General features: G+C 66.8%; 102 protein-coding genes and 1 tRNA gene (2 of these 103 cut by a window edge). 48 read left to right on the top strand and 55 right to left on the bottom strand.

What is annotated here, in order from left to right; genetic code table 11:
- The 3 genes in view from GU927_RS07395 to GU927_RS07385 are tightly spaced (at most 13 nt apart) and all read right to left on the bottom strand, a layout consistent with a single transcriptional unit that may run on beyond the window.
- Window positions 1–13, bottom strand: partial view of a nitrous oxide reductase family maturation protein NosD gene (locus GU927_RS07395; protein WP_161761712.1) — the 5' end (the start) only. Its footprint begins 1,316 nt before the window's first position; 13 of the gene's 1,329 nt are visible here — the first part of the coding sequence; it begins with the start codon at window positions 11–13; the stop codon falls past the left edge of the window.
- Between the two features lie 4 nt (window positions 14–17).
- Window positions 18–1,967, bottom strand: coding sequence for a TAT-dependent nitrous-oxide reductase (nosZ, locus tag GU927_RS07390; RefSeq protein ID WP_161761711.1), 1,950 nt, complete (start codon window positions 1,965–1,967; stop codon window positions 18–20).
- Between the two features lie 13 nt (window positions 1,968–1,980).
- The gene (locus tag GU927_RS07385; RefSeq protein WP_161761710.1) at window positions 1,981–4,155 is read right to left on the bottom strand and encodes a NosR/NirI family protein; all 2,175 of its coding nucleotides are present in this window, start codon (window positions 4,153–4,155) and stop codon (window positions 1,981–1,983) included.
- A gap of 300 nt (window positions 4,156–4,455) precedes the next feature.
- Here GU927_RS07385 and GU927_RS07380 point away from each other — a divergent pair, with 300 nt between their 5' ends.
- The 4 genes from GU927_RS07380 to GU927_RS07360 all read left to right on the top strand — a co-directional run bounded on the left by GU927_RS07380 (window position 4,456) and on the right by GU927_RS07360 (window position 12,919).
- Complete coding sequence (locus GU927_RS07380; protein WP_161761709.1) at window positions 4,456–5,148, top strand: cyclic nucleotide-binding domain-containing protein; 693 nt, start codon at window positions 4,456–4,458, stop codon at window positions 5,146–5,148.
- 342 nt (window positions 5,149–5,490) lie between these two features.
- On the top strand, window positions 5,491–12,201 hold the full coding sequence (locus GU927_RS07375; RefSeq protein ID WP_161761708.1) for a peroxidase family protein: 6,711 nt from the start codon (window positions 5,491–5,493) through the stop codon (window positions 12,199–12,201).
- Between the two features lie 68 nt (window positions 12,202–12,269).
- Window positions 12,270–12,452 (top strand): hypothetical protein, encoded by a 183-nt coding sequence (locus tag GU927_RS07365; RefSeq protein WP_161761707.1) that lies wholly within the window; start codon window positions 12,270–12,272, stop codon window positions 12,450–12,452.
- Between the two features lie 59 nt (window positions 12,453–12,511).
- Window positions 12,512–12,919, top strand: coding sequence for a Fur family transcriptional regulator (locus tag GU927_RS07360; protein WP_161761706.1), 408 nt, complete (start codon window positions 12,512–12,514; stop codon window positions 12,917–12,919).
- Here GU927_RS07360 and GU927_RS07355 read toward each other — a convergent pair.
- The 4 genes from GU927_RS07355 to GU927_RS07340 all read right to left on the bottom strand — a co-directional run bounded on the left by GU927_RS07355 (window position 12,909) and on the right by GU927_RS07340 (window position 16,312).
- On the bottom strand, window positions 12,909–13,817 hold the full coding sequence (locus GU927_RS07355) for a cation diffusion facilitator family transporter (protein WP_161761705.1): 909 nt from the start codon (window positions 13,815–13,817) through the stop codon (window positions 12,909–12,911). The two genes, GU927_RS07360 and GU927_RS07355, sit on opposite strands and share 11 nt — an antisense overlap.
- Window positions 13,818–13,895: 78 nt before the next feature.
- Entirely contained in the window at window positions 13,896–15,236 is a 1,341-nt protein-coding gene (locus GU927_RS07350; protein ID WP_161761704.1) for a sensor histidine kinase, read from the bottom strand.
- Window positions 15,237–15,245: 9 nt separating this feature from the next.
- On the bottom strand, window positions 15,246–15,908 hold the full coding sequence (locus GU927_RS07345) for a response regulator transcription factor (protein ID WP_161761703.1): 663 nt from the start codon (window positions 15,906–15,908) through the stop codon (window positions 15,246–15,248).
- Window positions 15,908–16,312, bottom strand: a complete 405-nt coding sequence (locus GU927_RS07340) for a PepSY domain-containing protein (RefSeq protein WP_161761702.1) — start codon at window positions 16,310–16,312, stop codon at window positions 15,908–15,910. Before GU927_RS07340 ends, GU927_RS07345 begins: the two co-directional genes overlap by 1 nt.
- Before the next feature lie 170 nt (window positions 16,313–16,482).
- On the opposite strand from GU927_RS07340, the gene GU927_RS07335 reads away from it, so the two are divergent.
- The gene (locus tag GU927_RS07335; protein ID WP_161761701.1) at window positions 16,483–16,872 is read left to right on the top strand and encodes a PepSY domain-containing protein; all 390 of its coding nucleotides are present in this window, start codon (window positions 16,483–16,485) and stop codon (window positions 16,870–16,872) included.
- Window positions 16,873–16,953: 81 nt separating this feature from the next.
- Here GU927_RS07335 and GU927_RS07330 read toward each other — a convergent pair whose 3' ends face one another.
- Window positions 16,954–17,658 (bottom strand): hypothetical protein, encoded by a 705-nt coding sequence (locus GU927_RS07330; protein ID WP_161761700.1) that lies wholly within the window; start codon window positions 17,656–17,658, stop codon window positions 16,954–16,956.
- 316 nt (window positions 17,659–17,974) lie between these two features.
- Between GU927_RS07330 and GU927_RS07325 the strand changes: the two genes are divergently transcribed.
- The 6 genes from GU927_RS07325 (at window position 17,975) to GU927_RS07300 (ending at window position 24,065) form a co-directional block, all read left to right on the top strand.
- Window positions 17,975–18,316 carry a hypothetical protein gene (locus GU927_RS07325; RefSeq protein ID WP_161761699.1) on the top strand — a complete coding sequence of 114 codons (342 nt, stop codon included), beginning with the start codon at window positions 17,975–17,977 and terminating at the stop codon, window positions 18,314–18,316.
- Between the two features lie 82 nt (window positions 18,317–18,398).
- A complete protein-coding gene (locus tag GU927_RS07320; protein WP_161761698.1) occupies window positions 18,399–19,538 on the top strand; it encodes a fumarylacetoacetate hydrolase family protein in 1,140 nt (379 codons plus the stop codon).
- Window positions 19,539–19,615: 77 nt separating this feature from the next.
- Window positions 19,616–21,457 carry a dihydroxy-acid dehydratase gene (gene ilvD, locus GU927_RS07315; RefSeq protein ID WP_161761697.1) on the top strand — a complete coding sequence of 614 codons (1,842 nt, stop codon included), beginning with the start codon at window positions 19,616–19,618 and terminating at the stop codon, window positions 21,455–21,457.
- A gap of 142 nt (window positions 21,458–21,599) precedes the next feature.
- On the top strand, window positions 21,600–22,571 hold the full coding sequence (locus tag GU927_RS07310) for a DMT family transporter (RefSeq protein ID WP_161761696.1): 972 nt from the start codon (window positions 21,600–21,602) through the stop codon (window positions 22,569–22,571).
- On the top strand, window positions 22,546–23,169 hold the full coding sequence (locus GU927_RS07305; protein ID WP_161761695.1) for an HAD family hydrolase: 624 nt from the start codon (window positions 22,546–22,548) through the stop codon (window positions 23,167–23,169). The genes GU927_RS07310 and GU927_RS07305 overlap by 26 nt, the downstream gene beginning before the upstream one ends.
- Window positions 23,166–24,065 carry an ornithine cyclodeaminase family protein gene (locus tag GU927_RS07300; RefSeq protein ID WP_161761694.1) on the top strand — a complete coding sequence of 300 codons (900 nt, stop codon included), beginning with the start codon at window positions 23,166–23,168 and terminating at the stop codon, window positions 24,063–24,065. Before GU927_RS07305 ends, GU927_RS07300 begins: the two co-directional genes overlap by 4 nt.
- 2 nt (window positions 24,066–24,067) lie before the next feature.
- Here the strand turns inward: GU927_RS07300 and GU927_RS07295 are convergent, their stop codons facing one another.
- The 5 genes from GU927_RS07295 to GU927_RS07275 form a co-directional block, all read right to left on the bottom strand.
- A complete protein-coding gene (locus tag GU927_RS07295) occupies window positions 24,068–24,949 on the bottom strand; it encodes a trypsin-like serine protease (protein WP_161761693.1) in 882 nt (293 codons plus the stop codon).
- A 75-nt stretch (window positions 24,950–25,024) separates the two neighbouring features.
- Window positions 25,025–25,101, bottom strand: a tRNA-Pro gene (locus tag GU927_RS07290).
- A gap of 80 nt (window positions 25,102–25,181) precedes the next feature.
- Window positions 25,182–26,153 (bottom strand): DMT family transporter, encoded by a 972-nt coding sequence (locus tag GU927_RS07285; RefSeq protein ID WP_161761692.1) that lies wholly within the window; start codon window positions 26,151–26,153, stop codon window positions 25,182–25,184.
- A gap of 132 nt (window positions 26,154–26,285) precedes the next feature.
- Window positions 26,286–27,392, bottom strand: coding sequence for a 3-isopropylmalate dehydrogenase (gene leuB, locus GU927_RS07280; RefSeq protein ID WP_161761691.1), 1,107 nt, complete (start codon window positions 27,390–27,392; stop codon window positions 26,286–26,288).
- Between the two features lie 133 nt (window positions 27,393–27,525).
- Window positions 27,526–27,699 (bottom strand): hypothetical protein, encoded by a 174-nt coding sequence (locus tag GU927_RS07275; RefSeq protein WP_161761690.1) that lies wholly within the window; start codon window positions 27,697–27,699, stop codon window positions 27,526–27,528.
- On the opposite strand from GU927_RS07275, the gene GU927_RS07270 reads away from it, so the two are divergent.
- Both GU927_RS07270 and GU927_RS07265 read left to right on the top strand, forming a co-directional pair.
- Window positions 27,682–28,539: a LytTR family DNA-binding domain-containing protein gene (locus tag GU927_RS07270; RefSeq protein WP_161761689.1), complete on the top strand. Its 858-nt coding sequence runs from the start codon at window positions 27,682–27,684 to the stop codon at window positions 28,537–28,539. The two genes, GU927_RS07275 and GU927_RS07270, sit on opposite strands and share 18 nt — an antisense overlap.
- Complete coding sequence (locus tag GU927_RS07265; protein WP_217765554.1) at window positions 28,536–29,408, top strand: LytTR family DNA-binding domain-containing protein; 873 nt, start codon at window positions 28,536–28,538, stop codon at window positions 29,406–29,408. Before GU927_RS07270 ends, GU927_RS07265 begins: the two co-directional genes overlap by 4 nt.
- On the opposite strand, the gene GU927_RS07260 is transcribed toward GU927_RS07265, so the two are convergent.
- The 4 genes from GU927_RS07260 to leuC form a co-directional block, all read right to left on the bottom strand.
- Complete coding sequence (locus GU927_RS07260) at window positions 29,405–30,403, bottom strand: endonuclease/exonuclease/phosphatase family protein (RefSeq protein WP_217765561.1); 999 nt, start codon at window positions 30,401–30,403, stop codon at window positions 29,405–29,407. The two genes, GU927_RS07265 and GU927_RS07260, sit on opposite strands and share 4 nt — an antisense overlap.
- A gap of 53 nt (window positions 30,404–30,456) precedes the next feature.
- Window positions 30,457–31,257 (bottom strand): hypothetical protein, encoded by an 801-nt coding sequence (locus GU927_RS07255; RefSeq protein WP_217765553.1) that lies wholly within the window; start codon window positions 31,255–31,257, stop codon window positions 30,457–30,459.
- Window positions 31,258–31,578: 321 nt separating this feature from the next.
- Entirely contained in the window at window positions 31,579–32,184 is a 606-nt protein-coding gene (gene leuD, locus GU927_RS07250; protein ID WP_161761685.1) for a 3-isopropylmalate dehydratase small subunit, read from the bottom strand.
- Window positions 32,185–32,196: 12 nt separating this feature from the next.
- On the bottom strand, window positions 32,197–33,615 hold the full coding sequence (leuC, locus tag GU927_RS07245; protein WP_161761684.1) for a 3-isopropylmalate dehydratase large subunit: 1,419 nt from the start codon (window positions 33,613–33,615) through the stop codon (window positions 32,197–32,199).
- Window positions 33,616–33,838: 223 nt separating this feature from the next.
- Here leuC and GU927_RS07240 point away from each other — a divergent pair, with 223 nt between their 5' ends.
- From GU927_RS07240 to GU927_RS07210, 7 genes are all read left to right on the top strand, one after another.
- On the top strand, window positions 33,839–34,420 hold the full coding sequence (locus GU927_RS07240) for an SOUL family heme-binding protein (protein WP_161761683.1): 582 nt from the start codon (window positions 33,839–33,841) through the stop codon (window positions 34,418–34,420).
- Window positions 34,421–34,755: 335 nt separating this feature from the next.
- The gene (gene rsfS, locus GU927_RS07235; protein WP_161761682.1) at window positions 34,756–35,130 is read left to right on the top strand and encodes a ribosome silencing factor; all 375 of its coding nucleotides are present in this window, start codon (window positions 34,756–34,758) and stop codon (window positions 35,128–35,130) included.
- Window positions 35,131–35,135: 5 nt separating this feature from the next.
- Window positions 35,136–35,606 carry a 23S rRNA (pseudouridine(1915)-N(3))-methyltransferase RlmH gene (rlmH, locus tag GU927_RS07230; RefSeq protein ID WP_161761681.1) on the top strand — a complete coding sequence of 157 codons (471 nt, stop codon included), beginning with the start codon at window positions 35,136–35,138 and terminating at the stop codon, window positions 35,604–35,606.
- A gap of 239 nt (window positions 35,607–35,845) precedes the next feature.
- Window positions 35,846–37,363, top strand: coding sequence for a 2,3-bisphosphoglycerate-independent phosphoglycerate mutase (gene gpmI / locus GU927_RS07225; RefSeq protein ID WP_161761680.1), 1,518 nt, complete (start codon window positions 35,846–35,848; stop codon window positions 37,361–37,363).
- Complete coding sequence (locus GU927_RS07220) at window positions 37,360–38,475, top strand: murein hydrolase activator EnvC family protein (protein WP_161761679.1); 1,116 nt, start codon at window positions 37,360–37,362, stop codon at window positions 38,473–38,475. Before gpmI ends, GU927_RS07220 begins: the two co-directional genes overlap by 4 nt.
- Window positions 38,476–38,481: 6 nt before the next feature.
- Entirely contained in the window at window positions 38,482–39,837 is a 1,356-nt protein-coding gene (locus GU927_RS07215; protein ID WP_161761678.1) for a S41 family peptidase, read from the top strand.
- A 41-nt stretch (window positions 39,838–39,878) separates the two neighbouring features.
- Window positions 39,879–40,361 (top strand): RNA pyrophosphohydrolase, encoded by a 483-nt coding sequence (locus GU927_RS07210; protein WP_161761677.1) that lies wholly within the window; start codon window positions 39,879–39,881, stop codon window positions 40,359–40,361.
- A 355-nt stretch (window positions 40,362–40,716) separates the two neighbouring features.
- On the opposite strand, the gene GU927_RS07205 is transcribed toward GU927_RS07210, so the two are convergent.
- Together GU927_RS07205 and GU927_RS07200 are read right to left on the bottom strand one after the other, a co-directional pair.
- Window positions 40,717–41,757 carry an LLM class flavin-dependent oxidoreductase gene (locus GU927_RS07205; protein ID WP_161761676.1) on the bottom strand — a complete coding sequence of 347 codons (1,041 nt, stop codon included), beginning with the start codon at window positions 41,755–41,757 and terminating at the stop codon, window positions 40,717–40,719.
- Window positions 41,758–41,940: 183 nt separating this feature from the next.
- Window positions 41,941–42,693 carry an NYN domain-containing protein gene (locus tag GU927_RS07200; RefSeq protein WP_161761675.1) on the bottom strand — a complete coding sequence of 251 codons (753 nt, stop codon included), beginning with the start codon at window positions 42,691–42,693 and terminating at the stop codon, window positions 41,941–41,943.
- A gap of 121 nt (window positions 42,694–42,814) precedes the next feature.
- Between GU927_RS07200 and GU927_RS07195 the strand changes: the two genes are divergently transcribed.
- Window positions 42,815–43,402 (top strand): hypothetical protein, encoded by a 588-nt coding sequence (locus GU927_RS07195; protein WP_161761674.1) that lies wholly within the window; start codon window positions 42,815–42,817, stop codon window positions 43,400–43,402.
- Here the strand turns inward: GU927_RS07195 and ybaK are convergent.
- A complete protein-coding gene (gene ybaK / locus GU927_RS07190) occupies window positions 43,399–43,869 on the bottom strand; it encodes a Cys-tRNA(Pro) deacylase (protein WP_161761673.1) in 471 nt (156 codons plus the stop codon). The two genes, GU927_RS07195 and ybaK, sit on opposite strands and share 4 nt — an antisense overlap.
- Window positions 43,870–44,044: 175 nt before the next feature.
- Window positions 44,045–45,181: an S-(hydroxymethyl)glutathione dehydrogenase/class III alcohol dehydrogenase gene (locus GU927_RS07185; protein ID WP_161761672.1), complete on the bottom strand. Its 1,137-nt coding sequence runs from the start codon at window positions 45,179–45,181 to the stop codon at window positions 44,045–44,047.
- Window positions 45,182–45,378: 197 nt separating this feature from the next.
- Between GU927_RS07185 and GU927_RS07180 the strand changes: the two genes are divergently transcribed.
- A complete protein-coding gene (locus GU927_RS07180) occupies window positions 45,379–45,672 on the top strand; it encodes an I78 family peptidase inhibitor (protein ID WP_161761671.1) in 294 nt (97 codons plus the stop codon).
- Window positions 45,673–45,801: 129 nt separating this feature from the next.
- Here the strand turns inward: GU927_RS07180 and GU927_RS07175 are convergent, their stop codons facing one another.
- Window positions 45,802–46,239: a c-type cytochrome gene (locus tag GU927_RS07175; protein WP_161761670.1), complete on the bottom strand. Its 438-nt coding sequence runs from the start codon at window positions 46,237–46,239 to the stop codon at window positions 45,802–45,804.
- 182 nt (window positions 46,240–46,421) lie between these two features.
- Here GU927_RS07175 and GU927_RS07170 point away from each other — a divergent pair, with 182 nt between their 5' ends.
- The gene (locus GU927_RS07170; RefSeq protein WP_161761669.1) at window positions 46,422–48,077 is read left to right on the top strand and encodes a Y-family DNA polymerase; all 1,656 of its coding nucleotides are present in this window, start codon (window positions 46,422–46,424) and stop codon (window positions 48,075–48,077) included.
- A 229-nt stretch (window positions 48,078–48,306) separates the two neighbouring features.
- On the opposite strand, the gene GU927_RS07165 is transcribed toward GU927_RS07170, so the two are convergent.
- The gene (locus GU927_RS07165) at window positions 48,307–48,795 is read right to left on the bottom strand and encodes a peroxiredoxin (protein WP_161761668.1); all 489 of its coding nucleotides are present in this window, start codon (window positions 48,793–48,795) and stop codon (window positions 48,307–48,309) included.
- Between the two features lie 87 nt (window positions 48,796–48,882).
- On the opposite strand from GU927_RS07165, the gene GU927_RS07160 reads away from it, so the two are divergent.
- The 3 genes from GU927_RS07160 to GU927_RS07150 are packed head-to-tail and all read left to right on the top strand — an operon-like array spanning window position 48,883 to window position 51,292.
- Complete coding sequence (locus tag GU927_RS07160) at window positions 48,883–50,091, top strand: NAD(P)/FAD-dependent oxidoreductase (protein ID WP_161761667.1); 1,209 nt, start codon at window positions 48,883–48,885, stop codon at window positions 50,089–50,091.
- Entirely contained in the window at window positions 50,088–50,651 is a 564-nt protein-coding gene (rsmD, locus tag GU927_RS07155; protein WP_161761666.1) for a 16S rRNA (guanine(966)-N(2))-methyltransferase RsmD, read from the top strand. The genes GU927_RS07160 and rsmD overlap by 4 nt, the downstream gene beginning before the upstream one ends.
- Window positions 50,648–51,292 (top strand): HAD family hydrolase, encoded by a 645-nt coding sequence (locus GU927_RS07150; RefSeq protein ID WP_161761665.1) that lies wholly within the window; start codon window positions 50,648–50,650, stop codon window positions 51,290–51,292. The genes rsmD and GU927_RS07150 overlap by 4 nt, the downstream gene beginning before the upstream one ends.
- Window positions 51,293–51,511: 219 nt before the next feature.
- Here the strand turns inward: GU927_RS07150 and GU927_RS07145 are convergent, their stop codons facing one another.
- Window positions 51,512–52,216 carry a nitroreductase family protein gene (locus GU927_RS07145; protein WP_161761664.1) on the bottom strand — a complete coding sequence of 235 codons (705 nt, stop codon included), beginning with the start codon at window positions 52,214–52,216 and terminating at the stop codon, window positions 51,512–51,514.
- A 1-nt stretch (window position 52,217) separates the two neighbouring features.
- Complete coding sequence (gene mbfA, locus GU927_RS07140) at window positions 52,218–53,195, bottom strand: iron exporter MbfA (protein WP_161761663.1); 978 nt, start codon at window positions 53,193–53,195, stop codon at window positions 52,218–52,220.
- A gap of 157 nt (window positions 53,196–53,352) precedes the next feature.
- On the opposite strand from mbfA, the gene GU927_RS07135 reads away from it, so the two are divergent.
- Window positions 53,353–53,517: a hypothetical protein gene (locus GU927_RS07135; RefSeq protein WP_161761662.1), complete on the top strand. Its 165-nt coding sequence runs from the start codon at window positions 53,353–53,355 to the stop codon at window positions 53,515–53,517.
- A gap of 14 nt (window positions 53,518–53,531) precedes the next feature.
- Here GU927_RS07135 and GU927_RS07130 read toward each other — a convergent pair whose 3' ends face one another.
- Window positions 53,532–53,879, bottom strand: coding sequence for a DUF2794 domain-containing protein (locus GU927_RS07130; protein WP_161761661.1), 348 nt, complete (start codon window positions 53,877–53,879; stop codon window positions 53,532–53,534).
- 228 nt (window positions 53,880–54,107) lie between these two features.
- On the bottom strand, window positions 54,108–55,115 hold the full coding sequence (locus tag GU927_RS07125) for an asparaginase (protein ID WP_161761660.1): 1,008 nt from the start codon (window positions 55,113–55,115) through the stop codon (window positions 54,108–54,110).
- A gap of 189 nt (window positions 55,116–55,304) precedes the next feature.
- Between GU927_RS07125 and GU927_RS07120 the strand changes: the two genes are divergently transcribed.
- From GU927_RS07120 to rlmN, 5 genes are all read left to right on the top strand, one after another.
- Window positions 55,305–55,829 carry an invasion associated locus B family protein gene (locus GU927_RS07120; protein ID WP_161761659.1) on the top strand — a complete coding sequence of 175 codons (525 nt, stop codon included), beginning with the start codon at window positions 55,305–55,307 and terminating at the stop codon, window positions 55,827–55,829.
- Between the two features lie 528 nt (window positions 55,830–56,357).
- A complete protein-coding gene (locus GU927_RS07115; RefSeq protein ID WP_161761658.1) occupies window positions 56,358–57,311 on the top strand; it encodes a helix-turn-helix domain-containing protein in 954 nt (317 codons plus the stop codon).
- A gap of 117 nt (window positions 57,312–57,428) precedes the next feature.
- A complete protein-coding gene (locus tag GU927_RS07110; protein ID WP_161761657.1) occupies window positions 57,429–58,835 on the top strand; it encodes an aldehyde dehydrogenase family protein in 1,407 nt (468 codons plus the stop codon).
- A 47-nt stretch (window positions 58,836–58,882) separates the two neighbouring features.
- Window positions 58,883–60,898: a copper amine oxidase gene (locus GU927_RS07105; RefSeq protein WP_161761656.1), complete on the top strand. Its 2,016-nt coding sequence runs from the start codon at window positions 58,883–58,885 to the stop codon at window positions 60,896–60,898.
- A gap of 170 nt (window positions 60,899–61,068) precedes the next feature.
- Window positions 61,069–62,247, top strand: coding sequence for a 23S rRNA (adenine(2503)-C(2))-methyltransferase RlmN (rlmN, locus tag GU927_RS07100; RefSeq protein WP_161761655.1), 1,179 nt, complete (start codon window positions 61,069–61,071; stop codon window positions 62,245–62,247).
- 28 nt (window positions 62,248–62,275) lie between these two features.
- Here rlmN and GU927_RS07095 read toward each other — a convergent pair whose 3' ends face one another.
- Entirely contained in the window at window positions 62,276–63,541 is a 1,266-nt protein-coding gene (locus tag GU927_RS07095; RefSeq protein ID WP_161761654.1) for a cation:proton antiporter domain-containing protein, read from the bottom strand.
- Between the two features lie 249 nt (window positions 63,542–63,790).
- Here GU927_RS07095 and GU927_RS07090 point away from each other — a divergent pair, with 249 nt between their 5' ends.
- The gene (locus GU927_RS07090) at window positions 63,791–65,002 is read left to right on the top strand and encodes a winged helix-turn-helix domain-containing protein (protein ID WP_161761653.1); all 1,212 of its coding nucleotides are present in this window, start codon (window positions 63,791–63,793) and stop codon (window positions 65,000–65,002) included.
- On the opposite strand, the gene GU927_RS07085 is transcribed toward GU927_RS07090, so the two are convergent.
- The 5 genes from GU927_RS07085 to dapE all read right to left on the bottom strand — a co-directional run bounded on the left by GU927_RS07085 (window position 64,971) and on the right by dapE (window position 71,175).
- Window positions 64,971–65,465 carry a GNAT family N-acetyltransferase gene (locus GU927_RS07085; RefSeq protein ID WP_161761652.1) on the bottom strand — a complete coding sequence of 165 codons (495 nt, stop codon included), beginning with the start codon at window positions 65,463–65,465 and terminating at the stop codon, window positions 64,971–64,973. The two genes, GU927_RS07090 and GU927_RS07085, sit on opposite strands and share 32 nt — an antisense overlap.
- 364 nt (window positions 65,466–65,829) lie before the next feature.
- A complete protein-coding gene (locus GU927_RS07080; RefSeq protein ID WP_161761651.1) occupies window positions 65,830–67,077 on the bottom strand; it encodes a lytic murein transglycosylase in 1,248 nt (415 codons plus the stop codon).
- 113 nt (window positions 67,078–67,190) lie between these two features.
- Entirely contained in the window at window positions 67,191–69,449 is a 2,259-nt protein-coding gene (gene rnr, locus GU927_RS07075) for a ribonuclease R (RefSeq protein ID WP_161761650.1), read from the bottom strand.
- A 158-nt stretch (window positions 69,450–69,607) separates the two neighbouring features.
- Window positions 69,608–70,027, bottom strand: coding sequence for a GNAT family N-acetyltransferase (locus GU927_RS07070; protein WP_161761649.1), 420 nt, complete (start codon window positions 70,025–70,027; stop codon window positions 69,608–69,610).
- A 2-nt stretch (window positions 70,028–70,029) separates the two neighbouring features.
- The gene (gene dapE, locus GU927_RS07065; RefSeq protein ID WP_161761648.1) at window positions 70,030–71,175 is read right to left on the bottom strand and encodes a succinyl-diaminopimelate desuccinylase; all 1,146 of its coding nucleotides are present in this window, start codon (window positions 71,173–71,175) and stop codon (window positions 70,030–70,032) included.
- A 166-nt stretch (window positions 71,176–71,341) separates the two neighbouring features.
- Between dapE and GU927_RS07060 the strand changes: the two genes are divergently transcribed.
- Complete coding sequence (locus GU927_RS07060; protein ID WP_161761647.1) at window positions 71,342–72,325, top strand: Hint domain-containing protein; 984 nt, start codon at window positions 71,342–71,344, stop codon at window positions 72,323–72,325.
- A gap of 3 nt (window positions 72,326–72,328) precedes the next feature.
- Here GU927_RS07060 and GU927_RS07055 read toward each other — a convergent pair whose 3' ends face one another.
- Window positions 72,329–72,673, bottom strand: coding sequence for a hypothetical protein (locus GU927_RS07055; protein WP_161761646.1), 345 nt, complete (start codon window positions 72,671–72,673; stop codon window positions 72,329–72,331).
- A gap of 165 nt (window positions 72,674–72,838) precedes the next feature.
- Here GU927_RS07055 and GU927_RS07050 point away from each other — a divergent pair, with 165 nt between their 5' ends.
- A complete protein-coding gene (locus GU927_RS07050; protein WP_161761645.1) occupies window positions 72,839–74,380 on the top strand; it encodes a choice-of-anchor L domain-containing protein in 1,542 nt (513 codons plus the stop codon).
- A 214-nt stretch (window positions 74,381–74,594) separates the two neighbouring features.
- On the opposite strand, the gene dapD is transcribed toward GU927_RS07050, so the two are convergent.
- Window positions 74,595–75,422, bottom strand: coding sequence for a 2,3,4,5-tetrahydropyridine-2,6-dicarboxylate N-succinyltransferase (dapD, locus tag GU927_RS07045; RefSeq protein ID WP_161761644.1), 828 nt, complete (start codon window positions 75,420–75,422; stop codon window positions 74,595–74,597).
- An 81-nt stretch (window positions 75,423–75,503) separates the two neighbouring features.
- Here dapD and GU927_RS07040 point away from each other — a divergent pair, with 81 nt between their 5' ends.
- The 3 genes from GU927_RS07040 (at window position 75,504) to GU927_RS07030 (ending at window position 79,738) form a co-directional block, all read left to right on the top strand.
- Entirely contained in the window at window positions 75,504–76,313 is an 810-nt protein-coding gene (locus tag GU927_RS07040) for an LOG family protein (RefSeq protein ID WP_161761643.1), read from the top strand.
- A 69-nt stretch (window positions 76,314–76,382) separates the two neighbouring features.
- A complete protein-coding gene (locus GU927_RS07035) occupies window positions 76,383–79,205 on the top strand; it encodes an error-prone DNA polymerase (RefSeq protein ID WP_161761642.1) in 2,823 nt (940 codons plus the stop codon).
- A gap of 50 nt (window positions 79,206–79,255) precedes the next feature.
- Window positions 79,256–79,738 carry a RidA family protein gene (locus GU927_RS07030; RefSeq protein ID WP_161761641.1) on the top strand — a complete coding sequence of 161 codons (483 nt, stop codon included), beginning with the start codon at window positions 79,256–79,258 and terminating at the stop codon, window positions 79,736–79,738.
- On the opposite strand, the gene GU927_RS07025 is transcribed toward GU927_RS07030, so the two are convergent.
- The 6 genes from GU927_RS07025 to GU927_RS07000 all read right to left on the bottom strand — a co-directional run bounded on the left by GU927_RS07025 (window position 79,735) and on the right by GU927_RS07000 (window position 85,857).
- Window positions 79,735–80,037, bottom strand: a complete 303-nt coding sequence (locus tag GU927_RS07025) for a 4a-hydroxytetrahydrobiopterin dehydratase (protein ID WP_161761640.1) — start codon at window positions 80,035–80,037, stop codon at window positions 79,735–79,737. The two genes, GU927_RS07030 and GU927_RS07025, sit on opposite strands and share 4 nt — an antisense overlap.
- Window positions 80,038–80,207: 170 nt before the next feature.
- Window positions 80,208–81,377, bottom strand: a complete 1,170-nt coding sequence (locus GU927_RS07020) for a GNAT family N-acetyltransferase (protein WP_161761639.1) — start codon at window positions 81,375–81,377, stop codon at window positions 80,208–80,210.
- A 112-nt stretch (window positions 81,378–81,489) separates the two neighbouring features.
- Entirely contained in the window at window positions 81,490–82,260 is a 771-nt protein-coding gene (locus tag GU927_RS07015; RefSeq protein ID WP_161761638.1) for a glycerophosphodiester phosphodiesterase family protein, read from the bottom strand.
- Window positions 82,261–82,265: 5 nt separating this feature from the next.
- The gene (locus GU927_RS07010) at window positions 82,266–82,727 is read right to left on the bottom strand and encodes a RidA family protein (RefSeq protein ID WP_161761637.1); all 462 of its coding nucleotides are present in this window, start codon (window positions 82,725–82,727) and stop codon (window positions 82,266–82,268) included.
- A gap of 95 nt (window positions 82,728–82,822) precedes the next feature.
- The gene (locus GU927_RS07005) at window positions 82,823–84,127 is read right to left on the bottom strand and encodes an HlyD family type I secretion periplasmic adaptor subunit (protein WP_161761636.1); all 1,305 of its coding nucleotides are present in this window, start codon (window positions 84,125–84,127) and stop codon (window positions 82,823–82,825) included.
- A complete protein-coding gene (locus GU927_RS07000) occupies window positions 84,124–85,857 on the bottom strand; it encodes a type I secretion system permease/ATPase (RefSeq protein WP_161761635.1) in 1,734 nt (577 codons plus the stop codon). Before GU927_RS07000 ends, GU927_RS07005 begins: the two co-directional genes overlap by 4 nt.
- Window positions 85,858–86,028: 171 nt before the next feature.
- On the opposite strand from GU927_RS07000, the gene GU927_RS06995 reads away from it, so the two are divergent.
- Together GU927_RS06995 and GU927_RS06990 are read left to right on the top strand one after the other, a co-directional pair.
- Window positions 86,029–86,853: an MlaA family lipoprotein gene (locus GU927_RS06995; protein WP_161761634.1), complete on the top strand. Its 825-nt coding sequence runs from the start codon at window positions 86,029–86,031 to the stop codon at window positions 86,851–86,853.
- Complete coding sequence (locus GU927_RS06990) at window positions 86,843–87,460, top strand: MlaC/ttg2D family ABC transporter substrate-binding protein (RefSeq protein WP_161761633.1); 618 nt, start codon at window positions 86,843–86,845, stop codon at window positions 87,458–87,460. The genes GU927_RS06995 and GU927_RS06990 overlap by 11 nt, the downstream gene beginning before the upstream one ends.
- Window positions 87,461–87,526: 66 nt before the next feature.
- Here GU927_RS06990 and GU927_RS06985 read toward each other — a convergent pair whose 3' ends face one another.
- Window positions 87,527–89,770: a transglycosylase domain-containing protein gene (locus tag GU927_RS06985; RefSeq protein WP_161761632.1), complete on the bottom strand. Its 2,244-nt coding sequence runs from the start codon at window positions 89,768–89,770 to the stop codon at window positions 87,527–87,529.
- Window positions 89,771–90,062: 292 nt separating this feature from the next.
- Here GU927_RS06985 and GU927_RS06980 point away from each other — a divergent pair, with 292 nt between their 5' ends.
- Window positions 90,063–90,401 carry a P-II family nitrogen regulator gene (locus GU927_RS06980; RefSeq protein WP_161761631.1) on the top strand — a complete coding sequence of 113 codons (339 nt, stop codon included), beginning with the start codon at window positions 90,063–90,065 and terminating at the stop codon, window positions 90,399–90,401.
- A 28-nt stretch (window positions 90,402–90,429) separates the two neighbouring features.
- On the top strand, window positions 90,430–91,785 hold the full coding sequence (locus GU927_RS06975) for an ammonium transporter (RefSeq protein WP_161761630.1): 1,356 nt from the start codon (window positions 90,430–90,432) through the stop codon (window positions 91,783–91,785).
- 187 nt (window positions 91,786–91,972) lie between these two features.
- Here GU927_RS06975 and GU927_RS06970 read toward each other — a convergent pair whose 3' ends face one another.
- The 5 genes from GU927_RS06970 to dapA all read right to left on the bottom strand — a co-directional run bounded on the left by GU927_RS06970 (window position 91,973) and on the right by dapA (window position 96,469).
- On the bottom strand, window positions 91,973–93,154 hold the full coding sequence (locus tag GU927_RS06970; protein ID WP_161761629.1) for an amino acid aminotransferase: 1,182 nt from the start codon (window positions 93,152–93,154) through the stop codon (window positions 91,973–91,975).
- Window positions 93,155–93,157: 3 nt separating this feature from the next.
- Complete coding sequence (gene sseA / locus GU927_RS06965; protein WP_161761628.1) at window positions 93,158–94,006, bottom strand: 3-mercaptopyruvate sulfurtransferase; 849 nt, start codon at window positions 94,004–94,006, stop codon at window positions 93,158–93,160.
- 198 nt (window positions 94,007–94,204) lie between these two features.
- A complete protein-coding gene (gene smpB / locus GU927_RS06960; protein WP_161761627.1) occupies window positions 94,205–94,684 on the bottom strand; it encodes an SsrA-binding protein SmpB in 480 nt (159 codons plus the stop codon).
- A gap of 40 nt (window positions 94,685–94,724) precedes the next feature.
- Window positions 94,725–95,600 carry a DMT family transporter gene (locus tag GU927_RS06955; RefSeq protein ID WP_332838492.1) on the bottom strand — a complete coding sequence of 292 codons (876 nt, stop codon included), beginning with the start codon at window positions 95,598–95,600 and terminating at the stop codon, window positions 94,725–94,727.
- On the bottom strand, window positions 95,597–96,469 hold the full coding sequence (gene dapA / locus GU927_RS06950; RefSeq protein ID WP_161761626.1) for a 4-hydroxy-tetrahydrodipicolinate synthase: 873 nt from the start codon (window positions 96,467–96,469) through the stop codon (window positions 95,597–95,599). Before dapA ends, GU927_RS06955 begins: the two co-directional genes overlap by 4 nt.
- Window positions 96,470–96,651: 182 nt before the next feature.
- On the opposite strand from dapA, the gene GU927_RS06945 reads away from it, so the two are divergent.
- Both GU927_RS06945 and GU927_RS06940 read left to right on the top strand, forming a co-directional pair.
- Entirely contained in the window at window positions 96,652–98,592 is a 1,941-nt protein-coding gene (locus tag GU927_RS06945) for a lytic transglycosylase domain-containing protein (RefSeq protein ID WP_161761625.1), read from the top strand.
- Between the two features lie 73 nt (window positions 98,593–98,665).
- Entirely contained in the window at window positions 98,666–99,904 is a 1,239-nt protein-coding gene (locus GU927_RS06940; protein ID WP_161761624.1) for an MFS transporter, read from the top strand.
- A 210-nt stretch (window positions 99,905–100,114) separates the two neighbouring features.
- Here the strand turns inward: GU927_RS06940 and GU927_RS06935 are convergent, their stop codons facing one another.
- The gene (locus GU927_RS06935) at window positions 100,115–101,782 is read right to left on the bottom strand and encodes an acyl-CoA dehydrogenase family protein (RefSeq protein WP_161761623.1); all 1,668 of its coding nucleotides are present in this window, start codon (window positions 101,780–101,782) and stop codon (window positions 100,115–100,117) included.
- A gap of 352 nt (window positions 101,783–102,134) precedes the next feature.
- Here GU927_RS06935 and GU927_RS06930 point away from each other — a divergent pair, with 352 nt between their 5' ends.
- Entirely contained in the window at window positions 102,135–102,902 is a 768-nt protein-coding gene (locus tag GU927_RS06930) for a sulfite exporter TauE/SafE family protein (protein WP_161761622.1), read from the top strand.
- A 9-nt stretch (window positions 102,903–102,911) separates the two neighbouring features.
- Here GU927_RS06930 and GU927_RS06925 read toward each other — a convergent pair whose 3' ends face one another.
- The gene (locus tag GU927_RS06925) at window positions 102,912–103,757 is read right to left on the bottom strand and encodes a helix-turn-helix domain-containing protein (protein ID WP_161761621.1); all 846 of its coding nucleotides are present in this window, start codon (window positions 103,755–103,757) and stop codon (window positions 102,912–102,914) included.
- Between the two features lie 138 nt (window positions 103,758–103,895).
- On the opposite strand from GU927_RS06925, the gene GU927_RS06920 reads away from it, so the two are divergent.
- The 3 genes from GU927_RS06920 to GU927_RS06910 all read left to right on the top strand — a co-directional run bounded on the left by GU927_RS06920 (window position 103,896) and on the right by GU927_RS06910 (window position 106,026).
- Complete coding sequence (locus tag GU927_RS06920; protein WP_161761620.1) at window positions 103,896–104,828, top strand: fatty acid desaturase; 933 nt, start codon at window positions 103,896–103,898, stop codon at window positions 104,826–104,828.
- 86 nt (window positions 104,829–104,914) lie between these two features.
- Window positions 104,915–105,487 (top strand): YceI family protein, encoded by a 573-nt coding sequence (locus GU927_RS06915; protein ID WP_161761619.1) that lies wholly within the window; start codon window positions 104,915–104,917, stop codon window positions 105,485–105,487.
- The gene (locus GU927_RS06910) at window positions 105,484–106,026 is read left to right on the top strand and encodes a cytochrome b (protein WP_161761618.1); all 543 of its coding nucleotides are present in this window, start codon (window positions 105,484–105,486) and stop codon (window positions 106,024–106,026) included. The genes GU927_RS06915 and GU927_RS06910 overlap by 4 nt, the downstream gene beginning before the upstream one ends.
- A 3-nt stretch (window positions 106,027–106,029) precedes the next feature.
- Here the strand turns inward: GU927_RS06910 and GU927_RS06905 are convergent, their stop codons facing one another.
- From GU927_RS06905 to GU927_RS06880, 6 genes are all read right to left on the bottom strand, one after another.
- A complete protein-coding gene (locus GU927_RS06905; RefSeq protein WP_161761617.1) occupies window positions 106,030–107,421 on the bottom strand; it encodes a glutamine synthetase family protein in 1,392 nt (463 codons plus the stop codon).
- Complete coding sequence (locus GU927_RS06900; protein ID WP_161761616.1) at window positions 107,418–108,794, bottom strand: aspartate aminotransferase family protein; 1,377 nt, start codon at window positions 108,792–108,794, stop codon at window positions 107,418–107,420. Before GU927_RS06900 ends, GU927_RS06905 begins: the two co-directional genes overlap by 4 nt.
- Before the next feature lie 127 nt (window positions 108,795–108,921).
- The gene (locus tag GU927_RS06895) at window positions 108,922–110,496 is read right to left on the bottom strand and encodes a 5-guanidino-2-oxopentanoate decarboxylase (RefSeq protein WP_161761615.1); all 1,575 of its coding nucleotides are present in this window, start codon (window positions 110,494–110,496) and stop codon (window positions 108,922–108,924) included.
- On the bottom strand, window positions 110,493–111,677 hold the full coding sequence (locus GU927_RS06890) for a pyridoxal phosphate-dependent aminotransferase (protein WP_161761614.1): 1,185 nt from the start codon (window positions 111,675–111,677) through the stop codon (window positions 110,493–110,495). Before GU927_RS06890 ends, GU927_RS06895 begins: the two co-directional genes overlap by 4 nt.
- Complete coding sequence (locus GU927_RS06885; protein ID WP_332838491.1) at window positions 111,678–112,349, bottom strand: TetR family transcriptional regulator C-terminal domain-containing protein; 672 nt, start codon at window positions 112,347–112,349, stop codon at window positions 111,678–111,680.
- Window positions 112,350–112,469: 120 nt separating this feature from the next.
- Window positions 112,470–112,879, bottom strand: the 3' end of a protein-coding gene (locus GU927_RS06880; protein ID WP_161761613.1) for a cation diffusion facilitator family transporter. It continues 553 nt past the right edge of the window; only the last 410 of its 963 coding nucleotides appear in the window; its start codon lies off the right edge, out of view; it ends in the stop codon at window positions 112,470–112,472.

Below are 112,879 nucleotides of genomic sequence, written 5' to 3'. Positions count from 1 at the left end.
GAAGGAGGCGCATCTTGTCACGCGCCTTTCGGTTCGACGAACATGCGGCCGCGCATTTCCATGTGCAGCGCGTGGCAGAACCACTGGCAGTAGTACCAGTAGACGCCCGCCGCCGCCGCCGTGAAGGTGATGGAGGAGGTCTGCTGCGGCCCGATTTCCATCGCGACGCCATGGTTGCCCATGGTGAAGCCGTGGGTCAGGTCGTCGATGTCGTCGAGGTTGGTGATGATGACCGTCACCTCGTCGCCTTCCTTCACGGTGAAGGACTCCAGCGCGAAGTTCGGCGCCTGCGAGGTCATGTAGACGCGCACCTTGGTCGGATCGTCCTTGTCACGGATGACCATGTCCTGCCAGTCGTCCAGATCGACGCCGTCCGCTTCGGCCTGCGCGCGGGTTTCGGCCCACATCGCATCCTTGCGGTCCCAGACCGACTTGATCCCCGTCAGCTTGGACGCATGGACGGCGATGGCGTCATGCGGTTCGGCGAAGTTGGGGCCGTCATGGATCACCACCATCCTGTCGCCCGAGATGTCGATGAGCTGGTCATTCTCGGGCTTCAGGGGGCCGACGTTCAGGAAGCGGTCCTTCGAGAATTTGCACAGGCAGACCAGCCATTTGCCGTCGGCATCCAGCGTTTCGCCCATGGACGTCTTCAGGTGGCCGGGTTGGTACTGCACGTCCACTTTATCAAGGATCGGGTCCACCGCTTCGCCGTTATAGGCGGCGATGGCCTTTTCGATGTTCCACTTCACCACCTGGCTGTCGAGGAAGAGCGAGGTGAAGGCATTGCCCTGCCCGTCAAAGGCCGTGTGCAGCGGGCCGAGGCCCAGTTCCGGTTCGGCCACCACGACCGAGCGCGGGTCGGCGTCCGAGGCGAAGATGGTGTCCAGCTTCGTGACGTCGATCACCGTGACGGTGGGCGACAGCTTGCCCCCAATGCAGAGGTGTTTTTTGTCCGGCGCCATGTTGCAGCCGTGGGGGTTGTTGGCGATCGGGATGTAGCGGGTGTAGTCCTTGTTCTGGCCCTTGCGCCCGTCGATCACCTTGACGCCGTTGACTTCCTCATAGTCGCCCTCGGCGATGGCGCGTTCGATGGCGGCGATGTTGAAGACCACGACATGGTCCATCTCGGACGCCGTCATGTCGGTCAGCGTCATGCCCATTTCCGAGTTGTAGGAGGTGGAGAAGGCCCATTTCCCCTCATAGTCCGCGTCGCAATTGTCGAGGTTGCCGGACACCAGCACCTGCCATGCCACGTCCCACTTGTCGGCATCGACGGCGGTGAAGACGTTCACATAGGTCGACACGTCCTGCATCGTGGAGCCGTCATTGTTCAGCGGCGCCTCATCCTCGCCGTTGCAGAAGACGTAGTTGGTGCGCGGCCATTTCTGCGGGCGCATCCCGTGGATGCCCTTGGCATTGGGGATTTCGAGGATGGCGTCGCATTTCATCACGTCGCCGCGCACGCGGGCGACGCGGGTGTTGGCCTTGTCGTTCATGAACAGGAAGCGGCCGTCATAGCGCCCCTCGGTCATGGACATGTGGACATGGTGCAGGTCGCCGTTGTCGTGGATCTTCTTGCCGTTGGCGGCGAGGATCTTCTTCGTCTTGTCGGTCATCGTGCGCTGGTGGATGCGGATGGATTCATTCGTCTCGCCCCAGCCGGTGGCGGAGCAGCGGTTGAACACCGGCACGCGCATCAGTTCGCGCATGGAGGGGATGCCGAGGATGCGCATCTCGCCCGTCTGGCCCGAGGACCAGAAGCCGTAATATTCATCGAGCTGGCCTGGGGCGACGTTGAAGCTGCCCTCGGCGGCGCGGGCGGCGCCCGCGGTGGCAAGGCCGAGGCCCGCCGCGCCGGTTCCCAGTGCAAGGCGCCCGCCGAAGGCGCCCGCGACCGCGGCACCGCCTGCGGTGGCCCCCAGAAGGCCGCGACGGGAGATGCCGGTTTTCTGTCCCTCAGACATGATCTGTCCTTTCTCAGTTGGTGACAGGTTTCGCATTCGGATGGCCCGCAAGGTTGCGGGGAACATCCATGGTTCCGACCTGCGCGCGCCGCTTCATCTTCCGGATGACGACGGGGCAGGTGGTTTCGGACTGGTAGAGCACCTGGCAGTGCAGGCAGTTGATGCACTCGTTCGGATTGATCTCTCCGGTCGGGTGGATCGCCTGCACGGGGCATTGGTTGGCGCAGGTTTGGCAGGGGTTGCCGCAGTCGTGATACCGCTTCAGCCAGTCGAACATCCGCAGGCGGGCGGGGATGGCGAGTGCCGCCCCCAGCGGGCAGAGGTAGCGGCAGTAGAAGCGTTCGACGAAGAGCCCCGCGATCAGCAGCGCGGCGGCATAGGCCACGAAGGGCCATGCGCGGACGAATTTCAGGATGATGGCAGTCTTGAAGGGTTCCACCTCGGCCAGATGTTCGGCCTGTTCGATGCTCATCAGGCTGACGCCGAAGAGGCCGAGGAAGATCATGTATTTGATTGGCCACAGGCGTTCGTGCAGGCCCCATGGCAGGGTCCATTGCGGGATGTGCAGCTTGCGGGCGATCTGGTTGGTCAGTTCCTGCAGCGCGCCGAAGGGGCAGAGCCAGCCGCAATAGGCCCCGCGCCCCCAGAACAGCAGCGCGGCGGCGACGGCGAACCACAGGATGAAGGTCAGCGGGTCCAGAAGGAAGGCCTGCCACGAGAAGCCGGACACCAGCGCGCCGAACAGCGCCATGAGGTTGACGACGGACAGTTGCGCATTGGCATACCAGCCCAGATAGACCAGCGTCACCGTCAGGAAGGCCATGCGGAACCAGTAGAAGGCGCGTTCGTGGCGGGTGGCGAAGCCCTGGAAGAAGAAGGTGGCGGTCAGGATCAGGAGCATTCCGCCCAGCACCGCAATCTCGACCGAGGAGGCGGCCCAGATCTTCTTCCACAGGTCGGCCTGCGCCGCGCCCTCGTCGCGGGTGGCGGTGGCCTCGGCCGCTTCGGGTACGGGGGCGGGGGCTATGGCGCGCAGGTAGCGGGCAGGAAGCTGGTAGCCCAGATCGAAGGTGGTGAAGACCTTTTCGACCGGTCCCACGGCGCGCTGCACCAGCAATTGCAGGCGGAAGGGTTTGGCCGGGTCGAAGCCGGTATCGGCGGGGATGCGGAAGAGGTCGGCCTCGGTCACGGCGGGGGCACCCTCGGCGGCGATGGGGCCAAGCCTGCGGTGCATCTTGTCGCGGAAGCGGACCGAGATGTCGTCCTGGACCAGAACGATGCGGTCGAAGATCCCGCCGCGCACGTAACCCGACCCCTTGAAGGAATAGAGCCCCCGCCCCGTCACCATCAGCGCATGGTCACCCGGTTGCAGCCAGTCTGCGACATTCGCCGCCTCGGCCTCGCCCAGCAGTCCACGGGCGATGGCGGGGACGGAGACCAGCGCGGCCTGCATTTCGATGAAGGTCGTTTCGGGCGGTTCGGTCAGCGCCCGTGCGGTCGCGCGCGGATCACCCAGCGCGGCGAAGGCGGTGTTGACCTGTCCGACATCCAGCGCAAGTCGGCGCAGGGTGCCGTCGCCTTCGGCTTCGGGCCAGTCGGCAGGGGCGGGGGCATCGGGCGCCAGTTCGAACCGCGGCCCCGTGGACGTGGTATCGGCGGCAAGCCCGCCCAGCCCCAGCGCGCGGGCGACTTTCAGGCCCGAGCGGATGATCGAATCGTCGATCACCATGACGGTCACGGTCGCACCCGAGATGATGTCGACCTCATGGGACGTGCCGCCGGACTGTGCCTCGGCCACCAGATCGAGGCCGACATAGGCAGCGGCCATCGCCTTGACCTTCGTGTCGGGAATCCCGATCAGGACGATGGGTTCGGAATGTTTGACCAGCTGGACGCCGATGACGCGCGCATCCGCGTCGATGGCAACGGCCGTGTGGATCGGCTTTCCGGAATAGCCCGTGGTGCCCACGAAATCCGACGTGATGAAGGCCCAGCCGAGCGTCTGCCCGTCCTTGAGAACCGGTGCGACGGGCAGATCGTCGCGCGGTGCGCCAAACCCGTCGGCCCCGGGCACGAGGGTGCCGGCATCGATATCGGCAATCAGATCGGCCAGCACCGGCGCGGCGGCGGCAGGTGACGCCGCCCAGAGAAGCAGCGCAAGCAAAGCCGTGATCAATCTGGGAATCATTCGTGGTGTCCATACATCTTGACGGCTCAATCCCACGGCGGCGCGAGTCGTTCCTTGATTGAAATCAACTCAAGGGACGGGGTCGGGATTTTCCGTCACGGATTGGAAATGCCTTTGATAAATGGACGCGAGAGTTAGATAAAAATATAATAAAAACAATAATATGAATTATGACGCCGAGTTTTCGGGTCGCTGCGTTCAAAGCGGGTTATCACAATCTCTGGCGACGATGCGGCGCTTTGAATTGATAAATATCAATCAAATGTGCTAAACTTGCCGTGCACCCAAACGGAGAATGTCATGCGTCCGTCCGACCTGCCGGAGATTCGGCATCTGCCACTCTTTCGCGACATGTTGCAGGCGAATTTCGAGCAGCTGATGCAGGGTGCCTATGCCCAGAGCTTTCCCGAAGGGCTGATGCTGATCCGGCAGGGGGATCCTGCGGACTTTCTGCATATCGTGGTCGAGGGGATGGTGGAGCTGTTCGCCGAGTGGAAGGGACGCTCGGCGAGCATGACGGTGGTGCAGCCGGTGGGAACCTTCATTCTGGCCGCTTGCATCCGGGATGCGCCGTATCTGATGTCGGCCCGCACGCTCGAGCGGTCGCGCATCATCATGATCCCCGCTTCGGATCTTCGGGCGGTGTTCCGGCGGGATGTCGAATTCGCCGTGTCGACCATCAACGAACTGGCGACGTGCTACCGCGCCGTTGTGCGCCACGCCAAAGGGTTGAAGCTTCGCGACTCGCGCGAGCGGGTCGCTGCCTATCTGCTCAAGCGCGCCGCGCAGGCGGGGCAGGCGGAATTCGATCTTGGCATCGAAAAGCGTGTCATTGCCTCGATGCTGGGCATGACGCCAGAGAACCTGTCGCGCGCGCTGAAGTCGCTGGCAGAGGACGGGGTACGGGTGCAGGGACAGCGCGTCACCCTGTGGGACAGGGCCCGCCTGCTGCCCGTCGCGCAGCCTGATCCCCTGCTGGACGGCCCGGGCTGACGGCGGCGGGAATCGGTGGCCCTGCGAGGTCAAGGCACCTTTGCCCGCCATTTTGCGAGTGCATCGCAATATACTTGAAATTAATTCGCATTGTCGGCTATAGTCCAAGGATTAAAGGGTCGCACTGCGCCCTTTGCTGATTCTTGCCCGGGCGCGGATGCGCTTTGCGGGACAATGGTACCAGCTTTCATCGGACTTTGGTCTGATGGAGGCTCATACCTATTTCACAACCCTGTCGGACCGTCGGCCTTTGTTCCGGCCCAGTCAAACGGTGATCATGAGCTATCCGAAAGGGCAGGTTCCACCTGTCCGTCCGTCACGGCTAGCACAGGGACAACCGCAATGGTCACGCTGAACCTCAACGACCTCGCCCATATTCTGGAACAGATCCGTATCGCAGAGCAGCACACGGCGCTGATCAATGAATGGATCGCCCGCGAATCCTCGTTGCCCGAGGCGGAAAGGACGCCCCTGGTTGAAATCCAGCGGCAGACGATGGAGCAGCTGATCTCCAGCCCGCTGGTGCCCTATGGCCTGCGGACCGTGACGGGCGAACTGAACAACTACCAGCCCGGCTATGTGTTCAACGGGACGTCGGATCAGGCGATGGTGCGGCTGTTGCAGCCGTTCTACATGGATGCCGAAGCCAGCCCGCGGACCGGCGAGGGTACCAGCTATGCCCAGTTGTCCGGCTCTGTCTACGACAGCGAACCGCGGACGGTGTCTAACCTCGTCGCGGACCAGTCGCTCTACAATCCGGCGGCGATCTCGGCGGCGCTGGCCATCAACGGGGTGATCGGTGCGGCGAACCTGACCGCGACACAGGAGATCTATACTGCGGTCAAGGCCGCGCTGGCCGAAGCTGGCATCGTCGGCCTGCCGACCGACAGCGAGATGAAGGCCATCCTGACCGCAGGTGGATTGCCGCCCGCCGACCTGTCTGCCGAACCCACCGCGGCCCAGAATTTGGTCGTGACGCTGGCCGCGAACGATATCCAGCTGGACGGCGTGAATGTCGCGCTGGGCAACGTTGCGGCCGACCTTGGCGATACTGCCCCTTACAACAGCTTCTTCACCATCTTCGGCCAGTTCTTCGACCATGGGCTTGACCTGACCTCGAAAGGGGAAGCAGCAGGCACGGTGTTCATTCCGCTGCAACCGGATGACCCGCTGTATGTCGCGGGCAGCCATACGAATTTCATGGTTCTGACCCGTGCAACCAATGTCTCGGTCCTGCCCGGGGCTGACGGGCAGTTGGGCACGTCGGACGACATCCGCGACAATACCAACCAGACCACGCCGTGGATCGACCTGAACCAGCTTTACACCTCCAACCCGTCGCATCAGGTCTTTCTGCGCGAATTCGTGACGGGTCCGGACGGGACGCCGGTCGTGACCGGCCGCATGCTGGAAGGGCAGAAGGACGGCGCGCCGACATGGGCCGATGTCAAGGCGCAGGCGCAGAATGTGCTGGGCATCCAGCTTTCGGACATGAACGTCCATTCGGTGCCCGCCCTGCTGACCGACCTTTATGGCAACTTCGTTCCCGGTCCGAACGGGTTTCCGCAGGTCATCCTGACGCTGACCTTCGACGTTCCCGGCGCCACGGAGCCGGTGCAGGCCGTGATCGTGCGCGAGGGTTTTGTCATCCGCGACGCGGACAACAAGGTGATCGACAGCTTCGATCCGTCGGATGTGACGCTGGAAAGCCTGCCTACCGGCATCGTTCCTGCCGGCGCGATCGGCGTGACGGCGGATTATGCCTCGGCCGGACGGGCCTTCCTGAACGATATCGCGCATGACGCGACACCCAATGCGAACGCCACCGCCGATGCGGATGCCGAGATCAGCGCACCCGGTTCGCAGTCGGCGGACGCGCGCGGAAACCTGACCACCTATGACAACGAACTGCTGGACCGCCACTTCATCGTGGGCGACGGGCGCGGGAACGAGAACATCGCGCTGACGGCGATCCACACGATCTTCCATAGCGAGCACAACCGCCAGATCGAGGCCGTCAAGACGTCGCTGATTGCTGGCGCGACCACGCCGGAAGGTCTGCGGCTGCTGAACGAATTTCTTGTGGTCGATGTCGAGGCGGCGCCTGCGACGGGTGCCACGCTGGTCTGGGACGGCGCGCGCCTGTTCCAGACCGCCCGCTTCTCGACCGAGATGGTCTACCAGCACCTTGTGTTCGAGGAATTCGTCCGCTCCATCGCGCCGCAGATCGACCCCTTCGTCTTCTCGAACTCGGTCGAAATTCCGGTGGGCATCAGCCAGGAATTCGCGCAGGTCGTCTACCGCTTCGGCCATTCGATGCTGAATGAGACGGTCGACATGTTCGGCCTGACCCAGGCGGCGGGCGCGTTGGGCATCGACAAGATGGACCTGTTCGACGCCTTCCTGAACCCTGTCGCCTTCGAGGCGCAGGGGGTCGACGCCCATGACGCGGCGGGGGCGATCCTGCTGGGCATGACCCGCCAGCATGGCAACGAGATCGACGAATTCCTGACGACCGCATTGCGGAACAACCTTGTCGGCCTGCCGCTGGACCTTGCCGCGCTGAACATCGCGCGGGCCCGTGAAACGGGTATCCCCTCGTTGAACGAGGCGCGGTCGCAGTTCTTTGAACAGACCGGCAATACCTATGTGAAGCCTTACGAAAGCTGGACCGACTTCGCGGCGAACATCAAGAACCCGATGTCGGTCATCAACTTCATCGCGGCTTACGGCACGCATCCCACCATCCTTGCCGCCACCACGATGGACGCCAAGCGCGATGCAGCCATCAAGCTGGTTCTGGGGGGTGAGGATGCACCGGCGGACCGGATCGACTTCCTGAACGCGAAGGGTGACTATGCCGGCGGCAAGCTTGGCGGTCTGAACGATGTGGACTTCTGGATCGGCGGTCTGGCCGAGGCGAAGATGCCGTTCGGGGGGATGCTGGGGTCGACCTTCACCTTCGTCTTCGAGGCGCAGATGGAGGCGCTGCAGAACGGCGACCGGTTCTATTACCTGTCGCGGACGCAGGGTATGAACCTGCTGACGGAACTGGAAAGCGACAGTTTCGCCGACCTGATCCGTCGCAACACCTCGATTGAACATGACGGACTGGCGATCAACGGCGCGGCTTTCCAGACGGCAGACTGGGTGCTGCAGGTCAACAAGGCCAAGCAGTGGAACGAAGGTATCGGCGACGCCGATCCAACGCGCGAGGCGGATGTGCTGTCCGCGATGCTGGGCAATGACAAACTGGTCGAGCGGGGCGCGAACTACCTGAAGTATCTGGGCGGCGAGCATGTCGTGATCGGTGGCACCAATGCGGCGGATACGATCATCGGCGGAGCCGGTGATGACGGTCTGTGGGGCGAGGATGGCGACGACGTGATCGAGGGCGGCTTCGGCGTGGATCACATCCATGGCGGCGACGGGTCCGACATCATCACCGACAGCGGCACCGACGTCGGCGCGGCGGATGTGCTCAAGGGGCAGGGCGGCGATGACATGATCAACGGGGGTATGGGTCTTGACCTGATCTTCGGTGGTGACGGGCGCGACGTGCTGGCTGGCGGCGACGAGGCCAAGGATGTCTTCGGCGGACAGGGCGACGACTTCATCCGTGCAGCCTCGGGCGGCGGCGGGATATATTACGGCAACGAAGGCAACGACTGGATGGAAGGTCAGGGGAACATGAACACCCTGACCGGCGACAACTCGGAGCTGTTCTTCAACAGCCGCATCATCGGCCATGACGTGATGCTGGCGGGCGAGAACGACACCGATTTCGACGCGGAATCGGGCGATGACATCATGGTCCAGGGCATCGGGATCAACCGCAACAACGGCATGGCCGGTTTTGACTGGGTGACCTACAAGGGCGCGGATTACGTCGTGGATGCCGACATGAATGTCAGCATCTTCGTCAACCAGCAGAACAACATCCTGCGCGACCGCTTCGACCTTGTCGAAGGTCTGTCGGGCTGGAAAGGCGATGACAAGCTGACGGGGCGCGAGGTTCCGGTCGGCGCCTATGACCCGAACTTCAACGCGGCGCAGACGACGCCCACCTCGCCCATCGAGAGCTTCTCGAACGTCCTGCTGAAGAAGAACCTTCACCTCGTGGACGGGCTTTCTGACCTGGTTGCCCATCTGGACGAGTTCCAGGTGTTCAACCCAGCCGATCTGGACGACGCGGGCAATGTGGTGAACCCGAACCCGATCACCGAAGTCGGGATCATGGATACATCCGACGGTTCCGACATCCTGCTGGGTGGCGGCGGGTCCGACGTGATCAAGGGCATGTCGGGCAATGACATCATCGACGGCGACAAGTGGCTGAACGTCCGGATCGAGGTGCTGGACGCTTTTGGCAACGCCTTTGCGACGACGGATGGTCTGACCAAGCAGGTCGTGTCGCTGGTGACGGGTCCGGTGATCTATCTGGGCCAGAAGTTCCAGACCGTGGCGGGACAGCCGCTGTTTGGCGGCATGACGCTGGAGCAGGCGCTGTTTGCCCGCAAGGTGAAGGCCGCGGATCTGAACGTGGTGCGCGAAATCCTTGACGGCGACGCGCAGGACACGGGCGAGGACGTGGCGGTCTACTGGGACGTGATGGGGAACTATACCATCACCAACAACGGCGACGGCAGCTTTACGGTCACGCACGACAACCAGGCCGTCGGTCCCGTGGACCCGGCCACGGGCCGCGCCCTGCGGAACGAAGGCAGCGACCGGCTGACCAATATCGAAGTGCTGCGATTTGCCGACATGGATCTGCGGATCCAGAATTCGGCACCGCAGGGCGGGCCTGTGATCAGCGACACCACACCGACCGAAACGCAGACGCTCACCGCCAATCTCGACACGCTCGTGGATGGCAACGGGTTCAGCAACGGGCCGATGTTGTTCCAGTGGCAGATGTCCACGGATGCCGGGGCGACATGGACCGACATCGGCGGGGCCACTGGCGAAACCTTCACACCCACACAGGCGCAGGTGGGCAGCATCCTGCGTGTCGAGATCTCCTATGTCGACGGGATGGGCTACACCGAGACCGTGGCTTCGGCCCAGACGGATGTGGTGGGAGACTTCTTCTTCTCGCCGGCCGATTTCTCGGGGAACACCCGCAACGGCACTGCCGGGGCCGACTCCCTGACCGATCTGACCGGAAACAACACGTTCAACGGTCTTGCTGGGGATGACACGATCACGGGCGGAATTGGACAGGACACGGTCAATGGTGGCGATGGCAATGATCTGATCTCCACCGGCGCGGGCGCCGATCTGGTGAATGGCGGGGCCGGCAATGATGTGATCTCCACCGGCGCGGATGCCGATTTGGTGAATGGCGGGGCCGGCAATGATGTGATCACGGGCGGCACCGGCAATGATGTCCTGAACGGGGGCGAAGGTGACGATACCTTCACCTACAGCATAGCCAATCCCGGCCTGTTCGGTATCACCACCACGGACGGTCGCGACCGTATCGACGGCGGTACCGAGACCGGTGTCGGCGACACCTTTGTGCTGAACGGCAACAACACGTCGGAGACTTTCACGATCTTCACGCGGGCTGCCTTCTTTGCCGCAAACCCGCTGCTTGCACAGACCGCAATTGCGGCGTCGACGGAAATTGTCATCACCCGCAATGGCACCAACAATACCTCGGTCATAGCAGAACTGCGCGAAATCGAGGAGATTGTGATCAACAGCAACGCGCAGTTGACCGCCAATAACGGGGATGGGGTGCTGAACGGCGGGTTGATCGCAGGTGACACGATCAACATTCAGGGGAACTTCACCGGAACCAGCCTGAATTACTCGACCATCACGATCAACGGCGATGCGGGTGACGATACGGTCGACATCTCGGCGCTGGAATCGGCGCACCGGATCGTGTTCCGCACCAAGGGCGGCAATGACGTGATCGTGGGCAGCTTGCGCGCGCAGGACGTGATCGAGGTGCCCGCAGGGTCCGATCCGGCCAGCTACGCGGCCGAGGCCAACGGCGACGGCACCGTCACCCTGTCGAACGGCAGCCATTCCGTCACCTTCACCGGATCGCTCGACGACCTGCCGGTACTGGTCAGCGACAGCGGGGCCGATGACGGCGCAGATGACGGGGCCGATACGGGCGAGGAGGAGGATCCCGACGACGACAACGGCAATGACGGGACCGAGGAAGAGACCGAGGGCGAGGGCAGCGGCACGGGTTCGGGCAGCGGCAGCGGCTCTGGCTCTGGCACGGGCGGCGGCACCGTCACGCCTCCGCCGGTGGTCGAGGGTGTGGTGCTGATGCCGGGCTCCACCGCGGGCGTCATGGTCGGCGATGCGGGCGATGATGTGGTGGTCGGCGGCGAACAGGGCGATGCCCTGCTCGGCAAGGGCGGCGCGGATATCCTCCTGGGCAATGGCGGCAATGATGTGGGCGTCGGCGGCAGCGGTGGCGACACCGTCGAAGGCGGCGCGGGCCGCGATGTCCTGTTGGGCGGAGAGGGCGACGATCTCTTCATCGCGCAATCCGGCGACGGGGCCGACATGATCTTCGGCGGGGCCGGGTCCGACACGCTGGACCTGTCGGCACTGACTGAGGGGGCAACGGTCGATCTGGGGGCCTATACGCCCATCGGCACGGTCCGCACCGGCGGCGTCACCGACCATCTGGTGGGCGTCGAGAACGTGATTGGCAGCACCGGCGCGGATGTGATCAAGGCCTCGCTCGGGATCAACGTGATGACGGGCGCGGATGGCGATGACATCTTCGTCTTCGTCTCGGCCGGGACGGCGGATGGCGATGTGATCACCGACTTCCGTCCGGGCGACCGGATCGACCTGTCGGGGATCGACGCGGTCACCGGCACGGCGGGTAACCAGGCCTTCACGCTGGCCGGTCAGGGCACCACGGCGGCGGGCAGCCTCGTGATCCGCGAGATCGCCACCGAACATGGCACCGACACGCTGATCGAGGGCTTCACCGACGCGGATGAGGAGGCCGACTTCACCATCACCCTCCGCGGGGCCCATAACCTCGACGGGTCGTCGTTCAACTTCTGATCCAGTCCGCCCCGGCCCGTCATGGGCCGGGGCCTCCTGCGACAATAAGGCCGCCTTGCGGGTATGTGATGATGTACGACCGGGAACTGACGGAACTTCAAAGCCTTATCGGCCAGTGGGCGACAACGGGACGGACCGATGTTACGGAATGGGGCGCCAACGAGGTGTTGACGATCCTTGCCGGACAGGCCGAATTCCGCGAAAAATTCGTGGCGCTGCTCCAGCAACGGCTGGGCGAGCCGATCCACTGAGCGATATCCGCGCCCCGCCCTGTCGGCGGGGCAAATCCTTTAAAGACACTGAAAAGACAATGCCGAACATTCTTCACCGCTGCGAAAAGGCGGGCCTTCGCATGACGGGTCATCGACGGCTCGTCGCCCAGATCATCGGCGAGGCAGCCGACCATCCCGATGTCGAGGAACTTCACCGCCGCGCGCACAGGCTGGACCCGAAAATCTCGCTGGCCACCGTCTATCGCGCCGTCCGGCTGTTCGAGGAGGCGGGCATTCTGGAAAAGCTCGACTTCGGCGATGGCCGTGCGCGGTACGAGGATGCGAACCGTGCCCATCATGACCATCTGATCGACCTGACGACCGGTCGTGTGATCGAGTTCGTCGATCCCGAGATCGAGGAATTGCAGCGCCGCATCGCGAACCGTCTTGGTTATAGCCTTGTGGGTCACCGGTTGGAACTGGTCGGCATTCCGGTCAAGAACTGACCCCGGGGGCGGCGATGGCGCGACCGGCAAGACCTGCGGGCAGCTCTGCCGGTTCTGTCACGATCAGCGGCTGGCAGCCGGGAAGCGCCTGATGCAGGGCACGCTCGACCGCGGCTGAAATGCGCGCCGCTTCGGCCAGAGGCATGGCAGGGGGCAGGCCAAGCCGGATTTCGGCAAAGCTGGCCCGTCCCGCCTGACGCGTCCGCAGCGAGACGAGTGTTGCTGCGCGTCCGCTCTCGGCTGTGACGATGGCGCGGATGCGGTCCTGCTGGTCTTCCGGCAAGGCCTCGTCGATCAGGCCGCGCCATGCCCCGTGCAGGACGGTCGATCCGCTCCGCATGATGTTGATCGCGACCAGCCCCGCGACCAGAGGGTCGAGCAGATGCAGTCCCGTCTGTGTCGCGCCCAGAACGCCGATGACGACCGCAGCCGAGAACAGGACGTCGGCCAGCAGATGCCGCCCGTCGGCCTGCAGCGCGGGTGACCCCAGCCGTCGGCCCTGTCGCAACAGCACCGTACACCAGACGGCGTTGATCGCACTTGCCAGAAGGGTCAGGCCAAGACCGGTTCCCGCCGCCGTGATGGGTTGCGGGTCCACCAGACCCCGTACCGCCTGCCAAAGGATCGTGACCCCCGCCGTCAGGATCAGCGCGCCGCCGAACAGCGCGCTTGTGAGTTCCGCCTTGTGGAAGCCATAGGGGTGGCGCGCATCCGGTGGTCGGGCGGCAAGACGGATCGACAGAAAGGCCACTGATGCGGAGGCAAGGTTCACCAGACTTTCCGTGCCGTCCGAGAAGAGCGCGACAGATCCGGTGATCCACCACGCCACCGTCTTGAGCGAAAGCACGGCAAGCGCGACAAGGATACTGGCTGCGGCGATCTTCTGGATGGGGGGCATCGGATCCGGCGGATGATATTCAGTTTCATTAATCCGCTTTCGGCGCGAAAATGAAGGAAAAAGCGCGGGTGCGGCGGATCAGGCCGCGGGAAGGCGGATCGTCACGCAAAGACCCTGCGCGGAATTCTCGAAACTGACCGACCCGCCCGCCGCCACGACCAGCTCGTCGGCGATGGACAGGCCAAGTCCGCTGCCGTTACCCGAGGTATCAAGCCGCTGCCCGCGCAGGCGCAGGCGGTCGATCTGGTCGGGCGGCAGTCCCGGGCCATCGTCGCGGACCATGACCAACGCCTCGCCCCCTTCGCGGCGGGCCGTGAGGTGGACGGTTCCCCTTGCATGGGCCGCGGCGTTTTCCACCAGTGCGCCCAGCGCCTCGGTCAGGTCGGCGGCGTCCATGCGTGCGTGCAGGCCTGCGGGCGGGTCGATCTGCCAGTCCAGCGTGGCGCCGCGGGGGGTGCGCCGGACGACGGCGGCAACCCCCTGCAGGCAGCGGGCGATATCGGCTGCGGAACCGGGTGTGGCGCCCGCCATGCTGGCGCGGGCAAGTTCACGCTCCACTTGCAGGTGGATCGAACGGACAACGGTTTCGATGCCACCGGCCTGCATGTGCAGGCCCTGTGTCCGCAATTGCGCGGCATCCCCCAAAAGCGCCTGCAGCGGTGTCTTCAGCCCGTGGGCAAGATCGGCCGCGCGTCGGCGCGAGCGTTCGATTTCGGTTGCGCGGTCGTCCAGCAGCGCATCGATCTGCCGCGCGAGCGGGCGCAGTTCCGCGGGAACCTCTGTCCCGATCCGGTCGACCCGTCCTTGTGCCAGCGCGGCCAAACGCTGCCCCAGCGTGGCAAGCGGGGCAAGGCCGACGCGGATCTGAACCGCCCCTGCGGCAAGGATAAGCAGACCCAGCGCGGCAAGCCACGGCAGCATCTCGTGCCGGAAGGCCTGTTCCGCCGCATCTATGCGCGCACGGTCCAGCGCTGTGATAATCCGCAGCGTCCTGTCGCCGGCCGGCGTGGGCCGGATGACACTGCGGTCGAGGGCCAGTAGGCGCGTGCCCTTCGGCCCGGCCAGCGTCAGCAGCACATCCGCGCCGGGCGAGGGGGCTTCGGGAAGCGTAAGGGTGAAGTCCCAAAGCGAGCGCGAGGCGAAATCCTGTCCGCCTGCCGTCACCAGCCAGTAGCGGCCGGAAAATGGCCTCTGATAGGCCGGATCGGCGGGGGGGCGTTCCAGCGTCAGGCTGCCGTCCCCTGCCGGTTCAACTGCGGCGACCAGATAGTCGGACAAATCCGACAGGTCCGCCGCGATGGCGCGTTCGGCGTGGCGGGTGAACAGGGTGGACAGCCCCATCTGGGCGGCGGCAAGCGTGAGGAGCAGAACGATGCCACCTGCCAGTGCCAGCCGCAGTTGGAGCGAGGCGCGCGTCATCCGGCCGCCTCAGGCGCCCGGGCCGAAGCAATAGCCGAAGCCTCGCCGCGTCTGGATCGCCTCTGCCCCCAGCTTGCGTCTCAGGCGGGTGATGATCGCCTCGATCGCGTTCGCCTCGCGCGCGTCATCTGTGCCGTAAAGATGGTCGACCAGTTCGTGGGGCGGAACGGTCCGGTCGCGGTTCAGCAGCAGATAGGCAAGCAGGCGGTACTCCAGCGGCGTCACCGCCACCGGCATTCCGTCGCGGCTGACGGTCATGCGGTTCAGATCCACGGCCAGCCCGCCCGAGCGGTGGACGGGCTGCACCTGCCCTGACGCGCGCCGGACAAGTGCGCGGGCACGTGCGGTCATCTCTTCGACCATGAAGGGTTTGGGCAGGTAGTCGTCCGCCCCCGCCTCGATCCCTTCGACCCGTTCGCTCCACGTGCCGCGGGCTGACAGGACAAGGACCGGAAACGCCCGCCCTTCGGCCCGCCAGCGCTTCAGCAGCGTCAAACCGTCAAGGCGCGGCAGACCGAGGTCAAGAATGACAAGATCGTAATCCTCGGTCCCGCCACGGAACCATGCCGTTTCGCCATCCGCCACGGCATCGGTCAGAAATCCGGCCGAGGTAAGCGCAGAGGAGACAAGTTCGGTGATCCGGGCATCGTCTTCGACAACGAGGGCGCGCATCAATCATCCACTTCAAATCTCAGGATACGCCCGGTGGCGGCATCCACCTTCACTTCCAGAACCCGCCCGTCGCGGCCCAAGAGTTCCAGATCATAGACCATCCGCCCGCGCTGACGGTCAAGTTCGGCGTCGATCATGCGGGCGTCATAGCGTCCCTCGATCCCCGAAAGGATTACCTCGAGCGGCAGGATCGCACCGGCAGATACGCCACTGCGCGCGCTGTGCCCGTCATCATCGCCGCGGTCATCGTTGTCGTCGTCATCGCGACCATCGGCGCTGTCATGTCCGCCATTATGGTCGTCGCCCCCGCCGTTGTCCCCGCCGCCGCTGTCGCCATCCTTGGCCGCGACCGGTGTCGCGACGGCGAGAAGCGCAAGAAGAAGGACGAGGGCCGGTCGGATCATGACGCATATCTAGCGCAACGCACCTGACAAGTCGCTGACAGAAGCGGTCAGGTGGCTGTCAGGCGGACTGTGCCAAAGCTGTGTCACTCCCCGAGGGGATTCAACAGCAAGTTCTGGAAAGGGTATCGATCATGAACGCAAACCAGCTCCGTCGCGCAGGACATATCTCGATGGCATTCGCCCTTGTCGCGGCGACTGTCGGCGCGCTGTCGCTGATGTCGGTGACAAGCACTGCCTATGGCAAGGAAGGTGCGGACGACTCATCGGGCGACGACCGTGGCGGTCGGGGTCGCGGCTCGGATGACGGCGCGGGCGACGATCATGGCCGTCGTCACGGTGGGCACGGCGCGGATGACGGGATCGCCCGCAGCGGCGAATCGGCCGTTCCGCTGGGACAGATCGCAGCCGACTGGGAGGCGCAGGGCTGGCACGTCCTGCAGATCGAGCGCGAGGACGGCACCTTGGTCGAGGTGGACGCGGTCGATCCCAAGGGCATCCGCTATGAAATGCTGGTCGATACCGCGACCAACAAGATCCTCAGCCAGCGTCTGGACGATTGAGACAGGCCGGAAAGGTCGGGCAGTGTGAAAAGGGGCAGGCGAAAGCCTGCCCCTTTTTCCGTTTCCACCTGCGATTTCGGGTCAGCCTTGCCCTTCGCCCCATGTTCCCGTGCAGCTTCCCTTTGCCGGAACAATCGGCAGGTCGGGAATGGCTGATGTGCCCGCGGGCAGGTCGCTTGTCAGCGGCGCGCCATCGCGCCCGCGCAGCGCGAACCATTTTGTAGGATGGTCGATATGGGTGAAGAACAGCAGCTTCTGGCGCACCTGTGACAGGGCGCGCGGGCGTCCGAAGGTGTCGCCGAAGACCCATGTCCGGTCGCTGGGGTCTGCGTAGAAGGCCAGCATGTGCAACTCGTCCGCGCCGCTGCGCGGGCTTTCGGTGATCAGAAGGCCAAGGCGGTCGGCGGGCATACCGGCGCAGACCGCCATTTGCGAGACGGTCACGCTGATATCGTCGCAATCGCCCGTGGCGCGTTTGCCCGCAAGGATGGTCGCGGCCAGCGGTGTCCACACATCCGCCCCCGGATCGTTTCTGAGGGCGACGCGCTGTTTCACGCGGCTGTCGATCTGCTTGAGCGTGTCCAGACCGGTCCCGCGCGGCCAGCCTCCGGCGTCATAGGCGTCCTGCATCGCCACGCAGCTATGGATCGGTCCAAAACTGCGCGCCATGATCGTTGCCTGCGGAACAGGCATTGCCAGCGGGGTACTGTCGGGCAGGGAATCTGCGGCGAAGGCCGCAGGGGCCGCCAGAAGTATGGCAGTCATCGCGGCTATGAACCGGCGCATCACGCAGTCCTTCCATTCGGCACGAGAGTAGCAATAGGTATTAAAATAGTATGGACCCCCTGCGGTAACAATCTAGACGTACGATTTAAATTTACATCCAAAGGGATGTTTTTTCCGGGCGCGCTGGCTGGGCCCGCCGTCGGCAATCGGGGATTGCAGGAAAAATCCTGATGCAATTCGGGGTGGCGCGGGCGCCTGAATTCGTGACTTTTCCTGCAATTTCGCACAGTCCGATTGATGCGGATCAAGTTTTGACCCATACTTCGGGATGAGTATCCCGTCCGCTGGGCAATCCATGCCCGCGAGACAGGACCCGATGTCGAACCTGCTCATATTCCCTGTACTGGGGCCCGTCCTTGTGGCCGTCGGGCTGTCCGGTCTTCCTGCGCCAGCCATTGCGCAGTTCCGTCTGCACGAAGAGGTGGCCGAGCTCTGCCATGCCCCGCCCGTAACCGCCGCGGAGCTGGACCTGTACCGCATTCGGGACGATTTCGATCTTCTGCTGATGGCCCTGTCCGACAGTTGCCCCGAAGTGGCGATGCTGTTTGCGACCTTTTCCGTCGGAAGCGTGGTGCACATGCTGCCGCGGACACCGCTTGACTTCACGCGCCACACGGAGCCCCACCATTTGCTGACGCTGGTTCACGCCCCGCAGTGATCCGTACCGTGACCGTCGGGGCTTGCCCGTGTCGCGCCTGCCGATCATGGTGCCGAAGGGAACAGCACAGGGGGGCGGTGCGATGATCGGATTACCTGCGAACGGGCTTTTCGTCGGGCGCGTCTGGCGCGAGGGGATCGGTCCGTCGCTCGTGACGGTGCGCGACGGGATCGTGGTGGACATAACCACCCCTGCCGCACCAACCATGCGTGATCTGCTAGAGCAGGCCGACATTCCGGCCTTTGTCGCCGCCATTGCGGGCGAGGACGTCGCGCCGCTGGACCGGATCGCGGCGGCGTCGGTCGAACCGCAGGGCGGAGGGACGCGGCTGCTTGCGCCGGTCGACCTGCAGGCGATCAAGGCCTGCGGCGTGACCTTTGCCCGCTCCATGATCGAGCGGGTGATCGAGGAACGCGCGGGCGGTGATCCGGCACGCGCCGATGCGATCCGGGCGCGTGTGGCGGGGGTGATCGGGGACAGCCTGCGGAACCTGATCCCCGGATCGGAAAAGGCCGCCGAGGTGAAGGCCCTGTTGCAGGCCGAGGGGCTGTGGTCCCAATATCTCGAGGTGGGTATCGGACCCGATGCCGAGGTCTTCACCAAGGCACCGCCGATGGCCGCCGTGGGATGGGGGGCGTCGGTCGGGCTGCACCCCGTCAGCCGCTGGAACAACCCCGAACCCGAGGTGGTGCTGGCCTGTGACAGTACGGGCCGGATCGTGGGTGCCACGCTGGGCAATGACGTCAACCTGCGGGATGTCGAGGGTCGCTCGGCCCTGCTTCTGGGCAAGGCCAAGGACAACAATGCCTCGGCCGCGATCGGTCCGTTCATCCGGCTCTTCGATGCGACCTTCACGCTGGACGATGTCCGCAGGCTGGAGCTGACCATGACCGTCACGGGCGAGGATGGTTTCCGTCTGGAAGGGCGTTCGTCGATGGCAGAAATCAGCCGCGACCCTGCCGATCTGGCGGCGCAGGCGCGCGGGCGGCATCACCAGTATCCCGACGGCTTCGTCCTTTACTGCGGGACGATGTTCGCCCCGGTGCAGGACCGCGACGGGCCGGGGCAGGGCTTCACCCACCATCTCGGGGATGTCGTCACCATCGCCACGCCGCAGCTTGGTGCGCTGGTCAACACGGTGCGCCTGTCGACCGAGGCGCCGGAATGGACCTTTGGCGCTGCCGCGCTGATGCGGAATCTGGCATCCCGCGCGCTTCTTTAGAGGTGTTGCACCCTGCCCGCCCTTGACCCGCAAGGGCACGAATGCCACATCGGCCCGAGGTCTGACCGGAGGAAACCATGCCCGTCTATCGTTCCCGCACCACCACCCATGGCCGCAACATGGCCGGCGCCCGGGGTCTGTGGCGCGCAACCGGCATGAAGGACGGCGATTTCGGCAAGCCGATCATCGCGATCGTCAACAGCTTTACTCAGTTCGTCCCCGGCCACGTGCACCTGAAGGACCTTGGCCAGCTTGTCGCGCGCGAGGTCGAGGCTGCGGGTGGCGTCGCAAAGGAGTTCAACACCATCGCCGTCGATGACGGCATCGCGATGGGGCATGACGGGATGCTCTATTCGCTGCCCAGCCGCGAGATCATCGCGGATTCGGTCGAATACATGGTCAATGCCCATTGCGCCGATGCGATGGTCTGCATTTCCAACTGCGACAAGATCACACCCGGCATGCTGATGGCCGCGATGCGGCTGAACATTCCGGCCGTCTTCGTGTCGGGCGGGCCGATGGAGGCCGGCAAGGCGCTGATCAAGGGCAAGGAACTTGCGCTTGATCTTGTCGATGCAATGGTCGTTGCGGCCGATGAAAGCTACACCGACGCCGAGGTCGAAGAGATCGAAAAGGCCGCCTGCCCGACCTGCGGGTCCTGCTCGGGGATGTTCACGGCCAATTCCATGAACTGCCTGACCGAGGCGCTGGGGCTTTCCCTGCCCGGCAACGGGTCGACCCTTGCCACCCATGCCGACCGCAAACGACTGTTCGTGGAAGCGGGGCATCTGATCGTGGACCTTGCCAAGCGGTATTACGAACAGAACGACGACAGCATCCTGCCGCGCAACGTGGCGAACAAGAAGGCCTTCGAGAACGCGATGGCGCTGGATATCGCCATGGGCGGGTCCACGAACACCATCCTGCACATTCTGGCCGCGGCGCATGAGGGCGGGGTCGACTTCGATCAGGACGACATCGACGTCCTGTCGCGCAAGGTGCCATGCCTGTGCAAGGTCGCGCCCGCCAAGCAGGATGTGCATATGGAGGACGTCCACCGCGCGGGCGGGATCATGGCGATCCTCGGCCAGCTCGACAATGCGGGGCTGCTGCACCGCGATTGCGTGACGGTCCATTCGCCCACCATGGGCGCCGCGCTGGACCATTGGGACATCAGCCGCACCAACCACGAGAATGTCCGCCATTTCTTCAAGGCCGCACCGGGCAATGTGCGGTCGGCCACCGCATTCTCGCAGGACAAGCGCTATGCCGAACTGGATCTCGACCGCGAAAAGGGCGTGATCCGCTCGGCCGAACATGCCTTTACCAAAGAGGGCGGTCTGGCGGTGCTCAAGGGCAATATCGCGCTGGATGGCTGCATCGTCAAAACCGCGGGCGTGGACGAGTCGATCTTCGTCTTCTCCGGCCCCGCCAAGGTCTATGAATCCCAGAACGACGCCGTCGCCGGCATCCTGAACAACGAGGTGAAGGCGGGCGATGTGGTGGTGATCCGCTACGAAGGGCCGAAGGGCGGGCCGGGGATGCAGGAGATGCTCTATCCGACCAGCTATCTGAAATCGAAAGGGCTGGGCAAGGTCTGCGCCCTGTTGACCGACGGTCGCTTCTCGGGCGGCACCTCGGGCCTGTCCATCGGCCATGCCTCGCCCGAGGCGGCATCCGGTGGCGCGATCGGTCTGGTGCGCGAGGGCGACATGATCGACATCGACATCCCCAACCGCACCATCACCCTGCGGATTTCGGATGCGGAACTGGCGGCACGCCGCGCGGAACAGGACAAGCTGGGCTGGAAGCCTGCCAAGCCGCGTCCCCGCAAGGTGACGACCGCACTCAAGGCCTATGCGCTTTTCGCGGCTTCGGCCGACAAGGGTGCCGTGCGGGTGCTGCCCGAAGGGGCGTGATCGGCCTGACCATCGCGGGTCGGTGACGGAGCGGGCGATGCCCGCTCCGTTTCCGTTTCAACCGCCCGTGTCGGAGACAGCGCGCAGGACCGTCGCCTGCGGGACAGATTCCTTGCGGGAGGGGGCCAAGGATGCATCCATCATGACCGAAACCGTTTCGGCCCGCACAACCCTGACGGGCATCCTTCTGGCACTGGGCGGCAGCATGATGCTGTCGGTCAACGATCTGGCAATCAAGTTCCTGTCGGGGGACTATGCGCTGCATCAGGTCATCCTGATCCGCGCGGGGATCGGCATGGCCTTCCTGTTCGGGCTGATGCATTTCTCGGGCACGGGGTTCCGGCAGGTGCTGACGCGACGGGGCAAGGATCACCTGATCCGCGTGGGCTTTGTCATGGTGTCCAACGTCACCTATTTCCTCGGCCTTGCCGCGCTGCCTTTGGCGGATGCGGTGGCGATCGCCTTCATCTCGCCCCTGCTCGTGACGCTGTTGTCGGTGCTGGTGCTGGGCGAGGCGGTGGGGCCGCGCCGCTGGGCCGCGGTGGTGGTGGGGATGGTGGGCGTGGTCGTCATGCTGCGGCCGGGGGCGGGGGTGATCCAGCCTGCGGCGGTGCTCGTGCTGATCTCGGCTTTCTGTTACGCCTCCAGCCACATGATGACGCGGCGGATGAAGGATACGGAAAGCGCGGTGGCGCTGTCCTTCTATGTGCAATGCGGGTTCATCGTGGTGTCGTCCTGCATGGGCCTTGTGGTGGGGGACGGGCATCTGTCGGGGTCATCCGATGCCTCGCTGGCCTTCCTGTTCCGGACATGGGTCTGGCCGCCGGTGCAGGATTGGCCTTGGTTCCTTGCGACGGGGCTGTCGGTGGCGATCGGGGGGCTGATGGTGAGCCAGGCCTACCGGCTGCTGGAGGCGGCGCTGGTGGCGCCGTTCGAATATGCGTCGATGCCGCTGGCGATCTTCTGGGGGGTGGTGGTGTTCGGGACATGGCCGGACCTGACGGCGGCGGCGGGGATTGCGCTGATCTGCGGGGCGGGCCTTTATACGCTGTGGCGCGAGACGGTCAGGCGGAAGAAGGATGTGACGGGTGATCCCAGAGGCAGTGATCTTTGACATCGGCAATGTGCTGACGCGCTGGCAGCCGGAGGCGTTCTATGACCGCGTGATCGGGGAGGAGCGGCGGCGGGCGCTGTTTGCCGCCGTGGACCTGCACCATATGAACGATCTGGTGGACGAGGGCGCGCTGTTCCGCGAGACGATCTATGACTGGGCGGAGCGGCATCCCGGCTGGGGGCCGGAGATCCGCATGTGGTATGACCGCTGGATCGAGCTGGCCAGTCCCCGGATCGAGGGGTCGATCCGCTTGCAGCGCGCGCTGCGGGCCAAGGGGGTGCCGGTCTTTGCCCTGACCAATTTCGGGCGGTATTCCTTCGAGGAAGCGGTGCCGAAGATGGACTTCCTGATGGACTTCGACCGGCTTTACGTGTCGGGGCGGATGGGGGTCATCAAGCCCGATCCGCGCATCTACGAGATGGTGGAGCAGGACTGCGGTATCGCGCCCGACCGTCTGCTGTTTACCGATGACCGCGCGGACAATATCACGGCGGCGGCGCGGCGCGGCTGGCGGACGCACCAGTTCGAAAGCTGGGAAGGCTGGGCAAGGCGGCTGGTGGCCGAGGGGTTGCTGACCAACAAGGAGGCGGGACTGTGAGCGTGGAATTCGTGCCTTTCGAGGCGGAGCGGCTGTTGACATGGGGCGGGCTCATGGCGGCGCTGGAGGCGGGGCACCGGCTGCCGCAGCCCGATATCAAGGACCTGTTCTGCTATCGGGGCAGCGATACCATCCTTGACCGCGCGACATGGATCGACGGGCTGGGCGCGCTGGTGAAGGTGGCGACGGTGGTGCCGGGCAATGTGGCGCGCGGGCTGCCGACGATCCACGGGTCGGTCACGCTTTATGACGATGTGACGGGCGAATTGTCGGGGCTGGTGGATTTCCATCTGGTCACAAAATGGAAGACGGCAGGGGACAGCCTGTTTGCCGCCAGCCGTCTCGCGCGCAGGGATGCGCGGCGCTTCCTGCTGGTCGGGGCGGGCAAGGTGGCGCAGTCGATGGTCGACGCATACCGGTCGGTCTGGCCGGAGGCCGAGTTCACGGTCTGGAGCCGCTCGCGCGCCAGTGCCGAGGCGATGGGACTGCCTGTGGCGGAGGATCTGGAGGCAGCGGTCAGGGCGGCGGATGTGATCTGCACCGCCACCATGGCGACCGAGCCGCTGATCCGTGGCGACTGGCTGCAACCCGGACAGCATCTGGACCTGATCGGGGCCTACAAGCCCGGGATGCGCGAGGTGGACGATTCCGCCATGCGCCGCGCGCGGGTTTTCGTCGATGCGCGGGCGACGACGTTGCACCATATCGGCGAGCTGATCGAGCCGCTGAAATCCGGCGCCATCACCGAGGCGGATATCGTGGCGGATTACTGGGACGATCCCGCCCGCTTTGTCCGGCGGTCGGCGGAGGAGATCACCATTGCCAAGAATGGCGGCGGGGCGCATCTGGACCTGATGACGGCGATGTATATCCAGAAGGAATGGCGCGCGCGCTGACCTTACTGCGCGGTGCGGATGCCCGGAAAGATGCCGCGAACCCAGTCAAGCTGGGTCGAGATGCGGCTGAAGCCCGATACGGACCCATAGACCGCATCGTCGCCCCATGTGTTGGTGGCGGCGATGGCCCAGCCTTCGGCGGTTTCGATCCACGCCGCCCCGCCACTGTCACCGCTGCCAAGGATACCTTCCAGCGCGTCCACGGGCCCTTCGTCCCCCGTGACGCTGCTGCTGCCTTCCTCGTCATCCAGATCGACGATCAGGTTGTTCTCGCCATAGTCCCCGTCAACCTCGTCAACGATATTGCGGGCTGCGGCGGGCGTTTCCCCCTCGAAATCGTAGAACGCGTCCGCTTCGCCCGCGGAACCGATCCCGCGCGAGCCGTAGCCCGTGATCGTTAGCACACGACCCAACTCGTCCTCTCCGGCATAAAGCGGTGGCTGCTCTCCCGCATCGGTGACGGGACCATCGAGCACGACGATGGCAAGGTCATAGCCGGAGGTGTCATCGCTGTCGGGATCGTAGAAGGGGTGGATGTGGACCTCGATCCCCTCATAGGCCGTCCCCTCGCGCGACCAGTAAAGCCAGGTTCCGGCACCTTCCCCCGTGCCGAAGTTGTGCGCGGCGGTCAGCACATAGCCGTACTCTTGGTCATTGCCGATCCATGTCCCGGATCCACCATAACTTTCGCCGTCATGCAGACCGAAGATCGCCATGAACTGCGGTTCGGCGGCGAGGGCGACATGGGCGTCGAAACCTTCCGCCTCCTGCCCTTCACCTCCGCCGTTCTGCTGCCATATGCTGTCGAGGATCACAACGGCATGGGACGGCTGCAACGGGGCCAGAAGGCCGACGGAAAACAGGCAGGTGTAAAGCAGACGCATGGCAACCCGGACAACATCACTGTCCCGACATTATGGGTGGCTTCATGCCGCGTCAAACAGGGGGTTTTCGGGAAATGGTCGGAGCGAGAGGATTCGAACCTCCGACCCCCTGCTCCCGAAGCAGGTGCGCTACCAGGCTGCGCTACGCTCCGACCGTGGGGGGTGGGTTACAGTCCCGCGCGGGCATTTGCAAGGGGGATGGACGGGATTTGCCGTACGGATTTGCGACCGGTCAATCCTGCCGTTCGGGAATTCCCATCCTCTGCATCATCACGCTGACCCGAGGGGTGGAGCCGGTTTCCGGCCGGCTTTTGGTCGACAGCACGGGGCGATTGCCCGACACGCTGGGCGTGCCTTCGCGCAGGACGATGTAGATACCGGACGCGATGATGATCGCGCTGCCGATGGCGGTGCCCAGATCGATCGATTCGTCAAAGAAAAGCGTGCCGAACACCGCGGCCCACAGGATTTGCGAATACTGCATCGGCGCGACGATCACCGCGGGGGCCGTGCGATAGGCCTTGATCACCAGAAGCCCCGCGATGAAGGAAAACAGGGCGATGATACACATCAGCCCGAGATGGGACACCGGCATGGGCACATAGACGAAGGGCAGCGCCGCGCCCATCGCCAGCACGTTGGCCAGCATGGGATAAAGCATCAAGACCGCCGACCGTTCGTTTCCGCCGATCTTGCGGACGATGACCGAAGTCAGCGCCCCCGTCACTGCCGCGGACAGCGCCGCAAGATGGCCAAGGCCAAGCTCCGCCTCGCCCGGACGCAGGACGACGAGCACACCAAGCAACCCCACCACCACCGCAAGCCCGCGCCGCGCACCCACCCTTTCGCCCAGCAGCGGAATCGCCATAAGCGTGATGAGCAACGGCATGGCGAAGAAGATCGCATAGGCCTGCGCCATGGGCAGCCGCGAAAAGGCGAAGAAGCCTGCAACACCCGTCAGGACGGCCGAAACCGCGCGGGCCAGACTCCACCACGGATGGCGCGGGACAAGGTTCTCGTCCCGCCGGTCGCCCAGCAGCATCACCGTGACAAGCGGAAAGGACAGCAGCCCCGAAAAGAAGATGATCTGGACGGCCGAATAGCTGCTGCCCAGATACTTCACCACGACGTCATGCGTGGCATAGATGCCGAAAGCGGCCAGCGACAGGACGGCGCCCTGGATGTTGTTGCTTGAAACGGTCATCGGTCGGGCTTTCGGCAGCCGGTGGGAGCGCTAACCTAATGGACCGGACTGCAAGCCCGCGCAAGGTGGGGTTGCGCGGCATTGCAGCGGAAACGGGGCGGGACGGGCAAAACTGCCCATCCCGCAGCAATGTCAGAGCGAGGCGTCGAGTGCGGCGAGGATCGCGTCGCCCATCTGGCTGGTCGAGACGGGCTTGCCGCCTTCGGGGCCCATCAGATCGGCAGTGCGGACGCCGTCTGCCAGCACCTTTTCCACGGCCTTTTCGACGCGGGTCGCATCATCGCCCATGTCGAAGCTGTAGCGCAGCGCCATGGCGAAGCTCAGGATGCAGGCGATCGGGTTGGCCTTGCCCTGACCCGCGATGTCGGGGGCCGAGCCGTGCACGGGTTCATAAAGCGCCTTGGGACGCCCGTTCGCCATCGGCGCCCCGAGCGAGGCCGAGGGCAGCATGCCCAGCGAGCCGGTCAGCATCGCCGCCGCATCCGACAGCAGGTCGCCGAACAGGTTGTCGGTCACGATGACGTCGAATTGCTTGGGCCAGCGGCACAGCTGCATCGCGCCCGCATCGGCATACATGTGCGAAAGCTGGACGTCGGGATATTCCTTGTCATGCACTTCCTGCACGACCTGACGCCACAGGATGCCGGATTCCATGACGTTGGCCTTCTCCATCGAGCAGACCTTGTTGTTGCGGCGGCGGGCCAGTTCGAAGGCCGACCGCGCGACACGGGCGATTTCGGATTCCGTGTAGCGCTGGGTGTTGATGCCGACGCGTTCATTGCCTTCGGTGAAGATGCCGCGCGGCTCGCCGAAATAGACGCCCGAGGTCAGTTCGCGGACGATGACGATGTCGAGGCCCGCCACGACTTCTTTCTTCAGCGACGAGAAGTCTGCCAGCGCGTCGAAGCACTGGGCGGGGCGCAGGTTGGAGTAGAGGTCCATCTCCTTGCGCAGGCGCAGCAGGCCGCGCTCCGGCTTCACCGAGAAGTCGAGAATGTCGTATTGCGGGCCGCCCACGGCACCCAGAAGGACCGCGTCCACCTCCTGCGCCTTGGCCATCGTGTCGTCATGCAGCGGCGTGCCGTGCTTGTCATAGGCGCAGCCGCCGACAAGGTCTTCGGTCACGTCGAAGGTCACGCCGCGTTTCGCGCCGAACCAGCCGATGATCTTTTTCACCTCGGCCATGACTTCGGGACCGATGCCGTCACCGGCGAGGATGAGAAGGGAGGGATTGGCCACGGGGACGCTCCTGCAAGCAGTATAAGGGTTGCGGCGTGGCCTAGCGGCTTGGCCCTTGCTGGTCAAGCGGGCTGGGGCGCCCAGGCCTGCGGCGCAAAAGAGGTAGGTGGCTTGTCGCAGGGGAAACCGTGGTCTAGCTCTGGCTTTCGGGGGTGAATGGTAGCCTGCGGTTGGTGTTGTGCGGGAAGACATATTCGAAGAGCGCATTTATCGTCCGGACAGAAAGTCCCGCGCGGTCCGTCTTTGCCTGATCGGTGCGGCAATCGATTTTGCCGGACTGGACGAAGCCTTGATCGTTCTGCGCCATCGCTATGTGCTGGCGCATTATTTCGGCTTTCTGGTCGTCGCGAATCTGGCCATCTATATGCTGGACCTGACCGAAGCGCCGGTCGATGTGCTGCTGCCTGCAACGGTGCTGGGCCTTACGGGTCTTGTCCTGTCGCTTCTGGCCTATATCGCCGTGGCCGCGCGGATCGTGGGGCGCATCGCACCCGGACGCAGGGTCTGGATGACGCCTGGCATCATGATGTCAAGCTGCGTCATGGTCTGGGTCGCGCACGAGGTGCAGAGCGCCGTGCTGCCCGCCCATCATCACGGCGCCATCCCGCTGTATTTCTGGCTCACGGTTTTCGTGATCGCCGAAGTCTGCGCTGTCGTGATCTTCCGCGGTCCTGTGCCGCGTGCACTGTCACGGCTTCGGCAGGGGATCGTTCTGACTGCACCCCTGCCGGATGCGGATGGCGGGACAGACGGGGCGCTTGTGGCAGAACCGGCAGAGGCCCGTCCTGACGGCGAAGAGCTGCGCGCGGGCAGCCTTCGGATCACACCCGAACAGGTCGAGCGTCTGGAGGCGAGCGGCAACTATGTCGTCGTCCACCTTGCCACGGGGCGCCATCTGGTCGCCGGTCCCTTTGGCGACGTCAGCGCGCGCATGCCGTCACGGCTTGGGCTGCGGGTGCACAGGTCGCATTGGGTCGCGCGCAGGGTGATCGGACGACTGGTGCGGTCGGGTCGGGATATGTGGATCGTCCTTGCCTGCGGAACAAGGGTTCCGGTCGGGACAAGCCTGCAGGACGGTGTGCAGGATTGGCTCGGCCGGTCGGGCATTGGCGTCGAGCGGGTTCCGCCCTCCAAGGGGGGGCGATGATGACGGCGTCGCCGGAACGGCCTGTCGCGGTGGTCCTGCTCTCGGGGGACACCTTCCATTTCGCGCGGGGCGAATTGCTGCGCGTCATGACGCACCGTTATGTGCTGCCTCATTACCTTCTGATCGTGGCATTCGTCACCCTGCTGGACAACCGTCTGGCGGTGGTTCGGCTGTCGGTTCCGGATCGGTTGCAGATCGGCCTTGCCGGTTCCCTCAGCGCGTTATGCGCCATTGCCCTCGCCCTTGTGCTGATCGAACGGTTCAGCTTGCGCACGGGCGGGGTCCGCATCCATGCGACCCATATCCTTCTGGCGGCCACCCTGACCGGCGTGCCTGTCGGGAATTTCGTCTCGATCCTGAAATCTGCCGGTGAAGAGATCACCCTTGGCCGCACCCTCGTTCTTTGGGCCTTCTACTATGTGGTGGCCGAGATCGTGGCCCACCTCATGCTCTACTTCGTCTTTCCCCGCGCCTTGCGGGACATGCGGAAGCGAAACCCGAAGTCCGAACCCGACGAGCCCGAGCCGTCAGGCAGTGACCGGGACGACTTCGTCCAGATCGGGGCGCACAGGATCGCTGCCTGCGAGTTGCGGCGCATCACGGCCGAGGGAAATTACGTGATCGTCGAAACCGCCAGCGAAAGGCGCTTTCTTCCCGGACCTTTCGGAAAACTGGTCGATACGCTGCCCGAACGGCATGGTCTGCGCGTGGGGCGGTCCGACTGGGTGTCGCGTGCGGCTGTTGTCGCCGTGCGCGACAACGGGCGGGACCTTGTCCTTCTCTTGCAGAGCGGTGCCGAGATCGCGGTTGCACGGGCGCGGCGGCGTCCGGTGGAAAGCTGGCTTCGCGCTGCGGGTTTGCTGGACTAGCTTTGCGGTCGCAGATCGACCCAGACGGGGTAGTGATGCGAGGTGGCGGCCAGATCGGCGGCAAGCGCAGACCCCGCGGGGGGCCACAGCACCCCCGCACCGGTCACCACCAGATCGGCCGAGGGCAGGACATAATCCAGCCTCAGCCCCCCGAGATCGTCGTAAATGGCCGTGTCCAGCGCCGGATCGCCCAGATGTTCCGGTTCCCGGCGTCCGTGTGATCCGGCGGGCGCGGGATCCTGAAGCGCGGGATGCGCAAGCAGCGCCTGCAGTGCGGCGGGTCTGCCTTCCCCGTCCATCGGGTCAAGATTGGCGTCGCCCAAAAGGACGAAGGGCGGTGGCGGGGCGGGCAGGCCAAGGCTGCCGGAAAGAAGATGCAGCCAGAATGCGGCCTCGTCATGGTTGCGCCGACCGTTTCGATCCTCTGGCCCGTCAAAGGCCGGTGGCGTGGCGTGCCAGACAAGAAGCGCAAGCGATGTCTCGCCCCAGTTGACCGGAACGATCACGTGACTGTGCGACGACAGGCGCTGGATTTCGGACAGCTGCGCGGGTGTTCCCGCAGGCATCAGGCTGTCGGGCAGGTCGCGCCAGAGAAAGGCCGAATGGTCTGTCACCGCCTCCACCCGCAGTGGCAGGCGCGACAGGATGACCGTCCCCCCCGATCCGGGAAACCGGCCCCAGCCCTGTGCATCCTGCGCCTCGCCGCTGCGCCCGTCGCCATCTGCATCCAGTCCGGTTGGCACACCCGCATTGCCGCGTGGTTGGAAGCGATGCGGATAGGCCAGACCCGCGCGCGCCAGACGGTCGGCAAAGGCCGACAGGGCCACCCCGCGGGCGTCGGCATCGAAGCCGGTCAGGACAAGGATGTCGGCATCCAGCCGGCCCAGCACCCGGACCGCCGCCGCCACCTGCGGATCGCGCCCGCCCGTGATGTCGCGCAGCAGCAGGCCCGGCCCGTCGCGTTCCAGCCCGATGTTCCATGTCGCGACGCGCAAAGCCTCGTCTGCGGCACAGGGCGCGCCGAGGCACAGCGCGGCAAGGCAGGCAATCAGGCGGCGAGCGCGTCGGAATGTTCGGTTTCGCTGGCACGGATCTTGGCGCGCACCATCTGCGCGATCCGGCCAAGGGCGATACCGCGCATCATCAGGCTTGCCGGAAGAAAGGACCATGCCGCAACCACCCAGATCATCACATGCGGGGCGGTCAACGACTGGGGATCGATCCCGCCCAGTGTAAAGCGCACCACCACAGGCATCAGGAATGGCAGCATAAACCCTAACGCGATGTTAATGCGCGCGTCGCGATCCAGCCGCGCGACGATATCCGACCCGCTGGTCGGGTCGAAGGTGGGCAGGTTGACCCAGACATTGAAACTGCGCCGCGGATTGGGCCAGCCGCGCAGCAGCGCCCAGAAGATGATCAGCCCGACGAGGCAGATCAGATAGGCGATCCCCGCCGAGGAGCGCAGCGTGGACAGCTCGGCCTCGGTCGCCGAGGGGGACAGCATGTCGACGACCAGCCGCACGGGGCTGAAGGGCATGTCCATCGCGCGCCCGACCAGATAGCCCACCGCCTCGACCAGCTGGCTGAAATTCGACGGGTCGGTGCGGCCCCGCTCGATCAGCGACAGCGCAAGGATGGTCACAAGGATCAGGCCGAAGCGGATGCGGTTGAAGGGCGGCGCGTCGCGGAATTCGATCAGGCCCGGCGCGCTGGCAGTGTATTCGGCATAGGTCAGGAAGGCGGCAAAGAGCGCGACAAGCGCGACGGTCTGCTGCGCTTCGGGTGGCAGGCCGGGAACGACCGCCGCAGGCAGGACGACAAGCCCCGCGATCAGCAGGGCACGCATTATCGCACCGGGTACCCGTTGGACCACTGCACCGTTTCCTTCCGACCGCCCCGCCGCCGGTTTGCCCGACGTGCCGGATACGGTGTATTTCCGCGCATTGTGGCGGACTGCCTCAATCTTGCCCAATTTGTGCCTACTTTCGGCGAAGCTGACAACACCTGTTCGTAGGTATGCGGGTCATTGGGGCCATTTCACGGACAATGTGTCGCGCGATTGCATCAAGATTGCGGAAAGAAAAGGGCCGCCCCGAGGGCGGCCCAAGATGTTGTGGTATTTGGCTTTTCTGCCACCAGTGCCGACAGGCCGGCGCGGCGGCCGGCGTCACGCCCAGGGGCGCAGGGTGGCGTTCTTCGCCTCGAAGCTGTCGATCGCGGCGGCCTTTTCCAGCGTCAGGCCGATATCGTCCAGACCGTTCAGCAGGCAGTGCTTGCGGTGGGGGTCCACCTCGAAGCTGAAGGTCTGCCCGTCCGAGGTGGTGACGGTCTGGCTGGGCAGATCGACGGTGACGCGGGCATTGGCGCCCTTTTTCGCATCGGCCATCAGGATGTCGACCTGTTCCTGCGGCAGCACGATCGGCAGGATGCCGTTCTTGAAGCAGTTGTTGAAGAAGATGTCGGCAAAGCTGGTGGAGATCACGCAGCGGATGCCGAAATCCAGAAGCGCCCAAGGGGCGTGTTCGCGCGACGAGCCGCAGCCGAAATTGTCACCGGCGACGATGATCTCCGCCTTGCGATAGGCGGGCTGGTTCAACACGAAATCGGGGATTTCCTGCCCGTCCTGGGTATAGCGCATCTCGTCGAACAGGTTTTTCCCGAGGCCCGACCGCTGGATCGTCTTCAGGAACTGTTTCGGGATGATCATGTCGGTGTCGATGTTGACCAGCGGCATGGGGGCCGCGATGCCGGTCAGGGTGGTGAATTTGTCCATTTGTCCTGTTCCTTACACCGTCTCGCCCATCATCTCGCGCACATCGGTCAGATGACCGGTGATCGCGGCGGCGGCTGCCATCGCGGGCGAGAGAAGGTGGGTGCGGCCACCACGGCCTTGGCGGCCTTCGAAGTTGCGGTTGGAGGTCGCGGCGCAGCGTTCGCCGGGGGAAAGCTGGTCGGGGTTCATGGCAAGGCACATGGAGCAGCCCGCCAGACGCCATTCGAAGCCTGCGTCGATGAAGATCTGCGCCAGACCTTCCTCTTCTGCTTGCGCGCGGACGAGGCCCGAGCCGGGGACGACCATGGCGCGCATGCCGTCCTTGATCTTCTTGCCCTTCAGGATCGCCGCGGCGGCGCGGAGGTCTTCGATCCGGCCATTGGTGCAAGAGCCGATGAAGACCGTGTCGATCTTGATGTCGGTCAGCTTCATGCCGGGGGTCAGGCCCATGTATTCGAGCGAGCGCTTGGCCGCCTCGACCTTGCCGCCGGTGAAATCCTCGGGCGCAGGGACGACGCCGGTGATGGGCAGCACATCCTCGGGCGATGTGCCCCAGGTCACGACGGGGGCGATGTCTTCGCCTTTGATCGTGACGACCTTGTCGAAATGCGCGCCTTCATCGGTGAAGAGGGTTTTCCAATAGGCGAGTGCGGCTTCCCACTTGGCACCCTTGGGCGCGTGGGGGCGGCCCTGCACATAGGCGAAGGTCTTTTCATCGGGGGCAATCAACCCCGCGCGGGCGCCGCCTTCGATGGCCATGTTGCAGACGGTCATGCGGCCTTCCATCGACAGCTCGCGGATCGCCTGACCGCAATATTCGATGACGTAACCCGTGCCGCCCGCCGTGCCGGTCGCGCCGATGACGGACAGGGTGATGTCCTTGGCCGTGACGCCGGGGCGGAGCGAGCCGGTGATTTCAACCTTCATGTTCTTGGATTTCTTCTGGATCAGCGTCTGGGTGGCCAGAACGTGTTCCACTTCGGACGTGCCGATCCCGTGGGCCAGCGCGCCGAAGGCGCCGTGGGTGGCAGTATGGCTGTCACCGCAGACGACGGTCATGCCCGGCAGCGTCCAGCCCTGTTCGGGGCCGACGATGTGGACGATGCCCTGACGGATGTCGGACACGGGATAGTAGTTGATCCCGAAATCCTTGGCGTTCTTGTCCAGCGCTTCGACCTGAATCCGCGATTCCTCGTTGTCGATGTGCTTGTCGCGGCCTGCGGTCGTGGGGACGTTGTGGTCCGGCACGGCGATGGTCTTTTCCGGCGCACGGACCTTGCGGCCCGTCATGCGCAGCCCTTCGAAGGCTTGCGGCGAGGTCACTTCGTGGACGAGGTGGCGGTCGATATAGAGCAGGCAGGTGCCGTCTTCGGCCTGATGGACGACGTGGTCATCCCAGATCTTGTCATAGAGGGTGCGCGGAGCGGTCATGGCTCATCTCTTTCGGATATGGCTGTGATTGTGGCGCAGGGCGCCGGGGACGCGGGCAGGCGTCAGATAAGTCGTGCGAGGACGGACCGGCTTTCGCGGGTGAAGCGCCAGGGCAGGCGGGCGTGATCGGCCATGTCGAAGAAGCGGGTCATGGGGCGCTAGATACGCTCGAATCCCCTTTGAGGCAAGCTAGGTTGAAGGGTTGTGATGGCGGAGGGGACGGATGCGCTGGATCGGGGTCGTGATGGCGGGGATCGGTGCGGATCGGGCGGAGGCCGAGGGGATGACGCGGCGGGGATACGAGATGCCGCCCTATGCGGTGCAGGGGGTGGAGGGCGCGCGGGAGGTGCGCGATTACAGGCCGCGCGTGGTGGCGGAGGTGACGGTGCGGGGGGATCGGCGGGCCGCGGTGAATACGGGGTTCGGGCTGCTGGCGGGGTATATCTTCGGCGGCAGTGACGGGGGCGGGAAGATCGCCATGACGGTGCCGGTGGAGCAGCAAAATCAAGGGCATGGCCTTTGGGTGGTGCGCTTTACCATGCCTGCCGCCGCGGTGGCGGCAGGGTTGCCCACGCCGCGGGACGGGCGGATCGTGCTGCGCGAAGCGCCTGCGGCGCGGATGGTGGTGGAGGGGTTTTCGGGGATGCCCGAGGGCGAGGACATGGCGGCGCGGGCAGCGGGGTTGAAGGCGTGGGCGGAGGGGCGGGGTCTGCAGGTCGTGGGTGGTCCGGTCTATGCTTTCTACGATGCGCCATGGACGCCTGCGGCGGCGCGGTTGAACGAGGTGGCGTGGGAGGTACGGTGAGGGGCAAGAAATTTCTGGCGAAATTTCTTGGGGCGATCCTTCTGGCGAAGGATCGGTGCCATTTGAGTCCGGAGCGCGGGATGTCGCGGGCGGGGTTCTTTCGCAGAAAGAACGGGGCCACGCGTTTTGCCCAGAAAACGCGTGTTGCCCTTGCGCTTTGTCCCGCCCACCTGTATCGCGCGCGCTTCGCGTGCCGTTGAGATACGGGGCGCGCGATGTTACCTTGTGGGGTAAGCCCCGCGCCGGGGCGGGGCGGCGCGCAACTTCTGGAGGACGATGTCCTGTCCCATTCTGACCCAACGACCGGGCTGCCGGTCGGGCCGAGGGCACCGCGCATGAGCGATGCCGCCACGGCAACTGCGCCCAGCTATACGTCCGAAGAGATTCTGGCTGCCGTCCTGAAATCCGTCGATGACGACAAGGCCGAGGATATCGTGCAGATCGACCTGCGCGGGCGGTCGGATGTGGCCGATTACATGGTCATCTGTTCCGGCCGGTCGTCGCGGCAGGTCGCGGCGATTTCCGAAAAGTTGGTGGACCGGCTGAAGCAGGAGTTCCGCGTGTCGTCCAAGATGGAAGGCAAGGAAACCGGCGACTGGGTGCTGATCGACACGGGCGACGTGATCGTCCATGTCTTCCGCCCCGAGGTGCGCGAGTTCTATCAGCTTGAAAAGATGTGGCTTCCGGGAAGCGCCCATCGCGGGGCCTGAGGGCCGTGCGGGTGCATCTATGTGCCGTGGGCCGGATGCGGGCGGGCCCCGAGCGTGAGCTGATCGACGATTACGTGACGCGGTTCGACCGGACGGGGCGGGCGCTGGGCCTTGGCCCTTTGAGCGAGCACGAGGTCGAGGATCGCAAGGGCGGCGGGATGGAGGCGGAGGCGGAGTTGCTGTCGCGGGCCATTCCTGCGGGTGCCCTGCTGGTGACGCTGGACGAGCGGGGGAGGGTCATGTCCTCGCCCGAGTTTGCCGCCGAGATGGCGCGGTGGCGGGATGGCGGGCGGCAGGATGTGGCCTTCGTCATCGGCGGGGCGGACGGGATTGCGCCGTCGCTGCGGGCAAAGGCGGATTTTTCGATCAGTTTCGGGCGGATGGTCTGGCCGCATATGCTGGTGCGGGTGATGCTGGCCGAGCAGCTGTACCGCGCGGCGACGATTCTGGCGGGGGGGCCCTATCACCGCGTCTGACGGGGTGGCCAAGGGGTTGGGAACGCTGGATTTACGGTCGCCTCCGGCAAGATCGGGCCGTGCCGCGGGCTGTGCAGACGGTTGTGCCGCAGACTGTACATACGCACGGAGCCATCAGCAGCCATTAACCATGATTCCCGCGACGGCGCAGGAAATCGCAGCCGCGTGAGGTCGCGCGCGTTGCCCGCCTGCGCGGCGGGCGGTATGGAACGTGCAAGACCAAGAAAGGGTACCGCGCCATGACCGTTCCGAAGCCTGTCGTCCTGTGCATCCTTGACGGCTGGGGCCTGTCCGACCGGCAGGAGGGCAATGCCCCCGCACAGGCGCATGTGCCGAATTTCGACCGGCTGTGGGCGACCTGTCCCAAGGCCACGCTGGTCACCCACGGGCCGGATGTGGGGCTGCCCTCGGGGCAGATGGGCAATTCCGAGGTGGGCCATACGAATATCGGCGCGGGGCGCGTAGTGGCGATGGACCTTGGCGCGATCGATCTGGCGGTGGAGGACGGGTCTTTTGCCGCGAACCCCGCGCTGGTGGAGTTTGCCGCGCGGGTGAAGGCGGCGGGGGGTGCTGCGCATCTGATGGGCGTCGTGTCGGATGGCGGGGTGCACGGGCATATCGCCCATGTGCTGGCGGCGGCGCGTGCGATCACGGCGCTGGGCGTGCCGGTCTGGCTGCATGCGATCACGGACGGGCGGGATGTGGCGCCTTCGTCGGCGGAGGGGTTCGTGGCGGAGCTGGTGGCCAAGCTGCCGGTGGGGGCGCGGGTGGCGACGGTGATCGGGCGCTATTGGGCGATGGACCGCGACAACCGGTGGGAGCGGGTTTCCCGCGCCTATGCCGCGATGGTGCGGGGCGAGGGCGAGCCTGCGGCGGATGCCGTGGCGGCGGTGGCCGCGTCCTATGCCAAGGGCGAGACGGACGAGTTTCTGGCCCCCACGGTGGTGGGTGGCTATGGCGGCGCGCGGGATGGCGACGGGGTCTTCTGCCTGAACTTCCGCGCGGATCGGGCGCGCGAGATATTGGCGGCGATCGGGCAGCCCTCCTTTGATGCCTTCGACACAGGCGCGCGGCCGGTGTGGTCGGCGCTTCTGGGGATGGTGGAATATTCCGACGCGCATAGCGGATATATGGCGACGGCTTTCCCGAAGCGGTCGATCGTCAACACGCTGGGCGAATGGGTGGCCAAGCAGGGGCGCACGCAGTTCCGGCTGGCCGAGACGGAGAAATACCCCCATGTCACCTTCTTCCTGAATGGCGGGCGGGAGGAGCCTTTCGCGGGCGAGGACCGCTTCATGCCGAAATCGCCCAAGGTGGCGACCTATGACCTGCAACCCGAGATGAGCGCGCCCGAGGTCGGCGCGAAGCTGGTCGAGGCGATCCGCCATGGCTATGACCTGATCGTGGTGAATTTCGCCAATCCCGACATGGTGGGCCATACCGGTGACATGGCGGCGGCGATGCGGGCCTGCGAGGCGGTGGATGCCTGTCTGGGCGATGCGCTGGCGGCGCTGCAGGCCTGCGGGGGCGCGATGGTGGTGACGGCGGATCATGGCAATTGCGAGCAGATGGTGGACCCCGTCACGGGCGGGCCGCATACGGCGCATACAACCAATCCGGTGCCGGTGGTCCTGTTCGGCGGGCCTGCGGGGGCGCGGTTGCGGGCGGGGCGGCTGGCCGATCTGGCGCCGACCGTGCTGCATCTGATGGGGCTGGCGCAACCGGCCGAGATGACCGGACAAAGCCTGATCGCATGAGGATGCGCGCGGCCCTTCTTGCCCTGTCCCTGATGGTGGCCGCGCCTGCGGCGGCGCAGGGTGTGGCGGAACAGGCGGCGAAGGCGTCGGCCGATCTGCAGGCGGCGGTGGCGGGGTTGCAGGAGGCCGAGGCGGCCAAGGACCGCGTGGCCGCGCTGACCGCGACGATCCGCGCCTATGAGGACGGGCTGGCCGCGCTGCGCGAGGCGCTGCGGCAGGCGTCGCTGCGCGAGACGGCGCTGACCCTGCGGTTCGAGACCGAGCGCGAGCGGATCGCGCAACTGGTGGGGGTTCTGGCGCGGATGGAGGCCGAGCCCGGGCCGCTGCTGTTGCTGCATCCGACGGGGCCCTTGGGGACGGTGCGGTCGGGGATGATGCTGGCGGATGTGACGCCCGCCTTGCAGGCCGAGGCGGGGCGGCTGCGGGCCGAGTTGCAGGAATTGCAGGAGTTGCGCGATCTGCAGGTGGCGGCGGGGCGGACCCTGTCCGAGGGGCTGGGCGCGGCGCAGTCGGCGCGGACGGCGCTGTCACAGGCGATCAGCGACCGGACGGATCTGCCGCGCAAGTTCACCGAGGACCCCGGGGTGCTGCGCGGGCTGCTGGAAAGCGCCGATACGCTGGAGGCCTTTGCCGCGGGGCTGGCGCCGGACGGGACGGCGACCGAGGATTTTGCCGCCGCCAAGGGGCGGCTGCCGCGCCCCGTGCTGGGATCGGTGCTGCTGCGGCCGGGGGAAACCGATGCGGCGGGAGTCACGCGACCCGGGCTGACGCTGTCGACGCGGCCGCGCGCGCTGGTCACGGCGCCATGGCCTGCGACGATCCGCTATCGGGGGCCGCTGCTCGACTACGGAAATGTGATGATACTGGAACCCGGGGGCGGCTATCTTCTGATCCTTGCGGGGTTGGGAACGGTCTATGGCGAGGTGGGCGAGGTCGTGGCGCAGGGGGCGCCGCTGGGCCTGATGCCGGGGGACGAGACGGCGCTTGCGGACATTCTTGCCACCGCCGAAGAAGGTGGTGGCGCGCGCGAGTCGGAAACGCTTTATTTGGAATTGCGGCAGGGTGCCGAGCCGGTGGACCCGGAACCTTGGTTCACCGAAGGAAGGGGTTGAAGGAAGATGAGGAAGTTCGTGATGGCCGCGCTGGGCGGCACGGTGGCCGGAGTTCTGCTGACCACGCAGGTCGCGGGGCCGCTGATCGCGCAGGAGGCCGAGCGGACGGAAAACGTCTATGAGCAGCTGGACCTGTTCGGCGACATCTTCGAGCGCATCCGCGCGCAATATGTCGAGGAAGTGGACAGCAAGAAGCTGGTCGAGGCGGCGATCAACGGGATGCTGACCAGCCTTGACCCCCATTCCAGCTATCTGCCGCCGGAAGATTTCGACGACATGCAGGTGCAGACCCGCGGCGAGTTCGGGGGGCTGGGGATCGAGGTCACGCAGGATCAGGGCTTCGTCAAGGTCGTCTCGCCCATGGACGGCACGCCCGCCGATGCGGCGGGGATCGAGGCGGGGGATTTCATCACCCATGTGAACGGCGAGAGCGTGCTGGGCCTGACGCTGGATCAGGCGGTGGACATGATGCGCGGGCCGGTCGGGTCGGAGATTATCATCACCGTGGTGCGCGAGGGGACGGACGAGCCCTTCGACGTGTCGATCATCCGCGACACGATCAAGGTGACGGCGGTCAAGAGCCGCGTGGTGGGCAACACGGTCGTGCTGCGGATTACCACCTTCAACGACCAGACGACGCCCGGTTTGCAGGAAGAGCTGGGCAAGCGGGTGGCGGAGCTGGACGGGCTGGCCAATGTGGACGGGTTCGTGGTGGACCTGCGCAACAATCCCGGCGGGTTGCTGACCGAGGCGATCAGCGTGTCGGACACCTTCCTTGAAAAGGGCGAGATCGTGTCGACCCGTGGCCGCGATCCGGCGGATGGCGAGCGGTTCAACGCCACCTCCGGCGACATGGCGGGGGGCAAGCCGATCGTGGTACTGATCAATGGCGGCTCTGCCTCGGCCTCGGAGATCGTGGCGGGGGCGTTGCAGGACCATCGGCGCGCGATCGTGGTGGGGACCAAGAGCTTTGGCAAGGGGTCGGTGCAGACGGTGGTGCCGCTGCGCGGGGATGGCGCGATGCGGCTGACGACGGCGCGCTATTACACGCCGTCGGGCCGGTCGATCCAGGCGCTGGGCGTGATGCCGGATATCGTGGTGAACCAGCCGGTGCAGCCGCCCGCAGACCCCGCCGCCGAGGGCGAGGAGGCGGTGCCGGAATTCGCGCCGCAGTCCGAGGCGGATCTGCGCGGCATCATCTCGAACGATTCGATGACCGAGGACGAGCGCAAGCTGCTGGAGGAAGAGCGCGCGCGGGTCGAGGAGACGGCCAAGCTGCGCGACGAGGATTACCAGCTGGCCTATGCCGTGGATATCCTGCGCGGGCTGAACGCGGTGGCCGCCCCCGCGGCGGCGGAATGAGCGGGAGAGGGGGCCGTCCGGCGACGGGCGGCCCGTCTGGCATGACCGATCCCGAAACGCTTCCCTATCGGCCCTGTGTCGGGGTCGTCCTTATCAACCCGCGGGGGGAAATCTTCGCGGGGCAGCGGCTGGATGCCACGGTGCCCGCATGGCAGATGCCGCAGGGCGGGATCGACGAGGGCGAAAAGCCCCGCGCCGCCGCGCTGCGCGAGCTGTGGGAGGAGACGGGCGTCACCGCCGATCTGGTGGAGTTCGTGGCCAAGACCGAGGGCTGGGTGACCTATGACCTGCCACCGGATTTGCTGGGCAAGGTCTGGGGCGGCAAGTATCGCGGGCAGCGGCAGAAGTGGTTCCTGTTCCGCTTTCTGGGGACCGACGATCAGGTGCGGATCGACAGCGAACATCCCGAGTTTTCCCGCTGGCGCTGGATCGGGGCGGGGGAGATGGTGGCATCCATCGTGCCCTTCAAGCGCAAGGTCTATGAGGAGGTCGTGGCGGCATTCAGGGAGCATCTGGCGCCCTGAGGGGGGCGGGGTAAGCCCCGACCTGTGGCCTTGATCCAGACGAAGCGTGACAGTGGGTTCCGGACCGTGGCCCAAAGCCACGGTCCGCGCACGACCTTCCGGCGCGGCCACGGGCCGCGCGTTCGGCGGGGAAATCGTCCACCGGACGATTTCTCGCCCCGCCTCACCCCCACCGGGACGTGCGCCATGGGCACCCGCCCCGGCAGGTCGCGCGGACCTAACGGCGGGGCAGGAAAAGGCCCCACTGGGGCGTTTTCCTCTCCCTTGCACTGATGTCTGGGGAAGGGTGGAGCCCGTAGAGGCGGGGTGAACCCCGCCCTACGCCTGAGCCCGTAAAGGCGGGGTGAACCCCGCCCTACGCTGCGGTCTGGATGCCTGCGACCATGTCCTTGACCATCGGGATGACCTTTTCACCGTAAAGGCGCAGGCTTTCGCAGAGCTGGTCATGCGGCATCGGGCCGGTTGCGTATTTCATGTCGAAGCGCGTCACGCCGAGGGCGGTGACGGCGGCGGCGATCTTTTTCGCCACCGTCTCGGCGCTGCCGACATAGAGCGAGCCGTGCCGGATTTCCCCCATGAAACGGTCGGGGGTGACGGGGGGCCAGCCACGTTCGGCGCCGATGCGGTCGAACATGGCCTTGTAATGGGGCCAGAGCTGTTCTGCGGCCAGTTCGTCGGTTGCCGCGATATGGCCGGGGGAATGGATGCCCACGGGTTTGACCGTGCGTCCCATCTGGGCGCAGGCGCGGTGGTAGAGGTCGACATAGGGTTTGAACCGGCGCGGGTCGCCGCCGATGATGGCGAGCATCAGTTGCAGGTCGTGGCGGACGACGCGGACCACCGATTCCGGACTGCCGCCGACGCCGACCCAGACCTGCATCCCCGGCCCGAGCGTGGGATAGACGCGCTGGTTCACCAGCGGCGGGCGGGTCTGGCCGGACCAAGTGACCGCCTCGTCCCGGATCAGGTGGGCGAAGAGGTCGAGCTTTTCCTCGAACAGGAGTTCGTAATCTTCCAGTTCATAGCCGAAGAGGGGGAAGCTTTCGGTGAAGGAGCCGCGGCCGAGGATGACTTCGGCGCGCCCGTTCGAGATGGCGTTGAGCGTGGAGAAGCGCTGGAACACGCGGATCGGATCGTCGGAGGAGAGCACGGTGACGGCAGAGCCGAGCCGGATGCGCGAGGTGCGCGCGGCGATGGCCGAGAGCACCACTTCGGGGGCCGAGACGGAGAAATCGGCGCGGTGATGCTCGCCTATGCCGAGGAAGTGGATGCCCAGTTCGTCCGCCAGCACGCCCTGTTCCACCACCTCGCGCAGGACGGCGTCATGCGGTTTCAGCCGGCCATCGGGGCCGAGCGTGGTATCGCCGAAGGTGTCGAGTCCGAGTTCGACCTGCATGGGGGTCTCCGTTTGCCTGTGCGGGCAGGATAGGGGGAATGGCGGGGCGGCGGAAGCCCGCATGGGCGCAGGGTGGATGCGCCCCGATGCAGAGGTTGCGCGGGAACCGCCCGCCGGTCTGGGGGCCAGCCCCCGGACCCCCGGGATATTTCGGGACAGAAAATGGAGGAAGGGCGGCGCCCCTCAGGCCACGTCGCGCATCTGGAGCTGGCCGCCGGGGCCGGGGCGGACCTCGAAGCGGGAGATCTTGCGGACGAGGTCCGAGAGTTTCGCGCTGCCATAGGTGCGGGTGTCGAAGTCGGGGGTGCCTTGGGTGATGAACTGGCCGACCTGACCCAGCGAGTACCATTCGGCATCGGGGTCGATGGCGCGCATGGCGGCGACGATGAAGGGGATGGCCTTGGCGGGGGCTTCCTTGGTGCCGGGTTTCGGCGTGTCGGGCTGTTCGGTGCGGGCGGTGCCGCGCGCGGGGGCGGGTTCGGGTGCGTCATCCGCCGCGCCGAGGTTTTCGACGTAGATGAAGCGTTTGCAGGCCATGCGGAAGGCTTCGGGTGTCTTCTTCTCGCCGATGCCGAAAACGTCCAGCCCCTGTTCGCGGATGCGCGCGGCGAGGCGGGTGAAGTCGCTGTCGGAGGAGACGAGGACGAAGCCGTCGAAGAGGCCCGAATGGAGGAAATCCATCGCCGCGATGACGAGGCCGATGTCCGAGGCGTTCTTGCCCTTGGTGTTGGAGAATTGCTGGTCGGCGACAAGGCCGAGGGCCGCCACCTTCTTGGCCCATCCGGCAAGGCGCTGGGCGGACCAGTCGCCGTAGATGCGGCGGACGGAGGCTTCGCCTAGGCCCGCGATTTCCTCGAAGATCGCCTCGGCATAGCCGGAGGGGACGTTGTCGGCATCGATCAGCACGCAGAGGCGGGGGGCGCGGGGTTCGGGCATCGGGGTTCTCCTGTCCGTCCTTCATGCCCCAAAGCGCGGGGCGCGGAAAGCGAAAGCGTGCGGGGCAGGAACGGCGGGCGGGGGATGGGGGTTCTGCCGGTGAAGCGCAGGAGGACATGCGATGCCCGATATGACGATCACCGCCCTGTTCGATGCCCGCGAGGAGGCCGAGGCCGCCATCGACCGGCTGATCGCGCTGGGGCTGCCGGTGCAGAATATCCATATGACCGGCGAAGGCATCGGCGAGGAGGAGGTCGACCCGCGCCCGCTGTTCGACCGGATGCGCGACTATCTGCTGCCGGACGAGGACCGCGATGTCCTTGAACGGGCGGTCGAGGAGGGGGCGGTGATGGTGACCGCGCTCTCTGTGCCGCTGGAGATGGAGGCGGTGGCGGTGGCCGCGCTGGACGATGCGGGGGCGGTGGAAATCGACGAGGAAGAAAGCGCCCTGCACGAGAGCGGCTTGCCCGACATGGACGGATCCTCTGCACCGATGGAGTTCGGACCCGAGGGGGATGATGCGCGCACGGGGGATGCGGGCGATGTCCTTGCCGGGATTTCGGAGTCGCTGGAGGGGGGAACGGGGGGGATGCGGGGCATGGGGGCGGCCCATGCAGGGGCGGTGGCGGGTCGGGCGCGGCTGGTCCGGCGCTATCCGCGCAAGGGCGCGGACGGGGTGGCGCCAGAGCGGGACAACCTGCCGTCCTAGGCCGTCAGCAGCGCGGCGGTCGCGGGGATGGCGGCCAGTGCGTCGGCGGGCGCGATGCCGAGGAGGAGGCCGCGTTGGCCTGCGTTGATCCAGACTGTCGCGGCGGTGGTGGCGGTCGCCTCGATCATGGTGGGGACGGGGCGGCGCTGGCCGAAGGGGGAGATGCCGCCGACCTTGTAGGCGGTTAGTTTCTCGGCCTTGGGCGCGGGCATCATGGCGGCGGATTTGGCCCCGAAGGCGGCGGCGACGCGCTTCATCGACAGGTGGCGGTCGGAGGGGATGACGCAGCAGGCGGGTTTGCCGTCGACTTCGACCATCAGGGTTTTCAGGGTGAGGGCGGGGTCGAGGCCAAGCGCCTGCGCGGCGGCGAGGCCCACGGCATCGGCCTTGGGGTCGTAGGCATAGGGGTGGAGGGTGAAAGGGATGCCCTTGGCCTTGAGTGCGGTGGTTGCGGGGGTTTCGGGCATGATCGCTTTTCTGTGCGCTGACTGCGGCACGGTCACCCGGTCAATCCCGCCCCGGGCTTGACCCGGGGCCTCCATTTCGTCCGGGGGCGCGCTTGGGCAGGGAGGTCCCGGGTCAGGCCCGGGACGGGGTCCCTGCCATCCTGACCCTTGGGGTGGGCGGGGTTCACCCCGCCCGTCAGAACACCACCACCGCGCGAATGGACTTGCCCGCATGCATCAGGTCGAAGCCTTCGTTGATGCGTTCCAGCGGCAGGATGTGGGTGATCATCGGGTCGATCTCGATCTTGCCGTCCATGTACCAGTCGACGATCTTGGGCACATCCGTGCGCCCGCGCGCGCCGCCGAAGGCGGTGCCTTTCCAGACGCGGCCCGTGACGAGCTGGAAGGGGCGCGTCTCGATCACCGCGCCCGCGGGGGCCACGCCGATGATGATCGACTGGCCCCAGCCGCGATGGGTGCATTCCAGCGCGTCGCGCATCACCTTGACGTTGCCGGTGCAGTCGAAGGAGTAATCCGCCCCGCCGATCTTGTCGAAGGGGGTCTTGGTCATGTCCACGATGGCCTGCACGACCGAGGTGCCTTCGGGCAGTGACTTGGGGTTGATGAAATGGGTCATGCCGAAGCGTTCGCCCCATTCCTTCTTGTCGTCGTTCAGGTCCACGCCGATGATCATGTCGGCACCGGCAAGTTTCAGGCCCTGAATCACGTTCAGCCCGATCCCGCCAAGGCCGAAGACGACGGCCTTTGCGCCCGCTTCCACATTGGCGGTGTTCAGCACCGCGCCCACGCCGGTGGTGACGCCGCAGCCGATGTAGCAGATCTTGTCGAAGGGGGCGTCCTCGCGCACCTTGGCCAGCGCGATTTCGGGCAGGACGGTGTGCTGGGCAAAGGTCGAGCAGCCCATGTAGTGATAGATGGGCGTGCCATCCAGCATCGAGAAGCGGGTGGTCCCGTCGGGCATCAGGCCCTGTCCCTGCGTCGCGCGGATGGCGGTGCAGAGGTTCGTCTTGCGCGAGAGGCAGGACGGGCATTCGCGGCATTCGGGGGTGTAGAGCGGGATGACATGGTCGCCGGGTTTCAGCGTCTTGACGCCCGGGCCGCATTTGACCACCACGCCCGCGCCTTCATGGCCGAGGATCGAGGGGAAGATGCCTTCGGGGTCCGCGCCCGACAGGGTGAATTCGTCGGTGTGGCAGATGCCGGTGGCCTTGATCTCGATCAGGACCTCGCCCTCCTTGGGGTCGTCGAGGTTCACTTCCATGATCTCAAGCGGTTTGCCTGCGGCAACGGCAACGGCGGCGCGGGTGCGCATCGGGGATCCCTCCGGTTGGAAATTTCGGGCAGGCTGGGGGAAAGAGCCGGAAAATGCAACGCGGGAAACGGCGGGAGTTGGCCGGTTTGCGCCCTTTGCGCGGGGGGGCGGGTTGCCGGATCGGGAACGCAACAGCAGGCTTGGCGTTGGATGCAAGCGAGGCGGTCGGTCTGCCGCCATGGAGAGGGAGCGAGGCGATGCGGGCGATGATGCGTGGCGTGGCATATGTGGCCGTGGCGGGGTTCATGGCGGCCTGCGTGCCGGTGGAACCCGGTACGGGCGGCGGGCCGGGCGGCAGTGTGAACCAGTGCGGGGCGCTGGATCTGCAATTCCTTGTCGGCGGTCCGGCAACGGCGCTGGAGACGATGCGGTTCAACAAGCCGGTACGGGTGATCTATCCCAATACGATGGTGACCCAGGATTACAGCTCTGACCGGCTGAACTTCGAGGTGGATTATTCGGGCCGGATCACGCGGGTGAGTTGCGGCTGAGGTCCGGCGGCGGCGCGGGCGAAATCCGGCGCAGATATTGCGCCGATCTCTGACGCAGGAACCGCTTTCGCGCAGGAAAAAGGCCGCCGGTCTGCCGGCGGCCTTGACCTTGCAGAGGTCGCGCGGGGATCAGGAGGGGATGCGATAGGTGGTGTGGCAGTCCTTGCAGGCCCCGCCGACGCCCGCCATGCCCGCCTGCACGCCTTCGAGCGTGGTGGCGTCCATGCCTTCGGCCGCGGCCTTGAGCGCGTCGCCCTTCTTCACGAAGTCGTCCCAGTTTGCCCAGATATCCTCTTTCGCGGTGGATTTCGGATCTGCGGCCTGTGCTTCGAACTTGGCCGCGATCTCGGCGGCGGCACCGGCGATGGCGGCCTTGGCCCCTTCGGCGGCGGCGGCGTCGAAGGCGGTTTCACCACCCGCCATCTTGCCGAGGATGCCGGTGTTCATGCCGATCACATCCATCAGTTCCTGACGGGCCTTGACGGTGGGATCGGTGGCTTCGGCGGCGATCGCGACGCCTGCGACCATGACGAAGCCCGCGACGAGGGCTTTGGTGGCGAATTTCATTTCCTATGGCTCCCTGCTGGAAAAGTTGCGTCAGTATAGGGCTGAGAATGAATCGCGGAAGTGACCTTGTCACGGGCGATCTGGGCCATTTCCCCCACATCACGGAAAGTTGGGTCTTGGCGGTGGACTTTCCGGCGGATGCCGCTAGGAAAAGGAACGAAGCATGAACATTCGGGCCGCAGATGAGTCGCCGCCGTATCCTGTCCCTGTGGTTTCCCCGTCTGGCCGCCGAGCGGGCGCTGCGCCAGGCGCGGGGGGGTGCGGCGGGGCTGGCGGGGCCGCTGGTGGTGGTGGGCGAGCGCAACGGGGCGCAGGTCGTGACATCGGTTTCGGCGCGGGCCGAGGCGGCGGGGGTGGCCCCGGGCCAGCCGCTGCGCGATGCCGGGGCGATGTGTCCCGATCTGGTGACGGTGCCCGAGGATGCGGCGGGGGAGGCCGCGTTCCTGACGCTGCTGCGGCGCTGGGCGGGGAAGTTCTCGCCCTGGGTGGCGGAAGAGGCCCCGGCGGGGCTGGTGGTGGATCTGACGGGCTGCGCGCATCTTTTCGGGGGCGAGGCGGCGCTGATGGCGCAGGTGGAGGCGGATTGCGCGGAAATGGGGCTGAGCCTGCGCGCGGCGGTGGCCGATACGGTGGGGGCGGCCTGGGCGCTGGCGCGGTTCGCGGGGCGGGGGGATGTGCCCCTGCGGTCGGGTGACGCGATCGAGCAGGAGGCCCATGCGACGCGGTCGCGGGCGGCCAGACGGCGGGGGTGGGAGAAGGGGGGCGCGCTGCCCGCGGGCGGCGTGGGGGCGGTGGCCCCGCGCGGGGTGATCGCGGCGGAAGGCAAGGTGAGGCAGGCGTTGGGCCCGCTGCCGGTGGCCGCGCTGCGGCTGGCGCCGGAGGCGGTGGAGGGGCTGGTGCGGCTGGGCCTGCGGCGGGTGGAGGATGTGGCGGTGCTGCCGCGCGCGGCGCTGGCGCGGCGGTTCGGGGCGGGGGTGCTGCGGCGGCTGGATCAGGCGCTGGGGCTGGAACCCGAACCGGTGACGCCCGCGGGCGCGCCCTTGCATTTCGCGGCGCGGATCAGCCTGCCCGAACCCATCGGGCTGCTTGCGGATGTGGAGGCGGGGGTGGACCGGCTGCTGCCGGTGCTCTGCGCGCGGCTGCGGCGGCACGGGCGTGGGGCGCGGCGGGTGCGGGTGCAGGCCTTCCGTGCGGATGGGCGGGTGGAGGTGGCGGAGGTGGGCCTTGCCCGCGCGTCGGACCGCGAGGACCGGATACGGCCGCTGCTGTGGATGAAGCTGGGCGATCTGGATGCGGGCTTCGGGATCGACATGCTGCGGCTGGAGGCGGTGGAGACCGAGGCGCTGGCCCCTGTGCAGCACCGCAGTCCGGTGGGGGTGGCGGGGGTGGCGGCGCAGGGGGCGGGGCTGGATGACCTTCTGGGCAAGCTGGGCGTGCGGCTGGGGGCCGAGGCGGTGACGCGCTTCCATCCGGGTGAGAGTCACGTGCCGGAGAAGGGCGCGCAGGTTCTGGCCGCCGCATGGTCGGAGCCTTTCGCGGGGCCGTGGCCCAAGCGGGGGCTGCGGCCCTTGCGCCTGTTCCGTCCCGAACCCGTGGGGGCGCCGGAGGATGACCCGACGCCGCCCGCGCGATTCCGCTGGCGGCGGCGCGAGATGGTGACGCGGTTCGCCACGGGGCCGGAGCGGATCGCGCCGGAATGGTGGCTGGACGATCCCGACTGGCGGACAGGGCCAAGGGATTACTGGCGGGTGGAGACGGAAGGGGGCGAACGGCTGTGGCTGTTCTTTGCCCATGGGGGGGATGTGACGGGGGGGTGGTTCTGTCACGGGGGGGAGTGAGGGGGGCGCCTGTGGCGGGGTGAACCCCGCCCTACGGGGCGTTTCGGGGGCGGATCAACCCGGGTGACGGGGGCGGGAAGGGGGGGAAGTGGCCGGAGGGGCGGGACCTGCGTGCCGGTCCTGCGGGCCTTTGCGCTCTTGCCGTGGTGTCCGAATTCGGGGGGAAGGCGGGGTGAACCCCGCCCTACCGGTACCGGACGGGTAGGGCGGGGTTCACCCCGCCGCCACCTCAGATCGCCTTGAGCAGCGCCTCGCCGCCCGAGATTTCGCAGGTGCCGGGGCTTTCTTCCATGTGCAGCGCCTTGACCACGCCATCCTCGGCATAGAGCGCATAGCGCTTGGACCGCGCCAGCAGGCCCACGGGGGGCGCGTCGAAGGCAAGGCCCATTGCCTTGGTGAAGCTGGAATCCGCGTCGGCCAGCATGGTGATGCCGGCATTGGCGGCACCCGTCGCCTCGGCCCATGCCTTCATCACGAAGGGGTCGTTGACCGAGACGCAGATGATCTCGTCCACGCCCTTGGCGGCGAAGCCGTCCTTGGTGCGGATGAAGCTGGGCACATGGGCGGAATGGCAGGTGGGGGTGAAGGCACCCGGAACGGCGAAGATCACCACCTTGCGGCCCTTGGCGCGTTCCTGAACCGACACGGCCTCGGCTCCGTTTTCGCCCATGCGGATCAGTTTGGCATCGGGCAACGGCTGGCCTACGGAAATCGTCATTCTTCGTCCCTCATCAAGTTGCGTTCCTCTAAGGGGGGGATATAGGGTCCGGCCCTGAATTCGGCCAGAGTGGAAACGGGGGAACGCATGGCGCATGTGGTGATCGTGGGGGCGGGGCAGGCGGGGGCGGCCTGTGCGGCAAAGCTGCGTGCGCTGGGGTTCGACGGGGCCGTGACCCTCATAGGCGAGGAACCCGCGCCGCCCTATCAGCGCCCGCCGCTGTCCAAGGCCTATCTTCTGGGCGAGATGGAGGAAGAGCGGCTGTGGCTGCGGTCGGCGGAATTCTATGCGGATCAGGGGATTGCGCTGCATCTGGGGGCCAAGGTCGAGCGGATCGACACCGCCGCGCGGGTGGTTACGGTGGGCGGCGAGGCGGTGGCCTATGACGAGCTGGTGCTGACCACGGGGTCGGTGCCGCGGCGGCTGCCTGCGGCGGTGGGGGGCGATCTGGCGGGCGTCTTCACCGTACGGACGCTGGCCGATGTGGATGCCATGCGGGGCGAGTTCGTCGCGGGGCGGCGGCTGGTGATCGTGGGGGGCGGCTATATCGGGCTGGAGGCGGCGGCGGTGGGGGCCAAGCTGGGGCTGGATGTGACGGTGCTGGAGATGGCGCCGCGCATCCTGCAACGGGTGGCGGCGCCCGAGACGTCGGATTATTTCCGCGCGCTGCATGGGGCGCGGGGGGTGAAAATCCTTGAGTCTACGGGGCTTGATCGGCTTTTGGGCGAGGGGCGGGTTACGGGCGTGCGTCTGGCGGACGGGCGCGAGCTGGCGGCGGATTTCGTGATCGCGGGGGTGGGGATCGTGCCTGCGACGGGGTTGGCAGAGGCGGCGGGGATTGCCTTGGACAACGGGATTGCCTGTGACGATCAGGGCCGCACCTCGGCCCCGCATGTCTGGGCGGCGGGGGATTGCGCGTCCTTTCCGTGGAAGGGGGGGCGGCTGCGGCTGGAATCGGTGGGCAACGCCATCGACATGGCCGAGGCGGTGGCCGAGAATATCTGTGGCGCAGCAAAGGCTTATGAGGCCAAGCCGTGGTTCTGGTCGGACCAGTACGATTGCAAGCTGCAGATTGCGGGGCTGAATTCGGGCTATGACCGGATCGTCACGCGGGCCGGTGACGGGGGGGCGGTGTCGTTCTGGTATTATCGCGGGGCCACGTTGCTGGCCGTGGATGCGATGAATGACAGCCGCGCCTATATGGTGGGCAAGCGGTTGATCGAGATGGGGAAATCGCCCGCGCCAGAGATTGTGGCGGATCAGGCGGTGGAGTTGAAGGGGCTGCTGAAGGCATGAGGATCATCGGCGGCCAGTTCCGCGGGTTGCACCTTGCCCCCGTGGGCGAGGGGGATGCCAAGGCGCATCTGCGGCCCACGTCGGACCGCGTGCGGGAGTCGATCTTCAACCTGTTGATAAATGGCGGTTATGGCGACCCGATCACGGGGGCGCGGGTGCTGGACCTCTTCGCGGGGACCGGCGCGCTGGGGCTGGAGGCGGTATCGCGGGGGGCGTCGCGGGTGGCCTTCGTCGATGACGGGGCGGCGGCGCGGGCGCTGCTGCGCCGGAATATCGAGTTGACGCGGACGATGGGGGTGACGGACGTCTGGCGGCGGGATGCGATGCGGATGGGGCCGAACCGCGGGGCGGGGTATTCGCTGGTGTTTCTGGACCCTCCGTACCGGATGGGGCTGGGGGAGAAGGCGCTGGCCTCCTGTGTCGAGGGTGGGTGGATCGCGCCGTCCGCGCTGGTGGTGTGGGAGGAAGGGGTGCCGCCCGTGGCTCCGCAAGGCTTTGATATGCTTGACCAACGCAGCTATGGCGATACGGTCGTAACCATCCTGAGGGCGGGGGAATGAGGCCCGCTGCGGTGATCTTCGACTGTGACGGGGTGGTCGTGGACAGCGAGCATCCGACGCTGGTCATGGTGCGGGACGATCTGGAGCGATACGGGCTGCGCCTGACGCTGGAGGAGCTGGAGGCGGGCTATATCGGCGGGACGGTCGAGACGGTGGCCGAGAAGGCGCGGGCCAATGGGGCGCGGTTGCCCGAGGATTGGGTGAGCGATTTCTACGCGCGGATGTATGCGATGCTGCGGGCGTCGGTGCCTTTGGTGAAGGGGATCGTGGGGGTGCTGGATGCCCTTGATTCGGCAGGGATTCCCTATGCGATGGGGTCCAATGGCACGCCCGAGAAGATGCAGATCACGCTGGGCCAGCACGGGTTGATCGACCGGTTCCGCGGGCATCTTTATTCCGGGCAGGCGCTGGGGCGGCCCAAGCCTGCGCCGGATCTTTACCTGCATGCGGCGGGGCGGTTGGGGGTGGAACCAAGCGCTTGCGTGGTGGTCGAGGACAGCGCGGCGGGGGCGCGGGCGGCGCGGGCGGCGGGGATGCGGTGTTTCGGCTATGCGCCGAGGGGTGTGCATGACGGATTGCTGGCCGAGGGGGCGATTTTGTTTAACGACATGGCGGAATTGCCTGCGCTGTTGGGGGTTTAGCGGTTCGGGGCCGTGCAGGCGGTTGTGCCGCAGGCTGTGCAGACAACTGTACATACGCGATTTCCGCACATGGGCGCATGATATGTGGTTAACGGTGCGCTGGTGCGAGGCGGGGGCGAAATCTGGCGCAGATTTCGCGGCGATTTTTGATGCAAAAATCGCGGTGACGCGGTCGGGCGGGGGCCGGAATTTGCGTCAAATTCCGGCGCGGTTTGTGCGTCACAAACCGCTTTGCGGGAGGACTGTCAGGATTTCTTCCAGCGGCTTTTTCCGTTTCGCCACCGCCGGAACGGTGGCGTTGTCGGCGGGCCAGCCCACGGGCAGGATCATCACCGGTTTCTCGTGGTCGGGGCGGCCCAGCAGGCGGCCGAGGAATTTCATCGGGTTCGGCGTGTGTTCGAGGCAGACCAGCCCCGCATGGTGCAGCGCGGCGATGAGGAAGCCGGTGGCCAGACCCACGCTTTCGGGGACGTAATAGTTCTTGTAGCGCGTGCCGTCATGGGTGAGGCCGTAGCGCTGGGCGAAGACGACGATCAGCCATGGCGCATCGGTCAGGTGGGGCTTGTCGGCCCCCGTGCCGATGGGTTCCAGCGCGGCCAGCCATTCGTCGCCCGCAGAACCGGCGTAGAAGGCGCGCTCTTCCTCCTCGGCCCCGGCGCGGATGCGGGATTTCAGGGCGGGGTCGGAGATCGCCACGAAATGCCATGGCTGGTGGTTCGCGCCAGAGGGCGCGGTGCCTGCGGTGGCGATGCAGGTTTCGATGATGGCCTGCGGGACGGGGCGGGTTGAAAACTGGCGGACGGAGTGGCGTTTCCGCATGTAGTCGAGGAAGGCGCGGGCATCGGCCAGCGCCGTGTCGTCGGGTTTCTGCACGCGGTCGGGCAGGGGGAGCGGTTGGTATGTCACCTCGCCCTTGCGATACATGTCAGCCCCCTCCGATCAATGCCCCTGCGGCAAAGACCAGAGCACCGCCGAGCACGACCTGCAAGGCCGCGCGGAGGAAGGGGGTTTCCATGAAGCGGTTCTGGATCCATGCGATGGCCCAGAGTTCGATGAAGACGACGACCACGGCGATGGTGGTGGCGGTCCAGAAATCGGGGATGAGGTAGGGCAGCGCGTGGCCCATGCCGCCGAGCGTGGTCATCACGCCAGAGGCGAGGCCGCGTTTCCAAGGGGAGCCGCGACCGGACAGCACGCCATCGTCATGCGCGGCCTCGGTGAAGCCCATGCTGATGCCTGCGCCGACGGATGCGGCGGTGCCGACGAGGAAGGTGGTCCATGTGTCCTGCGTGGCAAAGGCGGTGGCGAAGATGGGCGCGAGGGTGGAGACGGAGCCATCCATCAACCCCGCAAGGCCAGGCTGGACCCATGTCAGGATGAACTGGCGGCGGGCGGAGCGGTCCTCGTCGCTGCGCGCGTCTTCGGTGAGGTGGGTGTCGGTCAGTTCGCCCGCGCGGCGTTCATGGCCCGCCTCGGCCGCGGCGAGGTCGCCCAGCAGTTTGCGGGTGGCGGCGTCGGTCGTGGACTGGGCGGCGCGGGTGTAGAAGCGGTGGGCTTCCTGTTCCATCGCCGCCGCCTCGCCGCGGATGGTGTCGAGGGGGAGGTTGGCCGTCAGCCAGACGGGTTTGCGGGCGTAATGGCCCGCGACATGTTCGCGGCGGATCAGGGGGATGACGTCGCCAAAGCGGGTGCGGTGCAGGTCGATCAGGCGCTGGCGGTGCTGATCCTCTTCTTCTGCCATGCCGTCGAAGATGGCGGCAGAGGCGGGGAATTCGGCGCGGAGCCGTTCGGCATAACTGCGGTAAATGCGGGCATCGTCTTCCTCGGACGAGATGGCGAGGGCAAGGATTTCCTGTTCCGTCAGGTCGGAAAAGCGGCGTCGGTTGGAAAGGCCGGGGATCATGGCGGGTGTCCAGTTTGGAATGATTCTAAGATAGCGGGGTCGGGTGCGGGTGCAAGCGGGATAATTTGAACCGAACGGTTCAGTTTGATCTTGAAAGGGCGGGGCGGAGCGCGCATATGAAGTGAACCAATCGGTTCAGTTTGAAGGAGAAGCCCCGATGAAACGTCTTGTTCCGCTTGCTTTTGTCCTGTCGCTCTTGCCTGCGCTGTCTGGTCCGGTGATGGCGGGGAGCTGGGGGTTCGACCTGCCGGTGCTGACATGGCCCGAGGGCGGGGCAGAGGCGGATGGTGCCGTGACGCTGGGCAGCAAGGGCGGGCGCTGAGGCTGGGCGTTGCCCTAGTCGATGGGGCGGATCAGCTTTTTCTCGAGCACCTTGATGACGGCGGCGAGGTCGTGGCCGCGGCGGAGCACCTGTCCGTCCATGCCGGTGACGGAATACATGCCCTGCCGCGTGCGAAGTTTGGGGCGTTTCTCGATGCGGTAGAGCGGGTGTTCGGCGGTGCGGCGGAAGACGGAAAAGACCGCCATGTCGCGCAGGGCGGCGATGCCGTAGTCGCGCCATTCGCCGGCGGCGACCATGCGGCCATAGAGGGCGAGGATGACGGAAAGCTCTTTCCGGTCGAAGCTGACCTGTTCTTGCAGGGTGTTGTGGATCGGGAAAGGGGTCGGTGGCTGGACCGTCATTCGGCAAGCTTACGCCCTTGGACCGGCAAATCAAGCCTTGGCGATGCCGTGATGATACCCCTGTAATTCCGCGATCTGATCGCAATTCCGCCCCGATCGGGGGCGACAAGGAAGGCCAGACAACGGGCCGGGGCCGTTATGACAGCCCCCACCAAGCGTCGGTTCCGGCCGGTCTGTCCCAAGTCGGAGGCCCCCGTCAAGCGCGACGGGGGCCTTTCGATTCCAGGGTCAGGGGAAGGCGGGGGCGCGGCGGATGATGCCGGTTTCCAGCCCGCGCCAGTTCTTCTGCACCGCGTCGAGCCGTTTGAGCGTGGCAGGGTGGGCGGGGTCGAGCACGCCGAGTTTCACCAGGAGCGCCGCGATGGCGCCTTCGGCCCCGCGCGTGCCGCCGTCGGTGATCTTGAGCGCGATGCCCATGCGGCGTTCGGGGATGATGGCGATGAAGACTGCCTCGGCCCCTGTCTTGATGGCGACGCGGCCATCCATGGCGCGCATGAGTTCGGTGCAGGCGCGGCCTTCGCCTGCGACCATTTCCGGATATTGGCCCATGGCGCGGGTCAGGCGGTGCATGGCGCGGTCGCGGGCGTCACCGCTGCCGGTGGCGGCGGCGAAGCGGGCCATGGCGCGGGCAAGGCCGTGGACGGAGGTGGCGTAGTTGGGGGCGGAGCAGCCGTCGATGCCATAACCGGGCGAGGTTTCGCCGGTGGTTTCCTCGAACGCGGCCTTGACGGCCTGCTGGACGGGGTGGTCGGGGTCCACGTATTCCGGCCCGCCCTTGATGTGGCGGTTGAGGGTGAGGAAGCCCGAATGCTTGCCCGAGCAGTTGTTGTGGCACTGGCAGGGTTTTTCATCCGCGCGGATCAGGCGGTTGCGTTCGGCGGTGTCATAGGGTTCGTGCGCGCCACAGCGCAGGTCGGCCTCGGAGAGGCCCAGGTCGGAGAGCCAGCGGGTGACGGCCTCGGTATGGATGGCCGCGCCCTGATGGCTGGCGCAGGCAAGGGCGATCTGGCGGTCGGTCAGGCCGTGGGCATCGGCGGCGCCGGATTCCAGCAGCGGCAGCGCCTGCAGCATCTTGCAGGAGGAGCGGGGGAAGATGGTGGCGGCGGGATCGCCCCAGCTTTCGACGATCTGGCCCGTTTCGTCGCAGATGACGGCATGGCCGAGATGCGTGCTTTCCAGCCGCCCCCCGCGCCAGAGTTCGATCATCGGGACGGGTGTTGCGGCTGTGACGGTCATCGGGCGGTCCTCCATCCTCTCACACATGCGCGATTTTCTGCCCGAGGGGCTTTTACGTATGGGTGTTTTACGGTTAGAAGGGCATATCGAGTTGGCAAGTTCCGCGCCACAGGAAAAGGCCCCCGACAGCCCCGAGACGGGCGGACGGAGGGCGGTGGGCGGACCCAGAGGCAAGTGGAGGCCCGCCCCATGACCACCCTGTTCGGCCGCGTCCTTGGCGCTGCTTTCCTTGCGGCAAGCCTGTCCGCCCCTGCGGCGATGGCGCAGGAATCCGACAACCGTGTCGCGGTGACGTCGGACTGGAACGTCTTTGCGGAGGAGAGCCCCAAGGAATGCTGGGGCGTGACCGTGCCGAAAGAGACGGTCAACACGCGCGACGGACAGCCGGTTTCGGTGCGGCGGGGCGATATCCTGCTGTTCGTGACCTTCCGCCCCGGCGCGCCGGGCGAGATTTCCTTTACCGGCGGTTATCCCTTTGCCGAAGGGTCGACGGTGGGCGTGAATGTGGATGGTGCCAGTTTCGAACTCTTTGTCGATGGCGAATGGGCATGGCCCGCCTCGCCCGAGCAGGATGCGGCGCTGCTGGCGGCGATGAAGAAGGGGTCGACGGCCATTCTGACCGCACGGTCGGGCAAGGGCACGCAGACGCAGGACACGTTCAGCCTGCGCGGTTTCACCGCCGCGATGACCGAGGCCGAGGCGCGCTGCAAGTAAACGGCGGGGTCTGGCGGTCCGGCGGGGCGGGGCCCGCCTTTCGGGGCATGGCTGGCGGAGTTGTCGTTCTGACGCCCGATGTTCCCTTGGGTGGCAGCAAGGTTTGATCGGCATCGGCCCCACGCGCCGAGGGCCGCGGCAGGAAAGTCCGGCCGATTGCGGAGGGTCGTTTCATCCGCATGGCGGTGCCTTGGACGGGCAGAGGTTCGACGTGGCCGCAGATGCGCGCCGTGGACCAGGCATAGCCATGATCTTTGGCTGCCCCTTCCATCGTGGAAACGAATCAAGGCATCCCGATCCGATGCCGGAAGACCCGTTCTGCGCGGGCGGAATACGGGAAACCGATTGCTCTTGCGGTTGGGCTGGCCAGCGGTCCTTTGGCAAGGCGTTGATTTGCTTGTGATTGGCCTGCGGTGCTTGCTTCTTGGGGGCAATGCGGGCGGCATAATCGTTGATTGGCGTTCTGGATCACCTATGATCGACCAATCGGTCAGCCAATAGACCAGTATCTTCGGTAAGGAGTGTCTGATGCTCGCCAGCAATGCCAGCCGCGCCCCAAGAGACATCATGCGCCCGGTGCCGGACCTGCAATCGATGCATGTGGATGACTACACCGATCAGCTTCACCGGATCTGCGGGCGCTTCCGGGTCGAGGCGAAGCCGACGCAGCGGGCCGAAATCCACGGCGCGGTCAAACGGCGGACGCTGTCCCGCTTTGACGTGGCGATGGTCACGCTCGATGCAAACCGCGTGGTCCGTGACGGTGCCATGATCCGCAAGGACCCGGGCGAGCACCTGTTCCTGATCTATCAGGCCGAAGGGCAAAGCACGATCCTGCAGAATGATCGTGTGTGCCGCCTTTACCGCGGCGATTTCTTCATTGCGGATTCGTCGGTTCCTTCGGAGTTCATCTATGAGGGCCGCCATTCCACGCAGATTTCGCTGCACTTGCCACGCGACGAGATGGTGGCCCGCATCGGCAAGGATTGCGTCGGTGGCACGGAAATCGAACGGGGCGACACGCTGAGCCTTGCGATGGGCGGCGTGTTGGACCGGATGCTGGAAACCGATGCAGGCTCTGCCGCGCTGGGTGAGGCGCTGATCAACATCCTGAGTGCCTATTTTCACGCCCGCGCCCGTGGAAACGAGAGCGTTTCGGCACGCCTTTACCGTCGTGCGGTGCAGCAACTGGAAGCGCAGGCGCGCGACAGCAGCTTCGGGATCGATGCCTTGGCCACGGATTGCGGGGTGTCGCGCCGGACCTTGCAGCGGGTCTTCGCGGAGCATGGCGACAGCTTTTCCACCCGGCTTCAGGCGTTCCGTCTTGAACTTGCGCGGGCGCGGCTGATGGCGGGGGAGGAGAACATCGCCAGTTTGGCCTTTGATTGCGGTTTCAACGACCTGTCGAACTTCTACCGCCTGTTCCGCGACCGCTTCGGTGTCAGTCCAGGGAAAGTCAGGGCCAAGCCACTCGTGTCCTGAGCGGGCGGTCTGGCGACGGTGGCATCATCTGCAAATCCTGCTGGCACCAACCGCCAAGACGCCGGGCCCGATCTTCTTCAGCGTGACGCGAAATGCGTCCAAGGGGAGGAGAGACACATGCACGATTTCAACCTGACCATCGATGGCAGGGCCTATCGGACCGCCGCGCGGTTCGATGTCATCAATCCGGCCACCGGCAAACCCGCCGGAACCGCCCCGAATGCCACTGCGGCCGATCTGGACGCGGCGGTGGCTGCGGCGAAGGCCGCCTTTGCGACGTGGTCACAAACCAGTGATGCCGACCGTCAGGCCGCATGCGGCGCGGTTGCGGCAGTGCTGGGCGACCATGCCGAGGAACTTGCCGCCCTTATCACCGCCGAACAGGGCAAGCCGCTGAACGGTCTGGGTTCGCGCTGGGAGATGGGCGGGGCGCAGGCCTGGGCGGGCTTTACCGCGGGACTGTCGGTTCCGGTCAAGGTGATTCAGGATGACAATGCGGGGCGGGTGGAACTGCACCGCAAACCTCTGGGCGTGGTCGGGTCGATCACGCCGTGGAACTTTCCCGTCATGATCGCGGTCTGGCACATCCTGCCTGCGCTGCGGACCGGCAATACGGTGGTCATCAAACCTTCTCCGTTGACACCCCTCGCCACGCTGCGGGCGGTCGAGTTGATGAATACGGTCCTGCCTGCGGGTGTGGTCAATATCGTGACGGGCGACGACACGGCCGTGAATCTGGGCGCGGCCATGTCGGCCCATCCCGATATCCGCAAGATCGTGTTCACGGGATCCTGCGCGACGGGGCAGAAGGTCATGCAATCCGCCGCGGCCACGATGAAGCGGTTGACGCTGGAACTGGGTGGCAATGATGCGGGGATCGTGCTGCCGGATGCCGATCCGGCGGCCATTGCCGAAGGGCTTTTCTGGGGGGCCTTCATCAATAACGGCCAGACCTGCGCGGCGATGAAGCGTCTTTATGTCCATGACAGCATCCACGATGCGGTCTGCGATGCGCTGGTCGCCTATGCCTCGAAGATTCCGGTGGGCAACGGGACGGAGGAGGGCTCCGTGCTCGGGCCGATCCAGAACAGGATGCAGTTCGACAAGGTGGCCCGCCTTGTGGCCGATGGTGCCGCACGCGGAAAGGTGCTGCTGGGCGGTGCGCCGGGCGAGGGCCTGTTCTTCCCGCCGACCATCATTGCCGGTCTGCGGAACGGCGATCCGCTGGTGGATGAAGAGCAGTTCGGCCCCGCCCTTCCGGTGATCCGCTACACCGATCTGGACGAGGTGATCGCTGCCGCGAATGACAGTCCCAACGGGCTGGGCGGGTCGATCTGGACGAGCGATCTGGAAAAGGGCCGCAAGCTGGCACTCCGCATGGAATGCGGTTCGGTCTGGATCAACAAGCACGGCGCGATCCAGCCCAACGTTCCCTTTGGCGGGGTGAAGGCCTCGGGCCTTGGCGTGGAGTTCAGTGACGAAGGCCTTGCCGAATACACCGATCTTCAGGCCGTCTTCAGCTGACCCGCGACTGAGCCATGCAATTCAATCCCGCTTCAAGGAAACAAGACATGAAGACACCCTATAGGCTTGGGGCCCTGACCCTGGCTCTGCTCTTGCCTGCGCTTTCGGCGCAGGCCCATCCCCTCGACGGGCTTTCGGGCGAGGAATACAAGGCGATCAACAAGATCCTGCGCGATACGGGCACCGTGGGGGACGAGACGCTTTACCCGTTGATCGAGCTGCAGGAACCCCCCAAGGCCGAGGTGCTGGCCGCGACCGAAGGGGCCATGCCCGACCGCAAGGCGATGGTGCAATATACCTCGGCCGAAGGGTTCCGCGAGGCCGTGGTCAACATCACGAAGGGAACGGTGGAAAGCGACGCGGCGATCCCTGCCGATGCGGGCCAGCCGATGATCCTGTTTACCGAATTCGTGGGCGCGATCGAAGGCGTGCTTCAGCATCCCGATATGGTGGCGGCGCTGGAAAAGCGCGGGCTGACGCCGGATCAGGCCTTCTGCCTGCCGCTGACTGCGGGCAATTTCTTTACCGAGGAATACACCGACGGCGCGCGTCTGATGAAGGTGCCCTGCTATCAGGTGCCCGAAGGGTCGAATTTCTATGCCAAGCCGATCGAAGGGCTTTTCGCCGTCTATGACATTGCCAAGAAAGAGGTTCGCGGCGTTCAGGACAGCGGCGTGATCCCGATCCCGACGGATCCGTGGGGTTACACGCAGGACGAGGTCGAGGCGCGGGTGCCGCTGCGGCCGAAGACCAACCCTGCCACACTCTCGCAGCCGGGCGGCCCGAACTTCACGATCGACGGCAGCGAAGTGAACTGGGACATCTGGCGTTTCAATTTCCGCGTCGACAAGCGCCCCGGCCTCGTGCTGTCGGACATCGACGTCAAGGATGGCGAGGCGTGGCGGTCCGTCATTTACCAGATGCACCTGTCCGAGGTCTTTGTCCCCTATATGGACCCGTCCGACGCGTGGTATTGGCGCACCTACATGGACTCGGGCGAATACGGGTTCGGCCTTTTCCTCAGCCCGCTGCGGCCGGGTGTGGATTGTCCCGAACACGCGACGTTCCTGCCTGCCATGATCGCCGACGACTTCGGCAACCCGCTGGAGATTCCGGACGCCATCTGCATCTTCGAACGGTCCATCGGCGATCCGGCATGGCGTCATTTCGAAGTCTTTGCCCAGACGCCCGAAGCCCCCGTCCCGGCCGAGGGCCGGCCGGAGACCGAGTTGGTCGTGCGGACCGCATCCGAGGTGGGGAACTATGACTACCTGATCGACTACCGCTTTCACCAGCATGGCGAAATGCATCTGATGATCGGCGCGACCGGTCTGGACGCCGTGAAGGGTGCTGCCTCCACCTCGATGGATGATCCGACGGCGGCAGCGGAAACGCAGTATGGCACGCTGATCCAGCCGAACCTTGTTGCGGCAAACCATGACCATTACTTCAACTTCAAGGTGGACTTCGACATCGATCAGCCGGTCAACGATGTTTCCACCATCGACATCGTGCCTGCGACGGTGCCCGAGGGATTGCCGCGCCGGTCGATGTGGAAGGCCGAGAACCGGCCGATCGCATCCGAAAAGGACGGGTTCTACAAGCTGGACCCGAACCAGCCGCGCTATACGCTGGTGACCAACCCGACGACGAAGGGCCCGCTTGGCCATGCGCCGGGCTGGATGATCGATGATGCCGACGTGGCCTATTTTCCCTTCGATTTCGAGAATGATCCGCCCTTCATGCGGAATGGGTGGATACAGTTCTCGAATTGGGCGACCGCCTATGACCCGACGCAGCGCTATGCGGGGGGCAAGTATGCGATGCAAAGCGATGGCTCGGACACGCTGGCCCAATGGGTGAAGCAGGACCGCCCGCTGGATGATACCGATCTGGTGACCTGGGTCACCGCCGGTTTCCACCACGTGCCGCGGATGGAAGATTGGCCGGTCATGTCGACGCACTGGAAGTCGATCCATATCCAGCCGTTCAACTTCTTTTCGCACAACCCGGCGCTGACGATCCGCGACCCCCATCACGACGAGAACCACAGCCACGACTGACATCTGGCGAAGCAACAGAAAAAGGCGCGGGCGACGGGTCGCTCGCGCCGTGCCAAGAGATCGGCGGGCCCCCTTGTCCTTTCCAAGGGACGGCTTTGCGCGCGGGAGGCTTTCGTTTTGCGGGCGAATCCCCTATATGCCTGTCTTCCCAGCCGATCAGGACGACGACCATGACCGCCACCGCGCCCATCACGCAGGACGTGCTGACCATTCCGCGCAAGATGCCGGAAGGGGGCAGGACGAATATCGTCGGCCTGACGCGCGAGCAGTTGCGCGAGGCGCTGGTCGCGGCGGGGACGCCCGAGAAGCAGGCGAAGATGCGGCTGGGGCAGATCTGGCAGTGGGTCTATCACTTCGGCATCCGCGATTTCGCGGCGATGACCAATCTGGCCAAGGATTACCGCGCGCTGCTGGCCGAGCATTTCGTGATCGAGCTGCCCGAGGTCGTGTCGCGGCAGGTGTCGGCGGATGGCACGCGGAAATATCTGGTGCGGATCGCGGGCGGGCACGAGGTCGAGACGGTCTATATCCCCGAGGAGAACCGCGGGACGCTGTGCATCTCCAGTCAGGTCGGCTGCACGCTGACCTGTTCCTTCTGCCATACCGGCACGCAGAAGCTGGTCCGCAACCTGACGGCGGGCGAGATCGTGGGGCAGGTAATGCTGGCGCGCGACGATCTGGGCGAATGGCCCGTGCCGGGCGAGCCGAAGGACGAGACGCGGCTGGTGTCCAATGTCGTGCTGATGGGCATGGGCGAGCCGCTTTATAATTTCGAGAATGTGCGCGACGCGATGCGGGTCGTGATGGATGGCGAGGGGCTGAGCCTGTCGCGGCGGCGGATCACCCTGTCGACGAGCGGCATCGTGCCCGAGATCGCGCGCACGGCCGAAGAGATCGGCTGTCTGCTGGCCGTGTCCTTCCACGCCACCACGGACGAGGTGCGCGACCGGCTGGTGCCCGTCAACAAGAAGTGGAACATCGAGACGCTGCTGAACGCGTTGCGCGACTATCCGCGGCTGTCGAATTCCGAGCGGATCACGTTCGAATACGTGATGCTGAAGGGCGTGAATGACAGCGATGCGGATGCGCGGCGGCTGGTGAAGCTGATCGCGGGGATTCCGGCGAAGATCAACCTGATCCCCTTCAACGAATGGCCCGGCGCGCCCTATGAGCGGTCGGACTGGGAGCGGATCGAGGCTTTCGCCGACATCATCTACAAGGCCGGTTACGCCAGCCCCATCCGCACGCCGCGGGGCGAGGATATCATGGCGGCCTGCGGGCAGTTGAAATCGGCCACCGAGCGGGCGCGCAAGAGCCGCGCCGAGATCGCGGCGGAGGCGGGGCTCTGATCCTGCGGGACGGGCAGGATCGCCCGTCCTAGGCGGCTTCGACCACGGGTTCGGGTTCGGGGTCGGCCTTGCGGTGCCGCGCGCTCCAGCGGTCGAGGATGGCGAACATCACCGGATTGGCGAGGATCGAGATCATCGCGCCCGCGACGACGAGATCCTTCGCCTCGGTCGGCAGGATCGCCATTTTGGTGCCCATGACGACGAGGATGAAGGAGAATTCGCCGATCTGGGCAAGGCTGGTGGCGATGGTCAGGCCGGTTTCCTTGTCATGGCCGAAGGCGCGGACGATGCCGTAGGCGGCGATGGATTTGACCACGAGGATGATCAGGACCGTGCCGATCAGCGCCAGCGGTTCGGTGAGCACGATCATCGGGTTGAAGAGCATCCCCACCGAGACGAAGAAGAGCACCGCGAAGGCGTCGCGCAGCGGCATGGTTTCCCGCATCGCCTGTTGCGAGAGGGTGGAGCCTGCCATGACCATGCCCGCGAAGAAGGCCCCCAGCGCGAAGGAGACGCCGAAGATCTGCGACGAGCCGTAGGCGACGCCGAGGGCTATGGCGAGGACGGCGAGGCGGAAGAGTTCGCGGCTGCCGGTATGGGCGACGTAGTGCAGGATCCACGGGATCAGCTTGCGGCCCACGATCAGCATGAGCGCGACGAAGGCCGCGAATTTCGCCAGCGTCACGGCAAGGGTGGCGGTGACGGGGCCGAAGCCCATGCGCACCGCCTCCTGTGCCGCGCCGTCGGTGACGGGTTGCGCCGTGCCGCCGAGCAGGCCCGCAAGCGGCGGGATGAGGACGAGGGAGAGGACCATCACCACATCCTCGACGATGAGCCAGCCCACCGCGATGCGGCCTCGGTCGGAGGTGACGAGGTTGCGGTCCTGCAGCGCGCGCAGGAGCACGACGGTGGAGGCGACCGAGAGGGAGAGGCCGAAGATCAGCCCCGCGCCGATGCCCCATCCCATGAGGAGCGCAAGCGCAAGGCCCGCCGCCGTGGCGACGAGGATCTGGCCGATGGCACCCGGGATGGCGATGTTCTTTACCGACAGGAGGTCTTTGAGCGAGAAATGCAGCCCCACCCCGAACATCAGGAGGATCACCCCAAGTTCGGCCAGTTCCGTCGCCAGTTCCTGATCGGCCACGTAGCCCGGCGTGAAGGGGCCGATGATGATGCCCGCCAGAAGATAGCCCGCGATCATCGGCAGCTTCAGGCGATGCGCCACAAGGCCGAGGAGGAAGGCGAGGGAAAGGCCGATGACGATGGTGGCGATCAGGGGGGTGTCGTGGGGCATCGGCTCTCCGTCTGTTGTGATGGCATGAGGGCTCCGGCTGCGCGGATGCAGGCGGGGCCCCTTGGCGTGGTGCTTGGGATCGTTCCCAAACTATGCACCCGAAATCACGATTCAACCGAAGGATTTTTATCGGGCGGTCACGAAGGCGCGGGTTTTCTTTCAGAGTGTTACGAAACGGGCCGTCAGGGGCGGTTTTGCCTTTGGCATCGGCGGGGTTGACCCGTTCCGGCGGGGTGGTAGGCCTTGGGCATGAGCCTTCCGGTGATCCCCAACGCGGCCGCGCGGCGGCATTTCCTGCACCGTCACGCGCTGGCCGAGGGGCCGACGGGGGCCTGTTCCGGCGCGGCGCTGGCGGGGTTGGTGGACCGGATCGGGTTCGTGCAGGTGGACAGCATCAACACGGTTGCCCGCGCGCATGACATGATCCTGTGGTCGCGGCGCGGGGGCTATCGTCCGGCGGCGCTGAAACGCGCGCTGGAGGGGGAGCGCGCGCTGTGGGAGCATTGGACGCATGACGCGTCGATCCTGCCGGTGGGGCTGTGGCCGATGTGGCGGGCGCGGTTCGCGGCGGACGAGGCGCGGTTGCACGGGAATTGGCGGCGCTGGTTCCGCGACGGGTATGAGGCGCAATTCGGTACGATTCTGGACCGGATCGCACGGGATGGGCCTGTTTCGTCGTCCGATGTGGGCGAGGGAGAGGTGCGGGGGCGGGGGGGCTGGTGGGACTGGCATCCGTCCAAGGTGGCGCTGGAATGGCTGTGGCGGACGGGGCGGATCGCGGTGACGCGGCGGGACGGGTTCCGCAAGGTCTATGACCTGACGGAGCGGGTGATCCCTGCGGCGGTGCGGGCGGTGGAGGTGCCGGAGGGTGCGGTGGTGGACTGGGCCTGTTCGTCCGCGCTGGAGCGGTTGGGGTTCGGGACGGCGCGCGAGGTGGCGGCCTATTGGAACGCGGTTTCCGGCGAGGTGGCGCGGGAGTGGCTGGACGCGGCGCTGCGGGCGGGGCGGGTGGAGGAGGCGGTGGTCCTTGGCGCGGATGGCGCGGGGCGGCGGGTGTTCTGCGTGGCGGGTCTGGCGGGGGCGGATGTGCCGGAGGTGACGGGGCGGCTGCGGGTGCTGTCGCCCTTTGACCCCGCGCTGCGCGACCGCGCGCGGGCGGAGTTCCTGTTCGGCTTCCGCTACCGGATCGAGGTTTTCGTGCCCGAGCCGAAGCGGGTGTTCGGGTATTATGTGTTTCCGCTGCTGGAGGGGGACCGGCTGGTCGGGCGGATCGATGTGAAGCGGGCGGGTGCGGTGCTGGCGGTGCGGGCGGTCTGGCCGGAGGCGGGGGTGGTGTTCGGCAATGGCCGCGTGGCGAAGCTGGAGGCAGAGCTGGCGCGGCTGGCGGGGTTCGTGGGGTGCGAGCGGGTGGACTGGGCGGAGGGGTGGGTCAGGGACTATCCGGCAGGCTGGGGAAGCTGAGCAGGATGTCGGTCAGGGTTATACGGTCGATCACTTCGCTCTCGCGGCGCAGTTCCCTCGCGCCAAGCCTTGCGTAGAAGTCCTGCGCGCGGGTGTTGCCCGACAGAACCCATGCGGTGAAGGGGGCGTGGCCCCGCACGGCGGACAGAAGGGCGCGGCCGTGGTGCTGGCCGTGGTGCTGGCGCAGGACGTAGAGGGCGAGGAGTTCGTCGGGGTAGTCGTCTGCAAGGGACGGATCGCGCTGTCGGCCCATCGCGGCGAAGCCGATATCGGGGATGACCGCGATGCGGGAGTGTCCGGAGGCGATGGCAGCCTGCCACAGGCTGCGGCGCGACGTGGTGTCGTGACGGTCGATCTCGGCGCGGGGGAGGAGGCCGGGATAGGTTTCGTGCCACGATGTGACGTGGATTGCGGCAATCATTGCTGCATCTTCGGGGTAGGCAAGCCGAACCAAGTTACCCATGACAAACACCTGATTTTGGTCTGATGCGATACCGTTACGCCCGCGCGAGGCTAGCAGGCGTTTGGTGGAGCGGTCGAGGCGCCACCGAAGAGTGGTGATGGCCTTGACCGATACTTCTGCGGAAAAGGCGCGAGGAGGGGCGAAAGGTGCCAGTGGCACGTTTCGCCTCTCCGCCGGTAGGTCCGCGCGCGTCACGCCGGGGCGGGCGCCCATGGCGCACGTCCCGGTGGGGGTGAGGCGGGAAAAGAAATCGTCCGGTGGACGATTTCCCCGCCGAACGCGCGGCCCGTGGCCGCGCCGGGAGGACGTGCGCGGACCGTGGCTTTGGGCCACGGTCCGGAACCTGTCGTTGCGCCTTTGCGCCTCACCTGAGCCGCTTCAATATCTCCAGCGACGGATAGCCGTCCGGCACCATGCCGATGCTGCGCTGGAAGGCGCGGACGGCGGCCAGTGTCTTGGGGCCGATCTTGCCATCCGCCCCGCCGGTGTCGAAGCCTGCGGCGGTCAGGCGCTGTTGCAGTTCGAGGTTCTCGGCAGCGGTCAGCGCGCGGTCGTCGCGGGGCCATGCGGCGCGGATGGGGTCGCCGCCGGCCAGCCGGTCCGACAGGTGGCCGATGGCGATGACATAGGCGTCGGCGGCGTTGTAGCGTTCGATGGCGCGGAAATTGGCATAGATCAGGAAGGCCGCCCCCCGCGCGCCCGCGGGCATCAGCAACGCGGCGGGGCCGTGGTCGGGCAGGGGCTGCCCGTCGGCGCGGCGCACCCCCATCGCGGCCCAGTCGGCGGAGGACAGGCGGTTCCCCTTGCCTTCCAGCCCGTAGTCGAAGCCCGGGGGCAGGGCCACTTCCATCCCCCATGGCACCCCCGGCTGCCAGCCGGATTTCGCCAGATAGGCGGCGGTGGAGGCCAGCGCGTCGGTCGGATCGTCGGACCAGATGTCGCGCCGCCCGTCGCCGTCGAAATCCACGGCAAAGGCGTGGAAGCTGGAAGGGATGAATTGCGTGTGCCCCATCGCCCCGGCCCAGCTTCCGGTGAAGTTTCCCGGCCGCGCGTCGCCCCTTTGCAAAATCTTCAGCGCGTCGATCAGTTGCGCCTCGAAGAACCGCCCGCGGCGGCCGTCATAGGCCAGCGTCGCCAGCGCCTCGATCACCGGAATGTCGCCGCGGTTGTCGCCATAGCTGGATTCCAGCCCCCAGACGGCGGTGATGACCTCTTTCGGGACGCCATAGGTGGCCTCGAGCCGCGCCAGCAGGCGGCGGTGCTGGCGCAGGGCCTTCTTGCCGTTCTCGATCCGTTTGTCGGACACGGCGCGGTCGAGATATTCCCAGATCGTCTTGGTGAATTCGGCCTGGTTGCGGTCCTTCTCGATCACGTCGGCATTGTAACGCACGCCGCGGAAGGCGCGGTCGAAGGTGTCGGGCGAGATGCCTGCGGCCAGTGCGCGGGGGCGGAAGCCTTCGATCCATTGCCGGAGCCCCGCCTGCGAGCCGATCTCTGTCACGATGCCGCCTCCGCGCGCGAGTTGTTCCGGTGCGCCAAGGTGCGGCAAGGCCGAGGGGCCTGCAAGGGCCGGGAGGGGAAGGAGCGAAAGGGAAAGGAGGGCTGCGCGCATGAAATGACCTGCCTGTAAACGGGACTGCTTTTCTTGTGGTTGTGGGGAAAGATAATGCAGCACGGCCCGCGCGCAAAGGCGCGGGGCAGGGGGGCGGGCGGAGTTCTGCCGGATCAGCGGCGCTTGCGGATGACCTTGCGTTTCAGTTTGGCATCGCGGGCGGCGGTGGCACCGGGTTTGCGGGGGGCGAAGCGGCCCTTCTTGCCCGCGCGCGGGCTGCGCGGCAGGGCGGCCCCGTCGAGGGACAGAAGTTCGAGGGTGAGGCCACCGGTGACGGGGATCGCCTCGGCCAGCCGGACGGTGACGCGCTGCCCGATGCCCAGCGTCAGGCCGGTATCGGCCCCCATGAGGGTCTGCGTCGCCTCGTCATAGTGGAAGAATTCGCGCCCCACCTCGCGGATCGGGATCAGCCCGTCGGCACCGGTTTCGTCGAGTTTGACGAAAAGGCCGAAGCGCTGCACGCCCGAGATGCGGCCGGTGAATTCGCTGCCCACGCGGTCGGACAGGTAGGCGGCGAGGTAGCGGTCGTTGGTGTCGCGTTCCGCCGTCATCGACCGGCGCTCGGCGTCGGAGATGAGCTTGGCGGTTTCGTCCAGCGCCTCGATGTCCTGCGCCGACAGCCCGTCCTTGCCCCAGCCATGCCCTGCGATCAGGGCGCGGTGGACGATCAGGTCGGCATAGCGGCGGATGGGCGAGGTGAAATGCGCGTAGGAGCGCAGCGACAGGCCGAAATGGCCGAAATTCTGCGGGTGGTAATAGGCCTGCGTCATCGACCGGAGCGTGGTGATGTTCATCAGCTCGTCGAATTCCGTCCCCTGCGCCTGTGCCAGAAGGCGGTTGAGGTGGGCGGTCTTCAGCACCTGCCCCTTGGCCAGCGTGAAGCCCGATGCCTCGGCCACCTCGCGCAGGGCGTCGAGTTTTTCGGGGCTGGGTTCTTCGTGGACGCGGAAGAGGAGGGGGCGTTTGAGGCGGGTGAGTTCCTCGGCCGCGGCGACGTTGGCGAGGATCATGAATTCCTCGATCAGGCGGTGCGCGTCGAACCGTTCGCGGAAGGCGACCGAGACGACCTTGCCTTCGTCGGACAGGATGATCTTGCGTTCGGGCAGGTCGAGATCGAGCGGCTGGCGCAGGTGGCGGGCCTTGGTGGCGGCCTGATAGGCGGCGTAGAGCGGCGCGATGATGCGGGGGATCAGCGGCGCGGTGCGGGGCGAGGGGTGGCCGTCATGGGCCTGCTGCACTTCCTCGTAAGTCAGCGAGGCGGCGGAGCGCATCATGCCGCGGAGGAAGCGGTGGGAGATCTTGTTCCCTTCGGCATCCAGTTTCAGGCGGACGGCAAGGCAGGGGCGGTCTACGCCTTCGTGCAGCGAGCAGAGGTCGCCCGAGAGGACATCGGGCAGCATGGGGACCACGCGGTCGGGGAAATAGGTCGAGTTGCCGCGTTTGCGCGCCTCGCGGTCCAGCGCAGAGCCGGGGCGGACGTAATGGGCGACGTCGGCGATGGCGACCCAGACGATATGGCCGCCGGGGTTGTGGCTGTCGGTATCGGGTTCGGCAAAGACCGCGTCGTCATGGTCGCGGGCATCAGAGGGGTCGATGGTGACGAGGGGGAGGTCGCGGAGGTCTTCGCGGGCGTCCATCGGGGCGGGCTTTGCCGCCTCGGCCTCGGCCAGGACGGGGTCGGGGAAGCGGTCGGGGATGCCGTGCTGGTGGATCGCGATGAGCGAGACGGCCTTGGGCCCCATCGGATCGCCAAGGCGGGCCACGATGCGGGCGCGGGGCAGGCCCATGCGTTTGGGTCCGTGCTGTTCGGCCTCCACCAGCTCGCCGTCGCGGGCATCGAGCGTGTCGTCGCGGCCGACGATCCAGTCTTTGTCGGCGCCCTTGTCGATGGGGACGATGCGCCCGCCTTCGGCAGAGGTGCGGAAGATGCCGAGGATCTTGATCGGGTTCGATCCAAGGCGGCGGATCAGGCGGGCTTCGTACTGGTAATCGTCGAGATCGACCTTTGACAGGCGGGCAAGGACCCGGTCACCGGGACCGAGGGCGGGGTCGCCCTTTTTCGGGAGGAAGAGGATGCGGGGGGCGTCTTCCGCCGCGCCCTGCCATTCCATCGGACGCAGGAAGATGTCGCCTTGCCCGTCGGGCGGCAGCGCGGTGAGCAGGGTGACGGGGGGCAGCGTGTCGGGGTCGCGATAGGTGCGGGCCTTTTTCGTGACCGCGCCTTCGTCTTCCAGCTCGCGCAGGAGGCGTTTGAGGTCGATGCGCGCGGCGCCCTTGATGCCGAAGGCCTTGGCGATGTCGCGCTTGGCCGAGAGGCCGGGATTGTCGGCGATCCATTGAAGGATCTGGGCTTTGGTGGGGATCTCCTGCATGTCCCTCGCCTATCACGGGTTGCGGGGAAAGGCCATTGCTTCGGGCGGCGTTTCCGGCCCGACCCCCGGGGGCTGTCTGCCCCCGGACCCCCGAGGATATTTGCGGAACGGATGAAGGGCTGTTCCTGCCCTTTGGGCCTGCGGGCGCCTGCGTCCTGTCAGAGCGTCAGGGTCATGTCGCGGTGGGGGATGCCCGCGTCCATGTATTCGGGGCCGGTGGGGGTGAAGCCCAGCCGTTTGTAGAAGCCGATGGCGTGGGTCTGGCTGCCGAGCTTGGCGGTGGTCATGCCGCGGGCGCGCAGTTCGGTGATCGCGGCGCGGATGAGGGCCGCGCCGAGGCCGGTGCCGCGGTGGGGGGTGAGGACGCAGACGCGGCCGATCTTGCCTGTGGTGCCAGAGAGGAGCAGGCGGGCAGAGCCGACCGGCGCGCCGTCCACGGTGGCGAGGAGGTGGATGGCGTCACCGTCCCTGTCGTCGATCTCGTCCGCTTCGGGGACGCCCTGTTCTTCGATGAAGACCACGCGGCGGAGGTGGCGGCAGGTGGCGATGTCGCGGGTGGGTGCGATGGTGATGGTCATGGTCAGGGTGCCGCGAAATAGTCGCGCAGGATGCGGGTGTAGATGGATTTGAGCTGGTGGATCTGGGCGATTTCGACCCGTTCGTCGACCTGGTGCATGGTGCGGCCGACGAGGCCGAATTCCACCACGGGGCAGTGGTTTTTCACGAAGCGGGCGTCGGAGGTGCCGCCTGTGGTGGAAAGTTCGGGGGTGATGCCGGTTTCGGCCTGCACGGCGCGGGAGATGAGGGCGGAGAGGTCGCCGGGGGGGGTGAGGAAGCTTTCGCCGCTGATCTGGATGCGGGTGGCGATGGTGACGCCGGTTTCCTGTTCCACCTTGGCGGCTTCGGATTTCAGCCATGCGGCGATGGCCTCGCCGGTATGGGCGTCGTTGAAGCGGATGTTGACGGTGGCGCTGCCCTTGGCGGGGATCACGTTGTTGGCGGGGTTGCCGCAGTCGATCGTGGTGATCTGCAGGGTGGAGGGATCGAAATGCGCGGTGCCGTCGTCCAGTTGGTCGGGCAGGCGGGAGAGGAGTGTGGTCAGCGCGCGCATCGGGTTCTTTGCGCGGTGGGGATAGGCGGAGTGGCCCTGCACCCCCGTCGCGGTGAACCATGCGGTGAGCGAGCCGCGGCGGCCGATCTTCATCATCTGGCCCATATGGTCGGGGCAGGTGGGTTCGCCGACGAGGCAGTGGGTCATGCCTTCGCCGTTCTGCGCCATCCAGTCGAGGAGCGCCACGGTGCCATCCTGCGCGTCGCCTTCCTCGTCCCCTGTGATGGCGAGGATCACGGCGCCGTCGGGGGGTGTTTCCTGCACGAAGTCGATGGCGGCGGCGGCGAAGGCGGCGACGCCGGATTTCATGTCTGTGGCACCCCGGCCATACATCCAGCCGTCGATGATCGCCGCGCCGAAGGGGTCTTGTGTCCATGCGGCGAGGTCGCCCACGGGCACCACATCGGTATGGCCGTTGAAGCCGAAGCTGCGGTTCGCGCCGCGCGTGCCCCAGCGGGCGAAGAGGTTGGGGGTGCCGTTGCGGTCGACCCGCGTGCAGGTGAAGCCCGCCTGCGAGAGCAGCCCCTCGAGCAGCGTCAGCGCGCCGCCTTCGGCGGGGGTCACGGTGGGGCAGCGGATGAGGGCGGCGGTCAGGGCGGCGGGATCGGTGGGCATGGGGCATCCTGTCAGGGCTTGGGCGATGGATAGCCTGCGGGCGGGGGGGGCCGCAACCGGCGTGGCGGAATTGCTGCGGCGGGGCGGTGGCGGATCGCGGGGCGGTTGAAAGCGCGCGGGGGGCGCGGCATCATGGCGGGTATGGATTTGTTCGCGCCCGTCTGACGTGACCCGCTGGATCGCCCTGTCGGATCAGCCGCCCCCGCCCGGTTCGCCGGAAGAGGGGGTGATCGCCCATGGTCTGCTGGTTTTCGAGATCGACCTGCCGCTGGCGGGGGCGGGTGTCCTGCTGGACATGCGGGACGAGGGCGGCGCGGTGGCGCTGTCGCTGTTCCACGATCTGGGGGCGGGGATCGCGCTGATGCACCGGCGGGGCGGGCGGCTGGTCCGGCATCTGCTGCCCGGGCCGCTGTGGCAGAAGACGGGCGTGGCGCGGCTGACCTTTGGCTGGGACCTGACGGCGCGGCGCTGGACGCTGGTGCTGGAGCAGGGGGGGCAGAGGCTGGCCGCGGGGGGCGAGGGGCCCTTGCCGATCGACCTGCGCGAGTTGCATCTGCTGTGCGCGGGGGGCGCGGGGGTGCGGCGGCATCCGGCGGTGCTGTGGTTCGGGGCGGCGCCGGGGGCGGCGCTGCCGGGGCCTACGGGCTGGATCGGGGTGGCGACGCCGGTGGAGACGCCGCGGGGCGTGGTGGCGGCGGGGTCGCTGAAGCCCGGGGACCGCGTGATGACGCGGGATCAGGGGGCGGTGCCGCTGGTCGGGGTCACGCGGCTGGCCGTGCCGGGGCGGGGCAGTCTGGCGCCTGTGCGGCTGCGCGCGCCCTTTTACGGGCGGCGGGCGGATATCCTTGTGTCGCCGGACCAGCCGGTCTGGATCGGCGGGGCGCAGGCGGAATACCTGTTCGGGGACGAGGAGGTGCTGGTTCCGGCGCGGCATCTGGTGGACGGGCAGATGGCGCTGGCCGATCCGCGCCGCGCGGTGGCGGTGGGGGTGGTGCTGGACCTTGGCCTGCCCGAGCTGGTGGAGGCGGATGGCTGTCTGTTCGGCACGGCGGGGCCCGCGGGCGCGGGCGGCGCGCGGCGGGTGCTGGAGCCGTTCGAGGTGCTGCCGCTGCGGCAGGCGCTGGCGATGGCGCAGCGGCGGGCGGTGTAAGGGTCAGTCGAAGAAGGGCGTCATCTGGGCGACGACCACGGAATTTTCATCCAGCGCGCGCTGCATGAGGGTGCGTTCCTCGGCGTCGATCTCGTCCCCGGCCTTGAGCCGGTCGTCGAGCGTGCCGTAGCCTGACACGTCGAGGGGGGCGAGGTCGGCCTGTTTCAGGATGGCGACGGTTTCGCGGACGGCCTCTTCCTCGTCCACGCCGGAGGCGTAGATCATCAGCGCGGCGCCGGTCGACTTGTCGGGCAGGCCGTCGCCGGGTTTGCGGCCGACTTCGACCACCAGCGTATAGACCTGCTGGGGGCGCTTTTCGCGCTTGGGCTTGTCGCTGTCCTCGGTCATGGGGCCCCCCTTTGGCCACGGATCACCCCGCCCTGTTAGCACCCGTCGGGGCGGAGCGCAAAGCGGGCTGGGCGGGATATTTTGTTAACGAAGATTAAGATGTGACGATGTGCGGTCGTTTCCCCACGGGCGAAGGGGCGGGGTGAGCGCGTGTCGGACGGAGAAATGCGGATCGATTCCGCCAGTGCACTGCAGATGGCGCAGACCATCTTCGGCGCGGGCGTGACCATCGTATCGGCCAGCTATACGGGCCAGTCCAATCAGGTTGGCATCTATTCGGGGGCCGACACGACCAGTCCGGGCGTCGCGCCGTCGGATAGCGGGCTGATCCTGTCGACGGGCAAGGTGGCCGATTTCACCCAAGGGGCGGGGGACGCGAACCTTTATCCCAACACCTCGACCGACTATGGCACGGCGGGCGATGCGATGCTGTCGCAGGTGTCGGGTCAGACGACATTCGACGCGGCGGTCTTTTCGGCCACCTTCGTGCCGACGGGGGATGTGCTGACGATGCAGATCGTCTGGTCTTCCGAGGAATATCTGGAATTCGTCCATCAGGGGTTCAACGACGCCTTCGCCATCTGGGTGAACGGGGTGCCTGCCGCGCTGACCGTGGGGACGGGCGACATCACGATCGACAACATCAACACGGTGTCGAACGAGAACCTCTATGTCGACAACCCGCATACGTCCAACACCTATAACACCGAGATGGACGGGTTCACCGTCGCGCTGACGTTGAAGGTGCCGGTCAACCGCGGGGTGCAGAACACGTTCCGCATGGCGATCGGGGATGCGGGGGACGGGATCTATGACTCCACCGTGCTGATCGCGGCGGATTCGGTGCAGGTGGCGCTGATTGCGGCGGATGATGCGGCGACGATCCGCAAGGGCACCGCGCTGGCGGTGGATGTGCTGAAAAACGACCGGTCGAGCTTTACCGGGGCGCTGACGGTCACCAAGATCAACGGGGTGGAGGTCCGCGCGGGCGACAGCGTGACGCTGAATTCCGGCGATGTGGTGACGCTGGGCGCGGACGGGAAGCTGCATGTGCAGTCGGTGACCCATGCCGATACGCATGTGCTGACCTATGAGGTGACGGACAGCGCGGGCAATACGGATGTGGCCTTTGTCTCGCTGACCATGGTGGCCTGTTTCACGGAGGGGACGCTGATCGACGTGCCGGAGGGGCGGGTGCCGGTCGAGGCGCTGCGGGCGGGTGATCCGGTCGAGACGCGGGATCACGGGGTGCAGGTGCTGCGCTGGGTCGGGCGGACAGTGCGGGCGGCTGTGGGGGCGGATGCGCCGGTGGAGATTGCGGCGGGCACCTTCGGCGCGCACGGGACGCTGCGGCTGTCGCCCTGTCACCGCGTGCTGGTGACGGGGGCGCGGGCGGAGCTGCTGTTCGGCGAGGCGGAGGTGCTGGTGAAGGCCAAGCATCTGGTGGACGGGCGTGCGGTGCGGGTGGTGGAGGGGGGCGAGGTGGCCTATCTGCACCTGTTGTTCGACCGGCACGAGGTGGTGATGGCGAACGGGTTGCCCTGCGAGAGCTATTTTCCGGCGGCCTCTACGCTGGGCGGGTTCGATGCCGAGGTGCGCGACGAGGTGTTGCGGCTGTTTCCGGCGCTGCGGCAGGGTGCGGTCGGTTACGGGCAGTTGGCGCGGATGGAGGTGAAGGGGCGCGAGGCGGCGGTGCTGGTGGGGTGAGGGGGGCGGGACGGCCGCCGCCCGTGGCTTGGGGCCACGGGCGATGACCAGGCGTTGCGCCTGTGGGTGGAAGCCCGGCATGGCGGGGTGAACCCCGCCCTACGCAGCGTTGGTGCGAGCGGGCGGGTCGTGCGCGGCCCGTGCCTGTAGCACGGGCCGGAACCTGCTGTTGCGCCTTGGCGGGTCAGGGCGGGGTTTCCCCCGCCGACACGGATCAATCCCGCAGAAGCTCGTTGATCGAGGTCTTGGCGCGGGTCTGCGCGTCGACCTTCTTCACGATCACGGCGCAGTAGAGGTTGATGCCGCCCTTGGAGGGCATGGAGCCTGCCACGACGACCGAACCGGCGGGAACCTCGCCATACATGACCTCGCCCGTTTCGCGGTCGACGATCTTGGTCGATTTGCCGATGAACACGCCCATGCCGAGGACCGAGCCTTCGCGCACGATGCAGCCTTCGACGACTTCGGAGCGCGCGCCGATGAAGCAGTTGTCCTCGATGATGGTGGGCCCTGCCTGCATCGGTTCCAGCACGCCGCCGATGCCGACGCCGCCCGAGAGGTGGACGTTCTTGCCGATCTGCGCGCAGGAGCCGACGGTTGCCCAGCCGTCCACCATGGAGCCTTCATCGACATAGGCGCCGATGTTGACGAAGGAGGGCATCAGCACCACGCCCTTGGCGATATAGGCGGAGCGGCGGACGATGGAGCCGGGGACGGCGCGGAAGGCGGCCTTGCGCCAGTCATCCGCCGTCCAGCCCTGCCATTTGGAGGGCACCTTGTCCCACCAGTTCGCGCCGCCGTTGGAGCCGGAGATTTCATACATGTCGGTCAGGCGGAAGGACAGCAGCACCGCCTTCTTGGCCCATTGGTTGACGTGCCACTGCCCGTCGGCCTGACGTTCGGCCACGCGGAGCTTGCCGCTGTCGAGTGCGTTGAGGGTGGATTCGATCGCGTCGCGGGCTTCGCCCCTGGTCGCGGGGGTGATGGTGTCGCGGGCGTCCCACGCGGTTTCGATGGCGGCTTCGAGCGCGGCGTAGGACATGGCAATTCCCCCCTTTTGATTGGTCCGGTCCGGTGCGACCCTATAGAGAGGGCGAAAGGCCCGTGCAACAAGAGGAACGGCATGAACCCCAAGGACGACGGACGCGCGCATCCTTTCCGCGACAGCACGCAGGACGCGGCGGCGGCAGAGCGGTTGCCCGACACCGCGCAGACGCGGGCGCCGGCCTATCGGCTGGCCTTCACCGACACGGATTTCCTGATGCGCGAGGAGCTCAGGCCGGTGCGGTTGCAGCTGGAACTGCTGAAGCCGCAGATGGTGCTGGACGAGCGGGGCATCCGGTCCACCGTCGTGGTGATGGGATCGGCGCGGGTGCGGCCCGACGGGGCGGGGCCTGCGGGGGCGCTGGCGGGGTGGTATGAGGAGGCGCGCAAGCTCGCGCATCTGATCACGGTCGAAAGCCTGAAGAGCTACGGGCGCGAGCTGGTGGTGGTCACGGGGGGCGGACCCGGCATCATGGAGGCGGGCAACCGTGGCGCGGCCGAGGCGGGGGGGCAGTCCATCGGGTTGAACATCGTGCTGCCGCACGAGCAGGCGCCGAACGGCTATGTCACGCCGGATCTGTGTTTCAACTTCCACTATTTCGCGATCCGCAAGATGCATTTCCTGATGCGGGCGCGGGCGGTCTGCATCTTCCCCGGCGGGTTCGGCACATTGGACGAGATGTTCGAGGCGCTGACGCTGATCCAGACGGGGCGGATGAAGCCGGTGCCGTTTTTGCTGTTCGGGCGGGCGTTCTGGGAAGGGGTGGTGAACTGGCAGGCGCTGGCGGATCAGGGGCTGATCAACGCGGGCGATCTTGAGCTGTTCCGCTTCGTCGAGACGGCGGAAGAGGCGGTGGAGGCGATATTGGGCGAGGAGACACCCGCCTGAGGGGACTCGTCTTGTCAGTGAATGTTCTTATAATGTTCTTTTGGGAACATCTGCGAATCCCCTTGGCCCATGGCTTTCGTCGAATTGTCGGCCCTTTCGAATTTCACTTTCCTTCACGGGGCGTCGCATCCCGAGGAGGTGATGGCGCGTGCCGCCGAGATGGGGATGGCGGGCGTGGCGGTGGCGGATGTGAATTCCGTGGCGGGGATCGTGCGCGCCCATGCCAAGGCGCGGGAACTGGCGCGGCTGGCGGGCGAGGAGGGGCGGGACTGGCCGGGGACGCGGCTGATCCCTGCCGCGCGGATCGTGCTGCGCTGTGGGTTCACGGTGACCTGCCTGCCGGAGGATCGGGCGGGGTGGGGGCGGTTGTGCCGTCTGATCTCTCTCGGCCGGTTGCGGGCGGTGAAGGGGGAGTGTGAGCTTGGCCCCGATGATCTGATCGCGTGGGGGGCGGGGATGGTGCTGCTGGTCCATCCGCCCGCGCGGGGGCAGATGGAGGCGTGGCGGGCGGTCGTGGCGCGGCTGGTGGGCGCGTTCGGCGGGGCGTGTTTCCTGCTGATGGCGCCGCGCTATGACGGGCAGGACCGCGCGCGGTTCGCGCGGCTGGCGCGGTTGGCGGAGGGGGTGGGGATGTTGCCTGTCGCGTCTGCGCTGCCCCTGATGCATCACGGGTCGCGGCGGCGGATGGCGGATGTGCTGACGGCGATCCGGCTGGGGGTGCGGGTGGATGCGCTGGGCCGCCGCGCGCTGCCCCATGCCGAGCAGCGGTTAAGGTCGGAGGCCGAGATGCTGCGGCTGTTTTCCGGCCATGATGAGGCGGTGCATCGGGCGGGGGAGGTGGCGTCGCGCCTAAGGTTCTCGCTGGACGAGTTGCGCTATGAGTATCCGTCGGAGGTGACGGGGGGCGAGACGGCGGCGGAGCGGCTGGCGCGGCTGGCCTGGGCGGGGCTGGACTGGCGATATCCCGATGGCGCGCCGGAGCGGGTGCGGGCGCAGATGGAGCATGAGCTGCGCCTGATCGGGAAGCTGCGGTATGAGCCCTATTTCCTGACGGTGCATGACATCGTGGATTTCGCGAGGGCGCGGGGGATCCTGTGTCAGGGGCGGGGGTCTGCGGCGAATTCGGTGGTGTGCTATGCGCTGGGCGTGACGTCGGTTTCCCCCGAGATCGGGACGATGGTGTTCGAGCGGTTTGTCAGCGAGGCGCGCAACGAACCCCCCGATATCGACGTGGATTTCGAACATGAGCGGCGCGAGGAGGTGATCCAGCACATCTATGCGCGCTATGGGCGGCATCGCGCGGGGCTGTGCGCGACGGTGATCCATTATCGCGGCAAGCGGGCGGTGCGCGAGGTAGGCCGCGCGATGGGGCTGAGCGAGGATACGCTGGCCGCCATGTCGAGCCAGATCTGGGGCTGGGGCGGACCCGGGCAGATTACGGAGGTGCGGTTGAGGGAGATCGGGTTGGACCCGAGTGACCGTCGGCTGGCGCTGACGCTGCAGCTGATCGACGAGATACAGGGGTTTCCGCGCCATCTGAGCCAGCATGTCGGCGGGTTCATCATCACCGAGGGGCGGCTGGATGAACTGGTGCCTATCGAGAATGCGACGATGGAGGATCGGACCGTCATCTGCTGGGACAAGGATGACATTGATACCTTGGGCATCCTGAAGGTCGACGTGCTGGCCTTGGGGATGCTGACCTGCATCCGCAAGGCGTTCGACCTGATGGAGCGGCATCATCAGGTGCGCCATTCGCTGGCGAGCCTGCCCGCCGAAGACCCCGCGACCTATGACATGCTGTGCCGCGCGGACAGTCTGGGCGTGTTTCAGGTGGAAAGCCGCGCGCAGATGAATTTCCTGCCGCGGATGCGGCCGCGGACCTTTTACGATCTGGTCATTCAGGTGGCGATCATCCGGCCCGGGCCGATACAGGGGGATATGGTGCATCCCTTTTTGCGGCGGCGGAACGGGCAGGAGGTGGTGCGTTTTCCGTCCGACGAATTGGGGCGGGTCTTGGGCAAGACGCTGGGCGTGCCGCTGTTTCAGGAACAGGCGATGCAGATCGCCATCATCGGGGCGGGATTCACGCCGACCGAGGCCGACCGTCTGCGCCGGTCGCTGGCGACGTTCAAGAAGCACGGGAGTGTCAGCGAGTTCCGCGAGCGGTTCATGGCGGGGATGGCGGCGAATGGATACGAGGAGGACTTCGCCGCGCGCTGTTTCGCGCAGATCGAGGGGTTCGGGAGTTACGGATTCCCCGAAAGCCATGCGGCGTCTTTCGCGCTGCTGGTCTATGCCAGCGCGTGGTTGAAGCGGCACCATCCGGGGATATTTGCCTGCGCGCTGCTGAACAGCCAGCCGATGGGGTTCTATGCGCCCGCGCAGATCGTGCGGGATGCGCGGGAACATGGGGTGGTGGTGCGCCCGCCCTGCATCAATGCAAGCCATTGGGACAATGTGATGGAACCCGACGGGCGGGGCGGGTTGGCGCTGCGGCTTGGGTTCCGGCAGGTGAAGGGGATGCCGGAGGAAGAGGCGCAATGGATCGTCGCGGCGCGGGGCAACGGCTATGCGGCGGTGGAGGATGTGTGGCGCCGTGCGGGGCTGGGGGCGCGGATGCTGGCGCGGCTGGCCGAGGCGGATTGTTTCGCGGCCTTGGGCGTGACGCGGCGCGAGGCGTTGTGGGCGGCGAAGGCCTTGGTGGAGGGCAGCCCCCTGCCCCTGTTCGCAGGCGACATGGATGGCGAGGGCATCGTGGAGCCTGCCGTCAGCTTGCGCGAGATGACGGTGGGTGAGCAGGTGGTGGAGGATTATGTGTCGCTGCGCCTGACGCTGAGGGCGCATCCGATGGCGCTGCTTCGGCCATGGCTGACGCCGGAAGCGGCTTGAAGGGTCCGCGGGCGCGGGGCAGGCTGGCGGGGCATGGACAGGAGGGGCGCATGACACCGGAGCGGCTGGCGATCGAGATGGGGCTGGATATCCCCGACTTTGACGCGATGGGGTATTACGGGGCGGATTACGGGACGATGAAGCCCTATCACCGTGTGGGCAGCCTTCTGTTCCTGTCGGGCCATGTGGCGCAGGTGGGCACGGAGATCACGCATAAGGGGCGGCTGGGGGCGGATGTCACGACCGCAGAGGGCTATCAGGCGGCGCGGCGGACGGGGTTGAACGTGCTGGGCGGCATCCGGCAGGCGGTGGGGTCGCTGGACCGCGTGAAAAGCATCGTGCGGACGCTGAACTTCGTGGTCTGCACGCCGGACTACGAGGATGTGCACAAGGTTTCCAGCGGGCTGTCGGACCTGTTCGTGGAGGTCTTCGGGCGCGAGCGGGGGCTTGGCGGGCGGGCCACCATCGGGGTGATGGCGCTGGCGGGGGGTGTGTGCTTCGAGACCTGGGCGACGGTCGAGGTGGAGGATTAGTCGAAGGCGAGCTGGTCCATCTTCTGCGCCAGTTTCACGTCGAGATCGGTCAGGCCGTGGGTGTCATGCGTGGTCAGCGTGACGGTGACGGTCTTGTAGACATTGGACCAGTCGGGGTGGTGGTTCCACTTCTCGGCCCAGAGGGCGGCGCGGGTCATGAAACCGAAGGCTTCGACGAAATTGGCGAAGGTGAACACCTTGGCGATGCAGCGCCCGCCTTCGATCACCATCCAGCCGGTGGCGAGCAGGGGGGCGAGGTCGGCTTCGGTGACGGGCTGGTAGGCTGGGCGGTCGGGCATCCTTGCGATCCTCTGCGGGGCAAGATTTTTCTTGCGAAAAATCTTGGGGGCGAAATTTCTGCGAAATTTCAGGGCCTTGTCGGTGGTCGGAGCACGAATGTTCGCAAGAACATTCGTGGCAGGATTCTTCGCCAGAAAAATCCTGTTTGGCGGGGCGGTCAAGCGGGGGATCAGTCCTCGGCGGTGACGCGCCGGAAGGGGCCATAGGCGGTGAGCACCTCGATCTCTTCGTCCACGGCGCGGCGTTCGGCCTGCAGGTAGCGGGCGACGGCATCGCGCAGGCCGGGGTCGGTGATGTAGTGCAGCGAGTGGACGGGGGTGGGCAGGTAGCCGCGGGCAAGCTTGTGTTCGCCCTGTGCGCCCGCCTCGACCCGCGGCAGGCGGTGGGCGATGGCCCAGTCGATGGCCTGATAGTAGCAGAGTTCGAAATGCAGGCAGGGGTGGTCCTCGGTGCAGCCCCAGTAGCGGCCGAACAGCGTGTCGCGCCCGATGAAGTTGAGCGCGCCTGCGACAGGGGTGCCGTCGGGGCGTTCGGCAAGGACGAGGAGCATGTCGCGGCGCATCGTGGCGTGGGCTTCGGTGAAGAAGCGGCGGGTGAGGTAGGGGGTGCCCCATTTGCGCGCGCCGGTGTCCTGATAGAAGGTCCAGAAGGCATCCCAGTGGCGGGGTTCGATGGCGTCGCCCGTCAGGTGACGGATCGTCAGGCCTGCGGCGCGGGCGGTTTCGCGTTCCTTGCGGATCATCTTGCGCTTGCGCGAGGAGAGGTCGGACAGGAAATCGCCGAAGGTCGCGTAGCCGCGGTTTTCCCAGTGGAATTGCTGGGTGACGCGGTGCAGCAGGCCGTGGCGGGCGGAGAGCGTCTCGGCCTCGTCCCCCGTGCAGAAGGTGATGTGGAGCGAGGAGAGTTGGTTGCCGTGGGCCAGACCGATGGCGGATTCGATCAGGGCGTCGCGGGCATGGGGGGCGTCGGGGGCGGCGAGGAGGCGGCGGCCCGTGGCGGGGGTGAAGGGGACGGCGATCTGGAGCTTGGGGTAGTAGCGCCCGCCCGCGCGTTCATAGGCCTGCGCCCAGCCGTGGTCGAAGATGTATTCGCCTTGGCTGTGGGTCTTCACGTAGAGGGGCGCGACGGCGAGGGGGCGGTGGTCGTCGCGGATCATCAGCGGGCGGGCCTGCCAGCCGGTGCCCGTGCCGGTGGAGCGCGAGGTTTCGAGGGCCGCGAGAAAGCGGTGGGTGGTGAAGGGGTCGACGGGGCGGCTGCCATCGGCGGATTCGGGGCAGGCCAGCGCGTCCCAGTCGGCGGCGGGGATGGCGGCGAGGTTTTCGAGGAGGTCGGTTTTCATGGCCCTGCCGGTCACGGGGTGGGAAGGCGGGGGGCCGTCTGCCCCCCGTGCCCCCCGAGGATATTTGGAGACGGAAAATCTGGGGGGGATGGTGGGGCGGCGGAGACCCGCGTCAAGCGGGCAGGGCGGCGGGGTAGTGTTCGAAGGTGACGTTCTGCGCGATGCGGCGGGCGGCTGCCTCGGCCTGCGGCGATTTGATGGTCCAGCAGAGGATGGCGGCGCCAAGGGCGGCGAGTTCGGCCACGCGGGGGCGGGACAGGTCGGTGTGTTCGTGGCTGATGAAGCTGGAGGCGGTGCGGTCGTAATCGGGGATGGGGCGCAGGCGGTCGCAGGTTTCGGGGGCGAGGGGGGCCCAGTCTTCGGGATCGTAGGCCGAGGTGGTCAGGCCGCGCGGGATGGCGGGGGCGAGGGTGGCCATGCGGGCGATCATGTGGGGGTTGAAGGACATCAGCGCCACGGGGCCGTCATAGCCCGCGAGGGCGGCGGCTGTGGCCTGTTCCAGCCGCCCGTCGGTTTCGGCCATGCGGAGGGTCTGGTCCTTGAGCTCGATCAGGAGCGGCGCGCGGCCTGCGACGAGGGCGAGGATTTCCGACAGCGTGGGGATTGTCTCGTCGCCGCCTTTCAGCGGGATTTCGGCCAGTTCGGCGGCGGTGAGGTCGCAGAGCCAGCCCTCGCGCGGGGTGAGGCGTTCCAGCGTTTCGTCGTGGAAGACCATCGGCACGCCGTCGCGAGAGAGTTGCAGGTCGATCTCGATCGCGTAGCCCGCGTCGATGGCCGCGCGGATGGCCGCGCGGCTGTTTTCGGGGCGTCCCCGTGCCACGTCGTGCAGCGCGCGATGGGCGATCGGGGCCGTGAGGAAGGCTGCGGGCAGGGGGACGCGCATCGGGGTCAGCGGATTTCGAAGATGCCTTCGATCTCCACCGCGACGCCCAGAGGCAGCGAGGCGGCGGAGACGGCCGAGCGCGCGTGGCGGCCCGCATCCCCCAGCGCTGCGACGAGGAAGTCGGAGGCGCCGTTGATGACCTTGGGCTGGTCGATGAATTCGGGGGTGGAGTTGACGAAGCCCGTCAGCTTCACCACGCGGACGAGGCGCGAGAGGTCGCCGCCGCAGGCCTTTTTCACCTGTGCGAGGAGCGAGACGGCGCAGCATTTCGCGGCCTCGGCCCCCTGTTCGATGGAGAGGTCGTCGCCCAGACGCCCCTTGATGAGGCCGCCCGCGTTCTGGCTGATCTGGCCCGAGACATGGACGATGTCGCCCACGGTGACGAAGGGGACGTAGTTCGCGGCCGGAGCGGGGGCGTCGGGCAAGGTGACGCCGAGTTCGGCGAGGCGGGCTTCGATCTGGGACATGGCTTCCTCCGGATTGGTCGGGGCGGAGGCTAGCGGCAGCGCCCGCCCCCGGCAAGGCCGGGAAGCGACGCTTTGTGGCGGGAATTCGGGCGCGGTCAGGATTCGCGGAAGGCCTTGCGGAAATAGTCGGTGAAGGGTTGGAGGAGATAGGCCATCGGGGTGCGCGCGCCGGTGCGGATATAGGTTTCCACCGGCATCCCGGGCAAAAGCGCGAGGTCGCCCAGACGGCGGAGCTGGTCGGGGGGCAGGGTGACCTCGGCGCGGTAGTAGGATTGCCCTGTCGCCTGATCGACCAGCGCATCGGCCGAGACGAGGGCGAGGATGCCTTCGAGTTCCGGCGTGGTGCGCGAGGGGAAGGCGGGCAGGACGACGCGGACGGACTGGCCCACCTGTATCTCGTCGACATGGATCGGGCTGATGCGGGCGGCGATCACCAGCGGGCGGTCCTGCGGGACGATGTAGAGGATGGGGTCGGCGGGGCGGATCACCGCGCGCGGCGTGGTGACGGCAAGGCCCAGCACGGTGCCCGCCACCGGCGCGCGGATGTCGAGCCGCGCGACGCGTTCGGTCAGGGCGCGGCGGCGTTCGGCCAGTTCCAGTTCGGACGAGCCGATGTCGCGCAGGAGGGTCGATGCCTCTTCGCGGCGGGCGGCGGCAAGGCGGAGGATTTCAAGGTCGAATTCCGTCTCGCGCCCTTCGGCCTGTGCGCGGGCAGCGGCGAGTTCGCCGATCTGGCCCTGAAGCCCCGCCTGTTCGCGTTGCAGCGCCAGCACGCGGCCTGACTGTGCCAGACCCTTGTCCAGAAGCGATTGCTGGTCGGCCAGTTCCTGTTCAATCAGGTCGAGCTGGGTTGCGAGAGCGGCGGCCTGCGCGTCGATGCCCGCGATCTGGGACTGGGTCTGGTCCTTGCGGCGGGCAAGCTGTTCGGTCTGTCTAGCCAGCGTGTCGCGGCGGGCGTCGAAGAGGCGGAGCTGCCCGTCAAGCTGTTCGGCCACGTCGGCGCGGTCGGCGGCAAGGGCGGCAAGATCGGGCGGGACGCTGACGGCGGGGGCATCGTCACGTTCGGCCTCGAGCCGCGCGCGGCGGGCGCGGCTTTCGAAGAGTTGCCCTTCGACGATGGCGAGTTCCGAGGACAGGAGGTTTCCGTCGAGCGAGAGCAGGAGGTCGCCTGCGGCGACGCTCTGGCCTTCGGTCACGGCGATGGAGGCGATGACGCCGCCGTCGGGGTGCTGGACGATCTGGCGGTTGCTTTCGACCTCGATCTGGCCGGGGGCGACGATGGCGGCATCAAGCGTGGTGCCGATGCCCCAGACGAGGAAGGAGACGCCGAGAAGTGCAAGCGTCACGAGACCGGTGAGGACCGAGCCGCGGGCGGACCAGGCGCGGGTGCTGTCGGTCATCGCACACCCCCCGGCGCGGCGGAGCGGGTGATCTCGTTCGCGTTCTGGACCATCTCGCGCAGGATCTGGTCGCGCGGGCCGAAGGCGCGGCGGGCGCCTTCCTCGATCACGAGGAGAAGGTCGCATTCCTGGATGGCGGCGGGGCGGTGGGCCATGATGAGGACGGCCCCGCCCGCGGCCTTGTGCGCGCGGATGGCGGAGTTCACGGCGAGCGAGCCTTCGTTGTCGAGGTTGGAGTTGGGTTCGTCAAGGATCAGCAGGACGGGATTGCCATAGAGCGCGCGGGCCAGCGCGATGCGCTGCATCTGCCCGCCGGAAAGGCGGCCGCCGAGCGAGTTGAGGCGGGTGTTGTAGCCGTCGGGCAGGCGCAGGATCATGTCATGGGCGGCGGCGGCCTGTGCGGCGGCGATGACCTTGTCGTCGTCGGGCTGTTGCAGGCGGGCGATGTTTTCCGCGATCGTGCCGTCGAAGAGTGTGACGCGCTGCGGCAGGTAGCCCAGAAGCTGGCCCAGACGGTCGGACGGGAACTGGTCGAGCGTGGCGCCGTCAAGCCGGATATGGCCCGCGGCCGGGCGCCAGATGCCGGTCAGCGCGCGGGCGAGGGTGGATTTTCCCGCGCCGGAGGGGCCGATGACGCCCACCGCCTGCCCGGGTTGCAGGGCAAAGGAGAGGCCGCGCAGGGCGGCGTTGGTGCTGCCCGGCGGGGCGACGGAGATGCCCGCCACCTCGAGCCGCGCGGCGGGGCGGGGCAGGTCGGTGCGCGGCGGTTCGGGCGGAACCGTGGACAGCAGCGTGGCGAGGCGGTCCATCCCCTCGCGCGCGCGGGTCAGGATGGACCATTGCGCGACGGCCTGTTCGATGGGTTGCAGCGCGCGGCCCATCAGGATGGAGCCTGCGATCATCGCGCCGCCGGTCAGTTCGCCCTGAAGGACGACCCATGCGCCAAGGCCCAGCATGGCCGATTGCAGGAAGAGCCGGAAGGTGCGCGAGAGCGCGGCGAAGCCGCCGCCGGAATCGGCGGCAAGGATACCGTCGGCCAGTGCGCGGGACCGCGCCTGTTGCCAGCGGTCGAAGGCGGCCTCGGTCATGCCGAGCGCGCGGAGGGTTTCGGATTCGGCCTTGAGGAGTTCCGAGCTGCGGTTGGCGGCGATGGCGGCGGCATTGGCGCGGCCGAGCGGCCCGCGCGTCATCCACTGGTTCGCCAGCGTGATGAGAAGGATGAGGATGGCGCCCGCCACAGACAGCCAGCCCATGAGCGGATGCAGCACGAAGATCGCGGCGATGAAGATGGGCGTCCATGGCAGGTCGGCCAGTGCCGCGACGAGGGGCGAGGACCACAGGCGCTGCACCGCCTCGACATCCTGCTGGGCGGCGAGGGCGGGGCCGTCGTCGGGGGCGACCATCAGGCGGCGGATGGCGGCCGAGAAGGCGCGGCGGTCGATGCTTTCCTGAAAGCGCGCGCCGATGCGCGACAGGATGCGTGCCCGCATCGCGTCGAGCACGCCCATGGCGAGGAAGAGCAGGATCACGATGGCCGAAAGCGCGACCAGCGTCGCCTCGGACTGGCTGCCCAGCACGCGGTCATAGACCTGCAGCATGTAGAGGGGGCCGGTCAGCATCAGCAGGTTGATGAAGACGGAGAAAAGCGCGACGGCCACGAAGAGCGGTCCTTGCGCGCGGCGGGCATTGGCCAGTTCGGCGGCGCCCTGTCTTTGGTCTGCCCGGTACATCCGGCGGTCCCTCGTTACGCTACAATCGTCGGCCGGTCCGCCGGCGGGAAACCGCATGGCGTGGCCGGATCGACACGGTCTTGCGGTTGCCTTGGCCCGGTTCAGGACATATGCCTTGAACACGGGGGTCGGCACCGTAGGTGGTGTGGGACCCTTCGGAAAAGTTGAACGATGATCCCTGCATTCTCATTACCCGCTTTCCTGACCAAGTCCAATGATCCGTCTGCAACCCCGCGCCGGACACGCAGCCGTGCGCGGTCGCTTGGCGCGGTTGCGGTGGCAGCCCTTGTCAGCGCCTGTGGTCCGGCGGCGGTTCCGTCGGGGATCAATGATCCCAACGAGGCGCGCAATCGCGACATCCACGCCTTCAACCGCGGGGTGGACAGGATGCTGCTGCGGCCCACGGCGAATACCTACAGTTCCATCCTGCCCGAGCCGGTGGAGCAGGGGATTTCCAACTTTGCCACCAATCTGGATGCGCCGGGCGATGTGGTGAACAACCTGCTGCAATTCCGGCTGGGCAAGGCGGCAGAGAACACGCTGCGCTTTGCCATCAATTCGACCATCGGGATCGGCGGTCTGTTCGATCCGGCAACCGCGATGGGCGTGGCGGGCGATCCCACCGACTTTGGCGAGACGCTGCATGTCTGGGGCGCGCCGGAGGGGCAATATGCCGAAGTGCCCTTCATGGGGCCGACCACGGACCGCGATCTGGTGGGCGTGATCGTGGATGTGGCGCTGAACCCCGTCCGGCTGGCCCTGCCCGAGCCGGAATCCTATTACGCGACCGGAACCAAGGTCGCCTCGCGTCTGAGTGATCGGGCCCGCTATGGCGATACGGTCGATTCGGTCCTATATGAAAGCGCGGACAGCTACGCGCAGACGCGCCTGCTTTACCTGCAAAACCGGCGCTTCCAGCTTGGCCAGTCCGCCGCGGGCGGCGAGGCGGCCTTTGAAGACCCCTATAGCGATTTCGAGGATCCCTATGCAGAATGATCCAACAGGCGGCCGGATCTCGCGGCGTTCCTTCACCTCCATCGCGCTGGCGGCCTCGGCGGCGTTCGGGATGCCGTTGCCGGTCTTTGCACTGACCGTCGATGACGCGCGGGGGCTGATCGACAAGGCGGTGGCGGATGTGAACCGCATCATCGGGTCGGGCAAGTCGGAAGGCCAGATGTATGGCGATTTCGAGCGGCTCTTCGTGAAATATGCCGATGTGCCGGTGATCGCGCGGTCGGCGCTGGGGCCTGCGGCGCGGCAGGCGTCGGCGGGGCAGCTGTCGGCCTTCACCAAGGCCTATCAGGGCTATCTGAGCCGGAAATACGGCCGCCGCTTCCGCGAATTCATCGGGGGGCGGATCGAGGTGACGGATGCCCGCCCGATCAAGAGCTATTTCGAGGTGATCTCGGTCGCCTATCTGCAGGGCGAGGCGCCGTTCGACCTGCGCTGGCATGTGTCGGACAAGTCGGGGCGCAACCTGTTCTTCAACATCATCATCGAGGGGGTCAACATGCTCGCCTCCGAAAGGACGGAGATCGGGGCGCTTCTGGACAAGAACAAGGGCGATATCGACCGGCTGGTGGCGGAGCTGAAGACGATCTGACCCCCCGCTGACCCGTTGTCACGAACCCGCCGGAGCGATCCGGCGGGTTTTTCCATGCGCGCGGGATCAGTACAGGCCGAGGAGGTCTTTCAGCAGCGACTCCACGGGGTCTTCCTGCGAGCGGTCGCGGGTGGGTTGGCCCTGCGGCACGCCGCCGCCTGCCTGCGGGTTCTGGTATTGCGGATCGCCATACTGCGGTTCGGGCGGCAGGCGGGGTTCGGGGATGTCCATCGGCAGGGGCGAGACGGGCACGCCTTCGTGGACGCGCACCATCACCTCGTGCCAGATTTCCGCTGGAAGGCCGCCGCCGGTGACGCCGGTGAGCGGCGTGTTGTCGTCATAGCCCATCCAGACACCCGCCACGTAATCGGCGGTGTAGCCCACGAACCACGCATCGCGCGCGGCCTGCGTCGTGCCGGTCTTGCCCGCGGCGGGGCGGCCTTCCAGCCGCGCACGCGTGCCGGTGCCGCCTTCGATCACCTGATTCATCATGTAGGTCAGGAGGCGGGCGGATTTCTCCTGTATCACCCGCTCGCCGATGCCGCCTGCGGCACCGATCAGCGGTTCCTCCTCGCCCTGCAGGCGCAATTCGACAAGGCCATAGGGCGTCACCGACGACCCGCCATTCAGGATGCCCGCATAGGCGCCGGTCATTTCCAGCAGCGTCGATTCCGACGCACCCAGCGCCAGTGCGGGCCCGTCGGCAAGGTTGGACCGGATGCCGAAGCCGGTGGCGACGTTACGCACGAGGTCGCGCCCCACGGTTTCCGAGACCTTCACGGCAGGGATGTTGCGGCTTTCCTTGAGCGCCTGGGTCAGCGTGATCATGCCCTTGAACTCGTTGTCGTAATTCTTGGGCGTCCAAGGGCCGGAGCCGGGGATGTTGATGGTGGTGGGCGTATCCTCGACATAATCCTCGGGCGACCAGCCAAGGTCGAGGGCGGCGGCATAGGCAAAGGGTTTGAAGGCCGATCCCGTCTGGCGCAGGGCCTGCGTGGCGCGGTTGAAGCTGCCCGCTGCCTCGATCTTGCGGCCGCCGACCATGGCGCGGACGGCCCCGTCGGCGGACATGACGACGATGGCGGCCTGCGCCTTGGACCCGTCCTTGATCTTGGTCTCGAAGACATAGGCCAGCGCCTCTTCCGCCGCCTTTTGCAGGCGCTGGTCGAGCGTGGTGCGGATCACGACATCCTCGGTCGTCTCGGATGTCAGGAAGGCGGGGGCGGTTTCCATCACCCAGTCCGCGAAGAACCCGCCCGAGCGTGATGCCGCCGCCTCGGACAGTTGGGCGGGATTGGCGCGGGCCTCGGCGGCCTGTTCGGGGGTGATGTAGCCCTGCTCCTCCATCAGGCCAAGGATGACGCTGGCGCGGGCGCGGGCGCGGTCCATGTTGTTGGTGGGCGCGAAATAGGACGGCGCCTTCAGCAGGCCCGCCAGCATCGCCGCCTCGGCCGCGTTGACCTGATTGGCGGATTTCCCGAAATAGCGCTGCGCCGCCGCCTCGAACCCGCGGGCACCGGCGCCGAGGTAGGCGCGGTTGAAGTAGATCGTCAGGATCTCTTCCTTGGAATATTTCGCCTCCATCGCCATGGCGTAGGGGACTTCCTTGATCTTGCGCCAGATGCCGCCCTTGCGGCAGTCGGCCTCGTAATCGGCCTCGGATTTCCATTGCGACTGGTCATAGGGCACGCCGAGGCAGAGGAGTTTGGCCACCTGCTGCGTGATGGTGGAACCGCCATTGCCTTCCAGAGGGCCGCGCCCTTCGGCAAGGTTGATGCGGATGGCCGAGGCGATGCCGCGGGGCGAGATGCCGAAATGGCGGTAGAAGCGGCGGTCTTCGGTGGCGACCACTGCGTCGTGCAGGAAGGGCGAGACGGTTTCGGCGGTGATCATCCCGCCGAAGGTTTCGCCGCGCCAGGCGTAGACCTTGTCATTGCGGTCGAGGAAGGTGACCGACCCGCGCGAGCGGGCGTCGATGAGATCGGTGACGGGGGGAAGCTGGACGTAGAAATACAGCACCACCAGCCCGAGCACGGTGGCCGAGACGAGGCCGACCGTCTTGGTTATGCCCCAGATGATGCGCCAGAAGAAGCCGAGCGTGCCAAAGACCAGACGGCCGATCAGCCCGCGCTGTTTCTGCGGGCGCTTGGGGGCGGGTTTGCGCGGTTTGCCGCCGCCGCCACCGCCGCCACCGCGACCGCCGCCCGTGCTGCCATTGCCGCCGCCGCCGCCGCGTGCCGGTGCCTGCCGCGCCGGAGTGTAGCGGCGGTCCGCCACAAGCGGTGTGCGCCCGTTACCCGATCCTGCCATGCCCAAATCTGCCCGCCAGTTCCGCCCGACCATCGCGCGGTGGTTTTGCCGCAATCTAGCCTGCCACCGCAGGAATGTGGAGACGGCATCGCATTCGCGCATAGGCGGCGATTCGCTTACGCGATGCGTCCAATTTTTAATCAATTGCGACCGAAAGTGCAAAAATTGTGCAGTTTGTCGCGTTTCGGGCGGCGCAGGCAGGGGCGGTTTCCTTGTGCTGCACCTGCACGGTCCTCCTTCATGGCGGGGCAAGGGTCCGCACGGGCCTCCGCCAAAATGGAAGGGGATGGATGTGAAACTCATCATTGCTGCAATCAAGCCGTTCAAGCTGGAGGAGGTGCGCGAGGCGCTGACCACCATCGGCGTGCGGGGCATGATGGTGACCGAGATCAAGGGCTTCGGTTCCCAGTCAGGCCACACCGAAATCTACCGCGGTGCCGAATATGCCGTGAACTTCGTGCCGAAGGTCCGGCTGGAGATCGTGGTGAGCGACAGCCTTGCCGATCAGGTCGTCGAGACGATCCGCGCCACCGCCAAGACCGACAAGATCGGGGACGGCAAGATTTTCGTGCTGGATGTCCAGCAGGCCGTGCGCGTGCGTACCGGCGAAACGAATGACGATGCGCTCTGAGCGTCGCAGGGAAGGGGAAAGCGTAATCATGAAGCAGTTTGCGAAAGTTTCGGGTCTGGGTGCGCTGGCGTCTGCCGCGCTGACCGCCCTGCCCGTCTGGGCGCAGGAGGCGACCGAGGCGACGGCAGAGGCCGCCGCCGAGGTGGTGCCGGTGATGGACAAGGGCGACGTGTCCTGGATGATGGTGTCGACGGTGCTGGTGCTGTTCATGACCATTCCGGGTCTGGCGCTGTTCTATGGCGGTCTGGTGCGGGCCAAGAACATGCTGTCGATCCTGATGCAGACGACGATGATCGCCTGTGTCCTGATGCTGGTCTGGGTGATCTACGGCTATTCCTTCACCTTCGGCGGGTCGACCAGCCCGTGGTGGGGCGGCACCGGCAAGCTGTTCCTGTCCGGCGTGACGGCAGACAGCATGGCGGCCACCTTCAGCGCGGGCTATGTAATCCCGGAATATCTGTTCATCGCCTTCCAGATGACCTTTGCGGCCATCACCCCCGCCCTGATCATCGGCGCCTTTGCCGAGCGGGTGAAGTTCAGCGCGGTGCTGGTCTTCTCGGTCCTCTGGGCGACGTTCAGCTATTTCCCGATCGCGCATATGGTGTGGGACGCCAACGGCTATCTCTTCGCCAAGGGTGCCATCGACTTTGCGGGCGGCACGGTGGTGCATATCAACGCGGGGATCGCCGCGCTGGTGGGCTGCATCGTGATCGGCAAGCGCGTGGGTTACGGCAAGGACAACATGGCGCCCCATTCGATGGTGCTGACCATGGTCGGGGCCTCGATGCTGTGGGTCGGCTGGTTCGGGTTCAACGTGGGCTCCAACCTCGAGGCCAATGGCGGCGCGACGCTGGCGATGATCAACACTCTCATCGCGACGGCTGCCGCGACGGTGGCGTGGTCGCTGATGGAAGCGGTGGCGCGCGGCAAGGCGTCGATGCTGGGCGCGGCTTCGGGCATGGTGGCGGGTCTGGTCGCCGTGACGCCCGCCTGCGGCACGATCGGCCCGATGGGTGCGATCCTGCTGGGGGTGCTGGCCTCGCTCTGCTGCTACTTCTTCGTGACGGTCGTGAAGCAGAAGATGAAGTATGACGACAGCCTCGACGTCTTCGGCATCCACGGCGTGGGCGGGATCGTCGGCGCGGTTCTGACCGGCGTCTTCTCTGCCGCCGCCTTTGGCGGGGTGAAGGGCGACGACTATGCGATGATGTCGCAGCTCTGGATCCAGATCGAGGGCGTGCTGATCACGGTTGTCTGGTCGGGTGTGGTGTCCTTTGTCCTGTTCAAGGCGATCGACATGACGATCGGCCTGCGCGTGGACAACGATACCGAGCGTCAGGGTCTCGACCTCGCCTCGCATGGCGAGCAGGCCTACCATTCGTGATCTGCGGCGGGGCTGCCTTCGGGCGGCCCCCCGTCACCGGCGCGTCGGGGCTTCCTCCTCCCGCCCCTGCCGCGCAAAGAAGAACGGCCCGCAGGATACTCTCCCTGCGGGCCGTTTCCGTTTCGGGGCAAGATTTTTCTGCGAAAAATCTTGGGGGCGATCCTTCTGGCGAAGGATCGGGGCCTTGTCAGCCCGCGACCTGCGCGATGGCGGCGGCGAGGATCGGGACGGTGCGGGCGTTCAGGCCCGCGATGTTGATGCGGCTGTCGCCCACCATGTAGATCGCGTAATCTTCGCGCAGGGTGTTCACCTGCGCCTCGGTCAGGCCGAGGCGGCTGAACATGCCGCGATGGGTGGCGACGAAGTCGAAGCGGTCGGAGTTGGTGGCGCGGCGCAACTCGTCCGCCAGCGACTGGCGCAGGGTGAGCATGTTGAGCCGCACCTCTTCCAGTTCCGCCATCCAGTCGGCCTTGAGCGCCGCATCCTCGAGGATCATGGTCACCAGACGCGCGCCGTGGTCGGGCGGGAAGCTGAAGTTCTGGCGGTTGAGGAAGTTCAGGTTGCCCTGCAGCACGCCCTTGCCCGCAGCGGCGCCGATGCCGATCAGGATGCCGGTGCGTTCGCGGTAGATGCCGAAATTCTTGGAGCAGGAGGCGGCGATCAGCACTTCGGGGAAGGCCGCCGCGATCTTGCGCGTGGCGGCGGCATCGGCGTCGAGGCCGTCACCGAAGCCCTGATAGGCAAGGTCCACCAGCGGGATCGCGCCGCGCTGCGCGAGGAGCGCGATGACCTGATCCCACTGGGCGGCGTCGAGGTTCGCGCCGGTGGGGTTGTGGCAGCAGCCATGCAGCAGCACCACATCGCCCGCCTTGACCGTGGCGAGGTCGGCCATCAGCCCCGCGAAATCGACGCCGCGCGTGGCCGCGTCGAAATAGCGGTATTCGGCCATCTTCATCCCGAGGAATTTGATGATGGACGGGTGGTTCGGCCATGTCGGGTTGGAAATCCAGACGGTGGCATCGGGGGTGGCAAGGCGGATCAGTTCCAGCGCCTGCCGGATCGCGCCCGTGCCGCCCGGCGTGGCGATGGAGGCGATGCGGTCGGCGGCCACGGCATCACAGAGGATCATGGAGGAGAGGGCCGCGTTACAGGCCGGTTCGCCCGCAAGACCCGTGTAGGTCTTGGTCGTCTCGGTTTCCCACAGCTTCTTTTCCGCGGCCTTGACGGCGCGCATGACGGGGGTCAGGCCGGTGGCGTCCTTGTAGACGCCGACGCCAAGGTCGATCTTGGTCGTGCGCGGGTCGTCGCGATACATGGCGATGAGTTGCAGGATCTTGTCCTGCGGCTGCGCCTTCAGCTGGTCGAACATGGTTTATCCCTTTTCCACGGGCAGGTCGTCGAACATGCCCCATTCCGCCCAGGAGCCGTCGTAGAGGCTGTGGTTCCTGTGGCCGATCCGTTCCAGTGCGAGCGAGAGCACCGCCGCCGTCACGCCCGAGCCGCAGGTGGTGATGGCGGGTTTTGTCAGGTCCACGCCTGCGGCTTCGAATGTGGCGCGCAGGTCGGGGACGGATTTCATCGTGCCGTCGGGGTTCAGGACCGTGGCGAAGGGCACGTTCTTCGATCCCGGGATATGGCCTGACCGCAGGCCGGCGCGGGGTTCGGGCGCCTCGCCGCGGAAGCGGGCGGCGGAGCGGGCGTCGAGGATTTCGGCCTCGCGCAGTTTCGAGGAATGGGCCACTTGGGTGACGTCCTTCACCAGATGGTTCTGGCGCGACACGGTCATGTGGCGGTCCTTGACGACGGGGGGGAGATCCTCGATCTCGCGCCCTTCGGCCCGCCATTTGGGAAAGCCGCCGTCGAGGACGGCCACGTCCGTCTTGCCCATCAGGCGGAAGGTCCACCAGACGCGGGCGGCGGAGAAGAGCCCCGCGCCGTCGTAGATCACGACCTGATGGCCGTCGCCCACGCCCATGGCGCGCATGCGGGACATGAATTTCTCGGTCGGCGGGGCCATGTGGGGCAGGGCGCTGCGCTGGTCCGAGATTTCGTCGATGTCGAAGAAGCGCGCGCCGGGGATGTGGGCGGCGTTGTATTCGGCGCGGGGGTCGCGGCCTGCATCGGGCAGGTACCACGAGGCGTCGAGGATACGCAGGTCGGGGTCGCGCAGATGCGCGCCGAGCCAGTCGGTGGAAACGAGGGTCTTGGGATCGTCGGTCACGGGGGCCTCCGGCCTTGCGGTCAGGGGGCAAGTAGCCGGATCGGGCCTTTGTGGCAAGGGTGGGGCGGGGTCAGGGGGGCGATTTCTGACGCAGAAATCGCGGCGTTTTCTGCACGCAGAAAACGGGGGGCTGGCGTTGCGGCGGGGGGACCGATTTCTGCGTCAGAAATCGGTGCATTTTCTGCGTCAGAAAATGCTTCAGTCGCGCTTGGACATCTTCAGGAGGCGGGCCTTTTCGCGGTCCCAGTCGCGTTTCGCGGATGTCTCGCGCTTGTCGGCCAGTTTCTTGCCCTTGGCGATGCCGAGCTTGATCTTCACGATGCCGCGGTCGTTGAAATACATCTTGATGGGAACGATCGTCATCCCCTCGCGCGCGGTGGCGTTCCAGAGGCGGGAGAGTTCCTTTTTCGACACCAGCAATTTGCGGCGGCGGCGTTCCTCGTGGCCCCATGTCTTCGCCTCGCGGTAGGGGGCGATGTAGCCGTTGATGAGCCAGAGTTCCCCGCCTTCGACCGAGGCATAGCTTTCGGCGATGTTCGACCCGCCCTGACGCAGGCTTTTGACCTCGGACCCTTGCAGGATGATGCCTGCCTCCAGATCGCTTTCGATGTGGTAGTCGAAGCGGGCGCGGCGGTTTTCCGCGATGAGTTTGGAGTTGGGGTCGGATTTCTGGGCCATGGTCCGCCCGAGATAGGCGATGGGGCGCGCGGAGTCCAGTTCAGCGGCGGCGCGATCGGGTGAGGGTGTAGAGGCCGGAGGCGACGATGAGGGCGGAACCGGCCAGCGTCAGCGCGTCGGTGCGTTCGTGGAAGACGAGGGTGCCGAGGATCATCGCGAAGACGAGGCGGGTGTAGCGGAAGGGGGTGACGACGGAAACCTCGCCCGTCCGCATGGCGATGGTGAGCGCGTTGTAGGCGAAGATGCCGCAGGCGGTCATGGCGGCGATCTGGGCCGTGGCGGTGGCGTCGGGAAGGCGCGCGCCGCCCGTGACGGTCAGGATCACGGCACCGGCGAGGGCGAGCATGGTCATGCCGATAAGGCCCAGTTGGCGGTTGGACAGCGCGGGGGGCGCGGCGCGGGTGGCAAGGTCGCGGCCTGCAAAGCCGATCATCCCTGCCACGGTGACGAGGGAGAGGAGGGTGAAGCCTTCCACGCCCGGCCGCAGGATCAGCAGGACGCCCGCGAAGCCCGTGGCGATGGCGGTCCAGCGGCGCCAGCCGACGCGTTCCCCGAACAGGAGCGCCGCGCCCGCGACGACGACGAGGGGGGTGGCCTGCAGGATGGCGGAGGCGGTGGAAAGGGGCGTCAGCGCGATGGCGAGGGAGTAGAAGAGGCGACCCGCCACCTCGAAGGAGGACCGGATGAGGAGGGGGCGGGACAGGAGCGCGGGGTGGAGGAGGGTTTCGCCCGCGCGTTTGGTCAGGAGGGCGAAGAAGGCCGCGCCCGTCAGGCCGAAGATCAGCAGGGCCTGACCAAGGGGGATATGGGCGGTTGCGGCCTTGAGGAACATATCCTCGACCGCGAAGCCCGCCATGGCGGCGACCATCCAGAGCGACCCGCGCAGGTTGGTGCTGCGCGGGGCCTTCGGCGTCACAGGATGCCTGCGTGTTCCATCGCGGCCTGGATGCGGGCTTTGGTGGCGTCGGTCAGGCCCACCAGCGGCAGGCGCACGTCCTCGGTGCAGCGGCCAAGGAGCGAGAGGCCGTATTTCGCGCCCGCAAGGCCGGGTTCAAGGAAGATCGCCTCGTGCAGGGGCATCAGGCGGTCCTGGTATTCCAGCGCCTTGCGGTAGTCGCCTGCCAGCGTGGCGGCCTGGAATTCGGCGCAGAGCTTCGGCGCCACGTTGGCGGTGACCGAGATGCAGCCGACCCCGCCATGGGCGTTGAAGCCCAAGGCGGTGGCATCTTCGCCCGACAGCTGGATGAAGTCCGGCCCGCAGGAGGCGCGCTGCATCGAGACACGCTCGATCTTGCCGGTGGCGTCCTTGACCCCGATGATGCGGGGGAGTTGCGCCAGTTTGCCCATGGTTTCGGGCGTCATGTCCACGACCGACCGGCCGGGGATGTTGTAGATCACGATGGGCAGCGTGCAGCAGTCGTGCAGCGCGGTGTAATGGGCGATAAGCCCTGCCTGCGTGGGCTTGTTGTAATAGGGCGTGACGACCAGCGCGGCATCGGCGCCGACGCGTTCGGCGTGCTGGATCAGGCGGATGCCTTCGACGGTGTTGTTCGACCCCGCGCCCGCGATCACCGGCACGCGACCGGCGGCGAATTTCACGACCGCCTCGACGACCGCCTCGTGTTCTTCGTGGCTGAGCGTGGGGCTTTCGCCCGTCGTGCCCACGGGGACAAGGCCGGTGGAGCCGCTTTCGATCTGCCAGTCGACAAGTTTCTTCAGCGTATCCAGATCGACTTCGCCGTTCCTGAACGGCGTCACCAGCGCGGGAATGGACCCTTTGATCATGGAACGCTTCCTTTGGTTTCGGGCGAGGACCGCCCCGTTGCAAACGCGCCCTTCCTAGCCTTGTGGCAAAGGCTTGCCAAGTGGGGCAGGCGATGACGTGCTTGTGGGTTGCGGGGCGGGGCGGGCTGGGGCAGGATTGGCGTCAAGGATCACTAAAAATCAAAAGATGATCGGGCAGAGCGATGGCAAGGACGCGCACCTTCGGGTGGCTTTTTTCGGCATTTCTGGTGGCGGTTCCTGCGGGGGCCATGGCCGATGCGGCGGGCGCGCTGCGCGCGGCGCAGGATCGCGCGGCGGCGGGCGACTGGGCCGGGGCTGCGGCTGCGGCGCAGGGCGGCGGTCAGGTGGCCGCCGACATCATCGAATGGCAGCGCTTGCGGGCCGGTGACGGGCGGCTGGGTGAATACGAGGATTTTCTGGCGCGGCGGGCCGACTGGCCGGGGATGCCGCTGTTGAAGGAGAAGGGCGAGGAGGCGGTGGCGCGGTCCACCGATCCAAGCCGCGTCGTGGCCTATTTCGGGGGCGGCTTGCCGGAGACGGCGGAGGGGTCGCTCGCGCTGATCAACGCGCTGCGGGCGCTGGGGCGGGGCGAGGCGGCGGAGGCCGAGGCGTTCCGGGCCTGGACCGAACTGCCCTTCGGGCCGGAGGAAGAGGCTGAAATACTTGGCCTTTATGGCGAGGCGTTGAAGGTCGCGCATGAGGTGCGGCTGGACCGTCTCTTGTGGCAGAACCGCGTGGCCGAGGCCAAGCGGATGCTGCCGCGCGTGGGGGCGGGGTGGCAGGCGCTGGCGCAGGCGCGGATGGCGCTGCGGGCGGATGCGGACGGGGTGAATGCGCTGATCGAGCGGGTGCCTGCGGCGTTGCAGGGCGATCCCGGGCTGGCCTATGAGCGGTTCGACTGGCGGTTCCGGCGGGACCGCGACGACGATGCGGCGGAACTGGTGGTCGCGCAGTCGCAAAGTGCGGCGAGCCTTGGCGATCCGGCGATGTGGGCGGACCGGCGGGCGGCGCTGGCGCGGTCGCTTCTGCGGGCGGAGAAGCCCAAGGTGGCCTATCGCGTGGCGGCGTCGCATTTCCTGAGCGAGGGCAGCGACTACGCCGATCTGGAGTTTCTGGCAGGCTTCATCGCGCTGCGGAAACTGGGCGATGCGGAGACGGCGCTGCGCCATTTCCGCAACCTGCGCGCGGGCGTGGCGACGCCCATCTCTGTCGCGCGGGCGCATTACTGGGCGGGGCGGGCGCTTCTGGCGGCGGGGGACCGTGCGGGTGGCACGGCCGAGTTGCAGGAGGCGGCGAAGCACCACACCGCCTATTACGGGCTGCTGGCGGCCGAGGCCTTGGGGCAATCGCTGGACCCGTCGCTTCTGTCTGATGCGCGGCCTGCGGATTGGCGGGGGGCGCGGTTTGCCCAGTCCTCCGTGCTGGAGGCGGCGATGATGCTGTCACGGGCTGGGGACCGGACGCTGGCCAAGCGGTTCTTCCTGCATCTGGCGGAAAGTCTGGACGGGCGGGAGCTGGACCAGCTGGCCGATCTGGCCCTGCAGATGGACGAGCCGCATATCGCGGTTCTGGTGGCCAAGCAGGCGGCGGAGCGGGGGATCATCCTGCCGCGCGCCTATTACCCTGTGCCGGGTTTCGTGCCGGGCGAGGGGCTGGCGGTCAGCCGCGCGCTGGCCTTGGCGATTTCGCGGCGGGAGTCGGAGTTCGACCCCGCGGCGCGGTCGGCGGCGGATGCGCGGGGGTTGATGCAGGTGCTGCCGTCCACGGCCAAGCTGGTGGCGCCGCGTGTGGGGCTGTCCTATGACGCCGGAAAGTTGAACGATCCGGCCTATAACGTGCGGATCGGGACGGGCTATCTGGCGCAACTGGTTGAACAATTCGGGCCTTCGGTCGCGCTGGTCGCGTCGGGCTACAATGCCGGGCCGGGGCGGCCCAAGCGGTGGATCGGGCTGTTCGGCGATCCGCGCGATCCGGCGGTGGATGTGGTGGACTGGGTCGAGATGATCCCCTTCACCGAGACGCGGACCTATGTGATGCGCGTGACCGAGAGCCTTGTGATCTATCGCGCGATCCTGCGCGGGTCGGTGGGGCCCGTGAACGTGACGGGGGAATTGCGGGGCTGAGCGGAGTCCGTTCGCGACCCCTGCTGTCGCGGCTGTCACAGACGCGGTTGCCCAAGGGTTGTGCAATCGGGGAATGGCCACGCGATACCTTCCCCTTTTCCTGCGCCATTCGCCCACGCCCAAGGTGCAGAACTTTGCCCTGCTGGCGGGGATCGAGGCGAGCGTGCGGGGCACGCTGATCTCGGCCATGCCTCTGGTCGTCTATGACGCGCTGGGCAGCGCCGAGGCGACGTCGTCCACCTATTTCTGGGCGGGGATTGTCGCTCTGTGCTGGGGGTTGATGGTGCCGTGGTTCACGCGGCATCTGCCGCGGCGGTGGATGTATACGGCGGGCTGTCTGCTCTATCTGGTGGGGATGGGGCTGGCGATTTCGGGCAGTGCGGTGCTGGTGCCTTTTGCGCTGATGTGCCTGTCGGCGGCGACGGCGACGACCTTCGTCTGCTTCAACGCCTATGTGCTGGATTACATCGACCGCAGCGATCTGGGGCGGAGCCAGTCGACGCAGATGGTCTATGCGGCGGGGCCATGGGCGGTGGGGCCGATGACGGGGGTCTGGCTGCATGACTGGTGGGAGCCTGCGCCCTTCCTGCTGGCGGGGGCATTCGCGGTGCTGTTGCTGGCGGTGTTCTGGGTGCTGCGGCTGGGCAATGGCAAGCAGATCCAGCGGGCGAAGGGGCCGGCGCTGAACCCGCTGGCCTATCTGGGGCGGTTCTTCCGGCAGCCGCGGCTGATCGCGGGGTGGATGTTCGCCGTGATGCGGTCGAGCGGGTGGTGGGTCTATGTCGTCTATCTGCCGATCTTCTGCATCGAGGCGGGCTTGGGCAACAAGGTGGGGGGCGTGGCGCTGTCGGTTTCCAATGCGCTGCTGTTCATCTCGCCCGTCATGCTGCGTTTCGCGCGGCGGACATCGGTCAGGCGGGCGGTGCGGGTGGCCTTTGGGCTGTGCGGTTTGTGCTTTGTGATCAGCGCCTTGTTCGCGCCGCTGCCTTGGCTGGCGGTGCTGGCGATGATGGCGGCGTCGGTGTTCCTTGTCCTGCTGGATGTGGTGGGGGGGTTGCCCTTCCTGATGGCGGTGAAGCCGTCGGAGCGGACCGAGATGTCGGCGGTCTATTCCAGTTTCCGCGATGTCAGCGGCATCGTGACCCCTGCTGCGGCCTGGGCCGTGCTGGTGCCCTTCGGGGCGCCGCTGGCGGCGTTCTTCGCGGTGACGGGGGCGGGGATGCTGGGGGCGTTCGGGGTGGCGTCGCGGTTGCATCCGCGGTTGGGGACGGTGAGGCCGTCGCATGGGGGGCGTGGCGCAGGCGAAATCTGACGCAGATTTCGCGGCGATTTCTGCACGCAGAAATCGGTGGGAGACGATGGTCAGGGGCCGTTTTCTGCGTGCAGAAAACGGAGCGATTTCTGCGGCAGAAATCGCTTTTGTTAGGAAAGTGTTACAGCGGCGGGCGCTGTGGGGCATGAAAAAACGCGGGCCGATTGCGCGGTCCGCGTTTCATCCGTCACCCTGACAGGGCGGGGTTAATCAATCCAGCAGACGCCGCGCGATGACCTGCGCCTGAATCTCTGCCGCCCCTTCGAAGATGTTCAGGATACGCGCGTCGCAGAGGATGCGGCTGATCTGGTATTCCAGCGCAAAGCCGTTGCCGCCGTGGATCTGCAGCGCGTTGTCGGCGGATGCCCATGCCACGCGGGCGCCCAGAAGCTTGGCCATGCCGGCCTCGAGGTCGCAGCGCTTGTCATTGTCCTTTTGCCAGGCCGAGAAATAGGTGAGCTGGCGCGCGACCATGATCTCCACCGCCATCATCGCCAGTTTGCCGGCGACGCGGGGGAATTCGATCAGGGATTTGCCGAATTGCTTGCGGTCTTCGGCGTATTTCATGCCGACTTCCAGCGCCGATTGCGCCACGCCCACGGCGCGGGCGGCGGTCTGGATGCGGGCGGATTCGAAGGTCTGCATCAGTTGCTTGAAGCCCTGCCCTTCGACGCCGCCCAGAAGGTTTTCGCCTTTGACGCGGAAATCGTCGAAGTTGACGGTGTATTCCTTCATCCCGCGATAGCCGAGGACTTCGATCTCGCCACCCGAAAGGCCGGGGTCGACGAAGGGCGTCTCATCCGTGCCGGGGGTCTTTTCGGCGAGGAACATGGACAGGCCGCGATAGTCGGTCGTGCCGTCGACGGTGCGGGCAAGGACCGTCATCACATGGGTGCGGGCGGCGTGGGTGATCCATGTCTTGTTGCCGTTCACGACCCAATCGTCGCCATCGCGCCGCGCGCGGGTGCGAAGCGAGCCGAGGTCGGAGCCGGTATTCGGTTCGGTGAAGACGGCGGTGGGCAGGATCTCGCCAGAGGCGAGTTTCGGCAGCCACTTTGCCTTCTGTTCGGGCGTGCCGCCGCAGAGGATCAGTTCGGCGGCGATTTCGCTGCGCGTGCCGAGCGAGCCCACGCCGATATAGCCGCGCGAGAGTTCTTCGGACACCACGACCATGGAGGCCTTGGACAGGCCGAAGCCGCCGAACTCTTCGGGGATGGTCAGGCCGAAGACGCCCATTTCGGCCAGCGCGTCGATGATCTCCATCGGGATGAGTTCATCCTTCAGGTGCCATTCATGCGCGTGGGGCGTGACCTTTTCGTCGGCAAAGCGGCGGAACTGGTCGCGGATCATTTCCAGCTCTTCGTCCAGACCCGTCGCGCCGAAGGTGGCGCGGCCGTGGTTATCGCGCATGAGTGCCACAAGGCGGGTGCGGGCGGCGGCGGTGTTGCCTCGGGCCATGAGGGTGACCGCCGCCGCGCCGGGCTGGGCCGGAGAGAGGTCGAGTTCCTGCAAGCGCGCGACCTCCCCCTGGCTCATGGGAATGCCGCCGTGGATCTGGTTGAGGTATTCGCCATAGGCGATCTGGAGGAGCAGCGCCTCCATTTCCGAGAACTGGCCCGCGGTGTCGAGGCGTTGCGCCCATGCCTGCATCTGGCGCAGGGATTCGGTGTAGGTCGCAAGCCATGCCAGCGCATGGGCGGCATACTGGTGTTCTTCCAGCGCCTGACCCGAGACCTTGCCCGCGACGGTGACCATTTCGCGAAGGTTTTCGCGGGCTTGGGTGAAGATCGCCTCCACCTCGGGCAGGGCGGCGGCGGTGAGGCCGAGGATATCTGCGAGGAGGGGCGAGGTCGTCATCGGCTGGCCGTCATGGGGCATGGTGGACACCTTCAGGGCTTATTCTGCGGTTGCGAGATAGGTAGGATGTTTGCAGTCGCAGAGCAACTTAATTTCGCGCTGAAAAGATCAAGTGAAGGAAAATGTCGCAGCGGAATTTGCGGGATGCGGGGTGCGGGGGTGGTGGAAGCGGGCCAAGTGCCTTTGTGCGCTGTGTTAATTGGCGGGACGGGCCGGTTCGGGGTGGTACCGGCGGTTGTGCCGACGGTTGTACCGCAGGCTGTCAGCACGCTTCGGGCTGCGGCTTTACCGTTTACCAAGCTTTGTCGGGGCGAGTCGCCCCTTTCCTTTGCGTGGTGGCGGCGGCATCGTCGCGGCGGAACGGAGGGTGGCGATGGACAGCATGATGGCGGGGCTTGATCCGGCAATGTTCGCGGTGGCGCTGGTCGTGGCGGCGGTGGCGGGCTTCGTGAAGGGGGCGGTGGGGTTCGCCATGCCGATGATCATGATTTCGGCCCTGTCGTCCTTCATGCCGCCCGAGCAGGCGCTGGCGGGGCTGGTGCTGCCGACGCTGGTGACCAATGTCAGTCAGGCGCTGCGGCAGGGCTGGGGCGAGGCGGTCGGCACGACGCGGACCTATTGGCGGTTCCTGACGGCGATGGTCGTGGGGATCGCACTGTCGGCGCAGATGATGGCGGAGGTTCCGGTGGCGGTGCTGTTCGTGGCGCTGGGCCTGCCGATCACGGCCTATGCGACAAGCCAGTTGGCGGGGGTGCCGCTGGTCCTGCGGCTGGAGCACCGGCGGGGCGCGGAATGGGGGCTGGGCGCGCTGGGGGGGCTTTACGGCGGGTTTTCGGGGGTCTGGGGTCCGCCAATGCTGGTCTATCTGGCATCCACGGGGGTGGGGAAGGTCGAGATGGTGCGCGCGCTGGGCGTGGCCTTCCTGCTGGGGGCGGTGGTCCTGCTGGCGTCGCATCTGGAGACGGGGGTGATGGATGCGGGCACGCTGGCCTTTTCGGCGGCGCTGTGCGTGCCGGCGCAGATGGGGATGGTGGCGGGCTATCGGGCGCAGGACCGGCTGGATCAGGCGCGGTTCCGGCGCTGGACCATGGTGGTGCTGGTGGTGATGGGGCTGAACCTGTTGCGGCGCGGGCTGATGTGAGCGGTCGGGTCAGGCCACCCGTGCGCGCAGGGTGCGCAGGTGGGCGGGCACGTCGCGGGCGGAAAAGGCCGCCTCTTTCACCAGCCAGTCGAAATGCTGGCTGAGCTGTTGCACCCTGACCGAGTCGCGGAAGGCGAGGTAGTGGCGGCCGAGGTAGATGACGGCCAGAAGCGGGCCGAAAATGGTGACGGGGGCGGAAAAGACCCGCCGCGCGTCGAAGAGGTAAAGCCGCAGCGCGGGATAGAGCTGGTCGGTGAGCTGGATCAGGCGGTCGAGCTGTTCGGCGCGGATGTCGGGGGGGAGGCCGTCGTAATAGCCGGTGCCGCCGGCGAAGGCGGCGAGTTCATGGAGCGGCAGGGCGATTTCGTAATCCGAGCGGGACTGGCGCATCCATTGCAGCCGGTCCTCGGAGGCGCCGATGGCCTGTTCGGCGGTGCGGCCCAGTTGCGGGCGGTATTCCCATTCCATGACCGCGCGGGTCTTGAGCATGTCGGGCAGGGTCGCGGGGACGTGGCGGATCTTGTAGCCCGCCGCCTCGCGGTGCCATGCGAAGATCGTCTCGTCGATCAGGGCGCGGGGGGCTTCGGTCACGGTCAGGCTGGTGGCGAGGAGGTCGGCCACGGGTTCGGGGCGACCGGTCAGGCCCAGAAGCCAGTCGGCCGAGATGCCGAGCGCCTGCGCCACATCGGCGGCAAGCTGGGCATTGGGCAGGCGCGTGCCGGGCGCGAGGAGTTGCGAGAGGGTGGAGCGGTCCACCCCGACGGCGCGGGCAAGGGCGGCGCGGGTGATGGCGCGGGTCGCCATCGCCTCGGCCAGGCGGGAGCGGAAGAGGTCGGCGCGGTCGCGTTTGTCCATTTTGTCACCTTTGGTGATTTTATACACCATACGTGAATTTTCGTTTCGTATCTTCCGAATTCTGTCCGCTTCGTTCAGATGGTAATCTGGAAAAACGAAACAAAGCTACATCCGGGACCTATCTTGCGCCAAGCCGACATGACGACCCCTGCCGTGGAATGGCCCACGCTGATTTTGCTGGTGGCGACCTTTGCGGTCTGGGGATGGGCGACGACGCAGGGCTATGCGGTCCATCCCGTGCTGGGGATCGTGGCGGCGGGGGTGGCCGTGGCGCAGTTCTCGTCCTTGCAGCACGAGATCCTGCATGGCCATCCCTTTCGGTCGCGGCGGCTGAACGAGGCGCTGGCCTTTCCGGCGCTGGCGCTGACGGTGCCTTACGGGCGGTTCCGCGACACGCATCTGGCGCATCATCACGATCCGATCCTGACCGATCCCTATGACGATCCGGAATCCAACTATCTGGACCCCGTGGTCTGGGCGCGGGTGCCGGTCTGGATCAAGCCGTTCTACCGGTTCAACAACACGCTGTTCGGGCGGGTCACGCTGGGGCCGGTGCTGGGCAACATCCTGTGGCTGCTGACGGAGGCCAAGCTTCTGCGCGCCGGAGCGGCGGGGGTGCGGCGGGATTGGGCGCTGCATCTGGCGGGGCTGGTGCCGGTGGTGGCGTGGCTGTGGGTGGCGGCGATGCCGTGGTGGGCCTATCTGCTGGCGGCGTGGATCGGGCACGGTCTGTTGAAGATACGCACCTATCTGGAGCATCGCGCGCATGAGGCGGCGCGGGCGCGGACGGTGGTGATCGAGGATCGGGGCCCGCTGGCACTGCTGTTTCTGAACAACAACCTGCATGTGGTCCATCACATGCATCCCGCCGTGCCGTGGTACCGCCTGCCCGCGCTTTATGCCGCAAACCGCGACCATTACCTGCGCCGGAACGAGGGGTATGTCTACCGCTCATACCTCGACATCTTCCGCGCGCATCTGTTCCGCGCCAAGGACCCTGTTCCCCATCCGCTGATGCCCGGCCCGCGCGAGGAGGAGGCGGGGGTCGCGGGGCAGGGGGCAGCGGTCTAGGGGCAGCTGCCCCGTCCGTTCACGCAAAGCTGCACGCGCGATGCGCGTCTTTCTGCTAGGCTGTCTGCGAAAGCGGAGGTCCAGCCATGCGTCGCGTCCTGCTGCCTGTTCTGATCCTGAGCCTGTGGTCCGCGCTGCCGGTGGCGGCAAAGCCCGTTCCCTATGTGCTTGAACCCGCGGAATCCGTCGTGGGGTTCGAGACGGATTTCGGACCCGATCTGATCACCGGTGCCATGCCGGTGAAATCGGCCGATCTGGTGATCGATTTCGACCGCGTGGAGAATTGCCGCATCGCCGTCGCGCTGGATGTGGCGGGGGCGCAGGCGTCCTTTCCCTTTGCCGCGCAGGCGATGAAGGGGCCGAAGGTTCTGGATGCGGTGGCCTTTCCCGAGATGTCCTTCCGCTCTACCTCTGTGCGGACGGAAGGCGATGCCGCGCGGGTGGAGGGGGAGTTGACCATCCGCGGTGTGACGCGGCCCGTGGTGTTGAAGGCGGAAATCTACCGGCAGAAGGGCACGGTCGCGGGTGATCTGCGGCAGTTGACGGTGCGGCTGACGGGGGCGGTGCAGCGGTCGGATTACGGGGCGACGGGGTGGAGCGACATGGTGGGCGACGAGGTGAGGCTGGTGATCCTCGCGCGGATCGCGCAGTCGGAATGATGTGGCACAACGGGGCGGAGAGTTTCGGCATCGTGTCGCGGGCGCTGCATTGGGCGGTCGCGCTGATGGTGCTGGTGATGCTGTCGCTGGGGTTGCGGATTTCCAGCATGGAGCCGGGGCTGGCCAATCTGTGGCTTTATTCGCTGCACAAGTCGCTGGGTCTGGTGACGCTGGGGCTGATGGTGGTGCGGGTGGTGTGGCATGTGATCTCGCCCCCGCCGCGGCCGATGGGGGGCGGGTGGCAGGCGGTGCTGGCGCGGTGGGTGCATCGGGGCATCTATGCGCTGATGTTCGCCATACCGCTGTCTGGCTGGGGGGCGAGTTCGGCCACGGGGATCGAGGTGATGGTCTTCGACCGCTGGGTCGTGCCCGCGATCGCGCCAGTCTCTGCCCTGTGGGAGGAGCGGGGATTCGCGCTGCATGACGTGCTGGGCAAGGTGCTGATGGCGGTGATCGCTCTGCACATGGCGGCGGCGCTGAAGCGCGAGATGGAGGGCGACGGCACCCTGACGCGGATGATCAGGGGCCGTGCGCGATAGGCGTCAGACGGTGTGGAGGTAGAGGTCGTAGTCGACCTCGCTGACCGTGCGGGCGACGCGGGCATATTCGGCGGCCTTGATGGCGGTGAAGGTGCGGTGCATGTCCGCGCCCAGCGCATCCTTGAGGAAAGCCGAGGCTTGGGCTGCCGCGATGGCAGAGCGCCAGTCGACGGGGATCGGGGGGGCATCCTGTGCCTCGGCGTAGCCGTTGCCGGTGGTTTCCGGGCCGGGGTCGATGCGGTGGCGCAGCCCGTGACGGATGCCCGCAAGGACGGTGGTCGCCACGAGGTAGGGGTTGGCATCCACGCCGGCGGGGCGGTGTTCGATGCGGCGCGCGCGGATGTCGCCCGCAGGGATGCGGAGGGCGACGGAGCGGTTGTTGACGCCCCATGTCGGGCTGACGGGGGCATAGCTTTGCGCCGCAAAGCGCCGCCATGAATTGGCATGCGGGGCGAAGACGAGCATGGATTCCCCCATCGTCGCCCGCAATCCGCCAAGGGCATGCAGGAGGGTGGGGTTCCAGTTGCCTTCGGTTTCCTCGACAAAGACGTTCTTTCCCGCGCTGTCCATCAGGGAGACGTGGAAATGCATCCCCGATCCGGCGTAATCCTCCACCGGTTTGGCCATGAAGCAGGCGGTGACGCCGTGCTGGCGGGCCTGCAGGCGGACGATGCGTTTCAGGCGCATCAGGTCATCGGCGGCCTGCATCACGTCGGTGCGGTAGTGCAGGGTCAGTTCATATTGGCCGGGGGCGTATTCCGAGATCATCGTCTCGGCTTTGATCCCGGCCTTGTCGGCGGCGGCGTAGATGTCGCTGAAGAGCGGCAGCATTCCGTGCAGGTGGTCGACGGAATAGACCTCGGTCTTGTGGGAGCCGCGGCCGTCGAGCACGTCGCGGGCGGGTTGCACCTTGCCGTCGGGGCCGCGGTCGTTGGAGAGAAGGAAGAATTCCAGCTCGAACGCGCCTGCGGGGTAGAGGCCTTCGGCAGCCAGCGCGTCAACCTGCCGTTGCAGGGCGTGGCGGGGGTCTGACGTCATGGGGTTGCCGTCGAGGTCGTACATCGACAGCAGGAGTTCCCCCCGCGCGGGGCGGGTGGCGTGGAGCGGGATGAGGCTGCCGGGGATGGGCCATGCGCGCAGGTCGCCGTCGCCCTGATCCCAGATGAGGCCGGTTTCGTGCACATCCTCGCCGCAGATATCCAGACCGAGGATGGAGATGGGCAGGTGGCGGCCATTGTCGTAGATCGACAGGAGTTCATGGCGGCGGATGATCTTGCCGCGCCCGATCCCGTTCGAATCGTGCAGGACGATGTCGAAGGCTTCGATTTCGGGATGGGCGGCGAGGAAGGCTTCGGCCTCGGCGCGGGTGGAGCCGGAGGGGCTGCGTTGGGTCATTGGTCGCTCGGGAACAGGTCGGTGAGGATCGCGTCGAAGGCGCCGATCAGGCGGTCGATCTGGCGGTCGGTGGTGGCGGGGCTGATCAGCATCATGTTGTGGAAGGGCGCGATGAGGCAGCCGCGGTTGAGAAGGGCGGTGTGGACCGCGGCCTCGACCTGCGGCTGGTGGGCGGCGTGGGCCTCTGTGCCGTTCTTCAGGGGGCCGGGGGCGCAGATGAATTCCACCCGCGCGCCGACGCGGACGACGTGCCATGGCGCGCCGTGGCGGGTGATCGCGGCGGCGAGGCCGGTGGCGAGGCGGTTCGCGCCCGCCTCCATATGGGCGTAGTTTTCGGGCGTCATCACGTCGCGCAGGGTGGCGGTGAGGCAGGCGAATTGCATCGGGTTGGCCGACAGCGTGGTGCCCATGCCCGAATGGCCGGATTCGCGCGTTTCGTCATAGGCGGCGAAGCGGTCGGCCACGGATTGGCGCATCCCCCAGACGGCGGTGGGCATCCCGCCCGCGACGCATTTGCCGACGACGAACATGTCGGGGTCGAGGCCATGGACGGCGGTATAGCCGCCGAGGCCGGAGGAGATGGTATGGGTTTCGTCGATGATGAGGAGCGCGCCGTATTGCGTGGCCAGCGCCCGGAGGCCCGCGTGGAAGCCTTCGGCGGGCAGGACCATGCAGGAATTGGTCATCACGGGTTCGGTCAGGATGGCGGCGACGTCGCCCTGTTTCAGCAGCGCCTCGACCCCTGCGAGGTCGTTGAATTCGGCCACGGTGGCGGCGCGGGTGAGGTCCTGCACCTGTCCGACCAGCCCTGCGCGGTTGGCGGGGGTGCCGTTCACCAGTTCCACCATCGTGTCATCCAGCGTGCCGTGATAGCAGCCGTTGAACACCAGCACCTTGGGCCGCCCCGTCACCGCGCGGGCGACGCGCAGCGAGAAGCGGTTGGCGTCGGTGGCGGTGGTGGCGATCTGCCAGCGGAAGGCGCCGAAGCGTTGGGTCAGCAGACGACCCGCCTCCATCGCGGCTTCGGTGGGGAGCATGTAGGTAAGGCCGCGGCCTGCCTGCGCCTTGATCGCCTTTGCCACGGGCGCGGGGGAGTGGCCGAACATGGAGCCTGTATCGCCAAGGCAGAAGTCGTCGATGCGGTGGCCGTCGATATCGGTCAGTTTCGCGCCCTGCGCCTTGGCCACCAGCGGCAGGTGGGGCATGGGCCAGTCGGCCATCCAGTGCATGGGCACGCCGCCAAGGTAGTTTCCTGCGCCTTTTGCCAGAGCCTCGGCCGCCTTGGGGCGGGAGGCGGCGTAGCGTTCCGCCTCGCGCGTGGCGATGGCGGCGAGGCGGGGGCGGGGGATGCCGGCGATGGTGTCGGTGGTCATGGGTCGTGGTCCGCTTGATCTGTTCCGCTTATGGCGCGGAATTTGATCAAATGCAAATGCTGGCGGTGGTGCAGCGGGGGCCAGCCCCCGCACCCCCGGAGTATTTGGGCCGAGATGAAGGGGCGAGTCAGGAGGTGACGCGGATCTCGATCAGGCGGGGGCCCTGGTGCGGTTGGCGCAGGGCGTCGTGGAGGGCTTGGGGGTCTTCGGGGACAGAGGCGAAGGGCAGGTCGCAGGCGGCGGCGAAGGGGGCGAGGTTGAGGGGGGAGGGGGTGCAGCCGATGATTTCGGTCTGGGCGTCGCGCATCGCCTCGGCAATCTCGCGGTAGCTGGCGTTGTTCCAGACGAGGAAGGTGAGGGGGAGGTGTTCGTCCACCGCGACGCGGAGTTCGGCGGGGTCGAATTGCAGACCGCCATCGCCGATGAGGCAGAGGGTGGGGGTGGCGGGGTTGGCGATGGCCGCGCCGATGGCGGCACCCGGGCCGAAGCCGAGCGCGCCGAAGCCGGTGGCGGCGTTGAACCAGCCGCCCGGGCGGTCGTGGTCGTAGTAAAGGTTGGCGGCGTAGACGGGTTGGGTGCTGTCACCCACGATCTGGGCGTCCGGGATGGCGTCGCGGATGGCTTCGACCATGGCGAGCTGGTGCGGCATGCGGGGGTGGAGGGGGGCGAGTTCGGCGCGGGCCTGTTGCCGTGTGGTGGCGGCGCGGGCGGGGCCGTCGGCCTGTCTCGAGGCGAGGTGGGGGAGGAGGGCGGCGAGGGTGGCGGCGGTTTCCGCGCGGATGGTCAGGGCGGCGGGGTGGCGGGCGAGCTGGTCGGCGCAGACATCGACGCGGATCATGGAGGAGAGGTCGGGGAATCCGCCGCGGACATACATGTCGTAGTCGGTGGGGCCGAGTTCGGTGCCCAGCGCAAGGATGCGGTCGGCCTGCCGGATCAGGTCGCGGGGGGCGTCGAGCGAGGGCGAGGCGGGGACGGCGAGGGGGTGGGCGTGGAGCATCCCGCGCGCGTTGACGGTGAGGATGACGGGCGCGTCGAGGCGTTCGGCCAGTTGGCGCAGAGCCGCGTCGCAGCCGCGCGCGCCGCCGCCGGCGAGGATGACGGGGCGCGTGGCGGCGTTCAGGAGGTGGGCGGCTTGGGCAATCTGTCCGGGGTCGGGGGCGGGGCGGGCGGGCAGGGGGGCGCGGGGGGCTTCGGCTGCCGCAAGGGGCATGACGTCGGTGGGGATTTCGATATGGACGGGGCCGGGGCGGCCCGTCAGCAGGCGGGCGAAGGCGCGGTCGAGGAGGGGTTCGAGATCGGCGGGATCTTCGAGCCGTTCGGTGGGGCAGAGGGCGCGGACCATCGCGGCCTGATCGGGGAGTTCGTGCAGGAGACCCAAGCCGCGGCCCAGCGAGGCGCGGCGGTTCACGCCGGAGATGACGAGGACGGGGACGCTGTCGGCCTTGGCCTGTGCCATGGCGGTGAGCGCGTTGGTCAGGCCGGGGCCGGTGATGACGAAGGCGACGCCGGGCTTGCCCGAGGCGCGGGCATAGCCGTCGGCCATGAAGGCCGCGCCCTGTTCGTGGCGGGGGGTGACGTGGCGGATGCCGCCGCCTGCGAGGCCGCGGTAGAGTTCGATCGTGTGCACGCCCGGGATGCCGAAGACCACGTCGACCCCGCGGGCGCGGAGTCCTGCGACGAGGGCCTGTCCTACCGTCCTCATGCCGCTTTCCTTTGCGTTTCGGTGAAGGTGGCGATGCGGTCGCAGGCGGTGGCGATGCGGTCGTCGGGCTGGGTGAGCGAGAGGCGGAGCCAGCCGGCAAGCGCGGAGCCGAAGCTTTCGCCGGGCATGGTCGCGACCTTTTCCCGTTCGAGCAGGAGGCGGGCGAAATCATCGCCCGACAGGCCGGTGCAGCGGATGTCGAGCAGGGCGAACATGCCCGCCTGCGGCATGTGAACGCACAGGCCCGCCACGCCGTGCAGGCGGTCGCGGATCAGGGCGGCGCGGCGCTGGAAGCGGGCCATCATGTCGGCGGCAACGGGCGAGGGGGCGGAGACGGCTTCGGCTGTCATGTCGGCGATGAAGGGCTGGCTGCCGAAGAGCATGGTTTCCGACAGCGGCAGGAGGCGGGCGCAGAATTCCGCGGGGCCCACGCACCAGCCCGAGCGGAAGCCCGGCGCGGCATGGGATTTCGAGATGGAGGAGGCGACGATCACGCGATCGGCAAAGTCGGGCAGGTCGAGGGGGGAGGCGAAGGTGGTGCCGGGGAAGCAGAGATCCTCGTAGACCTCGTCGCAGAGGACCCAGAGGTCGTGGTCGCGGGCCAGCGCGCAGAGGGCGGCGAGGTCGTCGCGCGACAGCACCGCGCCGGTGGGGTTGTGCGGGCTGTTGAGGAAGAGGAGGCGCGTGCGCGGGGTGATGCGGGCGGCGACATCGGCGGGTTGCATCCGGAAGCCTGCCCCGGGGCGGAGGGGGACGGGGACGACATCGGCGCCGGTGGCGCGGATCAGCCCTTCGTAGGTGGCATACATGGGATCGCCCACCAGCACCTCGTCCCCCGTGGTGACGATGGCCTGAAGCACGGCGTAGAGCGTGGTCTGCGTGCCGGGGAAGCACATCACCTGATCGCGGGTGACGGGCCGGCCGCGGCGGGCGGTGTAGCGGGCGGCGAGGGCGGCGGTCAGGTTCGGCTCGCCCCGCCCGTTGCTATAGCCGGTGCGGCCCGCGCGCATGGCGGCGGCGGCGGTGTCCATCAGCGCGGGGGGCGTGGGGACGTCCGGTTCGCCGATGGTGAGTTCGATCACCGCTTCCCCCGCCGCGGCCATGCGGCGGGCGAGCATGTGGATGTGCCATTTGTCACCGCCGAGTCCGGCAAGGCGTTCGGTTACGGGGGCGTAGCGCATTCAACCTGTCTTTCGCTGGTCGGAGTGGTAGGCGGAGGCGGGAAAGGTGATCCCGAGGATGGCCGCGATCCCGTCGAGCGCGATCCGCAGCACCTCGCCTTCGGCGAAGCTGTCGGGGAGGGAGCCGCCTTCGATCCACAAGCCGTCAATCAGGGCGTTGCAGGCGATGGCCTCGCGGCGGTCGCGGGCGGGGTCGGCGGGGCGGGGAAGGGCGGCGATCAATTCTTGCAGGCGGTCGCGGTAGCCCAGATAGGTCGCCTCGTGCGTTTCGTGCAGGGACGGGTCGCTGCGGCCGAGATGCATGTAGCCCGCCCAGACGCCGACACTGACGGGGGTCATGACTGGCGGGCGGAAGTTGGCCGCGATGAAGGCGGCAAGGCGGGCGACGGGATCGGCGGCGGGGATGGTCTCGATCGCGCGCAGGGCGTGGGCGGTCATCTGGTCCATCACCTGACGGTAGGCGGCGTTGGTCAGGTCTTCCTTGGACGAGAAGTAGTGCCGGATCAGACCCGCCGTCACGCCGGCCCGCGCCGCGATGGCGCGCACGGTCGCAGCCTCGGGGCCGCCTTCGGAGACGAGTTCCATGGCCGCCGCGATGAGGTCTTCGCGGCGTTTCTCCTCGCCGGCGCGGCGATAGGGGCGGCGTTCGGGGCGTTCGGTCATCGGGTCCATGAATTATACATTTGAATAATAGCGGGCAGGCGGAGTGGTGGCAAGCCTGTTGCCACAGATCGTGCCACAGGACAAAGCCAAAGCCAAAGGCGACGGACGGGAAAAGGAATGGGGGCGGGATCAGTGCCGCTGTCGGGGGGGCGTGGCGTGGGGGGCGTCCCCGCCCGCGACATCCCCGTCCGCGACATCCCCGTCCGCGACATCCCCGTCCGCGACATCCTTGTGCACGATGACATCGGTCTGGGGATAGGCCGTCAGGATGGCGCGGCGCAGGCCCGCGCCGATGGCATGGGCGTCGCGCAGGGACTGGTCGCCGTCGAGTTCGATGTGGATGTTGACGAAGACGCGGCTGCCTGCCGTGCGGGTCTTGAGGTCGTGGAAGCCGTGCACGCCCGGCCAGTCATGCGCGATGCGGCCGATGCCTTCGACGATTTCGGGATCGGCGCGGCGGTCCATGAGCGCGTCCCACGCACCCTTGCCGATGCGGGCGGCACCAAGGCCCAGCATGGCGGCGGCGCCAAGCGCCACGA

It is taken from the genome of Paragemmobacter amnigenus, assembly GCF_009908265.2.
Taxonomy (GTDB): domain Bacteria; phylum Pseudomonadota; class Alphaproteobacteria; order Rhodobacterales; family Rhodobacteraceae; genus Paragemmobacter; species Paragemmobacter amnigenus.
This window is presented reverse-complemented; position numbering and strand designations above follow the sequence as displayed.

Bases quoted from the DNA above. Each gene is read 5' to 3' on its own strand.
- GU927_RS07255 (WP_217765553.1), bottom strand. From the start codon at position 31,257: ATGCGTGCCCTGCTGATCGCGGGGCTTGTCGTCCTGCCTGCGGCGGTC.
- GU927_RS07050 (WP_161761645.1), top strand. From the start codon at position 72,839: ATGCGGATCGATTCCGCCAGTGCACTGCAGATGGCGCAGACCATCTTC.
- GU927_RS07135 (WP_161761662.1), top strand. From the start codon at position 53,353: ATGAAACGTCTTGTTCCGCTTGCTTTTGTCCTGTCGCTCTTGCCTGCG.
- GU927_RS07120 (WP_161761659.1), top strand. From the start codon at position 55,305: ATGACCACCCTGTTCGGCCGCGTCCTTGGCGCTGCTTTCCTTGCGGCA.
- GU927_RS07325 (WP_161761699.1), top strand. From the start codon at position 17,975: ATGTCGAACCTGCTCATATTCCCTGTACTGGGGCCCGTCCTTGTGGCC.
- GU927_RS07185 (WP_161761672.1), bottom strand. From the start codon at position 45,181: ATGCGCACCCGCGCCGCCGTTGCCGTTGCCGCAGGCAAACCGCTTGAG.
- GU927_RS07205 (WP_161761676.1), bottom strand. From the start codon at position 41,757: ATGCAGGTCGAACTCGGACTCGACACCTTCGGCGATACCACGCTCGGC.
- GU927_RS06975 (WP_161761630.1), top strand. From the start codon at position 90,430: ATGAAGCAGTTTGCGAAAGTTTCGGGTCTGGGTGCGCTGGCGTCTGCC.
- GU927_RS07000 (WP_161761635.1), bottom strand. From the start codon at position 85,857: ATGTACCGGGCAGACCAAAGACAGGGCGCCGCCGAACTGGCCAATGCC.
- GU927_RS07285 (WP_161761692.1), bottom strand. From the start codon at position 26,153: ATGACCGTTTCAAGCAACAACATCCAGGGCGCCGTCCTGTCGCTGGCC.
- GU927_RS06990 (WP_161761633.1), top strand. From the start codon at position 86,843: ATGCAGAATGATCCAACAGGCGGCCGGATCTCGCGGCGTTCCTTCACC.
- rsfS (WP_161761682.1), top strand. From the start codon at position 34,756: ATGAGCGATGCCGCCACGGCAACTGCGCCCAGCTATACGTCCGAAGAG.
- GU927_RS06970 (WP_161761629.1), bottom strand. From the start codon at position 93,154: ATGTTCGACCAGCTGAAGGCGCAGCCGCAGGACAAGATCCTGCAACTC.
- GU927_RS06925 (WP_161761621.1), bottom strand. From the start codon at position 103,757: ATGGACAAACGCGACCGCGCCGACCTCTTCCGCTCCCGCCTGGCCGAG.
- GU927_RS07010 (WP_161761637.1), bottom strand. From the start codon at position 82,727: ATGTCCCAGATCGAAGCCCGCCTCGCCGAACTCGGCGTCACCTTGCCC.
- GU927_RS06945 (WP_161761625.1), top strand. From the start codon at position 96,652: ATGGCAAGGACGCGCACCTTCGGGTGGCTTTTTTCGGCATTTCTGGTG.
- GU927_RS06885 (WP_332838491.1), bottom strand. From the start codon at position 112,349: ATGGACCCGATGACCGAACGCCCCGAACGCCGCCCCTATCGCCGCGCC.
- GU927_RS06895 (WP_161761615.1), bottom strand. From the start codon at position 110,496: ATGAGGACGGTAGGACAGGCCCTCGTCGCAGGACTCCGCGCCCGCGGG.
- GU927_RS06995 (WP_161761634.1), top strand. From the start codon at position 86,029: ATGATCCCTGCATTCTCATTACCCGCTTTCCTGACCAAGTCCAATGAT.
- GU927_RS07215 (WP_161761678.1), top strand. From the start codon at position 38,482: ATGAGGAAGTTCGTGATGGCCGCGCTGGGCGGCACGGTGGCCGGAGTT.
- GU927_RS07085 (WP_161761652.1), bottom strand. From the start codon at position 65,465: ATGGGTAACTTGGTTCGGCTTGCCTACCCCGAAGATGCAGCAATGATT.
- GU927_RS07385 (WP_161761710.1), bottom strand. From the start codon at position 4,155: ATGATTCCCAGATTGATCACGGCTTTGCTTGCGCTGCTTCTCTGGGCG.
- GU927_RS07055 (WP_161761646.1), bottom strand. From the start codon at position 72,673: ATGACCGAGGACAGCGACAAGCCCAAGCGCGAAAAGCGCCCCCAGCAG.
- GU927_RS07360 (WP_161761706.1), top strand. From the start codon at position 12,512: ATGCCGAACATTCTTCACCGCTGCGAAAAGGCGGGCCTTCGCATGACG.
- GU927_RS07365 (WP_161761707.1), top strand. From the start codon at position 12,270: ATGATGTACGACCGGGAACTGACGGAACTTCAAAGCCTTATCGGCCAG.
- GU927_RS06920 (WP_161761620.1), top strand. From the start codon at position 103,896: ATGACGACCCCTGCCGTGGAATGGCCCACGCTGATTTTGCTGGTGGCG.
- GU927_RS07020 (WP_161761639.1), bottom strand. From the start codon at position 81,377: ATGAAAACCGACCTCCTCGAAAACCTCGCCGCCATCCCCGCCGCCGAC.
- GU927_RS07170 (WP_161761669.1), top strand. From the start codon at position 46,422: ATGAGTCGCCGCCGTATCCTGTCCCTGTGGTTTCCCCGTCTGGCCGCC.
- GU927_RS07070 (WP_161761649.1), bottom strand. From the start codon at position 70,027: ATGACCATCACCATCGCACCCACCCGCGACATCGCCACCTGCCGCCAC.
- GU927_RS07150 (WP_161761665.1), top strand. From the start codon at position 50,648: ATGAGGCCCGCTGCGGTGATCTTCGACTGTGACGGGGTGGTCGTGGAC.
- GU927_RS07210 (WP_161761677.1), top strand. From the start codon at position 39,879: ATGACCGATCCCGAAACGCTTCCCTATCGGCCCTGTGTCGGGGTCGTC.
- GU927_RS07380 (WP_161761709.1), top strand. From the start codon at position 4,456: ATGCGTCCGTCCGACCTGCCGGAGATTCGGCATCTGCCACTCTTTCGC.
- GU927_RS07175 (WP_161761670.1), bottom strand. From the start codon at position 46,239: ATGAAATTCGCCACCAAAGCCCTCGTCGCGGGCTTCGTCATGGTCGCA.
- GU927_RS07130 (WP_161761661.1), bottom strand. From the start codon at position 53,879: ATGACGGTCCAGCCACCGACCCCTTTCCCGATCCACAACACCCTGCAA.
- GU927_RS07015 (WP_161761638.1), bottom strand. From the start codon at position 82,260: ATGCGCGTCCCCCTGCCCGCAGCCTTCCTCACGGCCCCGATCGCCCAT.
- GU927_RS07145 (WP_161761664.1), bottom strand. From the start codon at position 52,216: ATGTATCGCAAGGGCGAGGTGACATACCAACCGCTCCCCCTGCCCGAC.
- GU927_RS07115 (WP_161761658.1), top strand. From the start codon at position 56,358: ATGCTCGCCAGCAATGCCAGCCGCGCCCCAAGAGACATCATGCGCCCG.
- ybaK (WP_161761673.1), bottom strand. From the start codon at position 43,869: ATGCCCGAAACCCCCGCAACCACCGCACTCAAGGCCAAGGGCATCCCT.
- GU927_RS07320 (WP_161761698.1), top strand. From the start codon at position 18,399: ATGATCGGATTACCTGCGAACGGGCTTTTCGTCGGGCGCGTCTGGCGC.
- GU927_RS07160 (WP_161761667.1), top strand. From the start codon at position 48,883: ATGGCGCATGTGGTGATCGTGGGGGCGGGGCAGGCGGGGGCGGCCTGT.
- GU927_RS07340 (WP_161761702.1), bottom strand. From the start codon at position 16,312: ATGATCCGACCGGCCCTCGTCCTTCTTCTTGCGCTTCTCGCCGTCGCG.
- GU927_RS07350 (WP_161761704.1), bottom strand. From the start codon at position 15,236: ATGACGCGCGCCTCGCTCCAACTGCGGCTGGCACTGGCAGGTGGCATC.
- GU927_RS07275 (WP_161761690.1), bottom strand. From the start codon at position 27,699: ATGGCGCAGAACGATCAAGGCTTCGTCCAGTCCGGCAAAATCGATTGC.
- GU927_RS06940 (WP_161761624.1), top strand. From the start codon at position 98,666: ATGGCCACGCGATACCTTCCCCTTTTCCTGCGCCATTCGCCCACGCCC.
- smpB (WP_161761627.1), bottom strand. From the start codon at position 94,684: ATGGCCCAGAAATCCGACCCCAACTCCAAACTCATCGCGGAAAACCGC.
- rsmD (WP_161761666.1), top strand. From the start codon at position 50,088: ATGAGGATCATCGGCGGCCAGTTCCGCGGGTTGCACCTTGCCCCCGTG.
- GU927_RS06910 (WP_161761618.1), top strand. From the start codon at position 105,484: ATGATGTGGCACAACGGGGCGGAGAGTTTCGGCATCGTGTCGCGGGCG.
- GU927_RS06905 (WP_161761617.1), bottom strand. From the start codon at position 107,421: ATGACCCAACGCAGCCCCTCCGGCTCCACCCGCGCCGAGGCCGAAGCC.
- GU927_RS06915 (WP_161761619.1), top strand. From the start codon at position 104,915: ATGCGTCGCGTCCTGCTGCCTGTTCTGATCCTGAGCCTGTGGTCCGCG.
- GU927_RS06890 (WP_161761614.1), bottom strand. From the start codon at position 111,677: ATGCGCTACGCCCCCGTAACCGAACGCCTTGCCGGACTCGGCGGTGAC.
- GU927_RS07125 (WP_161761660.1), bottom strand. From the start codon at position 55,115: ATGACCGTCACAGCCGCAACACCCGTCCCGATGATCGAACTCTGGCGC.
- GU927_RS07265 (WP_217765554.1), top strand. From the start codon at position 28,536: ATGATGACGGCGTCGCCGGAACGGCCTGTCGCGGTGGTCCTGCTCTCG.
- GU927_RS07355 (WP_161761705.1), bottom strand. From the start codon at position 13,817: ATGCCCCCCATCCAGAAGATCGCCGCAGCCAGTATCCTTGTCGCGCTT.
- GU927_RS06900 (WP_161761616.1), bottom strand. From the start codon at position 108,794: ATGACCACCGACACCATCGCCGGCATCCCCCGCCCCCGCCTCGCCGCC.
- GU927_RS07375 (WP_161761708.1), top strand. From the start codon at position 5,491: ATGGTCACGCTGAACCTCAACGACCTCGCCCATATTCTGGAACAGATC.
- GU927_RS07345 (WP_161761703.1), bottom strand. From the start codon at position 15,908: ATGCGCGCCCTCGTTGTCGAAGACGATGCCCGGATCACCGAACTTGTC.
- ilvD (WP_161761697.1), top strand. From the start codon at position 19,616: ATGCCCGTCTATCGTTCCCGCACCACCACCCATGGCCGCAACATGGCC.
- GU927_RS07110 (WP_161761657.1), top strand. From the start codon at position 57,429: ATGCACGATTTCAACCTGACCATCGATGGCAGGGCCTATCGGACCGCC.
- leuC (WP_161761684.1), bottom strand. From the start codon at position 33,615: ATGACCGCTCCGCGCACCCTCTATGACAAGATCTGGGATGACCACGTC.
- leuD (WP_161761685.1), bottom strand. From the start codon at position 32,184: ATGGACAAATTCACCACCCTGACCGGCATCGCGGCCCCCATGCCGCTG.
- GU927_RS07180 (WP_161761671.1), top strand. From the start codon at position 45,379: ATGCGGGCGATGATGCGTGGCGTGGCATATGTGGCCGTGGCGGGGTTC.
- GU927_RS07240 (WP_161761683.1), top strand. From the start codon at position 33,839: ATGCGCTGGATCGGGGTCGTGATGGCGGGGATCGGTGCGGATCGGGCG.
- GU927_RS06985 (WP_161761632.1), bottom strand. From the start codon at position 89,770: ATGGCAGGATCGGGTAACGGGCGCACACCGCTTGTGGCGGACCGCCGC.
- GU927_RS06930 (WP_161761622.1), top strand. From the start codon at position 102,135: ATGGACAGCATGATGGCGGGGCTTGATCCGGCAATGTTCGCGGTGGCG.
- rlmN (WP_161761655.1), top strand. From the start codon at position 61,069: ATGACCGCCACCGCGCCCATCACGCAGGACGTGCTGACCATTCCGCGC.
- GU927_RS07035 (WP_161761642.1), top strand. From the start codon at position 76,383: ATGGCTTTCGTCGAATTGTCGGCCCTTTCGAATTTCACTTTCCTTCAC.
- GU927_RS07080 (WP_161761651.1), bottom strand. From the start codon at position 67,077: ATGCGCGCAGCCCTCCTTTCCCTTTCGCTCCTTCCCCTCCCGGCCCTT.
- GU927_RS07105 (WP_161761656.1), top strand. From the start codon at position 58,883: ATGAAGACACCCTATAGGCTTGGGGCCCTGACCCTGGCTCTGCTCTTG.
- GU927_RS07025 (WP_161761640.1), bottom strand. From the start codon at position 80,037: ATGCCCGACCGCCCAGCCTACCAGCCCGTCACCGAAGCCGACCTCGCC.
- GU927_RS07310 (WP_161761696.1), top strand. From the start codon at position 21,600: ATGACCGAAACCGTTTCGGCCCGCACAACCCTGACGGGCATCCTTCTG.
- GU927_RS07040 (WP_161761643.1), top strand. From the start codon at position 75,504: ATGAACCCCAAGGACGACGGACGCGCGCATCCTTTCCGCGACAGCACG.
- dapD (WP_161761644.1), bottom strand. From the start codon at position 75,422: ATGTCCTACGCCGCGCTCGAAGCCGCCATCGAAACCGCGTGGGACGCC.
- gpmI (WP_161761680.1), top strand. From the start codon at position 35,846: ATGACCGTTCCGAAGCCTGTCGTCCTGTGCATCCTTGACGGCTGGGGC.
- GU927_RS07295 (WP_161761693.1), bottom strand. From the start codon at position 24,949: ATGCGTCTGCTTTACACCTGCCTGTTTTCCGTCGGCCTTCTGGCCCCG.
- GU927_RS07095 (WP_161761654.1), bottom strand. From the start codon at position 63,541: ATGCCCCACGACACCCCCCTGATCGCCACCATCGTCATCGGCCTTTCC.
- GU927_RS07200 (WP_161761675.1), bottom strand. From the start codon at position 42,693: ATGCCCGAACCCCGCGCCCCCCGCCTCTGCGTGCTGATCGATGCCGAC.
- GU927_RS07030 (WP_161761641.1), top strand. From the start codon at position 79,256: ATGACACCGGAGCGGCTGGCGATCGAGATGGGGCTGGATATCCCCGAC.
- GU927_RS07330 (WP_161761700.1), bottom strand. From the start codon at position 17,658: ATGCGCCGGTTCATAGCCGCGATGACTGCCATACTTCTGGCGGCCCCT.
- GU927_RS07220 (WP_161761679.1), top strand. From the start codon at position 37,360: ATGAGGATGCGCGCGGCCCTTCTTGCCCTGTCCCTGATGGTGGCCGCG.
- GU927_RS07335 (WP_161761701.1), top strand. From the start codon at position 16,483: ATGGCATTCGCCCTTGTCGCGGCGACTGTCGGCGCGCTGTCGCTGATG.
- nosZ (WP_161761711.1), bottom strand. From the start codon at position 1,967: ATGTCTGAGGGACAGAAAACCGGCATCTCCCGTCGCGGCCTTCTGGGG.
- rnr (WP_161761650.1), bottom strand. From the start codon at position 69,449: ATGCAGGAGATCCCCACCAAAGCCCAGATCCTTCAATGGATCGCCGAC.
- GU927_RS07090 (WP_161761653.1), top strand. From the start codon at position 63,791: ATGAGCCTTCCGGTGATCCCCAACGCGGCCGCGCGGCGGCATTTCCTG.
- dapE (WP_161761648.1), bottom strand. From the start codon at position 71,175: ATGCCCACCGATCCCGCCGCCCTGACCGCCGCCCTCATCCGCTGCCCC.
- dapA (WP_161761626.1), bottom strand. From the start codon at position 96,469: ATGATCAAAGGGTCCATTCCCGCGCTGGTGACGCCGTTCAGGAACGGC.
- GU927_RS07005 (WP_161761636.1), bottom strand. From the start codon at position 84,127: ATGACCGACAGCACCCGCGCCTGGTCCGCCCGCGGCTCGGTCCTCACC.
- mbfA (WP_161761663.1), bottom strand. From the start codon at position 53,195: ATGATCCCCGGCCTTTCCAACCGACGCCGCTTTTCCGACCTGACGGAA.
- GU927_RS06935 (WP_161761623.1), bottom strand. From the start codon at position 101,782: ATGCCCCATGACGGCCAGCCGATGACGACCTCGCCCCTCCTCGCAGAT.
- GU927_RS07165 (WP_161761668.1), bottom strand. From the start codon at position 48,795: ATGACGATTTCCGTAGGCCAGCCGTTGCCCGATGCCAAACTGATCCGC.
- GU927_RS07195 (WP_161761674.1), top strand. From the start codon at position 42,815: ATGCCCGATATGACGATCACCGCCCTGTTCGATGCCCGCGAGGAGGCC.